Annotated in this window: 108 protein-coding genes, 3 pseudogenes and 1 CRISPR repeat array (2 of these 112 running past the window's edge); of the genes and pseudogenes, 107 read left to right on the top strand and 4 right to left on the bottom strand. The window is 40.3% G+C overall.

Annotated features, from left to right (window positions below):
- The 95 genes from xerC to NSQ71_RS09970 form a co-directional block, all read left to right on the top strand.
- On the top strand, positions 1-37 hold the 3' portion of the coding sequence (gene xerC, locus NSQ71_RS10440) for a tyrosine recombinase XerC (protein ID WP_339196564.1). Its footprint begins 875 nt before the window's first position; the window shows 37 of its 912 coding nt (coding positions 876-912); its start codon lies off the left edge, out of view; its stop codon occupies positions 35-37.
- A gap of 14 nt (positions 38-51) precedes the next feature.
- The gene (gene hslV / locus NSQ71_RS10435; protein WP_339209927.1) at positions 52-594 is read left to right on the top strand and encodes an ATP-dependent protease subunit HslV; all 543 of its coding nucleotides are present in this window, start codon (positions 52-54) and stop codon (positions 592-594) included.
- 15 nt (positions 595-609) lie between these two features.
- Positions 610-2,013 (top strand): HslU--HslV peptidase ATPase subunit, encoded by a 1,404-nt coding sequence (hslU, locus tag NSQ71_RS10430; RefSeq protein WP_339209925.1) that lies wholly within the window; start codon positions 610-612, stop codon positions 2,011-2,013.
- A gap of 32 nt (positions 2,014-2,045) precedes the next feature.
- Positions 2,046-2,825, top strand: a complete 780-nt coding sequence (gene codY / locus NSQ71_RS10425; RefSeq protein WP_339196556.1) for a GTP-sensing pleiotropic transcriptional regulator CodY — start codon at positions 2,046-2,048, stop codon at positions 2,823-2,825.
- A gap of 345 nt (positions 2,826-3,170) precedes the next feature.
- Positions 3,171-3,560 (top strand): flagellar basal body rod protein FlgB, encoded by a 390-nt coding sequence (gene flgB, locus NSQ71_RS10420; protein WP_063386658.1) that lies wholly within the window; start codon positions 3,171-3,173, stop codon positions 3,558-3,560.
- A complete protein-coding gene (flgC, locus tag NSQ71_RS10415) occupies positions 3,560-4,003 on the top strand; it encodes a flagellar basal body rod protein FlgC (RefSeq protein ID WP_066246514.1) in 444 nt (147 codons plus the stop codon). Before flgB ends, flgC begins: the two co-directional genes overlap by 1 nt.
- A gap of 16 nt (positions 4,004-4,019) precedes the next feature.
- Positions 4,020-4,316 carry a flagellar hook-basal body complex protein FliE gene (gene fliE, locus NSQ71_RS10410; RefSeq protein WP_066246512.1) on the top strand — a complete coding sequence of 99 codons (297 nt, stop codon included), beginning with the start codon at positions 4,020-4,022 and terminating at the stop codon, positions 4,314-4,316.
- Between the two features lie 46 nt (positions 4,317-4,362).
- Positions 4,363-5,967, top strand: a complete 1,605-nt coding sequence (gene fliF / locus NSQ71_RS10405; protein ID WP_339209922.1) for a flagellar basal-body MS-ring/collar protein FliF — start codon at positions 4,363-4,365, stop codon at positions 5,965-5,967.
- A 13-nt stretch (positions 5,968-5,980) separates the two neighbouring features.
- The gene (gene fliG, locus NSQ71_RS10400) at positions 5,981-6,982 is read left to right on the top strand and encodes a flagellar motor switch protein FliG (RefSeq protein WP_063386662.1); all 1,002 of its coding nucleotides are present in this window, start codon (positions 5,981-5,983) and stop codon (positions 6,980-6,982) included.
- The gene (gene fliH, locus NSQ71_RS10395; protein WP_340733926.1) at positions 6,975-7,727 is read left to right on the top strand and encodes a flagellar assembly protein FliH; all 753 of its coding nucleotides are present in this window, start codon (positions 6,975-6,977) and stop codon (positions 7,725-7,727) included. Before fliG ends, fliH begins: the two co-directional genes overlap by 8 nt.
- A gap of 5 nt (positions 7,728-7,732) precedes the next feature.
- Entirely contained in the window at positions 7,733-9,049 is a 1,317-nt protein-coding gene (gene fliI, locus NSQ71_RS10390; RefSeq protein WP_094246046.1) for a flagellar protein export ATPase FliI, read from the top strand.
- Positions 9,046-9,489, top strand: coding sequence for a flagellar export protein FliJ (gene fliJ / locus NSQ71_RS10385; RefSeq protein WP_340733925.1), 444 nt, complete (start codon positions 9,046-9,048; stop codon positions 9,487-9,489). Before fliI ends, fliJ begins: the two co-directional genes overlap by 4 nt.
- 9 nt (positions 9,490-9,498) lie before the next feature.
- The gene (locus NSQ71_RS10380; RefSeq protein WP_340733924.1) at positions 9,499-10,119 is read left to right on the top strand and encodes a MotE family protein; all 621 of its coding nucleotides are present in this window, start codon (positions 9,499-9,501) and stop codon (positions 10,117-10,119) included.
- A 44-nt stretch (positions 10,120-10,163) separates the two neighbouring features.
- Positions 10,164-11,435: a flagellar hook-length control protein FliK gene (locus NSQ71_RS10375; protein ID WP_340733923.1), complete on the top strand. Its 1,272-nt coding sequence runs from the start codon at positions 10,164-10,166 to the stop codon at positions 11,433-11,435.
- A gap of 9 nt (positions 11,436-11,444) precedes the next feature.
- Positions 11,445-11,888: a flagellar hook assembly protein FlgD gene (flgD, locus tag NSQ71_RS10370; RefSeq protein ID WP_063386668.1), complete on the top strand. Its 444-nt coding sequence runs from the start codon at positions 11,445-11,447 to the stop codon at positions 11,886-11,888.
- Positions 11,889-11,923: 35 nt separating this feature from the next.
- The gene (locus NSQ71_RS10365; RefSeq protein WP_339209909.1) at positions 11,924-13,453 is read left to right on the top strand and encodes a flagellar hook-basal body complex protein; all 1,530 of its coding nucleotides are present in this window, start codon (positions 11,924-11,926) and stop codon (positions 13,451-13,453) included.
- 25 nt (positions 13,454-13,478) lie between these two features.
- Positions 13,479-13,697 (top strand): flagellar FlbD family protein, encoded by a 219-nt coding sequence (locus NSQ71_RS10360; RefSeq protein ID WP_063386670.1) that lies wholly within the window; start codon positions 13,479-13,481, stop codon positions 13,695-13,697.
- Positions 13,690-14,118 carry a flagellar basal body-associated protein FliL gene (gene fliL, locus NSQ71_RS10355; protein WP_066246495.1) on the top strand — a complete coding sequence of 143 codons (429 nt, stop codon included), beginning with the start codon at positions 13,690-13,692 and terminating at the stop codon, positions 14,116-14,118. Before NSQ71_RS10360 ends, fliL begins: the two co-directional genes overlap by 8 nt.
- Positions 14,119-14,151: 33 nt before the next feature.
- Positions 14,152-15,150, top strand: coding sequence for a flagellar motor switch protein FliM (fliM, locus tag NSQ71_RS10350; RefSeq protein ID WP_063386672.1), 999 nt, complete (start codon positions 14,152-14,154; stop codon positions 15,148-15,150).
- On the top strand, positions 15,143-16,222 hold the full coding sequence (fliY, locus tag NSQ71_RS10345; RefSeq protein WP_063386673.1) for a flagellar motor switch phosphatase FliY: 1,080 nt from the start codon (positions 15,143-15,145) through the stop codon (positions 16,220-16,222). The genes fliM and fliY overlap by 8 nt, the downstream gene beginning before the upstream one ends.
- Before the next feature lie 21 nt (positions 16,223-16,243).
- Positions 16,244-16,606 carry a response regulator gene (locus tag NSQ71_RS10340; RefSeq protein WP_063386674.1) on the top strand — a complete coding sequence of 121 codons (363 nt, stop codon included), beginning with the start codon at positions 16,244-16,246 and terminating at the stop codon, positions 16,604-16,606.
- A 12-nt stretch (positions 16,607-16,618) separates the two neighbouring features.
- A complete protein-coding gene (locus NSQ71_RS10335; protein WP_339196542.1) occupies positions 16,619-17,260 on the top strand; it encodes a flagellar biosynthetic protein FliO in 642 nt (213 codons plus the stop codon).
- On the top strand, positions 17,257-17,922 hold the full coding sequence (gene fliP / locus NSQ71_RS10330; protein ID WP_063386676.1) for a flagellar type III secretion system pore protein FliP: 666 nt from the start codon (positions 17,257-17,259) through the stop codon (positions 17,920-17,922). The genes NSQ71_RS10335 and fliP overlap by 4 nt, the downstream gene beginning before the upstream one ends.
- A gap of 17 nt (positions 17,923-17,939) precedes the next feature.
- Complete coding sequence (gene fliQ, locus NSQ71_RS10325) at positions 17,940-18,209, top strand: flagellar biosynthesis protein FliQ (protein ID WP_063386677.1); 270 nt, start codon at positions 17,940-17,942, stop codon at positions 18,207-18,209.
- A 5-nt stretch (positions 18,210-18,214) separates the two neighbouring features.
- Positions 18,215-18,991, top strand: a complete 777-nt coding sequence (gene fliR / locus NSQ71_RS10320) for a flagellar biosynthetic protein FliR (RefSeq protein ID WP_066246491.1) — start codon at positions 18,215-18,217, stop codon at positions 18,989-18,991.
- On the top strand, positions 18,988-20,070 hold the full coding sequence (gene flhB / locus NSQ71_RS10315; RefSeq protein WP_340733922.1) for a flagellar biosynthesis protein FlhB: 1,083 nt from the start codon (positions 18,988-18,990) through the stop codon (positions 20,068-20,070). Before fliR ends, flhB begins: the two co-directional genes overlap by 4 nt.
- A 23-nt stretch (positions 20,071-20,093) precedes the next feature.
- Positions 20,094-22,127: a flagellar biosynthesis protein FlhA gene (gene flhA, locus NSQ71_RS10310; RefSeq protein WP_066246489.1), complete on the top strand. Its 2,034-nt coding sequence runs from the start codon at positions 20,094-20,096 to the stop codon at positions 22,125-22,127.
- Positions 22,127-23,215, top strand: a complete 1,089-nt coding sequence (flhF, locus tag NSQ71_RS10305) for a flagellar biosynthesis protein FlhF (protein ID WP_339196533.1) — start codon at positions 22,127-22,129, stop codon at positions 23,213-23,215. Before flhA ends, flhF begins: the two co-directional genes overlap by 1 nt.
- Before the next feature lie 6 nt (positions 23,216-23,221).
- A complete protein-coding gene (locus tag NSQ71_RS10300) occupies positions 23,222-24,097 on the top strand; it encodes a MinD/ParA family protein (protein ID WP_339196530.1) in 876 nt (291 codons plus the stop codon).
- 5 nt (positions 24,098-24,102) lie between these two features.
- On the top strand, positions 24,103-25,155 hold the full coding sequence (locus NSQ71_RS10295) for a protein-glutamate methylesterase/protein-glutamine glutaminase (protein WP_063386683.1): 1,053 nt from the start codon (positions 24,103-24,105) through the stop codon (positions 25,153-25,155).
- A gap of 19 nt (positions 25,156-25,174) precedes the next feature.
- A complete protein-coding gene (locus NSQ71_RS10290; RefSeq protein ID WP_063386684.1) occupies positions 25,175-27,235 on the top strand; it encodes a chemotaxis protein CheA in 2,061 nt (686 codons plus the stop codon).
- A 25-nt stretch (positions 27,236-27,260) separates the two neighbouring features.
- Positions 27,261-27,734, top strand: a complete 474-nt coding sequence (locus NSQ71_RS10285) for a chemotaxis protein CheW (protein ID WP_063386685.1) — start codon at positions 27,261-27,263, stop codon at positions 27,732-27,734.
- Positions 27,718-28,344: a chemotaxis protein CheC gene (locus tag NSQ71_RS10280; RefSeq protein ID WP_066246481.1), complete on the top strand. Its 627-nt coding sequence runs from the start codon at positions 27,718-27,720 to the stop codon at positions 28,342-28,344. The genes NSQ71_RS10285 and NSQ71_RS10280 overlap by 17 nt, the downstream gene beginning before the upstream one ends.
- Before the next feature lie 4 nt (positions 28,345-28,348).
- Positions 28,349-28,846 carry a chemotaxis protein CheD gene (locus NSQ71_RS10275; protein ID WP_340733921.1) on the top strand — a complete coding sequence of 166 codons (498 nt, stop codon included), beginning with the start codon at positions 28,349-28,351 and terminating at the stop codon, positions 28,844-28,846.
- Positions 28,847-28,881: 35 nt separating this feature from the next.
- Positions 28,882-29,652: a FliA/WhiG family RNA polymerase sigma factor gene (locus NSQ71_RS10270; RefSeq protein ID WP_063386688.1), complete on the top strand. Its 771-nt coding sequence runs from the start codon at positions 28,882-28,884 to the stop codon at positions 29,650-29,652.
- 28 nt (positions 29,653-29,680) lie between these two features.
- Complete coding sequence (locus NSQ71_RS10265; protein WP_066246479.1) at positions 29,681-30,160, top strand: DUF6115 domain-containing protein; 480 nt, start codon at positions 29,681-29,683, stop codon at positions 30,158-30,160.
- 149 nt (positions 30,161-30,309) lie between these two features.
- Positions 30,310-31,011, top strand: a complete 702-nt coding sequence (rpsB, locus tag NSQ71_RS10260; RefSeq protein ID WP_063386690.1) for a 30S ribosomal protein S2 — start codon at positions 30,310-30,312, stop codon at positions 31,009-31,011.
- A gap of 76 nt (positions 31,012-31,087) precedes the next feature.
- Positions 31,088-31,969 (top strand): translation elongation factor Ts, encoded by an 882-nt coding sequence (tsf, locus tag NSQ71_RS10255; protein WP_063386691.1) that lies wholly within the window; start codon positions 31,088-31,090, stop codon positions 31,967-31,969.
- Positions 31,970-32,078: 109 nt separating this feature from the next.
- Positions 32,079-32,801, top strand: coding sequence for a UMP kinase (gene pyrH, locus NSQ71_RS10250; protein ID WP_063386692.1), 723 nt, complete (start codon positions 32,079-32,081; stop codon positions 32,799-32,801).
- Between the two features lie 2 nt (positions 32,802-32,803).
- The gene (frr, locus tag NSQ71_RS10245; protein ID WP_063386693.1) at positions 32,804-33,361 is read left to right on the top strand and encodes a ribosome recycling factor; all 558 of its coding nucleotides are present in this window, start codon (positions 32,804-32,806) and stop codon (positions 33,359-33,361) included.
- A 118-nt stretch (positions 33,362-33,479) separates the two neighbouring features.
- On the top strand, positions 33,480-34,253 hold the full coding sequence (locus NSQ71_RS10240; protein ID WP_063386694.1) for an isoprenyl transferase: 774 nt from the start codon (positions 33,480-33,482) through the stop codon (positions 34,251-34,253).
- Between the two features lie 15 nt (positions 34,254-34,268).
- Positions 34,269-35,081, top strand: coding sequence for a phosphatidate cytidylyltransferase (locus NSQ71_RS10235; RefSeq protein WP_339230559.1), 813 nt, complete (start codon positions 34,269-34,271; stop codon positions 35,079-35,081).
- Positions 35,078-36,226, top strand: coding sequence for a 1-deoxy-D-xylulose-5-phosphate reductoisomerase (dxr, locus tag NSQ71_RS10230; protein ID WP_066246474.1), 1,149 nt, complete (start codon positions 35,078-35,080; stop codon positions 36,224-36,226). The genes NSQ71_RS10235 and dxr overlap by 4 nt, the downstream gene beginning before the upstream one ends.
- A 14-nt stretch (positions 36,227-36,240) precedes the next feature.
- On the top strand, positions 36,241-37,500 hold the full coding sequence (gene rseP, locus NSQ71_RS10225) for an RIP metalloprotease RseP (protein ID WP_063386697.1): 1,260 nt from the start codon (positions 36,241-36,243) through the stop codon (positions 37,498-37,500).
- A 35-nt stretch (positions 37,501-37,535) separates the two neighbouring features.
- On the top strand, positions 37,536-39,236 hold the full coding sequence (locus NSQ71_RS10220) for a proline--tRNA ligase (protein WP_066246473.1): 1,701 nt from the start codon (positions 37,536-37,538) through the stop codon (positions 39,234-39,236).
- 118 nt (positions 39,237-39,354) lie between these two features.
- Entirely contained in the window at positions 39,355-43,680 is a 4,326-nt protein-coding gene (locus NSQ71_RS10215; protein WP_066246472.1) for a PolC-type DNA polymerase III, read from the top strand.
- A 173-nt stretch (positions 43,681-43,853) separates the two neighbouring features.
- Positions 43,854-44,330: a ribosome maturation factor RimP gene (rimP, locus tag NSQ71_RS10210; RefSeq protein ID WP_063386700.1), complete on the top strand. Its 477-nt coding sequence runs from the start codon at positions 43,854-43,856 to the stop codon at positions 44,328-44,330.
- Positions 44,331-44,353: 23 nt separating this feature from the next.
- On the top strand, positions 44,354-45,475 hold the full coding sequence (gene nusA, locus NSQ71_RS10205) for a transcription termination factor NusA (RefSeq protein ID WP_063386701.1): 1,122 nt from the start codon (positions 44,354-44,356) through the stop codon (positions 45,473-45,475).
- Positions 45,476-45,487: 12 nt separating this feature from the next.
- Positions 45,488-45,772 carry an RNase P modulator RnpM gene (rnpM, locus tag NSQ71_RS10200; protein WP_063386702.1) on the top strand — a complete coding sequence of 95 codons (285 nt, stop codon included), beginning with the start codon at positions 45,488-45,490 and terminating at the stop codon, positions 45,770-45,772.
- Entirely contained in the window at positions 45,769-46,068 is a 300-nt protein-coding gene (locus NSQ71_RS10195) for a YlxQ family RNA-binding protein (RefSeq protein WP_063386703.1), read from the top strand. The genes rnpM and NSQ71_RS10195 overlap by 4 nt, the downstream gene beginning before the upstream one ends.
- A 19-nt stretch (positions 46,069-46,087) precedes the next feature.
- Positions 46,088-48,250: a translation initiation factor IF-2 gene (gene infB / locus NSQ71_RS10190; protein WP_130156276.1), complete on the top strand. Its 2,163-nt coding sequence runs from the start codon at positions 46,088-46,090 to the stop codon at positions 48,248-48,250.
- Complete coding sequence (locus NSQ71_RS10185) at positions 48,250-48,528, top strand: DUF503 domain-containing protein (protein WP_063386705.1); 279 nt, start codon at positions 48,250-48,252, stop codon at positions 48,526-48,528. Before infB ends, NSQ71_RS10185 begins: the two co-directional genes overlap by 1 nt.
- A gap of 16 nt (positions 48,529-48,544) precedes the next feature.
- On the top strand, positions 48,545-48,904 hold the full coding sequence (rbfA, locus tag NSQ71_RS10180) for a 30S ribosome-binding factor RbfA (protein ID WP_063386706.1): 360 nt from the start codon (positions 48,545-48,547) through the stop codon (positions 48,902-48,904).
- A gap of 71 nt (positions 48,905-48,975) precedes the next feature.
- Positions 48,976-49,893, top strand: a complete 918-nt coding sequence (gene truB, locus NSQ71_RS10175; protein WP_340733920.1) for a tRNA pseudouridine(55) synthase TruB — start codon at positions 48,976-48,978, stop codon at positions 49,891-49,893.
- A gap of 21 nt (positions 49,894-49,914) precedes the next feature.
- The gene (ribF, locus tag NSQ71_RS10170) at positions 49,915-50,895 is read left to right on the top strand and encodes a bifunctional riboflavin kinase/FAD synthetase (RefSeq protein WP_144597753.1); all 981 of its coding nucleotides are present in this window, start codon (positions 49,915-49,917) and stop codon (positions 50,893-50,895) included.
- Between the two features lie 128 nt (positions 50,896-51,023).
- On the top strand, positions 51,024-51,293 hold the full coding sequence (rpsO, locus tag NSQ71_RS10165) for a 30S ribosomal protein S15 (protein WP_063386709.1): 270 nt from the start codon (positions 51,024-51,026) through the stop codon (positions 51,291-51,293).
- A gap of 162 nt (positions 51,294-51,455) precedes the next feature.
- The gene (pnp, locus tag NSQ71_RS10160) at positions 51,456-53,567 is read left to right on the top strand and encodes a polyribonucleotide nucleotidyltransferase (RefSeq protein ID WP_144597754.1); all 2,112 of its coding nucleotides are present in this window, start codon (positions 51,456-51,458) and stop codon (positions 53,565-53,567) included.
- Positions 53,568-53,669: 102 nt separating this feature from the next.
- A complete protein-coding gene (locus tag NSQ71_RS10155) occupies positions 53,670-54,626 on the top strand; it encodes a polysaccharide deacetylase family protein (RefSeq protein ID WP_066246460.1) in 957 nt (318 codons plus the stop codon).
- Between the two features lie 23 nt (positions 54,627-54,649).
- The gene (locus NSQ71_RS10150) at positions 54,650-55,906 is read left to right on the top strand and encodes a M16 family metallopeptidase (protein WP_066246458.1); all 1,257 of its coding nucleotides are present in this window, start codon (positions 54,650-54,652) and stop codon (positions 55,904-55,906) included.
- 129 nt (positions 55,907-56,035) lie between these two features.
- Positions 56,036-56,296, top strand: coding sequence for a YlmC/YmxH family sporulation protein (locus tag NSQ71_RS10145; RefSeq protein WP_063386713.1), 261 nt, complete (start codon positions 56,036-56,038; stop codon positions 56,294-56,296).
- 158 nt (positions 56,297-56,454) lie between these two features.
- Positions 56,455-57,369 (top strand): dipicolinic acid synthetase subunit A, encoded by a 915-nt coding sequence (gene dpaA, locus NSQ71_RS10140; protein WP_094246020.1) that lies wholly within the window; start codon positions 56,455-56,457, stop codon positions 57,367-57,369.
- Positions 57,353-57,943, top strand: a complete 591-nt coding sequence (locus tag NSQ71_RS10135; RefSeq protein WP_063386715.1) for a dipicolinate synthase subunit B — start codon at positions 57,353-57,355, stop codon at positions 57,941-57,943. Before dpaA ends, NSQ71_RS10135 begins: the two co-directional genes overlap by 17 nt.
- A 127-nt stretch (positions 57,944-58,070) precedes the next feature.
- Complete coding sequence (gene asd / locus NSQ71_RS10130; protein ID WP_094246019.1) at positions 58,071-59,114, top strand: aspartate-semialdehyde dehydrogenase; 1,044 nt, start codon at positions 58,071-58,073, stop codon at positions 59,112-59,114.
- A gap of 66 nt (positions 59,115-59,180) precedes the next feature.
- Positions 59,181-60,395: an aspartate kinase gene (dapG, locus tag NSQ71_RS10125; RefSeq protein ID WP_340733919.1), complete on the top strand. Its 1,215-nt coding sequence runs from the start codon at positions 59,181-59,183 to the stop codon at positions 60,393-60,395.
- 22 nt (positions 60,396-60,417) lie between these two features.
- Complete coding sequence (gene dapA / locus NSQ71_RS10120; protein WP_340733918.1) at positions 60,418-61,293, top strand: 4-hydroxy-tetrahydrodipicolinate synthase; 876 nt, start codon at positions 60,418-60,420, stop codon at positions 61,291-61,293.
- 187 nt (positions 61,294-61,480) lie between these two features.
- A complete protein-coding gene (locus tag NSQ71_RS10115) occupies positions 61,481-63,136 on the top strand; it encodes a ribonuclease J (protein ID WP_063386718.1) in 1,656 nt (551 codons plus the stop codon).
- Between the two features lie 120 nt (positions 63,137-63,256).
- Complete coding sequence (locus NSQ71_RS10110; protein ID WP_066246454.1) at positions 63,257-63,991, top strand: ClpP family protease; 735 nt, start codon at positions 63,257-63,259, stop codon at positions 63,989-63,991.
- Positions 63,988-64,206, top strand: a complete 219-nt coding sequence (locus NSQ71_RS10105) for a YlzJ-like family protein (protein WP_066246452.1) — start codon at positions 63,988-63,990, stop codon at positions 64,204-64,206. The genes NSQ71_RS10110 and NSQ71_RS10105 overlap by 4 nt, the downstream gene beginning before the upstream one ends.
- 135 nt (positions 64,207-64,341) lie before the next feature.
- Entirely contained in the window at positions 64,342-66,654 is a 2,313-nt protein-coding gene (locus tag NSQ71_RS10100) for a DNA translocase FtsK (protein ID WP_144597757.1), read from the top strand.
- A gap of 82 nt (positions 66,655-66,736) precedes the next feature.
- A complete protein-coding gene (locus NSQ71_RS10095) occupies positions 66,737-66,865 on the top strand; it encodes a YfhE family protein (RefSeq protein ID WP_082829320.1) in 129 nt (42 codons plus the stop codon).
- Positions 66,866-66,968: 103 nt separating this feature from the next.
- Positions 66,969-67,151 carry a YfhD family protein gene (locus tag NSQ71_RS10090; protein WP_063386722.1) on the top strand — a complete coding sequence of 61 codons (183 nt, stop codon included), beginning with the start codon at positions 66,969-66,971 and terminating at the stop codon, positions 67,149-67,151.
- 428 nt (positions 67,152-67,579) lie between these two features.
- On the top strand, positions 67,580-68,857 hold the full coding sequence (gene yfmF, locus NSQ71_RS10085) for an EF-P 5-aminopentanol modification-associated protein YfmF (RefSeq protein WP_339192928.1): 1,278 nt from the start codon (positions 67,580-67,582) through the stop codon (positions 68,855-68,857).
- The gene (yfmH, locus tag NSQ71_RS10080; RefSeq protein ID WP_063386724.1) at positions 68,854-70,143 is read left to right on the top strand and encodes an EF-P 5-aminopentanol modification-associated protein YfmH; all 1,290 of its coding nucleotides are present in this window, start codon (positions 68,854-68,856) and stop codon (positions 70,141-70,143) included. The genes yfmF and yfmH overlap by 4 nt, the downstream gene beginning before the upstream one ends.
- Positions 70,144-70,158: 15 nt before the next feature.
- A complete protein-coding gene (gene ymfI, locus NSQ71_RS10075; RefSeq protein WP_232515766.1) occupies positions 70,159-70,872 on the top strand; it encodes an elongation factor P 5-aminopentanone reductase in 714 nt (237 codons plus the stop codon).
- 73 nt (positions 70,873-70,945) lie between these two features.
- A complete protein-coding gene (locus tag NSQ71_RS10070; RefSeq protein WP_063386726.1) occupies positions 70,946-71,203 on the top strand; it encodes a DUF3243 domain-containing protein in 258 nt (85 codons plus the stop codon).
- Positions 71,204-71,384: 181 nt separating this feature from the next.
- Complete coding sequence (locus tag NSQ71_RS10065; protein ID WP_066246441.1) at positions 71,385-72,179, top strand: YmfK family protein; 795 nt, start codon at positions 71,385-71,387, stop codon at positions 72,177-72,179.
- A gap of 15 nt (positions 72,180-72,194) precedes the next feature.
- Entirely contained in the window at positions 72,195-73,082 is an 888-nt protein-coding gene (locus NSQ71_RS10060) for a helix-turn-helix domain-containing protein (RefSeq protein ID WP_094246010.1), read from the top strand.
- 54 nt (positions 73,083-73,136) lie between these two features.
- Positions 73,137-73,715 (top strand): CDP-diacylglycerol--glycerol-3-phosphate 3-phosphatidyltransferase, encoded by a 579-nt coding sequence (gene pgsA / locus NSQ71_RS10055; protein WP_340733917.1) that lies wholly within the window; start codon positions 73,137-73,139, stop codon positions 73,713-73,715.
- Between the two features lie 24 nt (positions 73,716-73,739).
- Complete coding sequence (locus NSQ71_RS10050) at positions 73,740-74,993, top strand: competence/damage-inducible protein A (protein ID WP_094246518.1); 1,254 nt, start codon at positions 73,740-73,742, stop codon at positions 74,991-74,993.
- A 136-nt stretch (positions 74,994-75,129) separates the two neighbouring features.
- Positions 75,130-76,170, top strand: a complete 1,041-nt coding sequence (gene recA / locus NSQ71_RS10045) for a recombinase RecA (RefSeq protein WP_082829319.1) — start codon at positions 75,130-75,132, stop codon at positions 76,168-76,170.
- A 248-nt stretch (positions 76,171-76,418) separates the two neighbouring features.
- Positions 76,419-77,978: a ribonuclease Y gene (gene rny, locus NSQ71_RS10040; RefSeq protein WP_340733914.1), complete on the top strand. Its 1,560-nt coding sequence runs from the start codon at positions 76,419-76,421 to the stop codon at positions 77,976-77,978.
- An 82-nt stretch (positions 77,979-78,060) separates the two neighbouring features.
- A complete protein-coding gene (locus NSQ71_RS10035; protein WP_066246434.1) occupies positions 78,061-78,855 on the top strand; it encodes a TIGR00282 family metallophosphoesterase in 795 nt (264 codons plus the stop codon).
- Between the two features lie 177 nt (positions 78,856-79,032).
- Entirely contained in the window at positions 79,033-79,293 is a 261-nt protein-coding gene (gene spoVS, locus NSQ71_RS10030) for a stage V sporulation protein SpoVS (protein ID WP_003181955.1), read from the top strand.
- Positions 79,294-79,662: 369 nt separating this feature from the next.
- Complete coding sequence (locus NSQ71_RS10025; RefSeq protein ID WP_063386732.1) at positions 79,663-81,420, top strand: 2-oxoacid:acceptor oxidoreductase subunit alpha; 1,758 nt, start codon at positions 79,663-79,665, stop codon at positions 81,418-81,420.
- A complete protein-coding gene (locus NSQ71_RS10020) occupies positions 81,421-82,287 on the top strand; it encodes a 2-oxoacid:ferredoxin oxidoreductase subunit beta (protein WP_063386733.1) in 867 nt (288 codons plus the stop codon).
- A 203-nt stretch (positions 82,288-82,490) separates the two neighbouring features.
- Positions 82,491-84,023 carry a tRNA (N6-isopentenyl adenosine(37)-C2)-methylthiotransferase MiaB gene (gene miaB / locus NSQ71_RS10015; RefSeq protein ID WP_094246007.1) on the top strand — a complete coding sequence of 511 codons (1,533 nt, stop codon included), beginning with the start codon at positions 82,491-82,493 and terminating at the stop codon, positions 84,021-84,023.
- The gene (locus NSQ71_RS10010) at positions 84,023-84,448 is read left to right on the top strand and encodes a RicAFT regulatory complex protein RicA family protein (RefSeq protein ID WP_063386735.1); all 426 of its coding nucleotides are present in this window, start codon (positions 84,023-84,025) and stop codon (positions 84,446-84,448) included. Before miaB ends, NSQ71_RS10010 begins: the two co-directional genes overlap by 1 nt.
- A gap of 242 nt (positions 84,449-84,690) precedes the next feature.
- On the top strand, positions 84,691-85,245 hold the full coding sequence (cotE, locus tag NSQ71_RS10005) for an outer spore coat protein CotE (protein WP_339196461.1): 555 nt from the start codon (positions 84,691-84,693) through the stop codon (positions 85,243-85,245).
- 513 nt (positions 85,246-85,758) lie between these two features.
- Positions 85,759-88,377 carry a DNA mismatch repair protein MutS gene (gene mutS / locus NSQ71_RS10000; protein ID WP_094246006.1) on the top strand — a complete coding sequence of 873 codons (2,619 nt, stop codon included), beginning with the start codon at positions 85,759-85,761 and terminating at the stop codon, positions 88,375-88,377.
- 9 nt (positions 88,378-88,386) lie between these two features.
- Positions 88,387-90,285 carry a DNA mismatch repair endonuclease MutL gene (gene mutL, locus NSQ71_RS09995; protein WP_340733906.1) on the top strand — a complete coding sequence of 633 codons (1,899 nt, stop codon included), beginning with the start codon at positions 88,387-88,389 and terminating at the stop codon, positions 90,283-90,285.
- A 242-nt stretch (positions 90,286-90,527) separates the two neighbouring features.
- On the top strand, positions 90,528-91,484 hold the full coding sequence (gene miaA / locus NSQ71_RS09990) for a tRNA (adenosine(37)-N6)-dimethylallyltransferase MiaA (RefSeq protein ID WP_340733904.1): 957 nt from the start codon (positions 90,528-90,530) through the stop codon (positions 91,482-91,484).
- Positions 91,485-91,515: 31 nt separating this feature from the next.
- A complete protein-coding gene (hfq, locus tag NSQ71_RS09985; protein WP_066246428.1) occupies positions 91,516-91,743 on the top strand; it encodes an RNA chaperone Hfq in 228 nt (75 codons plus the stop codon).
- A gap of 418 nt (positions 91,744-92,161) precedes the next feature.
- A complete protein-coding gene (gene spoVK, locus NSQ71_RS09980; protein ID WP_232515765.1) occupies positions 92,162-93,076 on the top strand; it encodes a stage V sporulation protein K in 915 nt (304 codons plus the stop codon).
- 803 nt (positions 93,077-93,879) lie between these two features.
- The gene (gene hflX, locus NSQ71_RS09975) at positions 93,880-95,127 is read left to right on the top strand and encodes a GTPase HflX (protein WP_082830231.1); all 1,248 of its coding nucleotides are present in this window, start codon (positions 93,880-93,882) and stop codon (positions 95,125-95,127) included.
- A 14-nt stretch (positions 95,128-95,141) separates the two neighbouring features.
- Positions 95,142-96,410, top strand: coding sequence for a methionine gamma-lyase family protein (locus NSQ71_RS09970; protein ID WP_340733900.1), 1,269 nt, complete (start codon positions 95,142-95,144; stop codon positions 96,408-96,410).
- Positions 96,411-96,417: 7 nt separating this feature from the next.
- Here the strand turns inward: NSQ71_RS09970 and NSQ71_RS09965 are convergent.
- Positions 96,418-96,522 (bottom strand): annotated as a pseudogene (locus NSQ71_RS09965) (helix-turn-helix domain-containing protein); the annotation flags it as partial.
- 99 nt (positions 96,523-96,621) lie between these two features.
- On the opposite strand from NSQ71_RS09965, the gene NSQ71_RS09960 reads away from it, so the two are divergent.
- From NSQ71_RS09960 to NSQ71_RS09920, 9 genes and pseudogenes are all read left to right on the top strand, one after another.
- Positions 96,622-97,029, top strand: coding sequence for a MerR family transcriptional regulator (locus tag NSQ71_RS09960; RefSeq protein ID WP_063386743.1), 408 nt, complete (start codon positions 96,622-96,624; stop codon positions 97,027-97,029).
- Between the two features lie 48 nt (positions 97,030-97,077).
- Entirely contained in the window at positions 97,078-98,412 is a 1,335-nt protein-coding gene (gene glnA / locus NSQ71_RS09955) for a type I glutamate--ammonia ligase (protein WP_340733897.1), read from the top strand.
- Positions 98,413-98,568: 156 nt separating this feature from the next.
- Positions 98,569-98,894, top strand: a pseudogene (locus NSQ71_RS09950) (IS3 family transposase); the annotation flags it as partial.
- Positions 98,895-99,314: 420 nt separating this feature from the next.
- A CRISPR array of direct repeats spans positions 99,315-99,875; the repeat unit is 30 nt; unit sequence GTTTTTATCTTAACTATGAGGAATTGAAAC.
- A gap of 968 nt (positions 99,876-100,843) precedes the next feature.
- The gene (locus tag NSQ71_RS09945) at positions 100,844-101,812 is read left to right on the top strand and encodes a Bug family tripartite tricarboxylate transporter substrate binding protein (RefSeq protein ID WP_445659456.1); all 969 of its coding nucleotides are present in this window, start codon (positions 100,844-100,846) and stop codon (positions 101,810-101,812) included.
- Positions 101,813-101,866: 54 nt separating this feature from the next.
- The gene (locus NSQ71_RS09940) at positions 101,867-102,322 is read left to right on the top strand and encodes a tripartite tricarboxylate transporter TctB family protein (RefSeq protein WP_063388193.1); all 456 of its coding nucleotides are present in this window, start codon (positions 101,867-101,869) and stop codon (positions 102,320-102,322) included.
- Positions 102,323-102,337: 15 nt separating this feature from the next.
- Positions 102,338-103,864 carry a tripartite tricarboxylate transporter permease gene (locus NSQ71_RS09935; RefSeq protein ID WP_063388192.1) on the top strand — a complete coding sequence of 509 codons (1,527 nt, stop codon included), beginning with the start codon at positions 102,338-102,340 and terminating at the stop codon, positions 103,862-103,864.
- A gap of 65 nt (positions 103,865-103,929) precedes the next feature.
- The gene (locus tag NSQ71_RS09930; RefSeq protein ID WP_340733892.1) at positions 103,930-105,519 is read left to right on the top strand and encodes a sensor histidine kinase; all 1,590 of its coding nucleotides are present in this window, start codon (positions 103,930-103,932) and stop codon (positions 105,517-105,519) included.
- A complete protein-coding gene (locus NSQ71_RS09925) occupies positions 105,519-106,217 on the top strand; it encodes a response regulator (RefSeq protein WP_082830323.1) in 699 nt (232 codons plus the stop codon). Before NSQ71_RS09930 ends, NSQ71_RS09925 begins: the two co-directional genes overlap by 1 nt.
- A gap of 863 nt (positions 106,218-107,080) precedes the next feature.
- On the top strand, positions 107,081-108,262 hold the full coding sequence (locus NSQ71_RS09920) for an IS701 family transposase (RefSeq protein WP_340733889.1): 1,182 nt from the start codon (positions 107,081-107,083) through the stop codon (positions 108,260-108,262).
- Positions 108,263-108,935: 673 nt separating this feature from the next.
- Here the strand turns inward: NSQ71_RS09920 and NSQ71_RS09915 are convergent.
- The 3 genes from NSQ71_RS09915 to NSQ71_RS09905 all read right to left on the bottom strand — a co-directional run bounded on the left by NSQ71_RS09915 (position 108,936) and on the right by NSQ71_RS09905 (position 111,685).
- A complete protein-coding gene (locus tag NSQ71_RS09915) occupies positions 108,936-109,766 on the bottom strand; it encodes an energy-coupling factor ABC transporter ATP-binding protein (RefSeq protein ID WP_340733888.1) in 831 nt (276 codons plus the stop codon).
- A 4-nt stretch (positions 109,767-109,770) separates the two neighbouring features.
- The gene (cbiQ, locus tag NSQ71_RS09910; protein WP_340733886.1) at positions 109,771-110,577 is read right to left on the bottom strand and encodes a cobalt ECF transporter T component CbiQ; all 807 of its coding nucleotides are present in this window, start codon (positions 110,575-110,577) and stop codon (positions 109,771-109,773) included.
- 61 nt (positions 110,578-110,638) lie between these two features.
- Positions 110,639-111,685 carry an energy-coupling factor ABC transporter permease gene (locus NSQ71_RS09905; protein WP_340734425.1) on the bottom strand — a complete coding sequence of 349 codons (1,047 nt, stop codon included), beginning with the start codon at positions 111,683-111,685 and terminating at the stop codon, positions 110,639-110,641.
- Between the two features lie 638 nt (positions 111,686-112,323).
- On the opposite strand from NSQ71_RS09905, the gene NSQ71_RS09900 reads away from it, so the two are divergent.
- The 3 genes and pseudogenes from NSQ71_RS09900 to NSQ71_RS09890 form a co-directional block, all read left to right on the top strand.
- Positions 112,324-113,340: a LacI family DNA-binding transcriptional regulator gene (locus tag NSQ71_RS09900; protein ID WP_063388183.1), complete on the top strand. Its 1,017-nt coding sequence runs from the start codon at positions 112,324-112,326 to the stop codon at positions 113,338-113,340.
- 15 nt (positions 113,341-113,355) lie between these two features.
- The gene (gene gntK, locus NSQ71_RS09895; protein ID WP_340733884.1) at positions 113,356-114,900 is read left to right on the top strand and encodes a gluconokinase; all 1,545 of its coding nucleotides are present in this window, start codon (positions 113,356-113,358) and stop codon (positions 114,898-114,900) included.
- 49 nt (positions 114,901-114,949) lie between these two features.
- Positions 114,950-115,343, top strand: a pseudogene (locus NSQ71_RS09890) (GntP family permease) (it continues 956 nt past the right edge of the window).

Here is a 115,343-nt window from a genome sequence, read left to right as displayed (position 1 = left end):
TTATATGGCCTACCATCCACGAGCAAAAGATTCTTAAAGGGAGGCTTGCAATTGTCAACATTTCATGCGACAACGATTTTTGCCATTCGCCATAAAGGACAATGCGCGATGGCAGGTGATGGACAAGTAACACTTGGCAATCAAGTTGTGATGAAGCATACAGCACGAAAGGTCCGAAAAATTTATAATGGAAAAGTGCTTGCTGGATTTGCGGGATCTGTTGCTGATGCGTTTACGCTGTTTGAAAAGTTTGAAGGCAACCTGGAAGAGTATAACGGCAATTTGGCAAGAGCAGCTGTGGAAATGGCAAAAGAGTGGCGAAGCGACAAAGTATTAAGACAATTAGAAGCAATGTTAATTGTGATGGATGCCCAAAAGCTTCTGCTCCTTTCTGGGACGGGTGAAGTAATCGAACCGGATGATGGCATTTTAGCTATCGGCTCAGGGGGAAATTATGCCCTTGCTGCAGGCCGTGCATTGAAACAATATGCCGGTGAACAAATGTCTGCCAAAGAAATCGCTAAATCCGCTCTAGAAATAGCAGCAAATATTTGCGTTTTTACGAACAATAACATTATCGTTGAGGAACTTTAGAAAGGAGGGAGGCGAATGAAAAAAATGCAATTATCTCCGAAACAAATTGTTGAACGATTAGACCAATACATAGTCGGTCAGGAAGAAGCGAAAAAAGCGGTTGCTGTTGCGTTAAGAAATCGATACCGGAGAAGCTTATTGGATGAAAAAATTCGCGATGAAGTAGTTCCGAAAAACATTTTAATGATTGGTCCGACTGGGGTTGGAAAAACTGAAATTGCTAGGAGAATTGCAAAGCTCGTCGGCGCGCCCTTTGTAAAGGTGGAGGCAACAAAATTTACAGAAGTAGGGTATGTCGGGCGAGATGTGGAATCGATGGTTCGCGATTTAGTGGAAACTTCCGTCCGGCTTGTGAAGGAAGAAAAAATGCAGGAAGTAAGAGCTCAAGCGGAAGAAAACGCCAATCGCAGGCTGGTCGAGCTCCTCGTCCCGAGTAAGAAAAAACAGGCTGCTTACAAAAATCCTTTAGAAATGCTTTTCGGAGGAAATCAACAAACAAATTCGTTCGAAACTCAGGGAGAAAATGAACAGGATCTAAAGGAGAAGCGGAGAGAAATCGCGCGCAAATTAGCAGCAGGCGAACTGGAAGATCATTTTGTTACGGTTGAAATTGAGGAACAGCAGCCCTCTATGTTCGATCTCCTGCAAGGGACAGGGATGGAGCAGATGGGCTTTAATATGCAGGATGCTTTGAACAGTCTTCTTCCAAAAAGGAAGAAAAAAAGAAAGCTTACTGTGAAAAACGCCCGAAAGGTTTTGACGAATGAAGAAGCAGCAAAACTGATTGATATGGACGAAGTGACACAGCTTGCCATTGAACGCGCGGAACAATCAGGCATCATTTTTATCGATGAAATCGACAAAATCGCCAAAAACGGCCACAACAGTTCTGGTGCTGATGTTTCCCGCGAAGGTGTGCAAAGAGATATACTTCCAATCGTGGAAGGATCTGCAGTTGTAACAAAATATGGCACCGTAAAAACCGATCATATACTCTTTATTGCAGCTGGCGCTTTTCACATCGCGAAGCCATCGGATTTAATCCCTGAATTGCAAGGACGTTTTCCGATTCGCGTGGAATTGAAAAAGCTGACGGCAGATGATTTTGTCCGAATTTTAATTGAACCGGATAATGCTTTATTAAAACAATATGAAGCATTATTGGAGACGGAAGGTATAAAATTAGAATTTTCTGACAAAGCTATTCGTAAAATTGCTGAAATTGCTTACCAAGTGAACCAAGATACAGATAATATTGGAGCAAGAAGGCTTCATACCATTTTAGAAAAACTGCTGGAAGACTTGTTGTTTGAAGCGCCGGAGATAAATTTAGAAAAGGTTGTGATTACACCGAACTATGTGGAAGAAAAATTAAATAAAATTGTTCAAAACAAAGATTTAAGTCAATTTATTTTATAAAAAGATGAAATTTTTTAGGAGGATTTGAGATCATGGAGTTATTAGAAAAAACAAGAAAAATTAATGCGATGCTGCAAAAGGTGGCAGGAAAACCTGTTAATTTTAAAGAAATGGCGGAAACATTAAGTGAAGTCATTGAAGCAAATATTTTTGTGCTCAGCCGCCGAGGAAAAGTATTAGGCTTCGGCTTGAACAAGCAAATAGATAATGACCGCATGAAAAAAATGCTGGAGGAAAGAAAATTTCCTGAAGAGTATACGAAAAGTTTATTTAATATTACCGAAACGTCACCAAATTTAGATGTATATAGCGAATATACTGCATTTCCCGTTGAGAACCGCGAGCTCTTTAAAAACGGATATACGACCATTGTTCCGATCATCGGAGGCGGAGACCGCTTAGGAACCCTTATATTATCTAGACTGGGAACCCAATTTAATGATGATGACCTAATATTGGCTGAATACGGGGCAACTGTTGTTGGAATGGAGATTTTAAGAGAAAAAGCTGAGGAAATTGAAGAGGAAGCGAGAAGCAAAGCGGTTGTCCAAATGGCAATCAGCTCTTTATCATACAGCGAACTCGAAGCAATCGAACACATTTTTGAAGAATTAAGCGGCACAGAGGGATTGCTAGTTGCAAGCAAAATTGCTGACCGCGTCGGCATTACCAGATCTGTGATCGTCAATGCGCTTCGCAAGTTAGAAAGCGCTGGTGTCATTGAATCTCGTTCTCTTGGTATGAAAGGCACATATATTAAAGTGTTAAACAACAAATTTTTAGTTGAACTAGAAAAATTAAAAAACCATTAAAAGAAAGCTGCTCAAAAGGTTTGCTAGCAAACCTTTTGAGCAGCTTTTATGAGTGCTTTCTACAAATTTCTTCTTGAAAATCGGCTGATTTGTCTAATTTCAATAAGTTCTAACCTCCTACTCATCCCTCTGAAAAAGCTGCAGAATCAAATTCCAATGTTAAAAAAGTGATAGTCATTTAGAACTAGAAAAAAAATAATCGCAATGTACGACGATTTTTTACAAATTATACATAGACTTTAAGCTGTTTCTTTTTTAAAATAATATTTATAAATTAGCAAAATTCGACATTTTTACTTCTTATTTCTTTTGCAATACAAGATCATCATACTTTTGGAGGGAGCAATGAAAATATTTTCTAATTCAATAGCCAATTTGGAGCAGGCAATTCGAATTTCTTCCTTAAACGGAAAAGTTATAGCCAATAATATTGCAAATGTGGACACTCCAGGGTATAAAGCGAAAACAGTTAATTTTAAAAACGTTTTGGATCAACAAATAAAACTGGATGCATATCGGACCAATCCGCGTCATCTTCCTTTTGTGGGCAGCGAAAGCACATCGATTGTGGAAACGAGGACAAACAGTGCTTATCAGCATAATGGGAATAATGTCGACATTGATCAAGAAATGGCAAAGCTTGCGGAAAATCAAATTTTCTACAATGCATTGATTGACAGATTGAATGGCAAATTTAATTCATTAAAAACAGTAATAAAAGGTGGTCGTACATAATGGGGATTTTTCAGTCTTTAAACATTTCCGCATCAGCTTTAACAGCTCAGCGGCTGAGAATGGATGTCATTTCATCGAATATGGCAAACATGGAGACGACTAGAGCTGAATATGTGGACGGGCAATGGCAGCCTTACCGCCGGAAAATGGTTGTAACAGCAGAGGATACAAAACCTTTCTCAGCTTTTCTGAATCAAGAGCTGAACGGCGTTGGAAACGGCGTGAGAGTTCAAGCCATTGTTGAGGACGAGACGCCTTTTAAAATCGTTTATGATCCCGACCATCCTGATGCAGACGAAAATGGCTATGTTTCTTTGCCAAATGTAGATCCTTTAAAAGAAATGGTCGACTTAATCAGCAGCACGCGCTCATATGAAGCAAATGTTACAAGCTTTAATGCATCGAAAAACATGCTGCTGAAAGCATTGGAAATAGGGAAATAGAATAGGAGTGATGTAAATGATTGAGCAAATTTCTTTTCCGACTCAATCGATCCAGCTCGAAAACCGAGCACAAAGTGCGGAAAATTCTGGGAAATCATCCTTTTCAGATATGTTGAAAAAATCGCTGGAAGCTGTCAATGAAGCTCAATTAAATTCCGATCGGCTGACAAATGCTCTTGCAGCAGGACAAAATGTAGAGCTTCATGATGTCATGATCGCAGCACAAAAAGCGAGCATTTTACTTGAAGCAACTGTTGAATTCAGGAATAAAGTCATTGAAGCTTATCAAGAAGTGATGAGAATGCAAATATAATTAGTCTATTTAGAAATGGAATGTCATTATCGGGGGATCAGAAAGAATGAATCAAAAACTACTGCAAATAAAGGATACAATTTTGTCATTTTGGAGGCAAAGGACAAAATGGCAAAAAGCCCTCATCATCGGAGGCGCATCGCTCATCATCATTGCCATTATCGTTTCGTCAATAGTTTTGTCAAAACCGAAAATGATACCGCTATATACGAATTTATCATTGGAAGAAGCTGGCCGAATCAAAGAAACCCTCGATAACAAAGGGATTCAATCGGAAATAGCCGATAACGGAACAACTATTAAAGTGCCAGAAAGCGAAGCAAATGCACTGAAAGTGGAACTTGCTGCTGAAGGTATTCCTGAAAGCGGAAATATCGATTATTCGTATTTTGGACAAAATATCGGTTTTGGCATGACAGATAATGAATTTGATGTATTAAAATTAAAAGCTACACAAACAGAACTGGCCAATTTAATTAAAGAAATCGAAGGCGTAAAAAACGCTAAAGTGATGGTCAATTTACCTAAAGAAACGGTATTCGTCGGCGAGGACGCAGGAGAAGCATCAGCTTCCATTGTTTTAAATTTGGAGCCGGGTTACAAGCTTGATCAATCGCAAGTGAACGCACTCTATCACCTTGTTTCCAAGAGCGTGCCGAATTTACCGGTTGAAAACATTGTTATAATGGACCAAAATTTTGATTATTATGATTTGAAACAAGAGGATACACCTGGCACTAATTTTGCTTCCCAGCTTGAAATCAAATCGGAAATTGAAAAAAATATTCAACGGCAAGTTCAAAGAATGCTGGGTACGATGATGGGCCAAGACAAAGTGGTTGTCAACGTATCAGCTGATATTGATTTTACCCAGGAAAAGCGGGAAGAAAACTTAGTGGAGCCAGTTGATGAAGAGAACAATGAAGGAATTGCCATCAGTGCAGAACGGATTACGGAAACATACACAGGTACTGGGGCGCAAGCTGCCGGCGTTGCTGGAACAGGTCAAACAGATGTCCCGAATACATATCAACAGGCTGCCGGTGCAAACGGAGAAGGAGAATATGAAAAAATTGAAGACCGAATCAATTATGAGGTAAACCGGATCAAACGGGAAATTGTTGAAAGTCCATATAAAATTAGAGATCTGGGCATTCAAGTCATGGTTGAGCCCCCGAATCCGGAAAATCCAAATTCGTTGCCGCAGCAGAGTGTAGATGATATTGAACAAATTTTATCAACAATTGTTCGGACAAGCATCTATGAAGATCCGGAGGCCGAGCCGTTAACGGATCAAGACATTGAAGATAAAATCGTAGTTTCTGTTCAGCCGTTTTCAGGCAAAATAAATGCGGATGATTTAAAGGAGCCATCATCATTCCCAATTTGGGGCTATGTGTTAATTGGAGCAGGCATTCTGCTTCTTGGATTGTTATTCCTATGGTGGTGGAAAAGACGGAGAGACGAAGAAGATGAATATGAAGATGATGAATTTGACGAAATAGAAGAAGTGGTACCGCAGCCTGTGCAAGAAGAAGAATCTGTCGAGCAAACGAAAGCAAATGAGCAGCGTAGGAAGCTTGAGGAGCTTGCCAAAGAGAAGCCTGACGAATTCGCTAAACTATTGCGCACTTGGCTCTATGAAGACTAGGGGGAAATGACATATGAAAAAGTTAAACGGTAGGCAAAAGGCTGCTATTTTATTGATCTCCTTAGGTCCGGAAGCTTCTGCTTCCGTTTATAAACACCTCACGGAAGAAGAAATTGAAAAGCTTACATTAGAAATATCGAGTGTACGGAAAGTGGATTCGCAAAAAAAAGAAGAAGTGATCGAAGAGTTTCATCAAATCGCCCTTGCGCAAGATTATATTGCCCAAGGGGGGATCCAATATGCGAAAGAGGTGCTTGAGAAAGCATTAGGAGGGGAAAAGGCAAGTGAAATAATCAGAAGGCTGACATCTTCTCTTCAAGTACGGCCGTTTGATTTTGTTAGAAAAGCAGATCCGGCTCAAATTTTAAACTTTATACAAAACGAGCATCCGCAAACGATCGCTTTAGTTTTGTCCTATCTGGATGCCAAGCAGTCGGGACAAATTTTATCGAGCTTGCCTCAGGAAGTTCAAGCGGATATTGCAAGAAGAATCGCCATTATGGACCGCACATCCCCTGAAGTAATTAATGAAGTTGAACAAGTTTTAGAGAAGAAACTTTCTTCTACTGTAACGGAAGATTTCACAGAAACGGGTGGAATCGAAACAGTAGTGGAAGTGTTAAACGGTGTCGACCGCTCGACAGAACGAACGATACTGGAAGCACTAGAAGTGCAGGACCCCGAGCTTGCCGAAGAAATCAAAAAGCGGATGTTTGTATTTGAAGATATTGTTACCTTGGATAACCGCGCCATTCAGCGCGTCATTCGCGAAGTGGATAATAATGATCTCATGTTGGCGTTAAAGGTTGCGTCGGATGAAGTGAAAGAAATTGTCTTTAAAAATATGTCAACTAGAATGGCGGAAACATTCAAGGAGGAAATGAATTACATGGGTCCTGTTCGGCTTCGTGATGTAGAAGAAGCGCAATCAAGAATTGTTGAAGTGATAAGAAGATTAGAGGATGCTGGCGAAATTGTGATCGCTCGAGGACAAGGAGATGAAATCATTGTCTAGAGTCATAAAATCCGGCCATGCTTGGTCATTGCACAAGCCGCACAAATTGACGATCAGAACGATCCAAATTCAGGAAGAGTTCGCCGCTTCCGATCAAAAAGAGAACACACAGCGTTCACAGTTCCTTGAGGCAGCCCATTTGGAAGCAGAGAAAATTTTAGAAAAAGCTGAAGAAGAAAAAACGCGATTGCTTAAGGAGATCGAAAAAGAAAGGGAAGCTTGGCAGGAAGAAAAGGCGCGCCTAATAGAAGAAGCAAGAAAAGAAGGGTATCAAGACGGTTTTGAAAAAGGGAAAAAAGATGGACTTCAAGAGTATGAAAATGTGATTGAATCTGCCAGACAGGTAGTCCAGCTTTCCAAAAAAGATTATGAGAAAAAAATAGAAGCTTCCGAGGAAACCATTATTGAAATTGCTGTAAAAGTAGCGGAAAAAATTATTGCAGCCAACCTAAAGCGAGAGCCTGAACTGTTTACTGGATTGGTTCGCGAAGTGATTTGTGAAGTAAAGGAATATCCAGAAGTCAAAATATACGTTCACCCTGACAAATATGAATTTATGCTTGAACAAAAAGAAGAATTAATGGAACTATTTACAACCAAAACAGAGCTCTATATTTTTCCAGATGTAAATTTGCCCGAAAACGGAATTTGTGTGGAATCGCCATTTGGAAAAATTGATGCGAGCATTGATACACAGCTGGAGCAATTAAAAAGCAAGCTGTTAAATATTGTCAGGGAGGATTGAAGCGATTGAAAGTAGCTCAATTGATCGACCATATAGATCGGCTGGACTCTTATAAGAGATATGGAAAAGTGAAAAAAGTAGTCGGACTCATGATTGAATCACGCGGACCTGAATGCTCCATCGGTGATGTTTGCTATGTACATGTAGGAAAAAATGAAAAAACGCTGGCAGAAGTTGTCGGATTCAAAGAAGAAAATATTCTATTAATGCCATTTACAAAGGTCAACCAAATTGCACCTGGCTGTGTCGTGGAAGCAACAGGCTCGCCCCTGAAAATAAAATCGGGAATCAGCCTGATCGGAAAAGTATTAGATGCATTTGGTCATCCAATGGACGGATCCAATCTTCCAAAAGGTTTAACGACTATTCTGTCTGAGAATGAGCCGCCGAACCCGTTAACCCGGCCGCCGATCACCCAAAAAATTGAAGTGGGTGTGAAAGCAATTGACGGTTTTTTAACGATTGGGAAAGGTCAGCGGGTAGGTATTTTTGCAGGAAGCGGCGTTGGAAAAAGTACTTTGCTCGGAATGATCGCAAGAAGCTCAGGAGCAGATATAAATGTGATTGCCTTAATAGGTGAAAGGGGAAGAGAAGTTCGAGAATTTATTGAGAGAGATTTAGGGGAAGAAGGGCTAAAGCGGACGATTATTGTGGCGGCAACCTCCGATCAGCCGGCTTTAATGAGAATTAAAGCTGCCTATTCTGCAACGGCGATTGCAGAATATTTTCGAGATAAAGGATATAATGTCATGTTTATGATGGATTCAGTCACGAGAGTAGCGATTGCGCAAAGGGAAATTGGACTGGCAGTTGGGGAACCGCCGACGACAAAAGGATACACCCCTTCAGTGTTCGCCATGCTTCCTCGACTTTTAGAAAGAACAGGAAATAATGAAAAGGGTTCGATCACAGCCATTTATACTGTCTTAGTTGATGGCGATGATATGAACGAGCCGATAGCGGATACTGTGAGAGGAATTTTGGACGGGCATATTGTGCTCGATCGCGAGTTGGCGAATAGAGGACATTTTCCTGCAATTAATATTTTAAAAAGCGTCAGCCGCCTTATGAACCATATTGCCGAACCGGCGCATCTCGAAGCTGCGAACAAACTGAAAGCATTGTACTCTACATATACCGAGTCAGAAGATTTAATTAAGATCGGCGCATATAAAAGAGGCTCTTCAAAAGAAATGGATCAAGCAATGGATTATTATCCGAAAATAAACGGATTTCTTCAGCAGCATATGAATGAAAAAATAACATTTGAGGAAAGCGTACAGCAATTAATTTCGCTACTTGAAGAAGGTGACAAGACATGACATACCATTTCCGCTACCAAAAAATATTGGATGTAAAGGAAAATGAGAAACGAAAATCATCAAAAGAATATGAAGATTCCGTTGAAAATTTTAAAAAAGTTGCAACAAAGCTGTATACATTTTTAAAACAAAAAGAGGAGTTCGTAAAGCTTCAAGAAGAAAAATTGAACAAAGGGATGTCCGTTCAAGAAATTAAGCAGTATCAACAGTTTGTTCAAAATTTGGAAAGAACAATTGAGCATTACCAGCAACTTGTCATTTATTCTCGTAATGCAATGAATGAAAAACAGTCGATTTTGATGCAAAAACATATAGAAGTAAAGCAATATGAAAAAATAAAAGAAAAAGATTACAAGAAATTTATGGAGATAAGGAAACGAGAAGAAGGAAAAATGATGGATGAAATATCAATCATTACATATTCGTTTCATAGAAATTAGGTGGAAATGATGGCGAAAAAAGAAAAGAAACGAGGCGGTTTGAAAACTTTCTTGACCATATTTTTATCACTTTTAAGTCTTGGGCTTGTCGCCGTAATCGTCATGTTTTTTCTCGGCATTCTGCCGGCCCAAAATATTCCGATTATTTCGGACTTAGCGCAAGGAGGTCAGAAGCAAGAAAATCTTGAAAGGCTGAACGAGCAGCTGGAAAAAGAGCAAGAAGAGCTCAAGCAAAAGATTGAAGAGCAGGAAAGCGCAATCAATCAGCTGCAAGAACAGCTGAAAAGCAAGGATGAAGAAATACAAGAGCTGACACAGCAAATCAACTCATTGGAAAACGCAGCTCAAACCAATCCGCAAAAAAATCAACAAGCCGTTGATATTGCGAAAGTATATGGGGAAATGTCAAGTAAAAAAGCAGCTGCTATCATTACAGAGCTTTCTGATGATGAAGCAATGAGCATACTATCATCTTTAAAAAAAGCTGTGCTTGCTAGAATTTTAGAAAAAATGACTCCCCAAGACGCTGCCAAATATACGAAGCTGTTATCCGAGCAAGCAGCAGCTCAATCTGAACAACCAGCAGCCGAATCTGTACCATCAGCAACTGAAGAGGCAGCTGCTCAATAAATAACTTACATGAACATTCTGATCATATTACAGGAGGTGAACAAATGGATGCCATTAAATTGCAGTTTTTCCAATTGAACACGCGAAACATACCATCAACAAACGGAGAAGAAAAAAAGGAAGAGTCAACTTTTCAAACGTTTTTTGATCAGCTTGTGAACATGAAGCCAGCCGATCAGGTGAAAGGAAATGAACCGCAAAAATTAGAAATCGAAACAACTATCTTAGAAGAGTTGCAAGATGCGATCAAAAATTGGCTCTCTCTTGACATTTTGCACGATCAGGAAACAGACGCTCAAGACAAACAGGAGAGAGAAGACAGCAGTTTATCTTCTGTCAGCCAACCTTCTTCTGAAAATTTGGAATTGACATTTGCGAGCAATATGGAATTGAATGTTGATCATACGGAGCAAAGTCCGGAAAAAACTGTACTTTTTCAGCAAATCACAGCTATTTTAGCTTATTTGCAACGAAATGAGCCGAACGAGTTTATTCGAATGCTCGAAGTTTTTGAAACCATTACTAGAAAGTATGGAGATCTAGGCAGCACGATGCTTCAAAATATTTTAACAGCTGTTCGGATTGGACGATATGAGAATCATAGTGCTACCATAGCTGACATATTGCCTAATGATCTAGAAACATCAGAGCCGCTTCATTTTATACAACAAATGGACACGAATAAGAAACCATTGGTGCAGCGTGAGGAAATATTGGCAAGAACGCATCCTCTAATGGAGTTTGTTCAACAAGAGAGCCGTGCTGAACAAAAAAGTGTTGGAAATTTCCTAACGAGCCAAACGAAGGATACGTTTGAGTTGACTCTTACTTCATACATAAACAAATTTGGCTCAGAAAATCCGGCTTCGCAAATTGATTCTGAACTGAGTATAGACGTCCAAGAGGAATTTTTTCAAAAGTTAAAAGACGTAATAAAAACAAGTCGATTTGGCCAGCTTCCCAATGGCGCACAAAAATTGACGATACGGCTCACTCCGGAGCATTTAGGGACCATTACCATTCAATTAATAAAAGATGGCGACCAAATGAGCGCCAAAATTAAGACATCGACTCAATCAGCGAAAGAATTGTTAGAGCATAGTATTCAGCAGTTAAAGCATTCGCTGCCGAATATAACATTGCAAATTGACCGCTTTGATATTTTTGACGAAGAGCATTATTTCTTTCAAGAAAAAAGAGGACGTGAGCATTCGCAACAACATACAGGGGAAGATCAAGAAAAGCACCAAAATGAACAGCAGAACGACCAAACTTTTATGGAAAAATTAAAAGAGTATGTAAATGCCATTATATAGGAGGTTCTTATGAGCGGAATTTCCATCGACAGCTATTTGTTATCGACCTATACAGAAAACAAAGCAAGGGAAGCTAAGTCAACTCTTGGAAAAGATGATTTTTTGAAGTTATTGATTACCCAATTGCAATATCAGGATCCGCTAAATCCAATGGAAGATAAAGAGTTTATTGCTCAAATGGCGAATTTCTCAACATTGGAACAAATAACAAACATGAATAAATCGCTTGAAGCCTTTTTAAAATCGGATGCACTCATCAAATATTCGCAGCTCATCGGCAAATCGGTAGAATACTCAAAAGAAGGTGAGCAAAAGCAGAGCATTGTCAAAAGCGTGCGGATGAATGGAGATACAGTCATCATTGCGCTTGCCAACGGCGATGAAGTGGAAAGCTCAAGTATTACGAAAGTATCCGAAGCTGGAGAAAACGATTCATCTGATCAGGAAGGATAATAATATTAAAATTTTAAAGAAAGGGAGAGGTTCATATGTTGCGTTCCATGTATTCTGGTATTAGCGGAATGAAAAATTTTCAATTGAAATTGGATGTCATTGGCAACAATATCGCGAATGTCAACACGTACGGCTTCAAAAAAGGACGTGTCACTTTTAAAGAATTAGTCAACCAGCAAATTTCAGGCGCAAGCGCCGCTGTAAATGGACGAGGAGGTATAAATCCAGCACAGGTAGGGTTGGGTGCGGCAATCGGAACAATCGACACTGTTCATACATCTGGACCAACTCAATCGACTGGAAGAGTTTTAGATGTGGCCATATCTGGAGACGGATTCTTTCCTGTTGGGACGATCACCGATTTATCAAGAGTGAATATTGATTATGCCGGTCAATACGGGGACAACAAAATTCTTGGATCCATCAATAATGCCGTAAACCTTGCCTATACCCGCGCTGGGAACTTTTACTTGGATGCCAATGGCTATATTGTGACAGGTGAAGGGTATTATTTGATCGGCGAAACAGGCGAAAAAACCCCGCCGACACAGGCTGGGATTGATAAAGCAAACGCTGCGCTGCAGCAAATTACATCTTTTAATACTCCTTATAAAAATATGTATGAATCTTTGAACGATATCGGCAAAAAAGCCAATGCGCTGATGGAAGCCTATGAGGCTTACAACGAATCAGTCGAGTTATGGGAGAAAAATGGGAAAGAAAATCCATCTTCTTGGTATACAGCGATGCAAAATGCTTATAATGCACTCGGGGAAGTATGGGATGAGTTCAATAATTCGGTGACGAATGCGTCCGGATTTAACAATATCAGCGATCAATTTGATACAGCGATCAATCTATTAAATGACTCGATAGATGTGTTCAATGATACACCACCTTATACTGATATTTTAACTACCATTACAAATGCAATTGGACAGCTTGAAGTTGGAAATGATTATCCAAACGATCCGCAAGCTGACGTTGAATTGGAATCAAGCGTTGATACAGCTACTCTAGATCAAATGTCAAAATTGATCGGAACGATTGAAAGCTACAAAGTTTCACTAAACAATATCGAACAAGCTGTTATCAAATATGAAAATCTTGCTGAAAGTTTAAGAGAACCGCAGTGGACGAATTCTTTAAGCGGTGAACCAGGCCTGATTCAAATTCCGCTGTCGGCAAAAACATTCAGTATAGGGGCGGACGGTAAAATCACATTTACAGATAGCAACGGACAGTTGAAAGTGGCAGGCCAAATTCGCATCGCTAATTTCCCGAATCCAGAAGGTTTGGAAAAAGTGGGAAGCAATTTGTTTATCGAGACGCAAAACTCTGGATTCTTGGATAAAAACGGAAACGGATTGGAGCTTAATGAGTTATCTGTTCCTGGAGAAGATGGTGCAGGCTCGCTAATTACAAGCTCGCTAGAAATGTCCAATGTGGACTTGGCGGAAGAATTTACGGAAATGATTGTGGCACAAAGAGGTTTTCAATCAAATACGAAAATCATCACAACTTCTGACGAAATTTTGCAGGAGCTCCTTGGCTTAAAACGTTAATAGGAAGAACGGGGGAGCTTGAAACGTGATCAAATTAACAAAACTGAATGGCGAAGCTTTTTATCTGAATGTGTTGTTAATCGAACGGATTGAATCGTTTCCTGATACGACTATTACGTTAATATCCGGCAAAAAATATATAGTAAAAGATTCACAGACGGAAGTAGTAACAAAAATCAATGAGCTTTATAAACAATTTGGTTTTGGGAAAGCTTTCTATTTCGGGGGACAAGAAAATGAGTAAAAAATTTATAACTGCATTATTAATCGTCATTTCAACCGTTGGAATTGCTGCACTGACTACGTTTGTCGTCATGGAATTTTTTACGAAGGATCCGGTAGAAGCGAAAAACCGCTCCATCGACGAGGTGGTGGAATCGTCATTTGATGTTCCTGAAATTACGACAAACTTAAAAAGTAAAAATATTGTAAGACTTTCTTTCAAAATTGAAGCATCTGACAAAAAAGCGAGAGAAGAATTAGAAAAGAGAGAATTTCAAATAAAAGATATTATTATAACCGAACTGGCAAATATGGAAGCAAAAGATTTGGAAGGGCAAGCTGGAATGGACCGCTTTAAAGATACGATTAAAAAGAAGGTCGATGCGCTTTTACAAGAAGGAGAAGTGAAACAAGTGTACACGACTTCCTTTATCCTTCAATAGACAAAAAAGGGATAAGGAGGTGATGTTCTCATTATGTCAAATGAAATTTTATCGCAAAGTGAAATTGATGCGCTATTATCTGCATTAACGACCGGTGAAATGAATGTTGATGAATTAAAGAAAGAAGAAGAAGCAAAGAAAATAAAAGTTTACGATTTTAAACGTGCTCTTCGTTTTTCAAAAGATCAAATTCGCAGCATTACTCGAGTGCATGAAAATTTCGCAAGGCTTTTAACGACGTATTTTGCTGCGCAATTGCGGACATATGTCCAAATAACCGTCACGTCTGTAGACCAGCTGCCCTATGAAGAGTTTGTCCGTTCCATTCCGAAAATGACGGTTTTAAATGTTTTTGAACTTGGGACACTTGATGGAAGAATTATTATGGAAGTGAACCCAAATATTGCGTACGCAATGATGGATCGGTTAATGGGCGGTTTCGGGGCTTCCATGAATAAGATTGAACAATTAACAGAAATTGAAATGAAAATTATTGCATCCATTTTCGAAAAAACTTTGGAGCACTACCGTGAAGCTTGGAGTACCATTTTGGACATTGAGCCTTGCATGCAGGAATTTGAGGTAAATCCGCAATTTTTGCAAATGGTATCTCCAAATGACACAGTTGTTGTTATTTCCCTTAATACACAAGTGGGAGAAGCGAGCGGAATGATAAACCTTTGTATTCCCCATGTTGTGTTGGAACCAATTATTCCAAAGCTTTCCGTCCATTATTGGATGCAATCAGAAAGGAAAGCCCAAAACTCTGTGGAAACGGAAGTAATCAAAAACCGGATAAAGCTTGCAGAAGTTCCGGTGGTTGCGGAATTAGGGACGTCCGTTGTGACAGTTCAAGAGTTTCTTGAAATGCGAGTGGGGGATATGATCCGTCTTGATCAATCGACCAGCGACCCGTTGGTGATTAAAGTAGGTGACGTCCCTAAATTTTTTGGACAGCCTGGCAAAAAGAACAAGAAGCTGGCCGTTCAAATATTAGGCCACATAGAGAGAGGTGACGAAGCTGATGACTGATAACATGTTGTCACAAGAGGAAATCGATTCTCTATTAAAAGGGGGAAATCAAGAATCAACTGAAACTGACAATCTATTGAATGATATTGAAAAAGATACGATTGGGGAGATAGGAAATATTTCTTTTGGCAGTTCTGCTACAGCTTTATCATCCTTGCTTAATCAAAAAGTAGAAATCACTACTCCGAGCGTGTCAATTATTAATAAGCAAGAACTGGCAAAGGAGTTTCCACATCCATACGTAGCAATAGAAGTAGTTTTTACAGAAGGGCTGTCCGGCAGCAATCTGCTTGTAATTAAACAAAGCGATGCTGCTGTCATTGCTGATTTAATGATTGGCGGGGATGGTTCCAACCCGGATGAATTGGGGGAAATTCAATTAAGTGCTGTCCAGGAAGCGATGAATCAAATGATGGGATCTGCTTCCACATCAATGTCAACCGTCTTAAATAAAAAAATAGATATTTCACCGCCTCGCCTCGAATTATTGAATGTTAAAGAAGGGGAAGGAACCGATGCTATTCCTGATGATGAACTGCTTGTGAAGGTATCCTTCCGATTAACTGTCGGCAATTTAATTGATTCGAATATTATGCAGCTCTTACCCCTTGATTTTGCTAAACAGCTCGTTGTTGAATTAATGAATAAAGCGAGTAAAGAGGCATCAAATAACGTGCAAACAGAACCTGAAGAAGCGCGAGAAAATCAACAGCTGCATATAGAAAAAAGCGAGAAGGAAAAAGCTCAGCCTGTTGAAGTTAAACCTGTTGAATTTGCGACATTTGACGAACAAACGAATCAATCTGTAGACACGCACAATTTGGAGCTGTTGCTCGACATTCCTTTAAATGTAACGGTTGAGCTTGGAAGAACAAAAAGATCCATCAAACAAATTTTGGAATTGTCTAAAGGATCCATTATCGAGCTTGATAAGCTGGCCGGGGAGCCAGTCGACATATTCATAAACAGCAAAAAGGTAGCAAAAGGTGAAGTAGTTGTCATCGACGAAAATTTCGGTGTTCGCGTAACGGATATCATGAGTCAAGCAGATCGGATAATGAATCTAAAATAGTTGATAGGAGTGAGGAGCAAAATGTCAAAAAGGATTTTAGTCGTTGATGATGCAGCATTTATGAGAATGATGATCAAAGATATATTGACAAAAAATGGATATGAAGTAGTAGGAGAGGCTGCAGATGGTGCGCAGGCAGTCGAAAAATTTAAAGAATTGCAGCCTGATTTAGTCACGATGGATATTACAATGCCTGAAATGGATGGCATCACTGCTTTAAAGGAAATCCGCAAAATTAATCCAAATGCAAAAGTTGTCATGTGTTCAGCGATGGGACAGCAGGCAATGGTAATCGATGCTATTCAAGCTGGTGCCAAAGATTTTATTGTGAAACCTTTTCAGGCCGATCGTGTACTGGAAGCTATTCAAAAGACATTGGGATAAGGAGCATTTGCATTGAAACGATGTATTACATATTTGTGCTGTTTATGGCTGTTGTTTTTTTATGTTCCAATAAACGCCGATTTCGTGCATGCAGCCGCGAAAAATCCCACCGTTGAGGAATATTTAAAACAGCAGACATCCGATCAACAGGATGAAAAAAAAGAAGAGAAAGCGACGAACGAATTGGTTGAAGATGGTGGCAACAGCACCTCCTTATCAGTATTCGATGTTTTGAAAATGATTTTTACACTTATTCTTGTTTTAGGTCTCTTAATCTTTTTATTAAAATTTTTAAACAAAAAAATGAAGCTTCCGCAAGAAACTAAATACTTACAAAATCTCGGCGGCATTTCCTTAGGACAAAACAAGTCCATCCAGCTGGTGAAGGTGGGGAATCGCATTCTAATCGTTGGCGTCGGGGATACGATTGAACTATTACAAGAAATTAATGATGAAGAGGAATATAAGAAAATTATCGACATGCAGAAAGAGCCCGGCAACAATGCTTTTGAACAAAATATGATGCGCTTCATTCTAAATAATCATAAACAAAAGGGTAGCGAGAAGACCTCCTTCAAAAAAGAACTGGAATCACTATTAAAAGAAAGACGTGAACAGATGCAGCGTCTTCGGCAGAAAGGATCAAAAAAATGAGTGAGTTTTTTAGCTATTTTAATCAAAATGATCCGGAAAATGTTGCGACGACTGTGAAGCTTTTGCTTCTGCTCACCGTTTTGTCAATTGCACCAGGGATATTGATTTTAATGACTTGCTTTACGCGCATCGTCATCGTGTTATCGTTTGTGCGAACTTCGCTTGCTACCCAGCAAATGCCGCCTAACCAAGTGCTCATCGGCCTTGCACTTTTTTTAACCTTTTTTATAATGGGACCGACTTTTCAAGAAATACATGAAAAAGCTTTGAATCCTTTGTTCAACAATGAAATAACCATTGAGGAAGCGTATGAACAGGCGGAAAAGCCGATAAAGGAATTTATGAGCAAACATACGAGACAAAAAGATTTAGCTTTGTTTTTAAATTACGCCAATATTGAAAATCCTGAGACGATTGACGATATTCCGCTCGTGGCTTTAGTGCCTGCATTTGCCATCAGCGAATTAAAAACAGCGTTTCAAATAGGTTTTATGATCTTTATTCCTTTTTTAATCATTGACATGGTTGTATCAAGTGTCCTCATGTCAATGGGAATGATGATGCTTCCTCCTGTCATGATATCATTGCCTTTTAAAATATTGCTGTTTGTGCTCGTGGACGGCTGGTACTTAGTTGTCAAATCATTGCTGCAAAGTTTTTAAAATAAGTAGGTGAGCCAATGAGTACCGAAATGATCCTTTCCATAGCAGAAAAAGCGGTTTATACAACTTTAATGATCAGTGGGCCACTTCTTTTAATATCGCTTGTTGTCGGCTTAATTGTCAGCATCTTTCAAGCAACGACACAAATACAGGAACAGACATTGGCGTTCATACCAAAAATTGTGGCTGTTTTGGTCGGATTGATTATTTTTGGCCCATGGATGCTATCTGTCATTTTGTCGTATACACATAATATTTTCAGCAATCTCAATCAATTTGTTGGATGAGTTGAATGATGATGCTGGAGTATTATCCGCTTTTTTTGCTTGTGTTTACAAGAATAACAGCTTTTATTGCAACGCTTCCATTATTTTCATATCGGAATATTCCGATGCGGTTTAAAATTGGCATGTCTTTTTTCCTTTCCCTTATCATCGTCATGACGATCGATGAGGGAAAGGTTGACTTAGATGCGAATTTCTACCCGCTAATTATTAAAGAAGTTTTAATCGGACTATTCATTGGTCTGATCGCATATATCATCATGTCAGCTGTCCACATTGCAGGAAGCTTAATCGATTTTCAAATGGGGTTTATCATCGCGAATATTATTGATCCGCAGACAGGAGTTCAAACGCCGTTAATTGGACAATTTCTTTATTCTTTTGCCCTATTGCTCATGCTGAGCCTAAACGGGCACCATATGCTGATTAACGGGATTGTATACAGTTTTCAAGTAATCCCTCCGGATCAATATTTTATTCCGATTTCTGATGGAGCTGTTGCCGAACAAGTTTTGAAGGCGTTCAGCAAAATGTTTCTCGTAGCATTTCAAATGGCGCTTCCGATAGTCGCTTCGCTCTTTTTAGTTGACCTTGCTCTAGGGATTGTTGCCCGGACAGTTCCGCAAATGAATGTATTTGTCATTGGGTTTGCCATTAAAATTGGCGTCAGCTTTCTGATGATGGTGCTCGTTTTAGGCATTATATTTATGCTGATTCAGGGGCTTTTCCAATACATGTTCGATGTGATGAGAACCTTAATGAATTTATTAGGTGATGGCGCATGAATTATTTACCGTTAGATTTGCAATATTTTGCCGGAGAAAAAACGGAAAAAGCGACTCCGAGAAAGCGGCAGGATGTCAGGAAAAAAGGGCAGGTTGCCAAGAGTCCCGATTTGAACACAGCCATCACCATGTTTTTAGTTTTTCTGTCATTGCTGTTTTTCGGGAAAACGGTGATTGATAATATTTTAAACATGTTCCATTCTACTTTTGAAGATTATTTGTTGACGGATATCACAGAAGAAAATGTGCATTCAATCTTTAATAAATATGTATTGGAAGGCGCTCAAATTACCGCTCCAATCATGATAGCAGCCTTCGTTGCTGGGGTTTTCAGTAATTATATTCAAGTTGGATTTCTTTTTACAACTGAACCGTTGAAAATGAAATTAAATAAACTGAATCCGATTGAAGGATTTAAACGCATATATTCCATTCGGGCAATTGTCGAGCTTTTGAAATCGATCTTAAAAGTTTTCTTTATCGGCGGGGTAACCTTTGCGTATATTTATTTCAATTGGCAGGAGATTTTGCGACTTCCGCAAATGCCGCTTGAACGAGCTTTTGCTTCAATTTCAAAGCTGGCGGTGCAGATAGGACTATATGCTTCAGGTGCGCTTTTGTTCATCGCATTGCTAGATTACTTGTATCAAAGATGGGATTTCGAAAAAAACATTCGCATGTCTAAGCAGGAAGTAAAAGATGAGTACAAAAAAATGGAAGGCGACCCGTTAATTAGATCGAGAATTAAACAGAAACAAAGGGAAATGGCGATGAGAAGGATGATGCAGGAAATTCCGAAAGCTGATGTCGTCATTACGAACCCTACTCATTATGCAGTTGCCTTAAAGTATGATGAAAAGGAACACGATGCACCTGTCGTAGTTGCAAAAGGAACAGATTTTGTCGCGCAAAAGATCAAGCAAATTGCCAAAGCCCATGAAATCATAACAGTCGAAAACAGGCAGCTCGCTCGTTCCTTGTATGACCAAGTGGAAATTGGCGAGATGATTCCTGAACAATTTTTTAAGGCTGTGGCTGAAATTTTAGCTTATGTTTATCGTCAAAAACAAAAAGTGTAACAATTTTGCTAGGAGGAAGTATCATGTCAGCAAGAGATTTATCGGTTATAGTAGCTGTCATTTTAATTGTTGCCATGCTTATCATCCCGCTGCCTTCATGGCTGCTGAGCATATTGATTATCATTAATATATCTCTTGCCTTGCTCGTCCTCCTTACATCCATGAACATTGAAAAGCCTTTACAATTTTCAATCTTTCCTTCTCTTTTGCTTTTGTTAACGTTATATCGACTCGGCTTAAACGTTTCCACAACGCGTTCGATTTTAGCTAATGGAGAAGCGGGAACAGTCGTGGAAACGTTTGGAACTTTTGTTGTCGGTGGAAATATCCTTGTTGGTTTTGTCGTATTTATCATTTTAGTTATTATTCAATTTGTTGTCATTACAAAAGGATCTGAACGGGTAGCAGAAGTGGCAGCCCGCTTTACGCTTGATGCCATGCCCGGTAAGCAGATGAGTATTGATGCAGACTTGAATGCGGGAATCATCTCGGAAGACGAGGCAAAAAAACGGAGAGAAACGATTGCAAGAGAAGCAGATTTTTATGGCGCAATGGACGGAGCAAGCAAATTTGTAAAAGGAGATGCGATTGCTGGTGTCATAATTGTGCTGATCAATATTATTTTCGGAATTATCATCGGCATGATCCAGCAGGGGCTTTCTTTTCAAGAAGCTGTTTCAAAATTCACGCTTCTTACAGTTGGAGATGGATTAGTCAGCCAAATTCCAGCTTTATTAATCTCAACGGCAACAGGGATTGTTGTCACGAGAGCTGCTTCTGACGGAAATTTAGGACAAGACATTACGAACCAGCTTTTAGCATTTCCAAAGCTGCTGTATGTTACCGCAGGAATCATCTTTATTTTAGGTATTGTTACTCCGATTGGTCCGATCGTAACAACTCCGATCGCTCTCATGTTTGCTTTCTTAGCATTTGCGATGAATCGTACGAAGAAACAAATTGAAAAAGACGAAGAGATTGTTGAAGAAGAAGTGGAAATGAACGAAGCGAAAAGTCCGGAGCAAGTGATGAATCTTTTATCGATGGATCCAATTGAATTTGAATTCGGATATGGTTTAATTCCTCTTGCTGATAGCGGACAAGGGGGAGACCTGTTGGATCGGATCGTAATGATCAGAAGGCAGCTTGCCGTAGAATTGGGCCTTGTCATTCCTGTCGTCCGAATACGGGATAATATCCAATTAAAGCCGAATGAATACAGATTAAAAATTAAAGGAAACGAAGCGGCGAAAGGTGAAATTATGCTCGATCATTATTTGGCGATGGCGCCAGGAATGGATAATGATTCGATTGAAGGGATTGACACAATTGAGCCTTCGTTTGGACTTCCTGCAAAATGGATCAGCGAACATTTAAAAGAACAAGCTGAATTGGCAGGATATACGGTCGTCGATCCTCCTAGCGTTGTTTCTACTCACATTACGGAAACGATCCGGAGGCATGCTCATGAATTGCTTGGACGACACGAAACAAAACAGCTTGTCGATCATTTAAAAGAAACATACCCGATATTAGTGGAAGAAGTTACGCCGAATCCACTTTCTATAGGAGATATTCAAAAAGTTTTGGCGAAACTGCTTAAAGAAAAAATTTCTATTCGAAATTTGCCGGTTATTTTTGAAACATTAGCTGACTATGCCAAATTTACAACAGATCCGGAAATTTTAGCTGAATATGTAAGACAGTCGCTGGCAAAACAAATTACAAGCCAGTATGCAAAAGAAGGGGAGACATTGAAAGTCATTACTCTCTCCGCTCAAGTAGAAAAAGCCATTGCCGATGGCGTGCAGCAAACAGAACGAGGAACCTTTTTGTCATTGGAGCCGCATGTATCACAAAGGATTGTCGAAGCCATTGCCAAAAATGTGGAACAGCTGGCAATGGAAGAGCAAACGCCAATCTTGCTCTGCTCGCCTTCTGTCAGAATGTATGCACGGCAGCTGATCGAGCGATATTTGCCTGATGTACCCGTATTGTCATACAACGAACTTGAATCAAACATTGAAGTACAAAGTGTCGGAGTGGTGAATATTTAATGAAGATTAGAAAATTCAAAGCCCATACTATGCAAGAGGCGATGAAGACGATTCGCAGCCAACTCGGTCAAAATGCTGTCATCCTCAATTCGAAAGTCGTCTATACTGGTGGATTTCTAGGAATGTTTAAGAAAAAAATGATTGAAGTGGTGGCGGGCATTGACGAAGAAGATGAAATGATCAGCGGGTCCCAAAATGAAAAAATAGAACATCAAACGGACCAACAATTAGAGATGGCTCCTGTACTGAATGAAATAAAAAAACTGAAGGATCTCGTTCAATCCATGTCCGTAAACAGTACTGTTATTCATCCTGACCTAAAAGAGATCGAACAAAAAATCGATTCGTTAGGTTTGCTGCAACCGATTAAACAGGATGTGATCGCATCTATACTGGAAACGTATTTGATTCATCAAAAAAAGCTGACAAACGAACAACTGGAATTTCAATTGAAGAAAGAGTTAAAAAAGAGAATTTCGGACATTCCTTTTCACGGCATTACTTTTTCAAAAAAATTTGTGAATGTTGTAGGACCAACCGGTGTTGGAAAAACGACGACATTGGCAAAGCTTGCCGCAATCTGCAAAATAAATTATAAGAAAAAAATCGGATTTCTTACGACGGACACTTATCGAATTGCTGCGATCGATCAATTAAAAACATATGCCGAAATTTTAAATGCCCCGCTTGAAGTTTGTTATAACTCATTTGATTTTCAGGAGGGGAAAAAGAAGCTGAATGACTGCGACATCGTTTTTATTGACACGGCGGGCCGGAACTTCCTTGAACAGCAATATGTGCAAGATTTAAGCGAAACCATTGACTTTCAGGATGAAATGGAAACATTTTTAGTATTTTCTTTAACTTCAAAATTTGAAGATATGGAAAAAGTTTATAACCAATTTTCTCATTTGCCGATTCATCAATTTATTTTTACTAAACATGACGAAACCTCCTCTTATGGAGCTATGTATAACATCGTCTACAAAACAAAGATTGGTGCCGGATATATGACTGACGGTCAAGATGTTCCAGACGACATTCATAAGCTCGATCATGAAACTTTTATTCAATATTTAATGGGGTAGCAGGATATGGATCAAGCAGAACAACTCAGAAAGATTGTTCAACAAAACAAATATTCGGTGATAAAAGACTCTCCGCCTAACCGTCATGCAAAAACAGTGGCTGTGATTAGCGGAAAAGGGGGAGTCGGCAAATCGAATTTCGTTTTAAATTTCGCTTTAAACTTGATCAAAAAACGAAACGACCGTGTACTGCTGGTAGATTGCGATATTGGGATGGCAAACATCGATCTTTTGCTTGGACAGCAGTATCAAGAAAGATCAATTGTCGATTTGCTGAAAAACCGCATTGGAATTGAACAAATTATCAAAAAAGGTCCTTTAAATTTGCAGTATTTGTCAGGAGGAATGAGCCTTTCCAATATTGTCACAATCGATGAAGCAGAGTTTCAATTTTTTCTTTACGAGCTTGAAAGAATAATAGAGAAATACGACACCATCTTATTTGATATGGGGGCAGGAATTTCGAAAGACAGCTTGAAATTTTTGCTTGCAGTGGACGAAATTATCGTCATTACGACGCCTGAACCGACATCGATTATGGACGCCTACAGTGCGATAAAGCTCATTCACCAGTTCGATCAAGAAAAGGTGATGAAAGTAGTTGTCAATCGATTCAAGAAAAACATTGAAGCGAAAGAAACATGGGAAAAAATTAGAACCACTGCAGAGCGTTTTTTACATAAAACAATTGATTTGCTCGGCAGTTTGCCGGAGGATGATCATGTGCAGAAATCAGTCATGGAACAAATTCCGTTTATTTTGCGTTTTCCGAATGCTCCTATATCGAAAGCACTAGAAAATATAACAGAGATGTACTTAAATGGTAAAATAAAAAGAAAAGGATTTATTCATTCTCTTAGATCTTTGTTTTCAAGTAGGTGATGTTTTTGAGTCGTGTAAAGGTTTTGGTTATTGATGATTCGGCATTTATGAGAAAGTTGATTTCCGATTTGCTTTTAGAGAGTCCTTCCATCGATGTGATTGGCACAGCTAAAAATGGAAAAGAAGGAATTGAAAAGATCGCAGAGCTTGATCCTGATGTTGTGACGTTAGATATTGAAATGCCGGTTTTAAACGGGCTTGATACTTTGCAGATTATCATGGACAAGTTTCCAAGACCAGTCATTATGCTTTCAAGTTCGACGAAAGAAGGAGCCGAAAACACGATAAAATCTTTAGCTTTCGGAGCGTTTGATTTTATCCCGAAACCTTCCGGCTCCATATCTCTTGACATATTTAAAGTGAAAGAAGAATTAATTGCAAAAGTTCTAGCAGCAAAACGGGCAAAAGAAAAAGTTCAGATGTTAAAAAAAGAGATCGACACATTTCCTCGAAAGGAGATGATGAAAGAAAAGAGCCATCGACAGCGAAAAAAATCTTTAATTGCCATTGGAACTTCTACTGGCGGACCGAGCACCCTTCAAAAAATCGTTCCATGCTTCCCGAAAAACCTGAATTCGCCGATTTTCATCGTACAGCATATGCCGCCAGGATTTACAAAATCGTTGGCTGAACGATTAAATGAAATGTCAAACATCGAAGTAAAGGAAGGCGAGCATCAAGAAATCGTCAGAAATGGGGTAGCATACATAGCGCCTGGAGGCAGCCATATGAAAGTAATAGAAAAACAAGGGAATTTATTCATTGAACTGGATCAATCGGAAAAAAAGAGAGGGCACAGACCTTCAGTAGATGTACTGTTTGAATCTTTATCGAATTTAAAATATTATCAAACGATTGCTTGTATTTTAACGGGAATGGGTTCTGACGGGACAAAAGGATTGAAAGCATTAAAAGAAAGGACAGATGCGACAGGGATCGCACAGTCCGAAAAAACCTCCATTATATTTGGGATGCCAAAATCCGCCATCCAAGCGAATGTGGTTGATTACGTGGAAGATTTAATGGAAATTCCGTATTTAATTCAAAAGCTGATCTAAATCCAAGGAGTGTGCTGCCATGGAAATGAATCAATATTTGGACATTTTTATTGAAGAAAGTAAAGAACATTTGCAGTCGTGCAACGAAAAGCTTTTGGAGCTTGAACAAAATCCGGATGATTTAGGAATTGTGAACGAAATTTTTCGCTCCGCCCATACATTAAAAGGAATGGGCGCAACGATGGGGTTTGAAGATTTAGCCGATTTAACACATAAAATAGAAAATGTGTTTGACGCCATTCGCAATCAAAAATTAGAAGTAACGCCTGAAATTATGGATGTCCTTTTTGAAGCATTGGAGAATTTGGAGGAAATTGTTTTATCGATTGCGGATGGAGGAGACGGCAAAAAAGATGTTTCGGCCATTGTGAAAAAACTGCAAGCGATTGAAAGCGGAGAACAAATTGAAGATGAGACAGCTGAAAATGAAACATCAAGAGAACAAGTGCAGGATGTGAAAAAACTGAAGTTTGATGAATATGACAGGACGGTCATTCTTCAATCAATTGAACAAGGATTTCAAGTATACGAAATCAACATTCGGCTTCGAGAAGACTGCATCTTAAAAGCAGCGAGAGCATTTATGGTTTTTGAATTGCTTGAGAAGCACGGGGAAGTGGTCAAATCATCGCCTTCTGTTGATTTACTCGAAGAAGAAAAGTTTGACAACAATTTTTCGGTTGCCTACATTACGAAGGAAGATAAGGACTTTATCCGGAACAGCCTATTGAAAATTTCAGAGGTTGAAGAAGTACTAGTTGAAAAAGTGAATGTAGAAAAGCCAAGTACTGAAAGAGTACAGCAGTCTGTTTCCAGCATACAATCTAATGCCAGCCAACAAACTGCTGCTAGCAAACAAACTACTGTTTCCAGCAAGCAAAGCCGTCAGCAGAAGGACAGCTCGAAAGACACTAGCCAAAAACAGAAGAAAAACCAGCAAAAGACGATCCGCGTCAACATTGAGCGCCTCGATATTTTAATGAACTTGTTTGAAGAATTAGTCATCGACAAAGGGCGTTTGGAGCAAATATCAAAAGAATTAAATCACTCGGAGCTGAAAGAAACGGTTGAGAAAATGTCCAGAGTTTCAGCTGATTTGCAAAACATTATTTTAAATATGCGCATGATCCCAATCGAAACCGTTTTTAACCGCTTCCCGAGAATGGTGAGAAATCTCGCCCGCGATTTAAATAAAAAAATCAATTTAGTTGTCACTGGCGCAGAAACCGAATTGGATCGGACCGTCATTGATGAAATTGGCGATCCGCTTGTGCATCTAATCCGAAATGCGATCGACCATGGGATTGAAACGCCTGAAACCCGCCTGAAATATGGCAAAAAAGAAGAAGGAACGCTGCGGCTCAGCGCATATCACAGCGGAAATCATGTCTTTATCGAAATCGAAGACGACGGTGCAGGAATCAATCAGAAAAAGGTATTGCAAAAAGCTATTGAGCGGGGAATCGTTACAAAAGAGGCAAGCGAAACATTAACGGAAAAACAAATTCATGAACTCATTTTCGCATCAGGCTTTTCAACGGCTGAAAAAATTTCAGATGTCTCTGGACGGGGTGTAGGGCTTGATGTAGTGAAAAATACAATCGAATCGCTCGGAGGAAGCATCACCATCGAGTCGGAAGAAGGAAAAGGATCTTTATTCTCGATCCAGCTCCCGCTGACATTAACGATTATTTCCGCCATGCTCATTGAAGTTGGAAATGAAAAATACGGTATTCCGATTTCGTCTATCATTGAATCCCTTGTTATTAAAAAAGAAGATATTTTACAGACACATCAAAACAAGGTGATTGATTATCGCGGAAAAATTGTACCTCTAGTGTTTTTAAAAGAAATTTTTGAAGTGGACGCCGAGGATGACCAAGATTATGTTTCAATCGTCGTTGTCAAAAAAGGAGATAAAATGGCTGGTTTAGTTGTCGATTCCTTCATCGGTCAGCAAGAGATTGTTTTGAAATCGTTAGGACAATATTTGACAAATGTATTCGCCATCTCAGGTGCCACAATTTTAGGAGACGGTCAAGTTGCATTGATCGTTGATTGTAATGCATTAATCCAGTAATGCTTGATGGAAGGGGAAGATGAGAATGGCAAATAGTGTATTTAATGAACAGAAGGTCATAGTTTTTCAGCTGCAAGACAAAGAATACGGGGTTTTTGTACAAAATGTGAAATCGATTGAAAAAGTTGACCATATCACCCGCGTTCCGAAAACAGCTGACTATATAAAAGGAGTTATCAATTTGCGCGGTGTTGTCACTCCGATCATAGATTTAAGAAAAAGATTGAATATGCCGGAAAAAGAAATAACAGATCAGACGAGAGTGATTATAGCTGTTCAAAATGAAATGGAAGTTGGATTGATTGTTGATTCTGCCAATGATGTCGTCGATATATCTGAAGACAGTATTGAACCTGCTCCAAGCGTCATCGAACAAGTAGAAACCGAGTTTATAAAAGGAATTACAAAATTGGATAAACGGCTGATTATGCTCCTTGACCTTGAAAAAGTGCTGAGCAAAGAAAATCAGAGGGTAATAGAGCATGAGCAAGTTGTTTGATTTATCAAACAAAAGGATCGATATATTAAAGGAAATTGCCAATATCGGAGCGGGAAATGCCGCAACGAGTCTGTCCCAACTTCTTAATAAAAAAATTGAAATGAAAGTTCCGAACGTTTATGTCGCCTCTTTTAACGATGTGATGGATTTAGCAGGCGGTGCGGAAACAGAGGTTACGGCTGTATACATCCGCATTCAAGAGGATATAACTGGATCGATGTTTTTCATTTTGCCGATCCCGCAGGCTAAAAAATATGCAAAAGCATTAATGAATGATTATGTTCTTCAGGATGCTTCAACTATGAAAGAAATGGAATGCTCTGTTTTGCAGGAGCTCGGCAACATCCTAATTGGATCCTATTTATCTGTTTTATCGAACATGACCAATTTGATGGTTAATCCGTCCGTTCCTGCCATCCAATGTGATATGTTCGGCGCGATTATCAGTCATGCTCTGATCGAGCTTTCGCTTGAAAGTGATGAAGCACTTGTCATCGATGCTGTTATAAAAGAAGAAGGGCATCAAGATTCCGAATTAATAAGAGGGCATATTTTCTTTCTGCCCGACTCACAGTCATATAAAAAAATTTTTGACATATTAGAGGTTTAGTGAAATGGGGCATTTTGAAAATGTTGTAAAAGTCGGTATTTCGGAAATGAATGTTGTGAAAGCTCCGTGGAAAATTCGAACAACTGGATTAGGATCTTGCGTCGGACTCGTCATCTATGATGATGTAAATAAATTGGCAGGACTTGCTCATATAATGCTGCCTGATTCTTCGCTTTCAAACAAGGAGCCTTTAAATTGTGCAAAATATGCGGATACGGCTGTAACAGAATTAATTCGTCTTTTAAAAAACTATGGAGGAAACATCATGTTTTTTAAAGCGAAAATAGCTGGAGGAGCTGAAATGTTTCCGCATCGGCCATCTTCCAAAATCATGCGAATAGGTCCGAGAAATGTTGAAGCGGTCAAACAGCATTTGTTGAGCAGTAATATCCCTATCGTTAGCGAAGATGTTGGCGGTACAAATGGAAGAACCATTGAATTTGATACGAATTCATTCATTTTGACGATTCGCACCGTCAATCTTGGAGTGAAGCAAATATAGCCGGAGATTGACATTTTAGAAGGAGGAAAAAGGCAATGGTCCAATCGATGACACTGAATGATGAAAGGGTGTACTGGGACAAGTGGTTTCGTCACCGTGATCAAGATGCGGGCAACATGCTCGTCAAAAAATATATGCCGCTTGTCCGCTATCATGTCAGTCGTATTTCAGTGGGTCTTCCAAAAAATGTCGATAAAGATGATTTAATAAGTTTTGGATTGATGGGATTATATGATGCACTGGAAAAATTTGACCCTACACGAGATTTAAAATTCGATACGTATGCATCCTTCCGCATACGCGGAGCCATTCTTGACGGACTAAGGAAAGAAGATTGGCTTCCAAGAAGTTTTCGGGAAAAAGCAAAAAAAGTGGAAGCAGCCATTGAGCGGTTGGAGCAAAAATATCATCGCAATGTGACGCCTAATGAAGTTGCAGAAGAGTTGGGTATGACACCCGAAGAAGTCGTTCATGTCGTCAATGAAAACTTTTTTGCCAATGTCTTGTCAATTGATGAACAATTGCATGACCAAGAAGAAGGGGAACAGATGAACATTGTCCTTAAGGATGATAAAACATTAACTCCGGAAGAGCATCTGTTAAAAGAGGAATTATTTGAGCATTTAACAAAATTGATCTCACAATTAAACGATAAGGAGCAGCTCGTATTAAGCTTGTTTTATAAAGAAGAGCTGACATTAACAGAGATAGGAAACGTGCTGAATTTGTCCACTTCGAGAATTTCGCAAATTCATTCGAAAGCATTATATAAATTAAAAGGAACGCTCGTTAAGCTTTTATCTTAAAAAGAATACAATTAAATGAGGTTGAAACATGGCGGTATTTCTTTTACTGAGCTTTGTTTTGCACATCGTTTCGTTTTACTTTATCATTCTCCTTTATACTCGCTATCAAAATGTAAAAAAAATAGAAGAAAAGCAGGAACAATTATTAAAAGAAGCAGAAGATTCGCTCGCGATGTTTTTATTGGAATTAAAAGAAGAAAACAAACAATTTCTTGAACAGCTCGAGCAAAACAGCGCCAAGCCCGGTTCTTTTGATCTCGAAAAATTAGTTACGCAGCTGGAAGACAAGGTGGAAGTGAGCACAATCCAGAAAGACACGAGCGCGGATGTAGAGCCTATCGACAAGGATGCAGAGCTTATAGAAGAGCCTAAAGATAAAAGAAAAAATTTGCATAAACAAGTATTCCAATTATTAGAGAAAGGATATACTATAGACGAAATCGCACAAACATTACATGTCGGCAAAACAGAAATTGAACTCGTCATGAAATTTCAACAAAACGATTGAATTCTTTCTTGATTGCCAAACTTCCATATGTTATATTTGTTTTTGGTGCTAATACACACGTCTGTTGATTTAAGCATCGGTGCTGTTTTGTGCAGTCATGCTTAAAAATGAAGCGGGCGGAGGATGAAAAACCATTAGGAGGAATGAAAATGTCAGTTATTTCAATGAAACAATTATTAGAAGCTGGTGTTCATTTCGGTCATCAAACACGCCGTTGGAATCCGAAAATGAAACGCTATATTTTCACTGAACGGAACGGAATTTACATCATTGACCTTCAAAAAACAGTAAAAAAAGTTGAGGAAGCGTATCAATTTGCAAGAGAGTTAGCTGCAAATGGAGGCAACATTTTATTCGTTGGTACGAAGAAGCAGGCGCAGGAATCTGTTAAAGAAGAAGCAGAACGTGCAGGAATGTTTTACGTCAATCAGCGCTGGCTGGGAGGAACATTAACGAACTTTGCTACAATTCAAAAACGAATTGCTCGTTTAAAAGAAATTGAAAAAATGCAAGAAGACGGCACATTTGATGTATTGCCGAAAAAAGAAGTAGTTCGTTTGAAAAAAGAATTGGAACGCCTTGAGAAATTTTTAGGCGGCATTAAGGAAATGAAACAGCTGCCTGATGCTGTTTATATTATCGATCCTCGCAAAGAGCGCATCGCTGTATCGGAAGCTCGCAAATTAAATATTCCGATTATCGGCATCGTTGACACAAACTGCGATCCGGATGAGATCGATTATGTAATCCCTGCAAATGATGATGCAATCCGCGCCGTCAAATTGTTAACTTCCAAAATAGCAGATGCTGTTTTAGAAGGCAAACAAGGCGAAGAAACTACAACTGCCTAAATGACAAAAGGTGATAAGAGGGGATTTTAGCCTTTTATCACCTTTTTTAAGCATACGAATTGAAGGAGGAACTTTTATGGCAATTACTGCTCAAATGGTAAAAGAGCTTCGGGAAAAAACCGGTGCAGGCATGATGGACTGCAAAAAGGCATTGACTGAAACAAATGGTGATATGGACAAAGCAATAGATTATCTTCGTGAAAAAGGCATAGCGAAAGCTGCGAAAAAAGCTGACCGAATCGCTGCAGAAGGCTTGACATTGATCAAAACTGACGGCAATACAGCTGTTATTTTGGAAGTGAATTCCGAAACAGACTTCGTTGCCAAAAATGATTCTTTTAAACAATTAATTGAAGATTTGGCTAAACACTTGCTGGCAAGCAAACCAGCTGATTTAAAAGACGCATTGGCTTCCAAAATGGAAAACGGTTCAACAGTGGAAGAATACATCCATGCTGCTATTGCTAAAATTGGCGAAAACATTACATTACGCCGTTTTGAAGTTGTCGAGAAAAATGATCAAGATGTCTTCGGCGCTTACTTGCACATGGGCGGACGCATTGCAGTATTAACGGTGCTTGAAGGCACAAATGATGAATCTGCTGCAAAAGATGTAGCAATGCATATCGCAGCGGTTAATCCGCGTTATATTTCTCGTGAAGATGTTCCTCAGGCTGAAGTGGAGCACGAACGCGAAGTTCTTAAAAAACAAGCTCTTCAAGAAGGAAAACCTGCAAACATTGTAGAAAAAATGGTTGAAGGCCGCCTCGGCAAATTTTTTGAGGAAATTTGCCTTTTAGAGCAAAATTTTGTAAAAAATCCTGATCAAAAAGTACGCGATTTCGTCAAAGCACAAAACGCAAACGTAAAAGCGTTTGTTCGCTATGAAGTTGGAGAAGGAATTGAAAAGCGTCAAGAAAATTTTGCTGAAGAAGTTATGAATCAAATTAAGAAATAAAAGTCATGAAAATGTTAAGAAGGGAACACAAGCGAGTGTTCCCTCTTTTTGAAAACCCTTTGTTTCAACTTTTCTATATATAGCGTCAAGAAATAGCTTGGAGGTTAATATGAGTACGCCAAAATATCATCGTATCGTGCTGAAATTAAGTGGAGAGGCGCTTGCTGGAGCTCAAGGCTTTGGAATTAATCCTTCCGTCATACAGTCAATTGCCAGACAAGTAAAGGAAATTGCTGAAATGGGTGTAGAAGTCGCAGTAGTTGTTGGCGGCGGAAACATTTGGAGAGGCAAAATCGGCAGCGAGATGGGGATGGATCGGGCAACAGCAGACTATATGGGAATGCTGGCGACTGTTATGAATTCTTTAGCTTTACAAGATAGTTTGGAAGGACTCGGCATTCCTACCCGAGTGCAAACTTCAATTGAAATGCGACAAGTCGCAGAACCGTACATAAGAAGAAAAGCCATTCGCCATTTGGAGAAGAAAAGAGTAGTCATTTTCGCAGCAGGAACAGGAAATCCTTATTTCTCAACAGACACAACGGCTGCGTTAAGAGCCGCTGAAATCGAAGCAGATGTCATTTTAATGGCGAAAAATAATGTAGATGGTGTATATAGCGCAGATCCAAAAAAGGATGCCTCAGCGGTAAAATATGATGAGTTATCTTATTTAGATTTATTAAAAGACGGGTTGGCTGTCATGGATTCAACAGCTTCTTCATTATGCATGGACAATAATATTCCTTTAATTGTTTTCTCGATTATGGAAGAAGGCAACATTAAACGTGCTGTTTTAGGAGAAAATATTGGAACAATTGTAAGGGGGAAATAAACATGTCTAAACAAGTTCTTTCACAAGCGAAAGAAAAAATGGAAAAAGCTTTATCAGCTTTCAAACGTGAATTAGCAGGTGTTCGTGCAGGCCGGGCAAACGCGTCTTTGCTTGATAAAATTCAGGTCGACTATTACGGAGTTCCAACTCCTGTAAATCAATTGGCATCGATTTCCACGCCAGAAGCACGTTTGCTTGTTGTTCAGCCTTATGACAAATCGACAATCGGTGAGGTTGAAAAAGCGATTTTAAAATCTGATCTTGGATTAACGCCGACATCGGACGGATCCGTCATCCGCATTGCCATTCCTCCATTGACGGAAGAGCGAAGAAAAGAACTGACAAAAGTAGTTCGCAAATATTCAGAGGATGCAAAAGTTGCTGTGCGAAACATTCGCAGAGATGCAAATGATGAATTAAAAAAATTAGAAAAAGCGGGCGACATTACAGAAGATGAACTGCGCGGTTTTCAAGATGATGTACAAAAACTGACGGACGAATACATTAAAAAAATTGATTCCGCAACAAAAGAAAAAGAAAAAGAAATCATGGAAGTTTAAACAAAATGAATGTACAATAGAAATGTGCTAAAAACCCTCTTTTCTCACAGGGGGTTTTTTTGTTCAAGAGGATTTGCTACATTTTTTAATGTCATATTATTCTCGGTGGAGGATTCTTATGTTTAATTTTCCTTATAAAAAAAAGAGCAGCAAAGGTTCCAAAAACTTGGTGGCGAAAGAAAACATTTTAGTAAATGAAATACCGGAACATGTGGCCATCATCATGGACGGAAACGGAAGATGGGCGAAAAAAAGATCGCTGCCTAGGATGGCCGGCCATCGGGAAGGAATGAAAGTAGTTAAAAAAATTACGAAATTAGCGAGCGATATCGGCATCAAAGTTTTGACCTTATATGCGTTTTCAACAGAAAATTGGAAAAGGCCAAAAGATGAGGTTAATTATTTAATGCGCCTTCCGGTCGAATTTTTATCGACTTTTTTGCCGGAATTAATACAGGAAAACGTGCAAGTTCGGGTTATCGGCGATCAATCTATGCTCCCCGATTATACGGTAAATGCTGTGAAGAAAGCTGTGAATGAAACGAAGCAAAACACCGGGCTGATTTTAAATTTTGCGTTGAACTATGGCAGCAGAACAGAAATTGTTGAAGCAGTAAAAAAAATATTAAGAGACCGCGAAGATGGAAAACTACATATAGATGACATAGATGAACAATTGTTTTCCAACTATTTAATGACGAAAAAGCTCAAAGATCCTGACCTGTTAATTCGGACAAGCGGAGAAATTCGGCTAAGCAACTTTATGCTCTGGCAGCTGGCTTATACTGAATTTTGGTTTACGGATGTGCTCTGGCCGGATTTTAATGAACACCATTTTTTGGAGGCAATCCGCGAATATCAGCAGAGAATCCGCAGATTCGGCGGCGTATAGAAGGAGCTAAAAAAAATGAAAACACGAATCATTACAGCAATTTGTGCTTTAGCCTTATTTGTACCAATTGTCATTATTGGCGGACTTCCGCTGACAATTGCTATTTATGTGCTTGCATCAGTTGGATTGTTTGAATTATTTAGAATGAAACGATTTCATTTATTTTCATTTCCAGTTTTGTTCAGCTTTATCCTTTTATGGATTTTAATTTTCCCAAACCGTTATATTGATTTGCTTCATCAAATACATATAAGTAAAACTGGCTTTCTTTTTTTTGGCGCGATCCTGTTATTGATCTATACAGTGTTTTCAAAAAACCAATTTTCTTTTGATGACGTTGGATTTGCGCTCATTGCGATCATATATGTGGGAGTCGGATTTTATTTTTTTATTGAAATGAGAGTGTTAGGTCTAGACAAGCTTTTGTTTGCTCTGCTAACGATTTGGGCGACTGATTCAGGCGCTTACTTTATCGGCCGAGCCTTCGGAAAGAAAAAATTATCAGCTGAAATCAGCCCTAATAAAACAGTCGAAGGATTTTTCGGAGGTATTTTCTCGGCAATTTTGGTTGGATTAATTTTCCACTATTTTGTAAATTTTTTACCGACATATGTTCAAACCGTTTTTGTGTCCGTCATTGTTTCTATTGTTGGACAAATGGGGGATTTAGTACAGTCCGCTTTTAAACGCCATTACGGCACAAAGGATTCCGGAACGATTTTTCCAGGCCATGGGGGAGTTCTTGACCGTTTTGACAGCTTGATTTTTATTATGCCGATTTTATATTTCTTCATCCAATTGATCAGTAGACAAGGGGTGACAATGTGAAAAAAATTATTTTGCTGGGTGCGACAGGATCTATTGGGCAGCAAACTCTCGATGTGATTCGAGCAAATCCGGATTCATTCAGGCTAGTTGCGATGTCATTTGGAGAAAATATCGAACTTGGATTGAAGGCTGTTCATGAATTTAAACCAGAGCTTGTTGCTGTCAAAAATCGTGAAATTTATGATCAAATTCGTTTGAACATCCCTTCAAGCTGTCAGCTTACATACGGACATGACGGGCTGTGTGAAACGGCTGTTTATCATAAAGGCGAGATAGTAGTGAATGCGGTCATTGGGAGCGTCGGGCTTATTCCAACACTAAAAGCGATCGAAGCGAAAAAAACGGTCGCTTTAGCGAATAAGGAAACACTTGTTACAGCTGGACAAATTGTGACCGACTATGCTCGAAAACACAATGTGCAAATTCTTCCTGTGGACAGTGAACATTCCGCGATTTTCCAATGCTTGAACGGGGAAAAAAAGGAAAGCGTCGAACGGCTTATTTTAACGGCTTCAGGAGGAAGCTTTCGGGATAAATCGCGAAATGAATTAAAGCATGTTACAGTTAAGGAAGCGTTAAACCATCCGAACTGGTCAATGGGCGCAAAAATAACGATCGATTCTGCGACGATGATGAACAAAGGGCTTGAAGTCATTGAAGCACATTGGCTGTTTTCTGTTTCATACGACCAAATTGATGTGCTGCTGCATAAAGAAAGCGTCATTCACTCGATGGTCGAATTTCATGATGGCAGCATCATAGCGCAGCTTGGAACTCCTGATATGAAAATACCGATTCAATATGCGCTTACATATCCAAATAGAATTCCTTCTTATGAAAGCGAAAGATTGGATTTAACAAAATATGGACAGCTTCATTTTGAAAAAATTGATTTTGATCGATACCGTTGCTTAAAATTTGCTTTTGATTCGGGTAAAATAGGAGGTACAATGCCTGCTGTTTTAAACGCAGCGAACGAAGTGGCAGTCAATGCTTTTTTGGAAGATAAAATTCCGTTTTTAAAGATAGAAGAACTTGTAGAAAGGGCATTAGAAGAACATGCTCCGCTTTTCAATCCGACCTTGGAGGATATACAAGAAGCGGATGGAAGGACAAGACAGTTTGTTCAATCTTTAATTAATTAGAGGTGGTTAAATAAGTGAACACGGTGATCGCATTTGTCGTTATTTTTGGCGTATTGGTGTTTTTCCACGAATTAGGGCACTTAGTTATGGCGAAAAGGGCAGGCATTTTATGCCGTGAATTTGCAATCGGCTTCGGGCCGAAAATTTTGTCGTTTAAACGAAAAGAAACGGTCTATACGATCAGGCTTTTGCCTATCGGCGGCTTCGTGCGCATGGCGGGGGAAGACCCGGAGATGATTGAGGTCAAACCTGGCTATCAGGTTGGACTATTGTTTAATCAGAAAGGACAAGTTGAAAAAATTATTTTAAACAGAAAAGAAAAGTATCCTAATGCAAAAGTGATTGAAGTTGAACAAGCAGATTTGGAACATGGAATGTTTATCACAGGCTATGAAGATGGAGAAGACAGCGGTCTAAAAAGGTTTGAAGTAAGCGAAACATCCTTTTATGTAGTTGACGGTGAAGAAATTCAAATTGCACCTTATAACAGGCAATTTGCTTCAAAAACGCTCGTTCAAAGAACGCTCGCCATTGCTGCCGGACCTTTTATGAATTTTCTATTAGGGTTTTTAGTTTTGTTTTACCTCGGTCTAAGCCAAGGAGTGCCCGTGAATGAACCGGTTTTAGGAGAAATCGTCCCTGACAGCGCGGCTGAACAAGCAGGATTACGGGAAGGCGATGTTGTAAAAGAAATAGAAGGGACGCCGATGAATTCGTGGAAAGATGTCGTTGAAATGATCAGAGCAAATCCGGAGAATGAGCTTCTTTTTTCAATTGAACGTTCCGGAGAAGAATTGGAAATGACGGTAACGCCGGATTCTGTGAAATCCGAAAACAAAACGATCGGCCAAATAGGAGTTTATTCCCCGGTTGAAAAAACATTTTTCGGTTCTTTGAAATATGGCTTAGTTGAGACCTATACATGGTCGAAAGAAATAATATTTGCGGTTGGGAAGCTGATAACCGGACAATTTTCAATTGATATGCTCTCTGGACCTGTCGGCATATATGATATGACAGGAAAAGTTGCAGAAACAGGCTTGACAAGCCTATTAAGCTGGACGGCTCTCTTAAGCATTAACCTTGGCATTATGAACTTGCTTCCAATTCCAGCTCTAGATGGAGGACGCTTATTGTTTTTTGCCATTGAAGCGGTCCGGGGAAAACCGATTGATCGACAAAAAGAAGGGATCGTCCACTTTATCGGATTTGCACTTCTAATGCTGTTAATGCTCGTTGTGACATGGAATGACATCCAAAAGTTTTTCCTTTAAAAAATAATATAGAAATCAAATTCGAGGTGCTTTAAATGAAACAGAGTCAGTCATTTATACCCACAATGAGAGAAAATCCAGCAGATGCGGAAGTTAAAAGCCACCAGCTGCTGTTGCGTGCCGGATACATTAGGCAGACAGCTAGCGGTGTTTATTCGTATCTGCCTCTTGCTCATAGAGTGTTAACCAAAATTGAAAATATTATCAGAGAGGAAATGAACCGGATCGGAGCGGTGGAGCTGCTGATGCCGGCTTTGCAGCAAGCAGAACTTTGGCAGGAGTCTGGCCGCTGGTATTCATACGGATCAGAATTAATGAGATTGAAAGACCGTCATGAGCGTGATTTTGCTTTAGGTCCGACTCATGAAGAAGTTATAACAAGTTTGGTAAAAGATGAGATCAAATCTTATAAACGTCTGCCGCTCACCCTTTATCAAATTCAAACGAAGTTCCGGGATGAAAAGCGTCCGCGGTTCGGTCTTTTGCGGGGACGAGAGTTCATTATGAAAGATGCTTACTCTTTTCATGCTACACAGGAAAGCTTAGATGAAGTGTACGAACAGGTTCGAGAAGCATACAGCCGCATCTTTACTCGATGTGGGTTGAACTTTCGCGCAGTCATCGCTGATTCGGGAGCAATGGGCGGTAAAGATACTCATGAATTTATGGTGCTTTCGGAAATCGGAGAAGATACGATCGCATATTCTGATTCGTCCGATTATGCAGCAAATATTGAAATGGCTCCGGTAGTTGCATCTTATGAAAAGGTTGACGAACCGCTCATGGAGCTTGAAAAAAAAGAAACGCCAAACAAAAAATCCATTGAAGAAGTGGCGCAGTTTTTCCAAGTTCCGAAGGAAAAATTAATAAAATCCGTTTTATTTAAAGTAGATGAAAAGTTCGTTCTTGTTCTTGTCCGCGGTGATCATGAGGTCAATGACGTGAAACTGAAAAACCTTTATCAGGCATCAGTTGTTGAACTTGCTTCAGCTGAAGAAACAGAGCAGGTAATGGGAGTTTCACCCGGATTTTTAGGACCGATCGGCGCATCCGACAAAGTGGAAATTGTCGCAGATTATGCAGTTCAAGCAGTCGTAAATGGAATATGCGGGGCAAATGAAAACGATTTGCACTATATCGGAGTAAACCCTGATCGGGATTTTACCGTTACCAAGTATGAAGATATAAGATTTATTCAGGAAGGGGACCCTTCGCCGGACGGAAAGGGACGGATCAAGTTCGCGAAAGGCATTGAAGTCGGCCACGTCTTTAAGCTTGGCACAAGATACAGTGAAGCGATGAAGGCAGAATTTTTAGATGAAAAGGGAAAAACAAACCCTATCATCATGGGATGCTATGGTATCGGTGTTTCACGCTTACTGTCTGCGGTGGTCGAGCAATTTCATGATGAAAATGGAATTATTTGGCCTAATAAATTAGCTCCGTTTGAAGTCCACCTTATTCCGGTTAATATGAAAAACGAAGAACAAGTCAAGGTTGCAGAGCAAATTTATCACGATTTGCAGGCGAAAGGATACGAAGTCCTTTATGATGATCGTGCTGAACGGCCGGGTGTGAAATTTGCTGACAGTGATTTAATTGGCATTCCTGTCAGAATAACGGTCGGAAAAAGAGCTGGTGAAGGGATTGTAGAAGTGAAAGAAAGAAAAAGCGGAAATAGTATAGAAGTTTCTGTTGATCAGCTAAAAGAGCAGCTTGCCAAACTTCTCCGCTAATGAAGCTGGATGCCGTAGATGAAGCTGGCATAGGTGAAGAGTAGGGGGTCTTGCCTTTATGATAATTTGTCAAACGGGTCAAGCCCCCTATTAACTTTTTGGGAAAGAGGGGAAACCAATGGATGATAAAGACTTGCAGCAGCAAAAAGAACGGTTTCAGATTTTGTTGAAACAGCTTGAAATGACGGATGATCAAATCTACCCTTATTTCCAAAACGGAGCGATCTTAAAATTAACAGTTCATAAAAAATCTAAATTATGGGATTTCTCTTTTCGGCTTGAAAACATTCTTCCATTTCGTATCCTGCAATTGTTTGATAGAAGATTGAACAAAACATTTTCTCATTTAGCCAATGTTACGTTTCACATTACAACTGTGAAACAAGAATATGATGAACAGCTCGTTCAAGACTACTGGGAGTTTTGCCTCCAAGAAATGGAGGGGGTTTCTCCGCCGATATTATCACTGTTAAAAGAACAAATGCCGAAGCTGGAAAAGCAAAAATTAATGATTCGCACGAGAAATGAGACGGAAAATGAAACGATCAAGAAAAAATACGGCCCCATCATCCAGCAGGCGTACGAGAAGTACGGCTTTCCAAAGCTGACTATCGACACGGTGATCGATGCATCTAACGAAGAATGGGAAAAATTTTTGGAGCAGAAGCAAAAAGAAGACGAAGAGCGGATTTTACAAGCAATGATGGAAATGAAGCAAAATGGAAAGGAAAATCAAACTCAGGAGCCTAAAAAGCAGGAAGGTCCTCTTATTATCGGATACAAAATAAAAGATGACGAAGAAATTCGCACTCTTGATAACATTTTTGATGAAGAGCGGAGAGTCGTCATTCAAGGATATGTTTTTGAGGCGGAAACAAAGGAATTAAAAAGCGGAAGAACGTTATGCACGTTTAAAATTACCGATTATACCAATTCCATTTTAGTCAAAATGTTCGGCCGCGATAAAGAAGATAATGCATTGCTTGCATCGATCAAAAAAGGAATGTGGCTGAAAGTTCGCGGAAGCATTCAAAACGATACATTTGTTCGTGATCTTGTCATGATTGCCAATGACATTAATGAAATCAACCCGAAAAAACGGCTCGATACCGCACCTGAAGGAGAGAAAAGGGTGGAATTGCACCTTCATTCGCAGATGAGCCAAATGGATGCCGTCACATCGATCACAGATCTTGTTGAACAAGCTAAAATGTGGGGCCATGAAGCGATTGCATTGACAGATCACGCAGTTGTCCAATCTTTTCCAGAGGCATATGCTGCAAGCAAAAAGTTTGGCGTTAAAATGATTTACGGTCTTGAAGCAAATATTGTTGATGACGGTGTACCGATTGCTTATAACGAATCGCACAGACTTTTAAGCGAAGATACCTTTGTTGTGTTTGACGTTGAAACAACAGGGCTTTCGGCTGTATACGACACGATCATTGAACTTGCAGCGGTGAAAATAAAAAACGGGGAAATTATCGACCGATTTGAATCGTTTGCCAACCCTCACCATCCGCTTTCAGCAACAACGATAGAACTGACGGGAATTACCGATGATATGGTTCAAAATGCTCCCAACGTCGATGAAGTATTGTACAAATTTAAAGAATGGGCAGCCGACAGCATTTTAGTTGCCCACAATGCAAGCTTTGACATGGGCTTTATTAATGCAGGCTACAAAAAATATTTGCAGGTTAAAAAGGCGGACAACCCTGTCATTGATACTCTTGAACTTGCAAGATATTTATATCCTAATTTAAAAAACCACCGCCTGAATACATTGTGCAAAAAGTTTGATATAGAGCTTGTACAGCATCATAGAGCCATTTATGATGCGGAAGCAACCGGCTATTTGCTTGTAAAATTGCTGCAAGAGGTAAATGAACGAGGAATTCTTTATCATGATGAGCTGAATGAGCGGACTGGGGATTCAAAAGCGTATGAGCGGGCAAGACCGTTTCACGCGACGCTTCTTGTGCAAAATGAAACAGGGCTGAAAAATTTATTTAAGCTTGTATCTCTTTCCCATGTTCAATATTTTTATCGCGTTCCGCGCATTCCCCGTTCTGTATTGTTAAAGCATAGGGAAGGCATTTTAATTGGTTCAGGCTGCGACAAGGGAGAAATTTTCGAAGCAATGATGCAAAAAGGTCCAGAAGAAGTTGAAGAGATGGCTTCATTTTATGATTTTCTCGAAGTGCATCCGCCGGAAGTATATTACCCTCTAATTGAGACGGAGCAGGTTCGAAATGAACAAGCGATCAAAGAAATCATTGCAAACATAGTCAAACTAGGGGAAAAGCTGTCGATTCCGGTTGTGGCAACAGGCAATGTCCATTATTTAAACAAGGAAGATAAAATTTACCGGAAAATCTTAATTTCTTCGCAAGGGGGAGCGAATCCTTTAAACCGCCATACATTGCCTGATGTGCATTTCCGTACAACAAATGAAATGCTGGATGCTTTTCGTTTTTTAGGCGATGAAAAAGCGAAAGAAATTGTTGTGACAAACAGCCAGTACATCGCCTCTCTCATAGGTGATGTAAAACCGATTAAAGATGATCTGTATACACCGAAAATAGACGGTGCCGAAGAAGAAATTCGGGAAATGAGCTACAATCGTGCCAAAGAAATATACGGAGACCCATTGCCGGAAATCGTTCAAGCAAGGCTTGAAAAAGAGTTGAAAAGCATTATCGGCCACGGATTTGCCGTCATTTATTTGATATCTCACAAACTAGTAAAAAAATCTTTGGATGACGGGTACTTGGTCGGTTCAAGGGGATCAGTCGGCTCATCCTTTGTTGCCACGATGACGGAAATTACTGAGGTGAACCCTCTTCCGCCTCATTACGTTTGTCCAAAATGCAAGCATTCCGAATTTTTCAATGACGGCTCTGTAGGATCCGGATACGATCTTCCTGATAAAAATTGTCCGCAATGCGGAGCGCCATATAAAAAGGACGGGCATGACATACCGTTTGAAACGTTTCTAGGATTTAAAGGAGACAAGGTGCCTGATATTGATTTGAATTTTTCAGGTGAATATCAGCCGAGAGCACACAATTATACGAAAGTGCTGTTTGGTGAAGATAAAGTGTACCGTGCAGGAACAATTGGCACCGTTGCCGAAAAGACAGCTTTCGGATTTGTCCGCGGCTACATGAACGATCATAATCTGCATTTCCGCAGTGCAGAAGTCGATCGACTTGTGAAAGGATGTACGGGGGTCAAGCGGACGACAGGACAGCATCCCGGAGGAATCATCGTTGTTCCCGATTATATGGATATATATGATTTTACTCCAATTCAATATCCGGCAGATGATACAAGCGCTGATTGGAAAACGACACATTTTGATTTCCACTCCATTCACGATAACTTATTAAAGCTTGATATACTAGGGCACGATGATCCGACGGTCATCAGAATGCTTCAAGATTTAAGCGGAATCGATCCGAAGACCATTCCAACAGATGATCCGGAAGTAATGAAAATCTTTTCCTCAACCGAATCACTTGGCGTGACAGAGGAGCAGATTGGCTGTAAAACGGGCACTCTGGGGATTCCAGAGTTCGGCACGCGATTTGTCCGCCAAATGTTGGAGGAAACAAGACCGACGACATTTTCAGAGCTTGTCCAAATATCAGGATTGTCCCATGGGACAGATGTTTGGCTAGGAAACGCACAAGAGCTGATTCAAAGCGGCACATGTACATTAAGTGAGGTCATTGGCTGCCGCGACGATATTATGGTTTATTTAATCTATCAAGGATTGGAGCCGTCGTTAGCCTTTAAAATTATGGAGTCGGTTCGGAAAGGAAAAGGCTTGATTCCCGAATGGGAAGAAGAGATGAAAAAGAACGGCGTTCCAGACTGGTATATTGAATCTTGCAAAAAAATCAAATATATGTTTCCAAAAGCTCACGCGACAGCTTATGTATTAATGGCTGTGCGGATTGCATATTTTAAAGTGCATTTTCCTCTGCTATTCTATGCAACTTATTTTACAGTCAGAGCGGACGATTTTGACATCGAAACGATGATCAAAGGAAGCACCGCAATCAGAGCGAAAATTGAAGAGATCAGTGCAAAAGGGCTCGATGCTTCTCCAAAAGAGAAGAGCTTGCTGACCGTATTGGAGATGGCACTTGAAATGACGGAGCGTGGATTTTCATTCCAAAAAGTAGATTTATACCGCTCTCAAGCCAAAGAATTCATTATTGACGGCGACAGTCTCATACCACCGTTTAATTCGATACCAGGGCTTGGTACGAACGCGGCTATCAATATTGTTAAAGCGAGAGAAGAAGGAGAATTTTTATCCAAAGAGGATCTGCAGGAGCGGACAAAAATTTCAAAAACGATTATGGAATATCTTGAAAATCATGGCTGTTTGGCATCGCTGCCTGAGCAAAATCAGCTCTCCCTTTTCTGATTTGCGATTCAATTTGCAAACCTGATTAGGTTATGTTATATTCATTTATGGAAATGCTAAAAAAAGCCTAACGAAAGAGTGGGGAAAAAACCCACTCTTTCCTATTGGAACTAGTTTTTTATGACGATTAAATAGATGTCCCTTTCTGAAACGCTGAAATTAAGGAGGAAAATATGAGCCAATCTATAACAGATCTCGTCAAAGAACTAGCATCGCCAATTCTTGAAAATTTGCAGCTGGAACTAGTAGATATTGAATATGTAAAAGAGGGAAAAAATTGGTATTTACGGCTTTTTATTGATTCTGAAGATGGTGTCGATATTGAAGAGTGTGGTATGGTAAGCGAACGTTTGAGCGAAAAGCTGGATGAAATCGATCCGATTCCTCACAACTATTTCTTGGAGGTATCTTCTCCAGGCGCTGAACGCCCTTTAAAAACAAAGGCCGATTTTGAAAAGGCTGTCGGGAAAAATGTCGCACTCAAAACTTACGAGCCGATCAACGGGGAAAAACATTTTGAAGGGGTTTTAACGGATTTTGACGGCGAGATTGCCACACTCGAAATAAGAGTGAAAACAAAAACTAAACAAGTGGAAATTCCTTGGGGAAAAATTGCAAAAGCTAGACTTGCCGTTTCATTTAATATTTAAGTGATGAGGAGGAACATCATTTTATGAACAGCCAACTTTTAGATGCCTTGACAGTATTAGAAAAAGAAAAAGGCATTAGTAAAGATGTCATTATAGATGCGATTGAAGCTGCCCTCATTTCTGCATACAAACGCAACTTTAACCAAGCGCAAAACGTGCGTGTCGATATTAATCGCGAAACAGGTACGATGCAGGTGTTTGCGAGAAAAGAAGTGGTGGAAGAAGTAACGGATCCCCGTTTGGAAATTTCCATCCATGATGCGATGAACATCAATCCCCAATATGAAATCGGCGATGTCGTTGAAATTGAAGTGACACCGAAAGAATTTGGACGAATAGCTGCACAAACTGCGAAACAAGTCGTTACGCAGCGAGTTCGTGAAGCCGAAAGAGGAGTCATTTATTCGGAATTTATTGATCGTGAAGAAGATATCATGACCGGAATCGTCCAAAGAACTGATCCCAAATATATATACGTAAGTCTAGGGAAAATAGAGGCTCTCCTCCCACAATCGGAACAGATGCCGAATGAAAAATACGAACCTCATGACCGAATTAAAGTATTCATTACAAAAGTAGAAAAAACAACAAAAGGACCACAAATTTTTGTTTCCAGAACACACCCGGGGCTGTTGAAGCGTTTATTCGAATTGGAAGTTCCGGAAATATATGACGGGACAGTGGAAATTAAATCAGTCGCCCGGGAGGCAGGTGACAGATCAAAGATTTCGGTTCATTCCGACAATCCGGAAGTTGACCCGGTTGGATCATGCGTTGGACCAAAAGGCCAGCGTGTTCAAGCAATTGTAAACGAGTTGAATGGCGAAAAAATTGATATCGTTCGCTGGTCTAAAAATCCTGTTGAATTTGTTGCAAATGCTTTAAGTCCTTCAAAAGTTTTGGACGTTATTGTCGATGAAGAGGAAAAAGCTACAACCGTCATCGTTCCTGATTATCAATTATCCCTTGCGATTGGCAAAAGAGGGCAAAACGCGCGCCTCGCTGCCAAATTAACCGGATGGAAAATTGATATTAAAAGCGAATCGGAAGCGAGAGAGCTGAACATCTATCCTCGCGAAGAGCATGATAGTTTATTCCAATTTGACAATACGGATGATGAACACGGAGAAGAACAAGACGAATAGAGGTGGTTACCAGTGGCAAAGCAAAAGAAAATTCCGATGAGAAAATGTGTGGCGACTGGCGAAATGAGACCCAAAAAGGAGCTTGTTCGAATCGTTCGTTCGAAAGAAGGAGAAGTTTCGGTTGATTTAACAGGAAAGAAAAATGGACGCGGTGCTTATATCACTCTTGATAAAGACTGCATTTTAAAGGCGAAAAAGAAAAATGTGCTATCCGTCCATTTAGATGCGCCTGTTCCGGAATCTATATATGATGAATTAATTCAGCTAGCTGAGAAGGAGAAACCTTCATTGCCATGAATGGACAATGGAAATCTTTATTAGGCCTTGCCTATCGGGCAAGAAAAGTGATTTCAGGAGAAGAACTTGTTTTGAAAGAGGTTCGAAATAAGCGTGCAAAACTCGTTTTATTGGCAGACGATGCTTCTTCTAACACGAAGAAAAAAATTACGGATAAATGTTCGTTTTATAAAGTTCCGCTCGTGATTGCCCCAAACCGATACGAACTTGGGCAATCGATCGGTAAGGAAGAAAGAGTAGTTGTTGCCGTGACGGAAGAAGGTTTTGCCAAGAAGTTGAAGCTTCTACTTGAATAACTACTTTGGGGGTGAACGTATGGGTAAAATGCGAGTATATGAATATGCAAAACAACAAAATATAACGAGCAAAGAAGTAATCCATACATTAAAAGAAATGAATATAAATGTTGCAAACCACATGTCAATGATCGACAGCAATACAATTGAAAAACTCAATGGACGATATCAAAAGGAACAACCTAAGAAAAACGTTCAAAAAGATCATCAACCAAAACAAAAGGCAGAAAAGCATGCAGCATATGATGACATTCCATTTGATGACGATGAGGATATCGTATTGAACAAGAAAAAATCAGGCAAAAAACCTTCTCCAAAACGCGAGGAACGCAAACAAAACGTTCCGATTCAACAAACGAAACATAAAAACAAAAAAAATGGAAAGAAAAACAAAAAAGCGGTTCAAAATGAAGCTCCAAGCAAAAAAGAATTGCCGTCCAAAATTACGTATCAAGGCTCTTTAACAGTCGCTGAGCTTGCCAACAAACTCCATAAAGAACCGTCAGAGATCATTAAGAAGCTCATGATGCTCGGCGTCATGGCAACAATCAACCAAGAGCTGGAGAAGGACATTATCGAACTGATCGCTTCTGAATACGGCGTTGAAGTGGAAGAAGAAATTGTTTTCGATGAAACAGAATTTGAAAAGTATGAAATCGAAGACAAGGAAGAAGATCTTGTCAGCCGTCCTCCTGTTGTGACAATTATGGGGCATGTTGACCATGGGAAAACGACTCTTTTAGATTCCATTCGAAAAACAAAAGTGGCTGAAGGCGAAGCTGGAGGCATTACGCAGCATATCGGCGCTTACCAGGTTGAAGTGGAAGGGAAAAAGATCACATTTTTAGATACACCTGGCCATGCAGCGTTTACAACAATGAGAGCCCGCGGTGCTCAATTAACAGATATTACTGTTTTAGTCGTTGCTGCAGATGATGGTGTTATGCCGCAGACAGTTGAGGCAATTAACCATGCAAAAGCTGCGAATGTGCCGATTATTGTAGCGGTGAACAAAATGGATAAGCCGACGGCAAATCCTGACCGTGTGATGCAGGAATTAACGGAACATGGCCTTGTACCGGAAGATTGGGGCGGCGACACGATATTTGTACCAATTTCGGCATTAAAAGGTGACGGAATTCCTGAACTATTGGAAATGATCTTGCTCGTTGCGGAAATGGAAGAGTTAAAAGCGAATCCGAATCGTCTTGCAACCGGTACGGTTGTTGAAGCAAAGCTTGATAAAGGCAGAGGTTCAGTTGCAACATTGCTTGTTCAAAACGGAACGCTTCGTGTCGGTGATCCAATTGTTGTCGGAAACACATATGGACGGGTGCGTGCGATGGTGAATGATGTCGGAAAACGTGTAAAAGAAGCTTTACCGTCCACTCCGGTTGAAATCACCGGTCTTCATGAAGTTCCATTAGCCGGCGACAGATTTATGGTATTTGAAGATGAGAAAAAAGCGCGTCAAATCGGTGAAGCCCGTGCGAAAAAACAGCTGGAAGAGCAGCGCAGCGAAAAGACAAAGCTAAGCCTTGATGATTTATTTGAACAAATTAAGCAAAATGACATGAAAGAAATTAATTTAATCGTCAAAGCAGATGTGCAAGGTTCCGTTGAAGCTCTTTCATCAGCTCTTCAAAAAATCGATGTTGAAGGAGTAAAAGTAAAAATTATTCACACCGGTGTCGGTGCCATTACGGAATATGACATCATGCTTGCCTCTGCTTCCAACGCTATTGTGATCGGCTTTAATGTTCGCCCGGATGTGAATGCGAAGAGAACAGCGGAAGCGGAAAACGTCGACATTCGCCTTCACCGCATCATTTATAAAGTGATCGAAGAAATCGAAGCGGCTATGAAAGGTATGCTTGATCCTGAATACGAAGAAAAAGTGATCGGTACCCTTGAAGTGCGGCAAACATTCAAAGTTTCTAAAATCGGTACAATTGCCGGCTGCTACGTCACAGATGGTTCTGTTACACGCGACAGCGGCGTTCGCTTAATTCGGGACGGAGTCGTGATTTTTGAAGGAGAAATTGACACTTTAAAACGTTTTAAAGATGATGTAAAAGAAGTTGCTCAAGGATATGAGTGCGGACTTACGATTAAAAACTTTAACGATATTAAAGAAGGCGACACGATTGAAGCGTTCATCATGGAGGAAGTTAAAAAATAATGCTCGGAATGGTATCATGTGAATGCATGATTTTTGAAGCTTCTTCTTTAAAAGAAAAACGTGCAGTAGTGCAACGAATTATAAAAAGACTGCAAAACAAATTTAATGTCAGTGTTGCAGAAATCGGCTTTCAGGATGCATGGCAGCGGACCGAAATCGGCATTGCCTGCCTTGCATCGAGCCGCGCCATCGCGGAAAAAGAACTGAACCAGGCATTGAAGTTGATCGATTCTTTTCCTGAAATTGAACGAACCATTACAACATTTGACTGGTTTTAGCAAATGAGGTGATGAAATGAGCCTAAGAGCAAACAGAGTAGCTGAACAGATGAAAAAAGAGCTAAGCGATATTATTGGCAGAAAAATTAAAGACCCGAGAATTGGATTTGTAACTGTAACGGACGTTCGCTTAACGGGGGATTTGCAAATCGCTAAAGTATATATTTCTGTATTGGGAAATGAGGAACAGAAGGAAAACACGATGAAGGCGCTGGCGAAAGCCAAAGGATTTATCCGCTCTGAAATCGGGTCGCGGATTCGGCTGCGGAAAACTCCGGAAATTCATTTTGAATTTGACGAGACAATTGATTATGGCAATCGAATCGAATCATTAATCCATGAATTGAAAAAAGAAGAAAGAGATCATGAAAGCTGAGGCATCCCGTTTCACAATTGTGTAACGGGTTCTTTTTTCATGATTGCAGCTGGCAAAAGGAAGGTGTGACTGTGGACGGCGTTCTTCTCTTACATAAACCTAGAGGAATGACTTCAAATGATTGTGTCCAAAAAGTGCGCAAATTGTTTCGAACGAAAAAAGCGGGGCATACTGGTACATTAGATCCGGATGTCTCAGGCGTGCTCCCTATTTGCATCGGCAAGGCAACAAAAATTTCGTCATATTTAATGGCTGAGAATAAGGAATACATCGCTGAAGTAACATTAGGAGCTGCCACTGAAACAGAGGATGCTTCTGGAAGCATTATTGCTGAAAAAGAAGTAAAGCTCCCGCCATCAAAAGAGGAAATTGAACGAGTGCTGGAAAGCTTTCGCGGAGAAATTGAACAAATTCCGCCAATGTATTCTGCAGTAAAAGTGAATGGAAAAAAATTATACGAATACGCGCGTGAAGGGAAAGTAGTCGAAAGGCCGAAAAGAAGGGTTGTCATTCATGCCATACACCTTTTAAGCGATATAAAACAACATGACAAAACGGCTTCCTTTTCCATTCAAGTCTCTTGCTCAAAAGGGACATATATTCGAACTCTCGCGGTCATGATCGGAGAAAAATTAGGGTATCCTGCTCACATGTCTGAATTGGTGCGAATAAGATCCGGCCGTTTTCATTTACATGACTGCGTCACGTTTTCTGCGGTCGAGCAATGTTTAAAAATGGGAGATTTGCCAAACGGTTTTCTTACCATAGAGGAAGCATTAAATCAATTGCCGAAAATTAAAATAAATGATACATTAGCAAAGAAAGTAAAAAACGGAGCGATGTTGGAAATGAACGAGGATTTCCAGCATATTGGACAAAATGATGTTGTAGCAATATGGAATAATCGAGAAATTATTGCCATATATAAAAAGCATTCAGAAAAAAACAATGTGCTTAAACCCGTCAAGGTGTTAAAAACGAATGAATAGGTAAGAAAAGGGGAACTTTCGGTGAAAATGATAAAAATAACACATCCACACCATTTGGCAAAACAAAATGTGCCGAAATCGGTAATGGCGCTCGGATTTTTTGATGGAGTCCATAAAGGGCATCAAAAAGTCATTCAAACAGCTAAACAGAAGGCTGAAGAATTAAATGTTGAATGTGCGGTGATGACATTTGATCCGCACCCATCCATCGTCTTAAAAAAAAATATTCAACAAATAGAATATATTACTCCTTTACAAGAGAAACTGAAGTTTATTGAAGATCTTGGAATTGATCGATTGTATTTAGTCGAATTTACAGAAAGCTTTAGCTCGCTTCAGCCTCAACAATTTGTCGATCAATATATTATCGGATTAAATGCCATTCACGTTGTGGCCGGTTTTGATTTTACATTCGGCCGGTTTGGAAAAGGAACAATGGAAACTTTGCCTTTCTATTCAAGAGGAGCTTTTACGCATACGACGGTTGAAAAGCTGACAGACGGTGAAAGAAAAATCAGCTCTTCCCTCGTTCGAAACGCGATTAAAAATGGTGATGTTTCTTATGCATGCTCTCTTCTAGGGCGGCCTCATCAAGTATCCGGAAAGGTAATTCATGGAGAAAAGCGAGGGCGGACAATCGGCTTTCCAACCGCAAATATTGAACTAAGCGAATCCTACATTACTCCTCCGACAGGGGTATATGCGGTCAAAATCAGCATGAATGGGAAGGAATATGCGGGCATATGCAATATCGGTTATAAGCCGACATTTCATGAAAAAAGACCGGACAAGCCGAGCATAGAAGTTCATATTTTTGATTTTCATGAAGAAATTTATGATATAGATGTGACCGTAAAATGGTTCAAACGAATACGAAGTGAACAAAAGTTTTCTGGTGTGGAAGAATTAATTGCCCAAATCAAACGGGATATCAAGGAAGCTAAAGATTTTTTTCAGCGGCTGGCAGAATCGGATAAAATCACGGCTGAAAAAAATTTTTAATGGAACCTCCTTGCTTTTTCTTGGGAAAAATAGTATTCTTATTCTTGTAACTTTTAACCGCTGCGTGGCAACGCGAGTCACCGACGCTTGCTAGGTAGCCGGGGATTATATTTAGGAGGTGGACAAGGATGGCTTTAACGCAAGAACGGAAAAATGAAGTGATTGAGCAATTTAAAACACATGAATCAGATACTGGTTCTCCTGAAGTGCAAATTGCTATCCTAACTGAAAAAATCAACATTTTAAATGAGCATTTGCGCGTTCACAAAAAAGACCACCATTCACGCAGAGGTCTTTTGAAAATGGTTGGGAAACGCCGTAATTTGTTGACGTATTTGCGCAATAAAGATGTTGCACGGTACCGTCAACTCATCAATAAACTCGGTTTGCGTCGTTAAGTTGTATGGAAGCGGGAGATTTCCCGCTTTTTTACTGTATTCAAAAAAGTTTATGACAGATTACATAAAAACGATATAGATTGAAAAGTTTAAAAATAACATTTTTGTACAATTTATGTGCGAAGATAGACTTTGTCAATGAAAGAGGGGTTCAAAACAAGTATGGATCAAGAGAAACATGTTTTTTCCATAGATTGGTCCGGACGGAAGCTGACTGTTGAAATCGGCCAGCTGGCGAAGCAAGCGAACGGCGCCGTTTTAGTCCGCTATGGAGATACGGTCGTTTTATGTACGGCAACCGCTTCGAAGGAAGCAAAAGGAGTGGATTTCTTTCCCCTAACGGTCAATTATGAAGAAAGGCTTTATGCTGTCGGTAAAATCCCGGGAGGGTTTATTAAACGAGAGGGTAGACCGAGTGAAAAAGCTATTTTAGCGAGCCGTTTAATCGATAGACCGATTCGCCCGCTGTTTCCAGAAGGGTTTCGCAATGAGGTTCAAGTAGTCAGCATGGTGATGAGCGTCGACCAAGATTGTTCTTCCGAAATGGCGGCTATGTTTGGATCTTCGCTCGCGCTGTCAATATCGGACATTCCGTTTGAAGGTCCGATTGCCGGTGTCATGGTCGGCCGCCTTGATGACCAGTTTATCATTAATCCAACTGTCGAACAGCTTGAGAAAAGCGATATCCATTTAATCGTAGCCGGCACGAAAGATGCCATCAACATGGTGGAAGCAGGAGCCAATGAAGTGCCTGAAGAAACGATTTTAGAAGCAATCATGTTTGGCCATGAAGAAATCAAACGTTTGATTGCATTCCAAGAAGAGATTGTAGAAAAAATCGGAAAAGAAAAAATGGAAGTCGAATTATATAAAATCGATGAGGAGCTTGAAAAAAGAGTTCGTGAAATGGCTCTTGCCGACTTATTGCAAGCCATCCAAGTGCCTGAAAAACACGCCCGCGAAGATGCTATTAATGAAGTGAAAGAGAAAACTGTCGCAATATTTGAGGAAGAAGAAGCAGATGAAGAAACGATTAAGCAAGTAAAAGAAATTTTGCACAAGCTCGTGAAAGAGGAAGTGCGCCGTCTCATTACAGAAGAAAAAGTGAGACCTGACGGACGAAAAATTGACGAAATCCGTCCATTATCGTCTTCCGTCGGAATTTTGCCGCGCACGCACGGTTCAGGTCTTTTCACCCGCGGCCAAACACAAGCCCTGTCTATTTGTACGCTCGGAGCTTTAGGAGACGTACAAATACTTGACGGACTCGGCGTGGAAGAATCAAAGCGGTTCATGCATCACTACAACTTCCCGCCATTTAGTGTCGGGGAAACCGGTCCGATGAGGGGGCCTGGCAGACGGGAAATTGGTCATGGAGCGTTGGGAGAAAGAGCGCTTGAGCCAGTCATACCTTCCGAGCGCGATTTTCCGTACACAATTCGTCTCGTTTCAGAAGTGCTTGAATCAAATGGTTCAACTTCACAAGCGAGCATTTGTGCAAGCACCTTAGCGATGATGGATGCCGGCGTGCCGATTAAGTCGCCTGTTGCTGGAATTGCAATGGGACTTGTAAAATCTGGTGACAACTATACGGTTTTAACAGATATTCAAGGCATGGAAGATGCGCTTGGTGATATGGACTTTAAAGTCGCTGGTACAGAAAAAGGCGTCACCGCGCTGCAAATGGACATTAAAATTAAAGGCTTGTCCCGTGAAATTTTAGAAGAAGCGTTAAAACAAGCTCGCAAAGGCCGCCTTGAAATTTTGAAATCAATGCTGGCGACAATCTCTGAACCGAGAAAACAATTATCGCCATATGCTCCAAAAATTTTAACCATGGTCATCAATCCGGATAAAATTCGTGACGTGATTGGACCTAGCGGAAAACAAATTAACAAAATCATTGAAGAAACAGGAGTAAAAATCGATATTGAACAAGATGGCACAATCTACATTTCTTCCGTAGACGAAGGAATGAATAAAAAAGCGAAGAAAATTATTGAAGATATTGTAAGAGAAATTGAAGTCGGACAAATGTATTTAGGAAAAGTTAAACGGATCGAGAAATTCGGCGCATTCGTGGAACTGTTTAACGGAAAAGATGGTCTTGTCCACATTTCTGAGCTTGCAGAAGAGCGGGTAGGAAAAGTGGAGGATGTTGTGTCAGTCGGTGATGAAATTTTAGTCAAAGTGATGGAAATCGATAAACAAGGTCGTGTCAATTTATCAAGAAAGGCCGTTTTAAGGGACCAAAAAGAGCAGCAAAAGTCTTGACCGGAGCCAGGGAAAACCCGGCTTCTTTTCCATTTTTGCGGTTGGCAGTTCTATCTTGTCCCCTTTTTTCATAGTTTTATAAGTGAAAAAGGGGATGTTGCGATGAAGCGAAAAAAAGGGAAAATAGCCATTTTTATATTGATCATACTTTTTTCTTATGTCATATTGGATAATCGTTATACATTGATCTTTCTTCAGCAATTAAAAGCAAAGCATGAATTGGCTGTATCTGGCGGAGATTCGTTGTATCAAGAAATCGTTGCCAAAGCAAAAGAGTATGAAATTCCTCCGGAAAATGCTGAAATACATAGAGTTTGGAAAAAAACGCCCGGTTATAATGGGCGATCAGTCGACATTGACGCATCGTATAAGAGAATGAAGAAAAAGGGTTCTTTTGATCCGAAGCTTCTTGTATTCAAGCAAATTCCGCCTTCTGTTCATTTAAGCGATTTGCCGAACGAAGCGATCTACCGTGGACATCCGGATAAGCCAATGGTATCCTTTTTAATAAATGTTGCATGGGGAAATGAGTATCTTCCTAAAATGTTGGCCGTGCTAAAAAAGCACCATGTCAAAGCGACGTTTTTTTTAGAAGGAAGATGGGTAAAAGAAAATCCTGAACTGGCTAAAATGATTGTAGAAAGCGGCCATGAAATTGGAAATCATTCATACTCGCATCCAGATATGGCCCGCCTGCCGTCTGCAAGAATTAGACAAGAGATGGAAGAGACGAACAAAATCATCAAAGCGACGACAGGAAAAAACGTGAAATGGTTTGCGCCTCCAAGCGGCAGCTTTCGCAAGGAGGTCGTAGATATAGCGGCAGATATGAACATGGAAACGATCATGTGGTCTGTTGACACGATTGATTGGCAAAAGCCGCGGCCTGAAACGTTAATCAATCGAGTGATGTCAAAAATTCATAACGGCGCCATGATTTTAATGCATCCGACGTCATCGACCGCAGAGAGTCTAGATTCATTAATTAAAAAGATTAAAGAAAAAAATCTTTCCATCGGTTCACTTTCTAGTCTGCTGGATGAAAAACGTCTTGACTGATTGGAAGAACAGGGGGTTACAATTTGATCAAGAAATATACATGCCAAAATGGTGTTAGAATCATTTTAGAATCTATTCCGACTGTTCGCTCCGTTGCTATCGGAGTTTGGATTGGCACAGGTTCTAGAAACGAGACGAAAGAAACAAACGGCATTTCTCATTTTTTAGAGCATATGTTTTTTAAAGGAACAGAAAAAAGAACAGCTAGAGAAATTGCAGAAGCTTTTGACAAAATTGGCGGTCAGGTGAATGCCTTCACCTCAAAAGAATACACCTGCTATTATGCAAAAGTGCTCGATGAGCATGCAAATTATGCACTTGAAGTGCTGGCTGATATGTTTTTCAACTCAGTATTTGAAGAAGAAGAATTAAACAAAGAACGAAATGTTGTTCTAGAAGAAATCAAAATGTATGAAGATACTCCAGACGATATTGTGCACGATTTGTTAAGCCAGGCTGCATTTGGCGATCATCCGCTTGGCTATCCGATTTTAGGCACAGAAAAAACTTTATCTAGTTTTACCGGCGATGCGTTGAAAAGCTATATGGAAAAATACTATACTCCTGACAATATCGTCATTTCAGTAGCTGGAAACGTTCAAGAAAGCTTTATTCAAGAGGTTGAGAAATGGTTCGGCAATTTTAAGTCGTCTCATAAAAAAGAAAAATATAAGGAACCGGTTTTTTTGGACCAAAAAATCGCCAAGAAAAAAGAGACGGAGCAAGCGCATCTCTGCATTGGGTTTAAAGGGTTGAGAGTCGGTCATGACGACATTTACAGCTTAATTGTGTTAAACAATATTTTGGGCGGGAGCATGTCAAGCCGCTTATTCCAAGAGGTGAGGGAAGAAAAAGGGCTTGCTTATTCTATTTTCTCTTACCACACTTCATATGAAGACAGCGGAGTGCTCACAATTTACGGTGGGACTGGAAGAAACCAGCTGAATATTTTATTTGAAACGATTTTTCAAACAATTGAAAAATTGAAAAAAAGCGGTATTACTGAAAAAGAATTAATGCATTCAAAAGAACAAATTAAAGGGAATTTAATGCTTAGTCTTGAAAGTACAAATGCAAGAATGAGCAGAAACGGCAAAAATGAGCTGCTCTTAGGCAAACATCGATCTTTGGATGAAATTATCGAAACGGTTAACCGTGTTGATATCATGAGCGTCAATGAACTTATTCAACATATTTTTACAGATGAATATGCTGTATCTTTAATTAGTCCGGAAGAGAATCTTTCTTCTGCAATTCCAGAATTAAAATGCCTGCTATGATGGATTGGCGGGCATTTTTTATTTGTCAAAAACGTATACATGTATGGAAAGCTATGTTCATCAGTTTCGAATCAATCTCTGCCTGTGAATATGTTCGTATATTTAAAATGAAGGAGGGGAGCCAATACTATGCGTTTATCCGAGTTAAGCGGAAAAGAAATCGTCGATGTAAAACGAGCGGAACGTCTAGGCGTGCTCGGTCAAACAGACTTTGAAATCAATGCGGAAACTGGACAAATCACGGCGCTTATTATTCCTTCTTTAAAGTGGTTCGGTTTAAGGAAACAAGGACATGATATTCGAGTACCGTGGGAGCATATCAAAAAAATTGGTCAAGATATGATCATTATTGACGTACCGGAAAATTCCTTAAATAAAATTGATGACTAATGAAGATCCGCCGGCTAAAGAAGCCGGCTTTATTTTTTTTGGCAATTTTTCGATGCGATTCACCTATCGGCTGCCACCTACATAATATGCTTAAAACAGGGAGCTAATTATGGTTTTCGAAACTGAACTGAATTGCCATAAAGAAGGTGAAAAAAAGGATGTTAACTGGCTTAAACATTGCTGTAATTGGCGGTGACGCCCGGCAGCTAGAGGTGATCCGAAGGCTATCAGAGCACGATGCCAATCTATTTTTAATCGGATTTGATCAGCTTGAACATGGGTATACAGGATCAGTGAAAATAAACAGCCATAATATTAGTCTGGAAGAAATGGATGCAGTAATATTGCCTGTTTCAGGAACCGGAAGCGAAGGACAGGTCGAAGCAGTTTTTTCCGCTGAAGAAATCGTATTGACAAGAGAAATGGTGGCCTCCACTCCTGAGCATTGCATCTTTTATTCTGGGATACGCACAAAATATTTAGAAGAGTTGATGGAAAAAGAAAAACGAAAGCTTGTACCGATACTGGACCGTGATGATGTAGCGATATATAATTCCATTCCGACAGTAGAAGGGACCATTATGCTCGTTATTCAACATACTGATTTTACCATTCATGGTTCGAACATTGCTGTTATCGGATTTGGACGGACAGGAATGAGCGTTGCCCGCACTTTTGCAGCATTAGGAGCTAATGTGAAGGTAGGCGCTCGAAAACAGAAAGATTTGGCCAGGATCACGGAAATGGGAATGAAGCCGTTTCATTTGAGTGAACTGAAGGACGAATTGTCGTCGATCGATATTTGCATAAATACAGTTCCAGCGTTGGTGTTGTCTTCTGATGTTTTGGCAGCTATGCCTGTCCACGCTCTTATTATCGATTTAGCATCAAAGCCGGGGGGAACCGATTTCCACTATGCTGAAAAAAGAGGTATGAAAGCCATTTTAGCACCTGGTCTTCCAGGAATTGTTGCACCGAGGACAGCAGGCCAAATTTTGGCGAATGCGTTGACAATCCTTTTAACTGAACAGCATCAGCTTGAAAGGAGTATGGATAATGGAAGTGAAAGGTAAACGGATCGGATTTGGTTTAACAGGCTCTCATTGTACTTATGATGCGGTATTTCCGCAAATTCAAAAGCTCGTTGAAAAAGGAGCAAACGTTTTGCCAATTGTCACCTCGACCGTAAAGACGACAACAACTAGATTCGGGGAAGGAGAAGAATGGGTCAAAAGAATTGAAGAAGCGACTGGAAATCAAGTAATTGATTCGATCGTGGATGCCGAGCCTTTAGGTCCGAAAATTCCTCTTGATTGCATGGTCATTGCGCCGATGACCGGCAATTCGATGAGCAAACTGGCGAATGCCTTGACGGACTCTCCTGTATTGATGGCTGCAAAAGCGACTATGAGAAACCATCGCCCCGTTGTACTAGCCATTTCTACAAACGATGCTCTCGGGTTAAATGGCGTAAATTTAATGAAGCTAATGGCGGCAAAAAATATTTTCTTTGTTCCGTTCGGCCAAGATGCACCTCACCAAAAACCGAATTCAATGGTGGCGAATATGGATCGTTTAGTGGAAACAGTTGAACATGCGCTTGAACATAGACAGCTTCAGCCGGTTATTATTGAACATAAAAAATAATCAAACAAATAAAACGCTTTCATAAAAAATCGCTCATCACTTTTTTTGGCTACTGTGATACAATTAAACGTAATACGAATACATGATTATTCGACTCTGATGCATTTTGGAAGGAGATAGATAGAAAATGGCTCAAAAAGGTTTTCATGTAGCAGTTGTCGGAGCAACTGGAGCAGTAGGAACACAAATGATCGAAACATTGGAAAAAAGAAATTTTCCTGTGGAAACTTTAACGTTGTTATCATCCGAACGATCTGCAGGAAAGACAGCTACATTTAAAGGAAAACCAATCACAGTACAAAAAGCGGAACCGGAGAGCTTTGAAGGGGTTGATATCGCTCTTTTCAGCGCTGGAGGAAGCGTGTCGAAGCAGCTTGCACCGGAAGCAGCCAAAAGAGGCGCGGTCGTGATCGACAATACGAGCGCATTTAGAATGGATGAAAACGTTCCTCTCGTAGTACCGGAAGTGAACGAAGAGGATATAAAATGGCATAACGGTATTATTGCCAACCCGAATTGTTCGACGATCCAAATGGTTGTTGCATTGCAGCCGATCCGTAAAGCGTTCGGGCTGAAAAAAGTCATTGTTTCCACTTATCAAGCAGTATCAGGTGCGGGGGCACAAGCGATTCAGGAATTGAAAGAACAGTCTAAAGCGATTTTAGAAGGAAAGCCGTTTGTACCTGAAATTTTACCTGTTAAAAGTGACGAAAAACATTATCAAATTGCGTTTAATGCAATTCCGCAAATTGATAAATTCCAAGAAAATGGATTTACATTTGAAGAAATGAAAATGATCAATGAAACAAAAAAAATTATGCATATGAAGGATCTGGAAGTTGCAGCGACCTGCGTCCGCTTGCCGGTCGTCATCGGGCATTCAGAATCAGTCTACATTGAAATTGACAGGGACGATGTTACTGTAAATGATATTCGCAATGTATTAAGAGATGCGCCTGGTGTTACGCTTGAAGATGATCCGGCAAATCAAATTTATCCAATGCCTGCTTTGGCAGAAGGAAAATACGATACATTTGTAGGCCGAATTCGCAAAGACTTAGATCGGCCAAACGGCTTCCACCTTTGGGTTGTATCCGACAATTTATTAAAAGGGGCAGCGTTAAACTCTGTACAAATTGCCGAAAGTTTAATTAAACTGAAATTAGTATAAGGTGAAAAGAAGAGAGTTGAAGCCATCAGCTCTCTTCTGTTTAGTTATTTTATAGAGGTGAACATCATGAGCATTGTTGTTCAAAAGTTTGGAGGAACGTCTGTCCGTGATGAACAAGGCAGAAGACATGCGTACGAACATATAAAGGAAGCCTTGTCTGAGAAAAAAAAAGTGGTCGTCGTCGTATCAGCGATGGGGAGAAAAGGAGATCCGTACGCAACAGATACGCTGATCAGCCTTGTGGAAGGCGGGATCGACACCATTTCCAAACGTGAACAGGATATGTTGCTGTCCTGCGGAGAAATCATCTCTTCTGTCGTATTTACTAGCATGCTAAAAGGAAAAGGAATAAAAGCGGCAGCTTTAAGCGGAGCGCAGGCAGGTTTTTTGACGACAAATGAACATACAAATGCTAAAATATTAGAATTGAAATGTGATCGCCTGCTCGGGCTTCTAGAAACAAATGATGTCGTTGTTGTCGCAGGCTTTCAAGGAGCACAAGCAAATGGAGATGTGACGACAATTGGGCGCGGCGGCAGTGACACTTCAGCAACAGCACTTGGAGCAGCTTTAAAAGCAGAATATGTAGACATTTTTACAGATGTGGAAGGAGTTATGACAGCGGATCCTCGTATTGTTAAGGATGCAAAGCCCCTTTCATTTGTGACGTATACGGAAATTTGCAATTTGGCCTATCAAGGAGCAAAGGTGATTCATCCGCGTGCGGTTGAAATCGCTATGCAAGCCAAAATCCCGATTCGCATTCGTTCCACTTATTCTAAATCGAAAGGAACGATCATCACTTCTCACCATCAGGATAAACTAGGTGCGGACATAAAAGAACGTTTAATTACTGGAATTGCTCATGTTTCCGATGTCACGCAAATTAAAGTAGATGCAAAAGAAGGGAATTTCCGTTTTCATCAAGAAATTTTTAAAGCGATGGCTACAAGAGGAATTAGCGTCGATTTCTTTAATATTACTCCTAAGAGTGTCATATATACTGTTCATGGGGATGTAACGGATCTTGCTGTTGGAATTTTGAAAGAGATCGGATATGATCCGATGATCACGCGGCATTGTGCAAAAGTCTCAATTGTAGGAGCAGGCATTCAAGGAGTCCCTGGAGTCGCTTCCAAAATCGTTGCTGCTTTATCGGAGGAAGGGATACAAATTTTGCAATCGGCAGACAGCCATACAACAATTTGGGTGCTTGTGAAGGAAAGTGAAATGATTCAAGCAGTTAATGCACTTCATAAAGCGTTTGATCTTGGAAAATAATCGATAAAGGTGTGAGGAACAAGTGGGTATGTTTGGAAGAATTTCAACTGCAATGGTTACCCCGTTTGACAATAACGGGAATATTGATTTTCAAAAAACGGAAAAATTAGTAGAATATTTAATCCATCATGGAACAGATTCAATTGTTGTGGCTGGAACAACGGGTGAATCTCCAACTTTAACAACGGAAGAAAAGCTCGCTTTATTTAAACATGTCGTTTCTGTTGTCAATAAAAGAGTTCCAGTGATTGCAGGGACAGGTACAAACAATACAAGAGCTTCCATAGAACTGACAAAAAAGGCGGAACAAACCGGCGTCGATGCGATTATGCTTGTCACTCCATACTACAACAAACCGAATCAGGAAGGGATTTATCAGCACTTTAAAGCGATAGCAGAAAGCACGCATCTTCCTGTGATGCTTTACAATGTGCCTGGCAGAACATCGTCCTCGATCGCGCCTGAAACGGTTATTCGTCTATCGGAAATTGACAATATCGTTGCGATTAAAGAAGCTAGCGGAGATCTTGATAATATGGCCAAAATTATCGAGAAAACGCCAGATAATTTTGCTTTATACACTGGGGACGACAGCTTAACGCTGCCGACATTATCAATAGGCGGTTATGGCGTCATATCTGTAGCCTCCCATGTTGTAGGAGATGAAATGCAAGAAATGATTCAAGCCTTTTTGTCAGGTGATGTGAAAAAAGCCGGAAGCCTTCATCGAAGACTTCTCCCATTAATGAAAGAACTGTTTAAGGCGCCAAACCCTGTTCCAGTGAAAGCAGCGCTGCAAATAAAAGGTCTGGATGTTGGTCCGGTGCGCTTGCCGTTAGTTCCGTTAACAACAGATGAGCGAACGTCATTAGCCGCTGTGATCCATGAATTAGGCTGATCATCGTGATTAGCCTTTTTTTATTTTAAAAATTCCACTCTGCCCCATTCAAAACAGCTGAGTCTAGCGGCTTAATTTTTCGGATAAGTGTGTCTGATATAAATTAACTTGTATTCCATTTCTTTCATCAGGTATAATATTGCTAAGTGCTTTGGACGGGGATATTTAGGGAGGATCACTAACACTTATGAAAAAAGCTGAAAAAATTCAACTTATTGCTTTAGGAGGGGTTGGGGAAGTCGGAAAAAACCTGTACATCGTCGAAATCGACTCGGATATTTTTATTGTGGATGCCGGCTTGAAATATCCTGAAAACGAGATGCTCGGAATTGATGTGGTGATACCGGATATTACATATTTGCTTGAACGTAAAGATAGGGTTCGGGCCATCTTCTTAACAAATGGCAGATTGGATCGGATCGGTGCGATTTTCTACATTTTAAAACATATCAATGCGCCAGTTTACGGAACGAAATGGACAATTGCCTTGACAAAAGAAAGAATGAAGCAATATTCTGTTACTGCTGATTTTCGCGAAGTGAATATGCGCAAGCCTGTACATTTTCCTCAAGTGACGGTTTCTTTTTTTCGCACATTCTCAAATATTCCTGATTCTATGGGAGTTTGTTTCCATACGTCAATGGGAGCGATCGTGCATACAGGCGATTTTAAATTAGAGCAATCCTCGATCGGAAGTCATTTTCTTGATTTTGGTAAAATGGCGGAAATCGGTAATAGCGGAGTTCTTTGTTTGCTTTCCGACAGTATCAATGCAGAAAGACCCGGCTTTTCTGGTTCCGAAGCTCTTGCCGGAGAAATGATCAACGATGTTATGTATAATTCGCCTGGAAGAGTTGTTGTATCTGTAGCAGAGACGAATATTTACCGAATTCAGCAAATTTTCAATGCCGCAGTTGAGACTGGAAGAAAAATAGCAATTATAGGGAAATCGTTTGCCAAAATTATTGAGCTTGCAAGACAATTACGGTATTTAAAGGCTGACGATGATTTGTTTATTCCGGTGTCGCATTTAAAAAAGCTTGAAAAACAAAACTCTGTTCTACTATGTGCAAGCGATTCATTCGATCCGCTTGCGGAAATTTCAAAAATGGCAAAAGGCATTCACAAGCAACATCATATAACTTCCGATGATACGGTTTTAATTGCTCAGACCCCAACACCCGGACAAGAACTTATTTATTCGAAAACGATTGATTTGCTGTTTCGAGCAGGAGCCAATGTTGTTTCGATTGATAAAAAAGCGTTTTTTTCTGGTCATGGCTGCCAAGAAGAGCTGAAGCTTATGCTACATTTAATGAAACCAAAATACTTTATTCCCGTTCATGGTGAATTTAAAATGCAAATAGCGCATGCTAAAATTGCGCAATCGATCGGAATACGCGAAGAAAACATTTTTTTGCTCGATCAAGGAGATGTGGTTGAATTCACCCCTAAATCTGCCAAAACGGTTACAAAAGTACCTTCTGGAAATGTACTCATTGACGGGCTTGGTGTAGGAGATGTTGGAAATATCGTGCTAAGAGACCGGCGTTTGTTATCTCAGGACGGCATTTTAATTGTTGTTGTTACGTTAAACAAAGAGATGAAAAAAATTGTCGCTGGTCCTGAAATTATATCAAGAGGGTTTGTGTATGTCCGTGAGTCTGAAAGCTTAATTTCCAAAGCTACGAAAATGGTGCATGACACACTGTCGTCTTGTATGGAAGATGTCTCAATGGACTGGTCAACAATGAAACAAAACATTCGCGATGTCTTGAATCAATTTTTATATGAGCAAACGAAGCGCCGCCCGATGATTTTGCCAATTATTATGGAGGTTTAGACAAAAAGCAGGTCGACGAAGCCTGCTTTTTTCTCATTTTTTAAACGGTTTCCTAGCCGTATGAAAAAATGGATTCCGTTCATACTAACATCATAACGGTAAGAAGAAAGGATGATTGGGATGAACGGAAATGCTGATCAACCGACTGTTCAGCCAGTGGAAAAGGGAAGCGAAAATGTAGTTGACAAAATTCAGCAGTTAGGACAAACAAACATTCCGCAAATGGATCAGGAAACAAACATTCATTGTTTGACCATTATCGGTCAAATTGAAGGACATATACAGCTCCCTGCTCAAAATAAAACAACGAAATATGAACATATCATTCCGCAAATTGTGGCGATCGAACAAAATATGAAAATAGAAGGACTGCTCGTCATTTTAAATACTGTCGGCGGCGATGTTGAAGCAGGACTTGCGATCGCTGAAATGCTTGCTTCGCTTACGAAACCGACTGTATCCATCGTTCTTGGCGGCGGACATTCTATCGGTGTGCCCATCGCTGTGTCATGCGATTATTCATTTATTGCGGAAACGGCTACGATGACGATTCACCCGATAAGGTTAACCGGTTTGGTCATTGGTGTTCCGCAAACGTTTGAATATCTTGATAAAATGCAGGAGCGGGTTATTAGTTTTGTAACAAAGCATTCCAATATTACAGAAGATAAATTTAAAGAGCTGATGTTTTCAAAAGGAAATTTAACAAGGGATATTGGAACAAATGTTATCGGTCAAGATGCGGTTAAGTACGGCTTGATCGATGAAATAGGCGGTGTAGGAAGCGCGATGAAAAAATTGAACGAGCTTATTTTGGAAAGAAAGAATGGAAAAGGAGGGGACATCCTTCAATGATTTTATACACGACTGTTCCTGAAGAGCTCATTTTTCCATCAGATCAAGAAGCTTTTCAAAAAAGGCACATTATTGAGATGAACGGCATTTCATTATTAATAGAAGAAACGGGAGAAAATCAATGCCAAATCGTCAGAGTGCTTTCAACCAATCCAAACCATTATTTATTGGAATCTGTTTTCCCCGGTCAAAAAGTACCTTTTTTTCGAAGCTAACATTCCTTTTAAAGACAACATCGTTGCTAGCATACCTAAATTCAAGTTTGTATGATATAATATGGACACAAACAGTCGTTCGCAGCCAAATAGTGGCTGCGTTCTTGTTTTACATAATACATAGGTGGGATTAAAGTGGCAAAAGTGAAAAGAAAACGAAAAAAGAGAAAAACGGATTGGCAAAATAAACTAAAATTTGAAATAGCGGGACTTCTGCTATTATCATTGTCGATAATCGCTTTAAGCGAATTTGGATTTGCTGGCAAAGCGCTTGTCGCCTTTTTTCGGTTCTTCGCTGGAGAATGGTTTATTATCTTTTTGCTAGGATTATTATGGTTTTCCATATATATATTTTGGAAAAAGACATTCCCTCATTTTTTAACGAGAAGATGGCTCGGGATCTATCTTATAGTTGGCTCAATTTTAATTCTCAGCCATATGAAGCTGTTTGAAAATTTGTCAAAGGGAGGAGTTTTTGCTTCTCCAAGCGTTATATTGAATACTTGGGAGATGTATTTAAAGGAATTAAACGGGGAGGCAAGCGCTCAAGATCTTGGAGGAGGAATGATCGGCGCCGTTTTTTTTGCTGCATCATACTATTTATTTTCTTCAGGGGGCACCCGAATTATTTCCATTGTCTTGATCATAATTGGTTGCATCTTAATTTCCGGAAAATCACTCGGAAACAGCCTCTCCAAAATTGTTGAGTCCATCGGCCGGATTTTCAAAAAACAATTTTTTGCCTTTGTGGATGATATGAAGAACTTATTTTCCTTAGTAAAAAAACAAAAGAAAAAGCAAAAGAAGCATCGCTCCAATAAGGTTCAGGCTGAAGACGATCAAGAACAAGAAGATGAACATTTAGAAGAAAATACATCTGAACCGATTATTTCCAGTTTTACAGACCATCCGGAAATCGTGACAAATGATAAAAAAGAGCCCGAAAATAATTTAAAGCAGGAACAAATTACGCTTGAAGAAAAGGATGAGCCGATCGCCTTTCAGGAGATAGAAAACAAAGATTATAAATTGCCTCCGATTGATTTGCTGTCTCTTCCAAAATACAGCGGTCAGCATGCCGATAAGCGGAATATTTACGATAATGCGAGAAAACTAGAGCGCACTTTCCAAAGCTTTGGAGTGAAGGCAAAGGTTACCCAAGTACATTTAGGGCCTGCTGTAACAAAATATGAAGTGTACCCGGATGTCGGGGTGAAGGTAAGCAAAATTGTCAGTTTAAGCGATGACCTGGCGCTGGCTTTAGCAGCGAAAGATATTCGGATTGAAGCGCCGATTCCGGGAAAGTCTGCAATTGGAATTGAGGTGCCGAATTCAGAAATTGCGATGGTGTCATTGCGCGAGGTGCTGGAATCCAAAATGAACGATCGCCCTGATTCCAAGCTGCTGATCGGTTTAGGACGTGATATAACTGGAGAAGCTGTGCTGGCTGAACTGAACAAAATGCCGCATCTGCTTGTCGCAGGTGCAACAGGCAGCGGAAAAAGCGTCTGCATTAACGGGATTATTACAAGCATTTTGATGAGGGCGAAGCCTCATGAAGTGAAAATGATGATGATCGATCCAAAAATGGTCGAATTAAGTGTTTACAATGGGATTCCGCATCTATTGGCTCCTGTTGTGACAAATCCGAAAAAAGCGTCGCTCGCATTGCAAAAAGTAGTAAATGAAATGGAAAGAAGATACGAGCTGTTTTCACATACTGGAACGCGCAATATTGAAGGTTATAATGAAATGATCAGAAGGCAAAATTCGCTTTCAAAAGAGAAGCAGCCTGAGCTTCCTTTTATTGTCGTCATCGTGGATGAGCTCGCTGATTTAATGATGGTGGCTTCTTCTGATGTAGAAGATTCGATTACACGCTTGTCACAAATGGCCCGTGCTGCTGGCATTCATTTAATTATTGCGACTCAACGTCCGTCTGTTGATGTAATTACAGGAGTCATAAAAGCCAATATTCCATCGAGAATTGCCTTTAGTGTGTCCTCCCAAACCGATTCACGCACTATTTTGGATATGGGGGGAGCTGAGAAGCTGCTCGGAAGAGGAGATATGCTGTTTTTGCCAGTCGGATCATCAAAGCCGATTCGTGTTCAAGGAGCGTTTTTATCAGATGAAGAAGTGGAAAAAGTCGTGAATTACGTCATTTCACAACAAAAGGCGCAATATCAAGAAGAAATGATTCCGAACGAAGATTCCGAGGATCATGGAGATGTTGATGATGAATTATATAATGAAGCGGTTCAACTAGTTGTGGACATGCAAAGTGCAAGTGTATCCATGCTGCAAAGAAGATTTAGAATCGGCTACTCAAGAGCTGCGAGATTAATTGACGCCATGGAAGAGAGAGGGGTAGTCGGACCTTATGAGGGAAGCAAGCCGCGTCAAGTGTTGATTTCTAAAGAAGAGCTGGAGGAACGTTTGTCATAAAAATTTTCGTGTTTTTCATGCAAAAATATTTTAATAACGGGCATACTAAAACTACATTTACTAGAAAGTGAGAGATCGATGGATGGCAAAAGATGCGAAACGTAAAAAAACAAAAAGCAGTTTGAGCAGCGCCCAAGAAGTCACTTATTCGAGAGCGTTTAAAATGGCTGACAGAGCGGGAGGCTTTTCAGAAAAACATGAAAGCCATTAAAGCATAAAAATGCCAATTATAAAATGCTCCGAACATGTCACCCTAATGGATAGGACATGTTGTGAAAGCAACTGTCTACACCCTCTTTGCGGAGGTGCGCAAAATGGGAAGAGCACATAAGCAAAAAGCGCGTGATAAAAACAAAGCTAAGCTGCCGCAAGTGCCAAAAAATTTGAAGTCAGACGGCAAAAGTATTGAATTTTCAAGAGAGCTTGCCGACAAGGACGATCTTCAAGCATTGGCTCGCTCTGCTGCAGCGGACAAAAGGCAACAGAAAAGAACATAAAGGTTGTTTCAAAAGCTGTGCCTGAAAAATAATGATGAAAGACAACAGAATTCATTTTCTGTTGTCTTTTTAAGTATATGGTATTTTTTTACTTAAAATTGAACAATAAACTGCAACACACAAAAAAGTATTGGGCAACGATCAATAGTGTGTTTTCTCCGAGAATCTGCTAAACACTTTTTAATTCCTGCATCTTATCGTATAGTATACCCCTATTTATAGATGTCATAAGTTAGCTGATCTGGCTAGAGACATCCTTGCTTTTTGTTAAATAATTAACAGTAATATAATTATGTAAACTTTAAATAATAATTCATTACGGTGTGATTTCCTTCAATATCCTATGATTGATATAATTACTAATAACGTGTTTTTTCATGATTGGAAACAATAACATATAGAAAGCTTTCAGGCTTAGGAGGGATAGAATGGGTTTTTTACAAGAGCAAGTAAGCGAAATAAACGGGATTCAGCTGCATACCGTTTCATCAAATGCTTTTAAAACAAATTCACTCATTTTAAGGTTAAAGGCGCCGCTATCGGAAAAGGATGTAACCATTCGAGCTTTGCTTCCCCATGTTTTGCAAAGAGGTACAGCATCCTACCCATCCACAACTGAATTAAGGAAGTATTTGGATGATTTGTACGGTGCAACACTGCAAGTCGATTTAGCCAAAAAGGGAGAAAACCATATCATTACGTTCCGGATGGAAATCCCGAATGAAAAATTTTTAAAAGATAAGACACCTTTACTGGAAAAAGGGATCGAATTGTTGTCCGAAGTACTTCTTTCGCCTCCTCTGCAAGAAGGGGTGTTCAATCAAAGCATTATCGAACAAGAAAAGCGGACATTAAAACAGCGCATTCAAGCGGTTTATGACGATAAAATGCGTTATGCGAATTTACGTTTAATCCAAGAAATGTGCAAAACTGAGCCGTACCGTCTGCATGTCAACGGAGAGAAAGAGCATATCGATCAAATTTCTCCTCAACAGCTGACAGATTATTATACAAACATGCTGCAGCATGATGAAGTCGATTTATTTGTGATCGGGGATATTGAAAACGAACAAGTGGCTGATATTGTCAGGAAATATTTCCGTTTAACAAAATCCAATCAACAAGCTAGGGCTGAAAGTGTTGAAAAAAAAATTGAGAAGGTTAACGAAGTTATCGAAGAACAAGACATTACCCAAGGGAAATTGAACATCGGGTACCGCACGCACACAACATATAGTGATCATGATTATTACGCATTGCAAGTGTTTAACGGCATTTTTGGGGGATTTCCGCATTCGAAGCTGTTTCTAAACGTTCGCGAAAGGAACAGTCTTGCTTATTATGCTTCCTCGAGAGTTGAAAGCCATAAAGGCTTGTTAATGGTGATGTCAGGAATTGAAATGAAGAACTACGAACGCGCTCTCACGATTATTCATGAACAAATGGAAGCGATGAAAAAGGGAGATTTTACAGATAAAGAATTGGAACAAACGAAAGCGGTGATCAAAAATCAGTTGCTGGAAACAATCGATACCCCTTACGGAATGACGGAAGTGCTGTACCACAATGTTGTTGCGAAAACAAACCGAACTATTGAAGAATGGATCGAAGGGGTAGAAAAGGTCCAAAAAGACGAAATCGTCCAGCTTGCTGAAAAAATTCAACTGGATACGGTTTATTTTTTGAAAGGGGGCGGATCTTTATGATAAAAGAAATTACATTCGATCAACTGAAAGAAACGTATTATTATAAGAAAATGGAAAATGGATTAGATGTTTATGTCCTTCCAAAACAAGGGATTCATAAAACGTATGCGACATTCACCACTAAATACGGTTCTATTGACAATAAATTCGTTCCAATTGGCAAAGAGGAAATCGTTCACGTCCCGGACGGTATTGCTCACTTTTTGGAACATAAGCTTTTTGAAAAAAAGGATGGGGACGTATTTCAACAGTTTAGTGAACAAGGGGCATCGGCCAATGCATTTACATCCTTCACGAGAACGGCATATCTTTTTTCCAGCACAGCAAATGTTGAAAAAAATTTAGAAACGTTAGTAGATTTTGTCCAAAGTCCTTATTTTACTGACCAATCCGTTGAAAAAGAAAAAGGCATTATAGGTCAAGAAATCAACATGTACCAAGACAATCCTGATTGGCGGCTTTATTTTGGCCTCATCCAAAACATGTATGAAAGCCATCCAGTACGGATTGACATTGCCGGCACAATTGATTCGATAAATCAAATTACAAAAGAGCAGCTTTATGAATGCTACGAAACGTTTTACCATCCCAGCAACATGCTCCTGTTTGTGATCGGGCCTGTTCAACCGGAAAAAATTATCAAGCAAGTGGAAGAGAATCAGGCAAAAAAAGATTTTAAAAAGCCAACCAATATTGTTCGTGAACAAGTACATGAAAGAGATGAAGTGTTTAAAACGAGTGAAAAAATTTATATGAATGTCAAGTCGTCGAAATGCTTAGTTGGCTTAAAGGCAAAACATCCTTTCCGAAAAGGGGAAGAGCTGCTTACGCATGAGCTTTCCATGAATTTAATTTTAGAAATGCTTTTTGGCAAAAGCTCAAAGCTTTATTTGGAATTGTATGAAAAAGGGCTCATTGATGATACGTTCAGCTTCGATTATACAGAGGAGTACAGCTTCGGTTTTGCTATGGTCGGCGGCGATACCGACCGGCCGGATGAGCTGAGTGAATATATAAAAGAAGCTCTTATGAAAAGCAAGCAATCGTTATTTACCGATGAGCAGCTGGAAGCCGCCAAAAAGAAAAAAATCGGCTCTTTTTTAAGGGCTTTTAATTCTCCTGAATTTATCGCCAATCAATTTACTCGGTATCAATTTAACGAAATGAATCTGTTCGATGTTGTGCAAGCTTTAGAAAATGTAAACATGGACACGATTGAAGCAGTTTTAAAAGAAGCGATTGATGAAGATTATTTAACAGTTTTCCAAGTTTTGCCGAAATCATAATATTGCGGAGGGGAAATCTTGAAAACAGCGTTAGTAACTGGAGCCAGCGGAGGAATCGGAAAAGCGGTTGTAGAAAAATTGGCTCAGGAAGGATATCAAATTTATGCTCAATACTTTCGAAACATTGAACCGTTAAAAGAAGCAATGAAGTTATATGATCAGATCATTCCAGTTTATGCGGATTTGTCATCGGAAAGCGGGACGGAACAATTACTTGAAAACATTCCAACTTCTATAGATGCTCTTATTTTTGCTAACGGTATTTCCCACTACGGACTGATTCAAGATGTTTTGATGGAAGATTATCAAAAAATTATACAGCTTCATCTCACGTCGCCTTTTTTTATTACTCAAAAAGTAGTCAGTGGAATGATAAGAAAACAAAAAGGAAGCATTCTTTTCATCTCCTCTATATGGGGGCAGACAGGAGCCAGCTGTGAAGCTTTGTATTCCATGGCAAAAGGGGGGCAAATTTCCTTTGTGAAAGCACTAGCGAAGGAATTAGCGCCTTCCAATATTCGCGTCAACGCCGTTGCGCCAGGCATGATCGATACAAGTATGAATGATCGATTCTCTCCTGAAGAATTGGAAGATATTAAAAACAGCATTCCCCTTGAAAGAAATGGAAAGCCTGAAGAAGTCGCGAATGTTGTTTTATTCCTTATTAGCGAGCAAGCTTCCTACATTACAGGTCAGGTGATTGCTGTCAATGGAGGATGGTACTGCTGATTCCCTCTCCCGTATAAAAACTGCATGATCAAGGGAAAATAAAAATTGATTAAACGATAAAGGAGGGGAACATATGTCAGTATTGGAAAATTGGAATCAATGGAAAGATTTTTTGGCGGATCGCCTCCAGCAAGCAGAAAGCGGCGGATTGTCCCAAGAGGTTATTTCCAATTTAGCGTATGAAATCGGTGATTATTTAGCAAAGCAAGTGGAGCCGAAAAACCCTGAAGAAAAAATTCTTCACGATCTGTGGAGTGTCGCTTCAAAAGAGGAGCAACATGCAATCGCCAACATGATGGTGAAACTTGTTCAAAATGACAGCGTCCATTAGGATGTTTTTCATTTATTACTGTCAAGTTAGGGCACTTGGTGAAATGACCAAGATGCCCTTTATTTTTTCCTTGCAATTATCCTTTCTTCTTTATCTAAAATGATTTATTATAAATCCTTTCTTCTTTATCTAAAATGATTTATTATAAATTTATAGGTGTGTTATTTGGGGGTCTTTGAAGGTGGAAAAAACTGAATGGTATTTAGAATATAAAATTCAAAAAAACCGGCCGGGGCTGCTGGGAGATGTTTCGTCTTTGCTCGGTATGCTGAACATTAATATCGTTACGATTAACGGCGTTGATGATATGCGCCGCGGGATGCTTCTGCGCTGCGAAACGATTGAACAAATTAAAAGGCTTGAATCTATTCTGAATACGATGGACAACATAACAGTGACAAAATTGCGGCAGCCTAAGCTGAGAGATCGTCTTGCTGTCCGTCATGGCTTTTATATTCAACGGGATGCAGATGATAAAAAGACGTTCCGTTTTGTTCGCGATGAGCTTGGTATTCTTGTTGATTTTATGGCCGAGCTCTTTAAACAAGACGGTCATAAATTAATCGGCATACGCGGAATGCCGCGTGTCGGAAAAACAGAATCGATCGTAGCGGCGAGCGTCTGTGCGAATAAAAGATGGCTTTTTCTCTCTTCAACCATGCTGAAGCAAACTGTCCGGGAAAGGCTGATTGCTGATGAATACCGGACAGATAACGTGTTTATTTTAGATGGAATCGTCACGATGAAAAGAGGCTCTGAACAGCATTTGCAATTAGTTCGGGAAGTGATGCAGCTTCCGGCAACGAAAGTCGTGGAGCATCCAGATATTTTCGTTCAGAGCTCCGAATATACTTTGGATGATTTCGACTACATTATTGAACTTAGACATCACCCTGATGAAGAAATTACGTATGACGTTGTAGAAAATAATCATCAGCCGTTTGGCCACTCAATTTATAATGGATTTGATTTTTAGAAAGGTGGGTACGTTTTGAGCGAGTTAGGTAACCATCTGAGACAAGCTAGGCTGGAAAAAAACATTTCACTCGATGACTTGCAGGAAATAACTAAAATTCAAAAGCGCTATTTAATCGGCATTGAGGAAGGAAACTACTCGATCATGCCGGGGAATTTTTATGTGCGTGCGTTTATTAAACAATACGCGGAAGCGGTTGACCTTGATCCGGATGTTTTATTTGAACAGTATAAAAATGAAATACCAAGTACATATGATGAGATACCTGAGAAATTGTCCCGCGTTCAAACGCATAAAGAGCTTCCAAAGCCGGCTTCCAAATTTTTAGAGCTGTTGCCGAAGCTTGCCGTCATCGCTGTTATTATTTTGGTGGCGATTATCGTTTGGGTGCTTTCCCAGCGTGGAAGCACAGATGAAGGCGTTCAGACGGAGGACGATACAAAATCCGTCAAAATAGAAACCTCTGGCGTGGAGCCTGAGAAAAAAGAGCAAAATAATATTGTCGATGAAAAAGACCGTTCGGTTGAAGAAACAGAACAAGAGGAGAAAAAAGATGAGAACGCCGAAAATGAAACGAAGCAAACATTGACGGTAAAAGAAGTAAGAGGGAAAGAAACCGTATATGAATTGTCCAATGCGGACAAATTGGTGATCGATATTTCAACCAATGGGAATTCGTGGATAGAAGTGAAGAACGGAAAAGGAAAATCGTTTTTTGCAGGAATGATGCGACAAAATGAGCAGAAAACGGTTGATGTAACAGCGGAAGAAGAAGCAAAAATCGTTGTAGGCGATGCTCGATTTACGACCATTCAAGTGAATGGAGAAGCCGTTTCTTATGAAACGGACCCGAATAAAATGGTTCGGCAGGATATTATCATTTTAAATAACAAGAATGAATAAGTCATCGTATGAGATGGCTTATTCTTTCTTACTTTATGCTAGTGGAGGTACAAAATGAATTTGCCAAATCGAATTACTGTATCAAGAATTATGCTAATTCCAATATTTATGATTGTGATGCTGGGCGATTTTAACTGGGGAAATTGGTCGGTCGGTGAAGAAGTCATCCCTGTCAAACATGTCGTTGGCGCCCTCATTTTTATTTTAGCTTCGACGACCGATTGGATTGATGGATATTATGCACGCAAGCTTGGACTTGTGACAAATTTAGGAAAGTTTTTAGATCCTCTTGCCGATAAATTGCTCGTTTCTTCAGCTCTCATCATATTGGTGGAAATAGGTGCTGCTCCGTCTTGGATTGTCATTCTGATCATCAGCCGTGAATTTGCCGTAACCGGATTGCGTTTAGTTCTGGCTGGTGAAGGAGAAGTCGTAGCAGCTAACATGCTCGGCAAAATAAAAACATGGACGCAGATCGTGGCTATTTCCGCTTTGCTTTTACATAATATACCTTTTGAATGGATTTCGTTTCCATTTGCAGACATTGCTTTGTGGGTTTCGCTCTTTTTTACCATTTTATCTGGATGGGACTATTTCATGAAAAACAAACACGCGTTTGTCAATTCGAAATAACCATGTGGAGGATATTGTATGAATGTGAATGCTGAAATTATTGCTGTCGGTTCAGAACTGTTGCTTGGACAGATCGCCAACACAAACGCCCAATTTATATCAAAAAAGCTTGCTGAAATAGGTGTTAATGTTTTTTATCATACGGTTGTTGGAGACAATGCTGAGAGGCTCAAGCATACGATCGAAACGGCAAAAAAACGGTCGAATTGCATCATTTTTACCGGCGGGCTCGGCCCGACAAAAGATGATTTGACGAAAGAAACGATTGCACGTATTTTGAATAAACGCCTCGTGATCGACGAGGCGGCGATGAAAAACATTGAGGATTTTTTTAAACGGACGAAACGGACAATGTCGGAAAACAATCGGAAACAAGCATTAGTTTTGGAAGGTTCTACTGTTTTGCCAAATCATTACGGAATGGCGCCAGGAATGGCGTTAGAGGCGAACGGAATTACATATTTGCTAATGCCGGGCGTTCCGAAAGAAATGAAGCCGATGTTTATCAACTACGGTGTGCCGTTTTTGCAATATCATTACGGGTTAAAAGAAAAAATCATCTCGCGTGTACTTCGTTTCTTTGGCATCGGCGAATCTCAGCTTGAAACAGATATAGAGGATCTGATTGATCAGCAAACAAATCCGACCATCGCGCCGCTGGCAAAAGACGGCGAAGTAACATTGCGCCTGACAGCAAAACATGAAGATGAGTCGACTGCGCTGAAGCTGATTGACGAAACAGAAAAAAAGATTTTAAGCCGTGTTGGCCGATATTTTTATGGACACGGTGAAACTTCGATCCAAGAGCAGCTTATGAAGCTTCTAAAAGAAAAGCAATATACTATTTCGGCTGCAGAAAGTTTGACGGGCGGTCTTTTTTCCGAACAGCTGACCCATTTTCCAGGCGCTTCGAATATTGTGCTTGGAGGAATTGTCTGCTATACAAACGAAGTGAAGCAGCATGTTCTTGGCGTGTCGGAAGAAACGTTGAAAACAAAAGGAGCCGTTAGCTCTGAATGTGCGAAAGAAATGGCGGAAAATATAAAAAAATTGACCGGCAGCAATATCGGCATCAGCTTTACGGGAGTGGCAGGACCTGATCCTTCTGAAGGAAAAGAAGTTGGGACTGTCTATATCGGTATTCAAATCGACGATCGGCCGACGGCAGTCTTTGAGCTTCATCTTTCCGGTACTCGGGAAGGGATCAGGCACAGAACGGCAAATTATGGCTGCTACTATGTAATGAATGTAATAAAGGAAATGGAAAACCGGTTATGAGCGTCTTCATCCGGTTTTTTAATTTTTATATAATGAAAATTAAAAAACGAATAAATGTTCCCTTTTTTCTTGGCAAACAGGAAAAAACACGGTATATTTATTTTGAAGCTATCAATTTTTTAAGGAGGAAATTGTATTGAATCATGATCGTCAAGCTGCCTTGGAAATGGCGTTAAAACAGATTGAAAAACAATTCGGAAAAGGTTCGATAATGAAGCTTGGAGAACAAGCTGAGCGAAAAGTTTCAACAGTTCCAAGCGGATCGCTGGCATTGGATGCAGCTCTTGGCGTCGGCGGATATCCTCGAGGTCGGATTATTGAAATATATGGACCGGAAAGCTCCGGTAAAACGACAGTGGCCCTTCATGCCATTGCTGAAGTTCAAGCTCTAGGCGGGCAAGCAGCGTTCATCGATGCGGAACATGCGCTCGACCCTGTCTATGCGCAAAATTTAGGTGTTAATATTGATGAACTGCTTTTGTCGCAGCCCGATACCGGCGAGCAGGCTCTTGAGATTGCAGAAGCTCTCGTTCGCAGCGGTGCAGTCGACATCATTGTCATTGACTCGGTCGCAGCACTCGTCCCAAAAGCGGAAATTGAAGGCGAAATGGGCGATGCGCATGTCGGATTGCAGGCGCGTCTTATGTCGCAAGCGCTTCGGAAGCTTTCAGGAGCCATCAGCAAGTCGAAAACCATTGCGATTTTTATTAATCAAATAAGGGAAAAAGTGGGCGTCATGTTCGGAAATCCCGAGACAACTCCAGGGGGACGCGCGCTGAAATTTTACTCATCTGTCCGCCTTGAAGTGCGCAGAGCTGAACAGCTGAAACAAGGAAATGATATGGTAGGAAACAAAACGAAAATTAAAGTTGTCAAGAACAAAGTAGCGCCTCCTTTTAGAACGGCAGAAGTTGATATCATGTACGGGGAAGGGATTTCAAAAGAAGGAGAAATCATCGACCTGGGAACGGAATTGGATATTATACAAAAAAGCGGTTCGTGGTATTCTTACCAAGAGGAGCGTTTAGGACAGGGAAGAGAAAATGCAAAGCAATTTTTGCGCGAAAATCCGGATATTCGCGATGCCATTCAGCAAGAAATTCGCAAGGCATATGGCCTTGAAACGAATGAACCTGTGCAAGAGGGGCAGGAAACGTTCGAGCTTTTGGATGAATAATGTACGCACATCTTAGCGTAAGGCTGGCGGAGTAGCCGGTCTTATTTTTTTGGTCAAAAAAAGCCCCATCCTTTGTTCGACAAGATGAAAACTTGACAAGGGTTATTCCCACATTTAAAATGGATATGTATATTTTTTCATTTTTGCAATATATTTAACATATTTTTTTGGAAAATGTTATCGGGAGAGTAAATGTGTAATGCCGACACTTTCTTTGTGACAAGTTCATAGCAAGAGGAGGTGAAAGAATGGAACTCATTGAAATCATCTCCATTTTGCTTGGCCTAATCGTCGGTGCAGTTGTTGGTTATTTTGTTCGAAAATCCATTGCTGAAGCGAAAATAGCGGGTGCAAAAAACGCCGCGGAACAAATTCTTGAAGATGCTAAGCGTGAAGCTGAAGCAACGAAAAAAGAAGCGCTTCTGGAAGCAAAGGATGAAATTCATAAGCTTCGTTTGGAAGTAGAAAAAGAAATTCGCGAAAGAAGAAATGAACTTCAAAAACAAGAAAACCGTTTAATGCAAAAAGAGGAGAATCTCGATCGAAAAGATGAATCATTAGATAAGCGTGAGGCGATGCTAGATAAAAAAGAAGATTCTCTAAATGAAAGACAACAGCATATTGAAGAGATGGAAAGCAAAGTGGAAAAGATGGTGCAAGAAGGACAAATAGAGCTTGAACGCATTTCGGGTTTATCGTGTGAAGAGGCGAAACAAATCATCCTTGAACGAGTGGAAAAGGAACTTTCTCATGATATTGCTGTAATGGTGAAAGAAGCAGAAACAAAGGCGAAAGAAGAAGCAGACAAAAAAGCAAAGGCAATTCTTTCCCTTGCTATACAGCGCTGTGCAGCAGATCATGTGGCTGAAACGACCGTTTCTGTTGTGAATTTGCCAAATGACGAAATGAAAGGGAGAATTATCGGCAGAGAAGGAAGAAATATCCGCACTCTTGAAACGTTGACAGGGATCGACCTCATCATCGACGATACACCGGAAGCGGTTATTTTATCAGGATTTGATCCGATTCGCCGTGAAACAGCAAGAATTGCGCTTGACAAGCTTGTTCAAGACGGGCGCATTCATCCAGCGCGAATTGAAGAAATGGTGGAAAAATCGCGGCGGGAAGTGGACGAGCATATTAGGGAAATCGGAGAACAAACGACATTTGAAGTTGGCGTTCACGGTCTTCATCCGGATTTGATCAAAATTTTAGGCAGATTGAAATTTCGAACGAGCTATGGCCAGAACGTGCTGAAGCATTCAATAGAGGTTGCCTTTTTAACCGGATTGATGGCTGCCGAATTAGGTGAGGATCAAATCCTTGCAAGACGTGCAGGGCTTCTGCACGACATCGGAAAAGCCATTGACCACGAAGTAGAAGGAAGCCATGTTGAAATCGGCGTGGAGTTGGCAACGAAGTATAAAGAACACCCGGTTGTCATCAACAGCATTGCTTCCCATCATGGGGATGAAGAACCGACATCGGTAATTGCGGTTTTAGTTGCAGCGGCTGATGCTTTATCGGCAGCACGGCCGGGTGCCCGCAGTGAAACGCTTGAAAATTATATTCGCAGGCTTGAAAAATTGGAGGAAATTTCCGAGTCGTTTGAAGGTGTGGAAAAATCGTACGCCATTCAAGCAGGCCGCGAAGTTCGCATCATGGTAAAACCGGATGCAATAGATGATTTAGAAGCTCATCGATTAGCAAGAGATATTCGCAAGCGGATCGAAGAAGAGCTTGACTACCCTGGACATATTAAAGTGACCGTCATTAGGGAAACTCGTGCGGTTGAATATGCCAAATAAAGTGGTACATGAAAATGTGCCGCTTTATTTTTTTTTCAATTTATGCAAAACTATATAATAAACATTTAGAAAGGAATTCATCATGAAAGTTTTATTTGTAGGCGATGTGGTAGGAGCAAAAGGGAGAGAAATGGTTGAACAATATTTGCCGAAGCTGAAGAAAAAATATAATCCTGAAGTAACAATTGTCAATGGTGAAAATTCTGCACATGGCAAAGGAATAACTATGAAAATTTACCAGAAGCTTCTTTCATTGGGAGTTCAGGCAGTGACAATGGGCAACCATACTTGGGATAAAAAAGAAATTTTTGAATTTATCGATGAAGCAAAAGCGTTGGTTCGACCGGCTAACTTTCCTGAAGGCACACCAGGAAAAGGAATCGTGTACGTGGAAGCGGATGGAAAAGAGCTTGCAGTCATAAACCTCCAGGGAAGAACATTTTTGCCGGCAATCGATTGCCCTTTTCGGAAAGCGGATGAATTGATTCAAGAAGCGAAGAAAAGAACTCCATATATTTTTGTTGATTTTCATGCGGAAGCAACGAGCGAAAAACAAGCGATGGGCTGGTATTTGGATGGGAAAGTTTCCGCAGTGGTTGGCACTCATACACACGTTCAAACTGCCGATGAAAGAATTTTAGATAAAGGAACGGCATTTATTACCGATGTCGGGATGACAGGACCATATGATGGTATTTTAGGAGTTGACAGGGAAGCAGTATTAAAAAAATTTTTAACGAATCTCCCTGTTCGGTTTGAAATCAATGAAGGCAGAGGACAATTGAATGCCGTATTAGTGGAAATTGAGGAAGGAACCGGCAAAGCGAAATCGATCAAACGAATATTAATCAATGATGATCACGTTTATTTTGATTAAATTAAATAAAAAAAATTAAAAATAAGCAGGAATACTGCTAAACTTTAGGGAATATAGTAACTATGGGATGGAACCAATTGTTCAAGAGGTGATGGGTCTTTTGAACAATGCATCTAACAGCATTTGTTCCAATAAATTTTCACGAACCATTGTAAAAAATGAAGGGGGAACTAGGAAATGGAAATATTAAAAGTTTCAGCAAAATCTAATCCGAATTCTGTCGCCGGAGCGCTAGCAGGGGTGCTGAGGGAGCGTGGAGCCGCCGAAATTCAAGCGATTGGAGCTGGAGCATTGAATCAAGCTGTAAAAGCGGTAGCGATAGCAAGAGGATTTGTAGCTCCGAGCGGTGTTGACTTAATTTGTATTCCGGCATTTACAGATATTCAAATAGACGGTGAAGAACGAACAGCCATTAAATTGATTGTTGAGCCGAGATAACATGTTTAAATAAATTAGCTAAACAGTCTGCACTCCTTTTCGGTTGCAGACTGTTTTTTGCTTAAAATGTTGATAATATTTATCGGTTTTATTATAATTTCATTATACAGAAGTAGAGAATGGTGAATATTTAAAATTTTTTGTCATTACAAGCATTTAAACTTGTAATTTTGATTATTTAGGGATAAAATTGAAATCGTTTAGGATTATCCCAAAAATTTTAAGGTATGGTGGTTTTGCTGCCAGAACAAGGTTATTATTGCTAAAAATAGCATAATTCATCATCATAGACTTTTCGGCAGGGCAGTGGGCCTCTAAAATACCGGAAATGATAAAGATATTTTAGATCCAAAGGAGTGTAACATAGAAATGGTAAACCAACTCTCATGGAAAGTCGGTGGGCAGCAAGGAGAAGGAATCGAAAGTACAGGAGAAGTCTTTGCAATTACGCTCAACCGGCTTGGTTATTACCTATATGGATACCGCCACTTTTCTTCACGAATTAAAGGGGGACATACAAACAATAAAATTCGTGTCAGCACGAAGAAAGTTCGAACGATAAGCGATGATTTAGATATTCTTGTTGCTTTTGACCAAGAAACGATCGATTTTAATTTTCACGAATTGCGGGACGGCGGAGTTATTCTTGCCGATGCAAAGTTTGGACCGAAAATCCCTGAAGGAAGCAATGTTTCCTTATATTCAGTACCTTTTACGGAAATCGCTTCAGAGCTGGGAACATCTTTAATGAAGAACATGGTTGCAATCGGTGCAACAAGCGCAATTTTGAATCTTGACCCGTCATTATTTCAGGAAGTTGTACAAGACACTTACGGAAGAAAAGGCGAACAAGTCGTCTTAAACAACATGGAGGCGATTAGAAAAGGCGCCCAATATTTAAAAGAAGAATTAGGGTTTGACCGTTCAGATCTTTATTTGGAAAAAGCTGATGGTCAAAAGCGGATGTTCATGATTGGAAACGACGCCATCGCTCTAGGTGCGATTGCCGCTGGTGCACGCTTTATGGCTGCCTATCCGATTACTCCCGCTTCGGAAATTATGGAATATTTGATTAAAAAGCTTCCAGATTTAGGAGGAGCTGTCATTCAGACGGAAGACGAAATCGCTGCAGCCACAATGGCGATTGGAGCCAACTATGCTGGCGCTAGGGCATTTACTTCCTCTGCTGGTCCTGGTTTATCATTAATGATGGAATCGATCGGTCTGTCAGGCATGACGGAAACTCCGCTAGTCATAGTTGATACACAGCGCGGTGGTCCGAGCACTGGACTTCCAACTAAGCAGGAGCAATCGGATTTAATGGCTATGATTTACGGAACACATGGAGAGATACCAAAAATTGTTATTGCACCGAGCACGGTGGAAGAAGCATTTTATGATACGGTTGAGGCGTTTAACTTAGCGGAAGAGTACCAATGCCCTGTGATTGTACTTTCTGATTTGCAGCTTTCTCTTGGTAAGCAAACGGTTGAACCTCTTTCCTATGAATCTATCCAAATTCGGCGCGGAAAACTATTAAATGAAGAATTAGTTCCGGAAGCAGGCAATCAAGGGTATTTCAAACGCTATGAAATAACAGAAGACGGTATATCGCCGCGAGTGATTCCTGGAATGAAAAACGGCATCCACCATGTGACAGGTGTTGAGCACGATGAAACCGGAAAACCTTCGGAAGCTGCCGCAAACAGAAAGGCGCAAATGGAAAAACGGCTTCGCAAATTAGAACAAATAGAGTTCAACAATAAAGTTCATAAAAATGACAAGCATGAAGAGCCGGATATTTTGTTCATTGGCTACATTTCGACAAGAGGGGCCATTGAGGAAGCGATGGAACGTCTAGAAGAAGACGGAGTGAAAGTGAACCATGCGCACATCCGTCTCATTCATCCATTCCCGAAAGAGGAAATTCGCCCGCTCATTGAAAAGGCTAAACAAGTCATCGTTGTGGAGCATAATGCAACAGGACAATTAGCAAATCTTATAAAAATGAATGTCGGATTTGCTGACAAAATTCAATCTCTATTAAAATATGACGGAAACCCGTTCCTGCCGAATGAAATTTATACGCAAAGCAAGGAGTTCACAAAACAAGGAGTGTTGTTCTAAATGGCCACTTTTAAAGATTTTCGCAACAATGTCAAACCGAATTGGTGTCCGGGTTGCGGCGATTTCTCGGTTCAAGCAGCTATACAGAGGGCAGCGGCTAATGTCGGTTTGGAACCGCATCAGCTTGCAGTCATTTCCGGAATTGGATGCTCAGGAAGGATTTCAGGTTATATATATTCTTACGGCTTCCATGGAATTCACGGTCGTGCGCTTCCGATCGCACAAGGTGTAAAAATGGCGAACCAAGATTTAACGGTCATAGCAGCTGGCGGTGACGGCGATGGGTTTGCTATTGGTACGGCGCATACCATTCATTCGATGAGAAGAAATATCGACATTACGTATATTGTGATGGACAACCAAATTTACGGGTTAACAAAAGGACAAACGTCCCCAAGAAGTGATGTCGGTTTTAAAACAAAAAGCACCCCGCAAGGTTCAATTGAATCTCCGCTGTCCGTAATGGAATTGGCGTTAACAGCAGGTGCTACGTTTGTTGCGCAAAGCTTTTCGACAGATTTAAAAGATTTAACTTCCTTGATCGAACAAGCAATTCAGCATAAAGGCTTTTCCTTTATCAACGTGTTCAGTCCTTGCGTTACTTATAACAAAGTGAACACATACGACTGGTTTAAAGAGAATTTAACAAAGCTGAAAGATATTGAAGGATATGATCCTTCTGACAAAAAACTTGCCATGCAAACGTTAATGGAATATAACGGTCTTGTAACAGGTCTTATTTATCAAAATAAAGAACAAAAACCATATGAAGAGCTTGTTCCAGGATTCGGCGAAGTGCCGCTTGCAAAAGCTGAACTGAAACTTAGCAAAGAGAAATTTGACGAATTAGTAGCAGAGTTTATGTAGGAGAGGGGTTCCCCTCTCTCTTTTTTTGATTTCAATTGTTAAAGGAAGAAATCTACTTTTAGCTTATTTCTAGAAATCTTGTATCGAAAATTTTTAAAAAAAGTGTCTTTATTATAAAATAATGGTGCAATATTGTGTTCTGCTACTTAACACGATATACTATAAAACAGTGTACACTTTTAAACATGAAGGAGTAATGCGCCATGAATGAAAAACAACGATTAGCAACCACGTTTGTGAATCCTTCGGACAAAAAATCCGAGAAGGATTACAGTAAGTATTTCGAGCGTGTTTACATTCCGCCTTCTTTAAAAGATGCGAAAAAGCGCGGAAAAGAAGAAGTGAAATACCATAAAGATTTTGTCATTCCTGAACATTTAAAAGGAATGGGAGAAGGCAGAAAGTTTTATATTCGCACATACGGATGTCAAATGAATGAACATGATACGGAAGTGATGGCCGGTATTTTTATGCAGCTCGGATATAAGCCGACTGACAGCACAGAAGATGCTGATGTTATTTTGTTAAACACATGTGCGATCAGGGAAAACGCTGAAAACAAAGTATTTGGGGAAATTGGGCATTTGAAGCCGCTCAAAATGGAAAAGCCGGATCTTATCTTAGGTGTTTGCGGCTGCATGTCCCAAGAAGAATCTGTTGTCAACAAAATTTTAAAGCAGTACCAATATGTTGATTTAATTTTTGGAACACACAACATTCACCGCCTTCCGCATTTGTTGAATGAAGCGTACATGTCGAAGGAAATGGTCGTGGAGGTTTGGTCAAAAGAAGGCGATGTGATTGAAAACCTTCCGAAAGTCCGGAAAGGAAATATTAAAGCTTGGGTCAATATTATGTACGGCTGCGACAAATTTTGCACATATTGCATTGTTCCGTACACTCGAGGCAAAGAACGGAGCCGCAGACCGGAGGATATTATTCAAGAAGTTCGCCACCTTGCAGCGCAAGGGTATAAAGAAATCACGTTACTTGGTCAAAACGTAAATGCCTACGGGAAAGATTTTGACGATATCAAATACGGCCTAGGCGATTTAATGGACGAGCTTCGAAAAATCGATATCGCCAGAATTCGTTTTACCACAAGTCACCCGAAAGATTTTGACGACCGTTTAATTGAAGTTTTGGCCAAAGGCGGCAACCTTGTCGATCATATCCATCTTCCGGTGCAGTCAGGCAGCTCGGAAATATTGAAATTGATGGCACGCAAATATACGCGCGAACAGTATTTAGAATTAGTGCAAAAAATTAAAAAGGCGATTCCAAACGTTTCGTTAACGACTGATATCATTGTCGGCTTTCCAAATGAGACGGATGAGCAGTTTGAAGAAACACTCTCCCTCTATCGCGAAGTCGGCTTTGACAGTGCCTATACGTTCATTTATTCGCCTCGGGAAGGAACGCCTGCTGCTAAAATGAAAGATAATGTCCCGATGGAAGTGAAAAAAGAACGGCTGCAGCGATTAAATGCATTAGTCAACGAAATTTCCGCCCAAAAAATGAAAGAATATGAAGGCAAAGTCGTTGAGGTATTAGTTGAAGGCGAGAGCAAAAACAATCCTGACATTTTGGCAGGGTATACGAGAAAAAATAAACTAGTTAACTTTAAAGGTCCGAAATCGGCGATTGGTCAGCTTGTAAAAGTAAAAATTACAAAAGCCAAAACCTGGACTCTTGATGGAGAAATGGTGGAAGAGCAAATTGGGGTGACATTGTAATGGCGTATACGAAAGACGATATTTTAGAAAAGGCAAAAGAACTGGCGCAAATGATAGCCGAAACAGAGCAAGTTGACTTCTTTAAAAAAGCGGAAGAACAAATTAACGAAAATCAAAAAGTTCGGGAAATGATTGCCAGCATTAAAAGCCTGCAAAAACAAGCCGTCAATTTTCAGCATTTCGGAAAGCATGAAGCTCTCAAACAAGTGGAGGAGAAAATTGACAGCCTGTATGAAGAATTAGATCAAATTCCGATCGTCCAGCAATTTAAAGAATCGCAAATTGAAGTTAACGATCTTCTTCAATTAGTAGCGAATACAATTTCAAACCATGTGACAAATGAAATTATTCGTTCAACTGGAGGTAATCTGTTAACGGGTGAAACAGGCGCCCAAATTCGGAATAAACATGGATCTTGCCATTAATCGTATTAAGGTTTTCAGGCTATTTTTGAAAAAATAAAAACCGTTTGAGCTTATGAACAATCGGTATTTCTATGATTTCGGCCAACCCTCCCTCATTTTGTTTAAAGACGCGTCAGCGTCTTTTTTAATTTTTGGTACATATTTTCTGGCTCATGCATAGAATGAACTAGAAGGATTTATGAAAATATCGAGCTTGTCCTAGCGAAAATCTTTTTACGATCGTTTTGAGGAGGGTTTGGCAAATGGCAGAATATAGGGAAATCATAACGAAAGCGGTAGTAGCAAAAGGTCGAAAGTTTACTCAAGCAACACATACGATTAGTCCTGAGAAGAAACCAGCAAGTATTTTGGGTGGTTGGATTATTAACCATAAATATGATGCGCAAAAACGGGGGAAAACAGTTGAAATCGAGGGAACATATGATATTAACGTTTGGTATTCATTTGATGAAAATACGAAAACAGAAGTAGTTACAGAGCGTGTCAAGTATACAGATGTGTTAAAATTACGATATAAAGATGACAACTATTTAGATGACGAGAACGAAGTGGTTGCCCGTGTTTTGCAGCAGCCGAATTGTCTGGAAGTCACCATTTCTCCAAACGGCGAAAACATTGTGGTTCAAGTAGAAAGAGAATTTTTAGCAGAGGTCATCGGAGAAACGAAAGTGGTCGTCTCCGTCCATCCTAGCAACTTGTCTGAATCCGATGAGGAATGGGATGATTGGGAAGAGGATTTAGAGGATGAAATAGAAGATTTGACGCCAGAGCTTTTAGAAGGTGAGCCAGAAGAATAATAAAAAACTAGGAGGGCTGCTTCCTAGTTTTTTTATGTCAAAGGTTTGGCGGCATAAACAAATCTGTGAATAATCGTGTACTAGCTTCCTGTTTTTTATGTCAAAGATTTGACGGAAAAAACTAATTTGCGATAATCACGCGCTGGTTTCCTTGTTTTTTAGTCAAATGTTTGACGGAATAAATAATCTGCGAATAATCGTGCCCTTGCTTCCTAGTTTTTTATGTCAAAGGTTTAACGGAAAAAACTAATTTGCGATAATCACGCACCTGCTTCTTAATTTTTTATGTCAAAAGTTTAAAGGAATAAACAAATCCGCCATTAATCATGAACATGCTTCTTTATTTTTTATGTCAAAGGTTGACGCAATAAACAAAATTGCGAATAATCATGTACGTGCTTATTAGTTTTATTGTTTTGTCATAGGTTATTTGAGCGAATAAGTTTTTTTCGGAATAAAGAGTTTGTGCTATAATAAAAGATGTTAACTTTTACATACAGTCGGGGGATGAACATGGCACAATACACGCCAATGATACAGCAATATTTAAACATCAAGGCAGACTATCAGGATGCCTTTTTATTTTTTCGTTTAGGCGATTTTTATGAAATGTTTTTTGAGGATGCCATCAAGGCTTCTCAAGAATTGGAAATTACGTTAACAAGCCGTGATGGCGGGGGCGAGGAAAGAATCCCGATGTGCGGGGTGCCGTATCACTCAGCCTCAAGCTACATCGAACAGCTCATTGAAAAGGGCTATAAGGTGGCGATTTGTGAACAAACAGAAGATCCGAAACAAGCAAAAGGTGTTGTGAAGCGGGAAGTCGTTCAGCTCATTACACCAGGGACATTAATGGAAGGAAAAGGGCTAGGCGAGAAAGACAACCAATATATTGCTTCCGTTACGGTCTTTGAAGCGCTTTTCGGCCTAGCTTTGACAGATATTACGACAGGGGAATCATATGTCACCCTTCTCTCCACAATGGAGGACTGCTTGGGCGAGCTTTATTCCCGCCAAGTGAAAGAGATTGTAGTGGCAGATGATTTTCCTGAGAAACTGAAAAAAATGATATTAGAAAGACAGCCTGTGACATTTTCGATTGAAAAAGACGCAGCTTATCTTGAAAAATTAGACAGCATTGCAGGACATTTGCAAGATCAGCGGCTGAAAATAACGTTTGCAAGGCTATACAACTATTTAGAACGGACGCAAAAACGGACGCTAGAGCATTTGCAAAAGGTGGAGTTTTATCAATTAAATCAATATTTGAAAATTGATATGTACTCGAAAAGAAATTTGGAGCTGACCGAGACGATTCGGTCGAAAGGAAAAAAAGGCTCCCTTCTTTGGCTGCTAGATGAGACGAAAACAGCTATGGGCGCGCGTCTGCTGAAGCAATGGATTGACCGTCCTCTTATTGACAAAAAAGAAATTGAAAAGCGGCAAAATATCGTTGGAATGTTGATCGACCGCTATATCGAAAGAGAAGAACTAAGGGAATTGCTGAAGGAAGTATATGACTTAGAAAGACTGTCGGGAAAAATTGCGTTCGGAAATGCAAACGCAAGAGATCTGATTCAATTGAAAAAGTCGCTTGAAAAAATTCCTGAGATCCGCACAATCGTTGCTTCGTTAGGAATTGCTGATTCGGAGCAAATAAAAAAAGAAATTGATCCTTGTGAAAGCTTGAAGGAGTTGCTTCAAAAAGCAATCATCGAAAACCCGCCAATTTCAGTCAAAGAAGGGAACATCATTAAGGACGGATTTAACGAAGAATTGGATCGCTACAGAGATGCAGCGAGAAACGGAAAAACGTGGATAGCAGAGCTGGAAAAGAGAGAAAGAGAGCTGACAGGAATTAAATCGCTTAAAATCGGCTACAACAAAGTGTTTGGATATTATATTGAAGTAACGAAAGCGAATCTTCATCTTTTGGATGAAGGAAGATATGAACGGAAACAGACGCTGGCCAATGCCGAACGTTATGTGACACCAGAGCTGAAAGAGAAAGAAGCATTGATTTTAGAAGCGGAAGAAAAAATCGTTGATCTTGAGTATGAATTGTTCGTGCAAATTCGCGACGAAGTAAAGCAATATATTCCTAGATTGCAGCTCTTGGCTAAAAAGATTGCCGAGCTTGACTGCCTGCAATGCTTTGCTGTAATCAGCGAAGAACGACATTATACGAAACCGTCCTTTTCCGACTCCGAGCTTTACATTAAAGATGGTCGTCATCCAGTCGTAGAAAAAGTGATGGAATCCGAAAACTATGTTCCGAATGATTGCTGGATGAAAGAAGGAAGGAACATTCTTTTAATTACCGGTCCAAACATGTCAGGAAAAAGTACGTACATGCGGCAAATTGCTTTAACGGCTGTTTTGGCGCAAATCGGCTGCTTTGTCCCTGCCAGCGAAGCGGTTCTGCCGATCTTTGACCAAATTTTTACTAGAATTGGAGCGGCGGACGATTTAGTATCAGGGCAAAGTACGTTTATGGTGGAAATGCTGGAAGCCAAAAATGCGATTGTACATGCCACGAATCAAAGCTTGATTTTATTTGATGAAATCGGGCGCGGGACATCGACATATGACGGCATGGCGCTTGCTCAAGCGATAATCGAATACATTCACGACCACATCGGAGCCAAAACATTGTTCTCGACCCATTATCACGAATTAACCGTGCTCGGAGATGAATTGCAAAATGTGCAGAACGTCCATGTTAAGGCAATAGAGGAAAACGGAAAGGTTGTTTTTCTCCATAAAGTGGATGAAGGGGCGGCTGATCAAAGCTACGGAATTCATGTTGCTGAGCTTGCGGAGCTTCCTGAAATTCTTATCCAAAGGGCAAAAGAAATATTGAGCAAACTGGAAGGAGACAATCAGAAAGAGAAACATACACCATCCGTCATCGAGCATTCGGTGGAACGGAGCATCGAGTATTCTGCGGAGCCAAGCCAGCTTTCTTTATTCGGCGATGAAATAGCAGAGAAGAAAAAAGAGCCGGCAGGGAAAAAGCTTTCATCAAAGGAAAAAGAGGTGCTCTCCATCATTTCTTCCTTAGATCTATTGGATATGACGCCTCTTGAAGCATTAAACACACTGTATGACATCCAAAAGAAATTGAAATAGGTGATGATGATGGGAAAAATCATCCTTATGGATGCTAGTTTATCCAACAAAATTGCCGCTGGGGAAGTCGTGGAGCGGCCGGCTTCTGTTGTGAAAGAACTAGTCGAAAATGCGATTGATGCAAACAGCACAGTGATAGAAATTGAGGCGGAAGAAGGCGGTTTGAGCAAAATTCGCGTCGTGGACAATGGGGACGGAATGGAGCCAGATGATTGCGAAAAGGCGTTTAAGCGGCATGCAACAAGCAAAATTAAAGATGAAGCGGATTTATTCCGCATCCGAACTCTCGGTTTCCGGGGCGAAGCGCTGCCTTCGATTGCCGCCGTTTCTCATCTGGAAATGAAAACTAGCACTGGGGATAAACCCGGGACGAAAATTACTTTAATCGGCGGGAAGGTAACAGCAAAAGAGACAGCATCAAGTCGAAAAGGAACGGACATTACGGTCACGAACCTGTTTTTCAATACGCCGGCGCGATTGAAGTATATGAAAAGCTTGAATACGGAGCTTGGGAGAATAACCGACATAGTCAATCGTCTTGCGCTGAGCTATCCAAACATATCGTTTAAATTTACGCATAACGGCCGGCGGCTTCTATATACGAACGGCAAAGGAGATGTAAGGCAAGTTCTTGCAGCGATTTACGGGGTTCCCATTGCGAAAAAAATGTTTCCAGTCCATTTCCGTTCGCTTGATTTTGACATACGCGGCTATTTATCGTTGCCGGAAGTGACAAGAGCATCCAAAAACTATATTTCTACGATGATCAACGGAAGATTTATTAAAAATCATTCCATTACGAAGGCGGTGGAAGAAGGGTACCATACGCTCCTGCCTATAGGGCGTTTTCCGGTCGTCTATCTTCATATTGAAATGGATCCGATCTTAGTGGACGTAAATGTTCATCCTGCCAAACTGGAGGTCAGAATCAGCAAAGAAGCGGAATTATTTGAAGTCATCGCAAAAGGCATCCAGGATGCATTTAAGAAAAAAGAGCTTATCCCAACCTCTGATACTGTCAAAAAGAAAAAAGAGCACCCGGTAAATGTGCAGCAGGAGATCCAATTTGAACATCTGATCAATGAGGAAAAACAGGATCCAGAATGGACGTTTCAACCAAAAACGGCTGACAATCAATGGAACGAAGATGATTTGTATTCGATTGATCATAGAGGAGCGGATGAAGAGCAGCAACAATCCTTTTCCTCTGAAAAAATAGCTGAACCTCCAGTTGTCAATGGAGAAACTGAAGTACAAGAGTATTTACCAAATAACAACGAAGAACATGAAGAGAAGGATTCGGACAATAATACGTTGGATGAAAGCCGAGTTCCTCCAATGTATCCAATTGGACAGATGCACGGCACTTACATTTTGGCGCAAAATGAAAAAGGATTATATATAATCGATCAGCATGCTGCCCAAGAAAGAATCAAATATGAATATTTTCGCGAAAAAGTTGGGGAAGTGGCGAGCGAAGTGCAGGAAATGCTTGTTCCCCTTACACTGAGCTTTTCCTCTGATGAAGTCATGGTGATCGAAGAGCATAAAGAAGAGCTGGCAAAGGTCGGAGTGTTTTTGGAGAATTTTGGACCGAACACCTATATCATTCGATCTCATCCAACATGGTTTCCGCAAGGTGAAGAAAAAGAAATTATTGAAGAGCTGATCCAGCAGGTGCTTGATGAAAAAAAGACGGATATCCACAAGCTTAGAGAAGATGCAGCCATCATGATGAGCTGCAAAGGATCAATTAAAGCGAATCAATATTTAAACAATGAAGAAATATTCGCGTTGCTAGAATCGCTAAGAAAAGCGTCAGATCCATTTACTTGCCCTCATGGCCGGCCGATCATCATTCATTTTTCCACCTATGAGCTCGAAAAAATGTTTAAGAGGGTTATGTAATAGTTTTCTGCTGCATGTAAAAGATCGCTGTCAAGTTTACTGGTGCGGGAACATGGGGCAAAAGGAAATGAGAGCAATGATTGGACAAAAGTTGTTTTTTTTCGCATTAGAGCAGTATAAAGATCAAATGAAATCAATTGAAAAGAGTATACTCTATGATGAAAAAGGGTATAATATATTGGTGTTTTCTTAAAAATCATGATACGATGAAACAGTGAGTATTTTTTGAAAGTGTGGTCAATATGGAAGAAGAAAAGGATAGACTTGTTGTTTTAATTGGCCCAACAGCTGTCGGAAAGACGAAACTAAGCATTGAATTAGCCAAAAAATTAAACGGTGAAATTATCAGCGGAGATTCCATGCAGATTTATAAAGGAATGGATATCGGAACTGCAAAGATAAAAGAGCATGAAATGGAAGGAATCCCCCATCATTTAATTGACTTAAAGAATCCTTCGGAAGAATTCTCCGTTGCCGAGTTTCAAGAGCTTGCGAGAAAAGCAATTGCCTCGATAACTAAGCGCGGAAAAATGCCGATGATTGTTGGGGGAACAGGCTTGTACATTCAAGCGGTTCTATATGATGATTACCAATTTTCCGATATTCAATCTGACCCTGAAATAAGAAAAGAACTGGAAAATTTTTTGCATGAACATGGGAATTTAGCATTACACGAACGTTTACAGGAAATCGACCCTGACAGTGCAGAACGAATTCATCCAAACAATGCTAGGAGAGTCATCCGTGCTTTAGAAATTTACTATAAAACAGGAAAAAAAATGAGCGAGCATATAAAGACGCATGAAGCAAATGAGCGCTATCATACTGCCATTATCGGCCTTACGATGGACCGCGATGTATTGTATCAACGCATTGATAAAAGAGTTGACGAAATGATTGAGGAAGGTTTGATTGAAGAAGCAAAATCACTGTATGATTCTGGAGTTCGCGGTGTACAATCTGCGCAGGCGATTGGATATAAAGAATTATACGATTTTTTTGATGGCAAGGCTTCTCTTGCAGAAGCAATTGAAACGTTGAAAAAAAACACAAGAAGATATGCGAAAAGGCAACTAACATGGTTTCGAAACAAAATGAATGTCAAATGGTTTGATATGACTCCGCCTGTCTTGATGGAAGAAAAAGTTAGTGAAATTTTTCATTATATAGCAGGAAAGCTTCTTTCTGAGAAGAAATAATAAATTATAGAGGATATGAGGAGGACGAATGATGAAGCAACCGATAAACATTCAAGATCAAGTGTTAAATCAGTTACGAAAAGATGGCACTTACGTGACCGTGTTTTTATTAAACGGTTTCCAAATTAGAGGACAAGTAAAAGCATTTGATAATTTTACGGTCCTCATCGAATCAGAGGGAAAACAGCAGCTCATTTACAAGCATGCGATCTCAACATTTGCACCGCAAAGAAATGTACAAATTGACATTGAAGCATGACGAAAAAACCGGAGATGATCTCCGGTTTTTTCATGAGAAGGAAAGGTTTCGTGGCAGCGGTTCCGATATGTCAGGTATTTTTCTATCTTCAATCCATGTTTTCCTAATTATCGTCTAAACGCAGATAATTTGAATGGTCGTTATTTTTGCCCTTCGCTAATATTTAACTGACCTGTCCTAGAATCTGTACTTGTCCAGGCCGCAAGCCACCCAGGCTTCAGAAAAATACTGCTTAGTTTTTATGAAGACATAGATGAAAAGAAGGTTTGTACTACTTGGCTTTCAGCATAAATATTAATAATAACAACCTTTTTCCATGACATGTTCCTTTAAACAAAGTAGATGTAATTTAGAAGATAAATATAAAAATGAGGTGAAGCCTGTGGAGCGAGCGGTCACCTTCAAAAATAACGGCCAAATGAATATTGTCTTAGGACAAAGCAAAACTGAACTTGAAGGTAAAAAGGAAAAAATCGCAACATATGATCTTTCCATTTCCAAAGCGGCTGTCGAACACAGTGTATTAAAAGAGATTGAACAGGAGATGGGCGCATTAGTTGGAATGGAAGAAGTGAAAAGATTATTAAAGGAAATATATGCATGGATTTTTGTGAATAAAAAAAGAGAAGAACAGGGGTTAAAAACCGGAAGGCAAGCGCTTCATATGCTGTTTAAAGGGAATCCCGGAACGGGAAAAACAACGATCGCGCGATTGATCGGAAAGCTTTTTTTCCAAATGAATGTTTTATCGAAAGGACACTTAATTGAAGCGGAGCGGGCTGATTTAGTAGGTGAATATATCGGCCATACAGCGCAGAAAACGCGCGATTTGATCAAAAAATCACTTGGCGGAATTCTTTTTATTGATGAGGCATACAGTTTAGCCCGCGGAGGAGAAAAAGATTTCGGAAAAGAAGCAATTGACACCCTTGTCAAACATATGGAAGACAGACAGCATGATTTTGTGTTAATTTTAGCTGGATATCCAAGGGAAATGGATCGTTTTTTATCTTTAAATCCCGGACTCGAATCCCGTTTTCCGATCGTAGTTGATTTCCCAGACTATTCAGTCGATGAGCTGATGGAAATAGCAAAATTAATGATGAAGGACAAAGAGTATCGATTTAGCCATGGAGCTGAATGCAAATTGAAAGAGCATTTGCTAAAAGTGAAATATGCGACTCACCCAACGAACTTTTCAAATGGAAGATATGTTCGCAACATTATCGAAAAATCTATACGGGCACAGGCAATGAGGCTCCTGCTTTCTGATAAGTTTGGCAAGGAAGATTTGCTTCTTGTAAAAGAAGAAGATTTAATATTAAACGTATAAGCAGCCCCTAGGCTGCTTTACTTGATTATTGAAAAGAATTGATTGATAAATCTTTATTTAAATGGGTTTTGAAGAAAGCTCCTGTTTCATTGCTGCACATAATTTACACAAATTCGTTTATTTTTCTCACATAGTTTAGAAAAGAATGACGGCAGCCATTTAATTGGCTGAAACGATTAGAATTTGATACTCTTAACGTTGATTCAATAAATTTTTCTAGCGTTGAAGTGCGTTGATGATTTAAGTTTGATAATCTTTATTTTGACTCAATACGTTTCTGTTTTTAAAGCATACTGAAGATGATTTAGTTGAGTCCTAACATTGAACTTAGCAACGTTTCTAGTCTTGAAGTGTGCTGAAGATGATTTGAATTTGAACTCTGTACGTTTTGTTTTGAAATGTGCTGAAGATGAATTGAGTTTGATCATCCTACCTTTGAACTTAATAATGTTTCTAAAGTTGAAATGTGCTAAATGATCCTAACTTTGAACAGAGTACGTTATTGTCTTGAAGTACGCTAAGGATGATTGGAGTTGGTATCCTAATTTTGAACTTAGCAACGTTTCTAGTGTTGAAGTGTGCTGAAGATGGTTTGGATTTGAACTCTGTACGTTTTGTTTTGAAATGTGCTGAAGATGAATTGAGTTTGATCATCTTACTTTTGAATTCAATACGTTTCTTTTGTCTTGAAGTGCGCTAAAGATGATTTAAATTTGATAACCTTACCATTGATCCGTTTATCGAAGGTTTAATTCATAACGCATAGTTTATAAATTTGCAGCATAATTGGAGGAAGAAGACGAGTGGAAGAGAAAGAACAGGTGATTCTCGTTGGCGTCAAGTTCATGGAAACCGATGAAGAACAGTTTTTTTATTTAATGGAAGAGCTGAAATCGCTCACGGCTGCTGCGGGCGGCCAAGTCGCAGCTGTTTGCACACAAAATCGACTGAGGGCCGAACCATCTACATATATTGGAAAAGGAAAAGTTGATGAGATTAAACAGCTTATCGAGACGACAGAGGCAAATACCGTTATTTTCAATAATGAGCTGTCGCCCAGCCAGCTGCGAAATTTAGCTCGTCTGTTAGAGGTAAAGGTGATCGATCGGACTCAGCTAATTTTGGACATTTTTTCAAAAAGGGCGAAGTCAAGAGAAGGGAAACTTCAAGTTGAACTGGCACAGCTTGAATATTTGCTTCCGAGACTTTCGGGACATGGATTGAATCTATCTCGGCAAGGAGGAGGAATCGGGACAAGAGGTCCGGGAGAAACGAAGCTTGAAACGGATCAAAGGCACATCCGAAATCGCATTCACGATATAAAACAACAGCTGTCCCATATTGTTTCCCATCGCGAGCGTTATCGTTCGCAAAGAAAGAGAAATCATCAAACTCAAATCGCTCTTGTTGGCTATACCAACGCAGGAAAGTCAACGCTGTTCAATAAGCTGACAGCTGCTGATTCATTTCAGGAGGATATGGTGTTTGCCACATTGGATCCTATGACAAGGAAAATGTTTCTCCCATCCGGCATGAAGGTGCTCATGACTGATACTGTCGGCTTTATCCAGCAGCTGCCAACAAGCCTTATCGCTGCTTTTCGTTCTACGTTAGAAGAAATAAAGGAAGCAGATTTGCTTTTACATATCGTCGACAGCTCTCATCCTGACTATATTCAGCATGAAAACACCGTGAATGAATTATTAAAAGAATTAGGAACGGACGGATTGCCTGTTTTAACAGTGTACAATAAAAAAGATCAACAACTAGAGCATTTCTTTCCTTCTTTAAAGGAAGACTATATTGTCATTTCTGCTTTTTGTGACGAAGATATAGAACGGTTAAAAACAGCTATTGAAGAAAAATTAAAGAAAAAAATGCATCCTTACGTTGTCTCCGTTCCAACAGGTGATGGGAAACGTCTATCGTTGTTAAAAGCAAATACGCTCGTTTCAACCTTGCAATTTGACGAACAAAATCAGCACTATATCGTTTCTGGTCTAGTGTTTCGCGACCATCCAGTATATGATCAAATTATGAAGAATAAGTAGAAAGGGTTTTACAGATGTTTCAATATTTTACACATGGAAAAAAAATTATGGACATAGCTCAAAAAGTAGAAAAAAAAATAAAACCATTTCACGAAGAAATTGACAAAGTAGTGGAAGTAAATCAGCTTCGTGTGCTCAGAAGCTTTAAAAAGCATCGGGTGAGCGATTCCCACTTTATTCCCTCAACAGGATACGGATATGATGATATCGGCAGGGATACATTGGAAGATGTTTATGCTGATATTTTTGGATGTGAAAAAGGACTTGTCCGGCCGCAAATCATTTCTGGTACACACGCCATTTCAACGGCTCTCTTCGGCGTATTAAGGCCCGGCGATGAACTTATCTATATTACCGGAAAGCCGTATGATACGCTTGAAGAAATTGTCGGTATCCGCGGAAAGGGGACAGGCTCTTTAAAAGAATTTGGCATTTCTTATCAAACAATTGATCTGACTCCTGAAGGACGAGTTGATTTTGACCGAGTAAAAGCGGCAATCAGTGATAAAACAAAAATGATCGGAATTCAGCGTTCTAGAGGATATGATGTCAGACCGTCATTTTCCATTCATGAAATTAAGGAAATGGTTTCTTTCATCAAATCAATCAATGAAAAAATTGTTGTTTTTGTCGATAATTGCTACGGTGAGTTTACCGAAGATCAGGAGCCGGGACATGCAGGTGCTGATCTTATTGCAGGCTCTCTTATAAAAAATCCTGGAGGAGGGCTTGTGAAAACGGGAGGATACATCGTTGGAAAAGAAGAGCTCGTGGAAGCTTGCGCGTACCGGCTCACTTCGCCAGGTATCGGAAGGGAAGCCGGTGCAATGCTTTACAGTCTTCATGAGATGTTTCAAGGTATTTTTCTCGCTCCGCATGTTGTTGGACAAGCGCTAAAAGGAGCGATTTTTACCGCTGCAATGCTGGAAGAAATCGGGTTGCGAGTCAATCCTAGCTGGAATGAGAAAAGATCAGATCTAGTTCAGTCCGTTCAGTTTGATAATGCAGATATGATGATTGCGTTTTGCCAAGCGATTCAATCTGCATCGCCCATAAACTCGCATGTAACACCGGTTCCAAATGAAATGCCGGGTTATAGCGATCAAGTCATCATGGCGGCCGGGACTTTTGTCCAAGGCTCCAGCATTGAGCTTTCAGCGGATGGACCGATTCGTCCTCCATATGTGGCATATGTGCAGGGAGGCTTGACGTTTGAACATGTCAAAATCGCTATTTTCCATGCCGTCAATGAATTAATAGAAAAACGATTAGTCGAACTATAAAAAAACATTTCATCTGGTTCAGCGTTCTGCTTACGGTTTCTAGGGACGTTCCGATCATATTTGCCAATTCTCGATTCGTTAAATGGACTGTCAAACGATAAAGTTTTCCTTGTATAAAAAACCATGTTAAATTTTATGACATTATATTGACATGATATCTTACATTCATCTATAATGTAGATAAGCAAAAGGAAGGAGGGGCTAAAAGAGCATGAATGATCAAGACCGCCGTTCCATGCCGTTGTTTCCAATCAGCATCGTAAAACAGCTGACGGAACTATCTGCCAGACAAATAAGATATTATGAAGAACATGGTCTTATTTCCCCTGCGAGAACGGAAGGCAATCGCCGGTTATTTTCCTTCAATGATGTCGATAGATTGCTTGAAATTAAATCGTTGATTGAGCAGGGTGTCAATATGGCAGGTATTAAGCAAATATTTGCGTATAAAGAAAACGAACAAGAAAGACAAACTTTCGAAAGATCCTCATTGGCAAAAGAAAAATCAGATTTATCTGATGCCGAACTTCGCAAACTATTAAAGGAAGAACTTCTCCATGCTGGAAGAATGAACCGTGCAACATTAAGACAAGGAGACCTTTCACGGTTCTTTCATTGATAATATCGCTATATAAATTTATTTTTTATATATGAGAGGAGAAATAATATGCCAAAGTACACAAAAGAAGATATTATTCGTTTAGTCCAAGAAGAAAACGTAAAATTTATCCGCCTGCAGTTCACTGACATTTTGGGAACGATTAAAAACGTTGAAATCCCTGTTTCCCAATTAGAAAAAGCGTTGGATAACAAAATGATGTTTGACGGATCATCTATTGAAGGATTTGTCCGCATTGAGGAATCTGATATGTATCTGTATCCTGATTTAGATACGTTTGTCATTTTCCCATGGACAGCGGAAAAAGGGAAAGTTGCCCGCTTAATTTGCGATATTTACAATCCTGATGGAACGCCTTTTGAAGGAGATCCGCGCAACAACTTAAAACGAGTGCTGAAGGAAATGGAAGAGCTCGGATTTACAGCATTTAATTTAGGTGCTGAGCCGGAATTTTTCTTATTCAAACTGGATGAAAAGGGTGAACCAACATTAGAATTGAATGATAATGGCGGATATTTTGACCTTGCGCCGACTGATTTAGGCGAGAACTGCCGCCGCGACATTGTGTTGGAACTTGAGGAAATGGGATTCGAAATCGAAGCTTCCCACCACGAAGTAGCACCTGGTCAGCATGAAATTGACTTTAAATATGCAGATGCCATCAAAGCTTGTGATGACATTCAAACATTTAAGCTTGTTGTGAAAACCATTGCCCGTAAACACGGCTTGCACGCAACATTCATGCCAAAACCATTGTTCGGCGTCAACGGTTCAGGTATGCACTGCAACCTTTCTTTATTCCGAAATGGTGAAAATGCATTCTACGATCCAAATACAGAAGATGGATTAAGCGAAACAGCTTTACAATTCATTGCAGGTGTCATCAAACATGCAACAAGCTTTACAGCTGTGACAAACCCAACTGTCAACTCTTACAAACGTTTAGTGCCTGGCTACGAAGCTCCTTGCTATGTTGCATGGTCCGGCCGCAACAGAAGCCCGTTAATCCGGATTCCTGCATCTCGCGGCATGAGCACTCGTATTGAAGTGCGCAGCGTTGACCCATCTGCAAACCCATACCTTGCCATGGCTGTACTCTTGAAAGCTGGTCTCGATGGCATTAAAAACAAATTAACTCCGCCAAAACCAGTAGATCGCAACATTTATGTGATGACAAAAGAAGAACGCATCGAAAACGGCATTGTCGACCTTCCAGCAACATTATATGAGGCACTTGAAAACTTAAAACAAAACGAAGTCGTTGTCAGTGCTTTAGGATCCCATTTATTCGAACATTTCGTCGAAGCAAAAGAGATCGAATGGGATATGTTCCGCACACAAGTGCACCCATGGGAGCGCGAACAATACATCACTCAATATTAATCCCGAAACCCCTTGACGCTCAAGCGTTGGAGGGGTTTTATATTTGTGGGTGAAAACAATAAATCTAACTTTCAATAAAAAGCACCCACAAAAATTGAAAAAAATTACTCCATAATTGATGAGGTGTATTCTTCATATTTACGCATCGAATCTTGATCAAAAGTGAAAGCAGATTTACGGCAAATTCAATTATTCCACACAGACAGAGGCAATGAATTCAAGAAAAAGACAATTGATGAAGCTCTAGATACTTTTTAGATTAATCGGTCGTTAAGCATGAAGGGTTGTCCCTATGACAACGCAGTAGCTGAAGCAACCTTTAAAATTATCAAAACAGAATTTGTTAAAAAATATTTCGGAAATTTAGACCGATTGAAACTGAAATTAGATGATTATGTTCATTGGTTTAATATATTAGAATCCATGGAACACTTGGGTATTTAAGCCCGCTGGAGTACAAAGAGAAACACCTCAAACAGTAAAAATCACCAATCATTTTTCAGATCATGTTCTTATTTTAGGTCATAGGAACCGATCGAATAGACCTAAACCAATTTTCCTGAATGAAATGTTAAATATGGTCTCACTCTTCCTTCAATTGATTGAATGAGAAGGGAATGAGCCGGATGTTTACTTTATTAAAACAGATGGATCAGGTAAAATGGTTGATAAAACATGGATTTCATTGTCGGCAGGCAAACTTAGAAATCTGTTTTAAACGGAAATAAAAAAGAGTCGTCGACCCCCAATCGTGCAAAAATCCCGGGGGATCGACGACTCTTTCAAATCTTCATTGAGCCTACGCAAATCAAAGGATTGATAAATTTTTACTCATTGGCTAAAATGAAATTAACCAATCAACCATTTAAATCGAAATGCTGATCTAACAACATTTTTTTGGGGTTTTTATCTTAACTATGAGGAATTGAAACATCGGAATGCCAACGATTTCAGCGAATAAAAATGCCGTTTTTATCTTAACTATGAGGAATTGAAACTTGTAATAGTGATCTCGGAGTTCTGGCGCATATAAGTTTTTATCTTAACTATGAGGAATTGAAACAGTAAAGATTCGATTCTAGGATTATCTTCAGGCTTTTGTTTTTATCTTAACTATGAGGAATTGAAACACTTTTCGACAGCGCGCCGTTGGTGATCGTATAATTGTTTTTATCTTAACTATGAGGAATTGAAGTGAAAAAGCATTGACCACTTCTTGTGAAGTTGCTTTGTTTTTATCTTAACTATGAGGAATTGAAACAAGAATGACGGTGATGTTAGGAGTTTGAAAACATCTTCGTTTTTACCTTAACTATGAGGAATTGAAGCCTCCAACAAGAGAACCTTTCATTGTGTAGTTGGCGAGTTTTTATCTTAACTATGAGGAATTGAAGCTGAATAATGGCCAAAACAGCATCATACATTTCCTTTCCGTTTTTATCTTAACTATTAGGAATTGAAGCCCTGTTGTGGATGGCGCAATTTCCGCCCAAAAATATGCTTTTATTTTAAACTATGAAGAAAAACTTTAAACAAAAAAGCACGGCCAATGTGAAGTGAGCCATGTCAAGTAGACAGGAACATTTTTATCCATCTTTCAGAATTGAAGTATTTTCATGATATATAAGCCATACTTTTTCAAGAAAAAGAAATCACATATCTATTTTTATAGCGATCATCTCTACAATCCAGCAGGAAATTATGCACAGACTTGTGAAAGATAACGGCCAATCTTATAAAAAATGTATTCAAAAGTGATAGCTTCAAAACTATGAAATTCGTAAGTACAAAGTAAAAGAAAGCGAAAGAATGGAACACCATGAAAGACGAGGAAGCTCGTCCGGATCGTACCAATCGGGAAGAAAGAAGTTAAACTGCAGCCAATCGAATGCTAGACGAAAAAAACTGTAGAGCGCATATGAATCCTATATTCAAAAATCCTTCAACGCTTTATTGATATTTCATTTCCGACGAAGTCGTCCGGGTTGCGTTCTCCAATCCGCAAACTTGGGACGAATAATCATCTGATCAAAACCAGCCGTGTAATATTATGCGGTTTAACCAAAGGAATTGCTGCGTTATTTCTGTTAATTATAAAACGACAAGTAAACCTTCACCTTACAACAAACTATTCAAAAATCCAGAGTAGACGAGGATCTATTCCAATATTCACAATGAGAAGAAGGCCATCCTTTTGTAATAGCTATAAATCTAAATTTAACCTGTTCTTTGCCACATCAGTCTTGTTGGGGACAGGTTTTTTCTATTTTCATGAACAAAATGCACATAATTATTTTTATTTGCAAAAAAACATTATTCAGAAAATTGCTGCTATAATACCTTTGAAAATGTAAACGCTGTCAAAAAACAAGGGGGTACTGTTGAAATGAAAAAGTGGTGGTTCTTTCTAGTGATGGGGATTGTCGCGGTGATGCTGGCGGCTTGCGGAAGTACTGCGGCGACAAAATCATCTAACAAACAAGAAAATTATCCAACAAAACCGATTATGTTTGTCGCTCCTTCAGGTGCTGGGGGCGGCTGGGATTTAACAGCAAGAGCGATTACGAAAATATTGGATGAAACAAATCTGGTGGAGCAAACGATGACGGTAGAGAATAAACCGGGCGGTGGAGGAACCGTGTTTATGGCGGAATATGCGACGCAAGATAAAAACAATGATTATAAGCTGTTTGTCAACTCCCCGCCGATCATTATTAACAACTTAAAAGCGGAAGGAAATAGTCCATATGGTTATAAAGATACAACACCGCTTGCCCAACTAACAAAAGATTTTGGAGCGATCGTGGTCAGAGCGGATTCGAAATTTCAGTCGTTGTCTCAATTATTGGATGCGATTAAGCAAAATCCGAAATCGGTGACGGTTGCCGGCGGATCTGCACCAGGATCGATGGATCATTTGGTTGCGATTCTTCCTATTTATAAATCCGGTATCGATCCGAAAATAGTGAAATACGTGTCGTACGATGGCGGAGGGGAAGCAATTGCAGCGCTGCTTGGTGGAAATACCGATGTCATTGCAACCGATGCTTCTTCTGTCGGGGAATATGTAAAAGCAGGAAAAGTGCGGGTGCTTGCTGTCTCAGCGCCGGAACGTCTTGGCGGTGTTTTGAAAGACGTACCGACGTTAAAAGAGCTTGGCATTGATGCGGAATTTACAATTTGGCGCGGCGTCTTTGGTCCAAAACAAATGTCTGACGATGCGAAAAAGTTTTGGGAAAATACATTCAAAAAATTGTCTGAGCATGAAAAATGGAAAGAGGAGTTAACAAAACAAGGCTGGGAGCCTGAGTACAAAGGTTCCAAAGAATTTACACAATTTTTACAAGAACAAGAACAGCTTATTAGCGACATGTTAAAATCGCTCGGAATGCATAAGTAAGTGGACGGGGAGAGAATTCTTCCCCATCTTTATAACAAGAATGGAGGGATGTGAGTGAGTAAAACGTTTGATCGCATTGCTGCCATCACCTTTTTGGCTGTTGGAGCTTTGTTTATGGTGGAAAGTCTGCGAATCTCGAAAAGTGCGTATGGGAGTGCCGTCGGACCAAACGTGTTTCCATTTTTGCTAGGACTTATTCTTGTGTTATTAAGCATTAAACTGCTCTTCGAAACAGCAAAATATGCGCACTCAGAAAGCGAAAAGCTGCCGCTGCAATATAAAAAGTTTTTCATCATTTTACTTGCCGCCGTTTTCTATGCTGCTTTATTAGAAACAGTCGGCTATGTGATTACCACTTTTGTCTTTCTTGTTATTGGATTTCAGGCAATGGAAAAAGGTGGGCTGTGGAAATCGGTGTTGTTTGCCGCTTGTTTTTCTCTAGGGGTATACGGGCTATACGTCAAGCTGTTGCAAGGAACGTTGCCTAGCTGGCCAATTTGGTTGCAGTAAAGGAGGTAGAAAAGTTTGGATGCATTGACATTTTTAATTGATGGTTTTCAGACCGCATTGCAGCCGCACAATCTGTTTTTCGCCTTTCTTGGAGTGCTCATCGGAACGGCGGTAGGAGTGCTGCCAGGAATTGGGCCGATGAGCGGGGTAGCGCTGCTCATCCCGGTAACCGCTTCAATGACGTCCGGTCTTGACCCAGCTCAAGCGGCGACAAGCTCGATTATTTTGCTTGCTGGTGTTTATTACGGAGCGATGTACGGCGGTTCGACAACATCGATTTTATTAAATACGCCTGGAGAGTCCTCCTCTGTTGTAACGACATTGGACGGTTATCAAATGGCAAAGCAGGGAAGGGCGGGGGCAGCTTTAGCGATTGCGGCGATCGGTTCATTTGTCGCCGGGCTCGTTTCCTTAATTGCCCTTGTGCTGTTGGCAGAGCCGCTTTCCAATGTAGCGTTGAAATTCGGCCCAGCGGAATATTTTTCCTTAATGCTTCTCGGATTGGCTGCTGTCAGTGGACTGGCGGGAAACTCGATGACAAAAGCGTGGATGATGACTGTTTTTGGCTTGTTACTTTCGACCATTGGTCTTGATAATGTATCAGGTGTGGCACGGTTTACGTATAACATTTCGTTTCTATACGGGGGCTTGGAATTTTTAACGGTAGCGGTCGGTTTGTTTGCCTTAGGAGAAGTATTCAAAGCCATTCTTCATAAGGAGAAAAATGACGGCGAAATCGCAAAAATCGGCCGCATCCTTCCGTCGAAAGCAGAAGCAAAAGAAAGCGTGGGACCGATTGCGCGCGGATCGCTGCTAGGCTTTTTCGTCGGCGTATTGCCGGGAGCAGGGGCGACGCTCGCCTCGTTTTTCTCATATATCATGGAAAAGAAATTAAGCAAAACGCCTGAAAAATTCGGAAAGGGAACGATCGCCGGCGTGGCGGCGCCGGAATCAGCGAACAATGCCGCTTCAGGAGGGGCGATGATTCCGCTGTTGACGCTCGGAATCCCTGGCTCTGGGACGACGGCGATTTTAATGGGTGCGTTAATTATGTATAACGTCCAGCCGGGTCCTCTTCTTTTCGACGAACATCCAGATGTTGCATGGGGGCTTATTGCCAGCATGTTTATCGGCAATGTGATGCTGCTTATTTTAAACATGCCTCTTGTCAAAATATTTGCTAAAATTATTGAAACCCCGACTAAATATTTGCTGCCGCTTATTGTTGCGATTTCGGTTTTCGGTGTTTATGCGGTGCAAGTCACAATATTTGATGTGTTTCTACTCATTGGGTTTGGCCTTTTAGGCTATTTGCTGGCACAACATGACTTTCCCCTTGCTCCGCTTGTATTAGGGCTGGTACTTGGTCCGATGATCGAAAATAACATGCGAAGAGCACTTACAGCGTCGAATGGCGATTTTATGGTGTTTTTTGAAAAACCAATCTCACTTGTACTGCTGATCATAGCGTTTTTATGGATTGTTGTGCCATTTATCATGAAATTAAAAGGGAAGTCGATTATTGTAAATGAAGATATGTAATAAGGGAAAGACTATTGCCTTTTGGCGGATAGTCTTTCTCTATTTTTAGTCAAGGAGAGAGAAAAATGAAGCTGCAAACGCGACTGGTGATCATTATTTGTTCATTGCTTTTATTTGTTATTATTTTTCTTTCCTTTTTGTTTCAGTACATGCTTGCGGCAACACTGAAAGAACAAATCGGAATGCGGGCGCTGAATGTAGCAGAAACGGTGGCCGCTACGCCTCACATTCGGGACGCTTTTAAACAGCCGAACCCTCATCAACAAATTCAGCCGTTTGCAGAAATGATTCGTCGAAAAACAGGCGCAGAGTACGTTGTCGTGGGAAACAGACAAGGAATTCGTTACGCCCATCCGCTCCCAGATCGAATTGGGAAGAAGATGGTCGGGGGAGATAATCACGAGGTGCTTAAAGGAAAAGCGATTATTTCTGAAGCGGTTGGTTCGCTCGGTCCGGCGATACGCGGAAAAGCACCGATTTTCAATGAGCGGGGAAATGTGGTGGGCATTGTATCGGTAGGCTTTTTGCTGGAAGATATTGAGGATATCGTTTGGTCATATACCTCAAACATTTTTTTATTTTCTGTCCTTGCACTATTGCTAGGGATTATTGGAGCGGTTGTTATTGCCAAAACGGTAAAAAAATCGATTCATGGATTGGAACCGAAAGAAATCGGGCTATTATACCAAGAAAAGCAGGCGATTTTAGAAGCGATTCGCGAAGGAATTATTGCTGTGAATCAGAATGGAATCATTACAATGGTCAATAAAACGGCGATGACGCTGTTAGGCTATGAGAGAGAACAAGATGTGCTAGGAAAATATATTTTACATATTATTCCTCATTCTAGGCTGTTAGAAGTAATTCGAACAGGTGAAGCAGAATATGATGACGAAATGATATTAGGTGAAGAAACGATCATTACTAATCGCATTCCGATTGTTGATAAAAAAGAAAACGTCATTGGGGCGGTATCGACATTTCGCAATAAGTCGGAACTGTACCGATTGACAAAAGAGCTTTCCCAGCTAAAAAGCTATGCCGATGCACTGCGGGCGCAGACACATGAATTTTCCAATAAATTATATCTTATTTCTGGATTGATTCAGCTGGAATCTTATGAAGAAGCGTTGGAACTTATTACAAAAGAAACAAACATGCAGCAGGATATCGTTCGTTTTGTGATGAAAGAAGTACCTGACCCGATTGTTGGAGGGCTGTTAATCGGAAAATTTAACCGAGCTAATGAGCTGAAAATTCAATTTGATATTGATCGGCAAAGCAGCTTTAAAGATATTCCGAAACAATTGGACCGCGATCATCTTGTTACGATTATCGGCAATATTATTGATAATGCCATGGAGGCGGCATTGCATAATGGGCGTGACCAAAAGCGGGTCAACGTCTTTTTAACCGATCTTGGCGACGATCTAATCATTGAAGTGGAAGATAACGGAACGGGTATTCAGGAAGAGATTGCTGAACAAATATTTGAACGGGGATTTTCCACCAAGGGGAATGCACAGAGAGGATACGGTCTGGATTTAGTAAAAAATTCGTTAAAGGTGCTTGGAGGGCACATTACTTATCAATCAGAGCGAGAAAAAGGAACCGTTTTTACCGTTATCATTCCGAAGCAACGGGAGGAATTATGATGGAATACACTATTCAAGTGCTCATTGTCGAAGATGATAAACGTATTGCCGAAATTAACCGCCGCTTTGTTGAAAAAGTAGAAGGATATAAAGTGGTCGGGATTGCCACAAATGAACAGGAAGGGAAAGAACTGATAGAAGTGCTGCAACCCGATTTAGTGCTGCTGGACATTTATTTTCCTGATATGAATGGGATTCAATTTTTAAAATGGATTCGCGAGCATTTTGCGAATATCGATATTATTATGATTACAGCTGCCAGAGAAATTGATACATTAAAGCAAGCGATGCATGGCGGAGTGTTTGACTATATTATCAAGCCGATTATGCTCGACCGTTTTACCGAAACATTGGTGAAATACAAAGAATATTTTTATAAAATGCATGAACTGATGAAGGAAAAAGAATTGATTGGACAGGAGGAAATCGATCAATTAATTCGACGGGAACGTACCTTTGGAGACGCAGATGGGGAACTGCCAAAAGGAATTCACCGATTGACATTGGAGAAAGTGCTGGCGGTAGTGAAGCAATATCGAGACGGCATTACAGCGGAAGAAGTAGGAAAACTTATTGGCGCGAGCCGAACGACATCAAGAAGATATTTAGAATATCTTGTTTCCATTTCTCAAGTGACAGCTGACATTTTGTACGGCTCTGTTGGAAGGCCGGAGAGAATTTACAAGCTAAAACGATAGGGAGGAAGACAGCTTAGATGTTTTTATTCTGATTTTGCTTGATGTCATTTTACCGATATTTTGCTTGCAGGTATTGGCGGTTCCCATCGTTGCTGTTTTTTACGGTTTTCAGACGCCTTCTTCTTTCGCCGGCGCGGCGATTGCCGCTATGATTATGTTTGTATTGCATCTTGGTGGAGTGGAGTGATTACTTAATCGTTATTCATCGGTAGGCCGTATCCTTGCTCCAGAAACACGGCGTTTTATGCGTTGAAGATGGTCTCACTCTCACCGCAAATGAGTGAGAAGGATAAACCCAGAACACAGCGTTTTATCCGTGGAATATGGACACTACCGGATGATGCCGCTTAAGCGTATTGATTTCAATACTGTTTAGTTCAGAGACCGTGACGATGATGGTCTATCTCTCTAACCATTCAATGGAAATAACAAACGGCATGAACTTCTAGTTCGGCCGTTTGCTCTATTAAAACAGATGGATCAGGTAAAATATTTCAGATAAAACACGGATTTGATTGTTGGCCTGCAAACGTGGAAAGCCTGTTTTAAATGAAAATTGTCGTCGACCCCCAATCGTGCAAAAATCCTGGGGGATCGACGACTCTTTCTAATCTCCAATGAGCCCACGCAAATCAAAGGATTGATAAAATGTAACTCTTTCGCTAAAATATAAATAACTCATAAATCATTTTAAACTAAATACTTATATAACAGCGATTTTTGGGGGTTTTTATCTTAACTACTGTAGATGAGCAAAATCACTAACATAAATTTACATCGAAACAAAAAAGGAGACATGAACCCGATTCCTTGGTTAGAATAGATGTGCCAACAAACCATTCACACAAGGAGGTTCATGTCTCATGAATAGATTAGCACATCATCAAGGAATCCACAAGTTTTTCACGATGTTGGGGTTGGCACTTTATTTTTCAAAACCTGTCATGAAGCATCTCGTTCATATCGTGGATGCGATGATCACGAAAGGCTTTTCTGGAACGTTGACCGATCTTCATCATTGGAGCTTTCACCCCAATCATCGAACGACACTCAGCCATTTTTTCACGAAAAGCCCTTGGGATGAAGAGACGCTGCTTCGCAAACTCCAGCAATGGATGCTTCATCGTGTCGAACGGATCGCCAAACAGAAAAATCAACCCCTTTTTGTTTCGATCGATGATACGATTTGCCAAAAAATCAAGCCTTCGTCACGGGCAACGCACGCCATTCAAGGGTGTGATTGGCACTATTCTCACACAGAGAAAAAGTCGATCTGGGGACATTCTCTTGTTTGGCTCATGGTTCATACGATGACCCAGGCTTTTCCCTTTGCGTTCCGCCTCTACGACAAGGCGGATGGGAAAAGCAAGGGTCAATGGGCCATCGAGATGCTTTCTTCTTTGGATGTGCACGGTTCTGTTTATGTGCTGATGGATTCTTGGTACCCATCGAAAACACTCGTGGAAGCCTGCCTGAAAAAAGGATTCCACGTCATTGCGATGCTCAAGACGAATCGGGTTCTTTATCCAAAAGGCATCGCCATCCAAGCCAAACAGTTTGCCCGCTATATCGAACCGAACGACACCCATCTCGTCACGGTGGGAGAAGAGCGTTATCGCGTGTATCGCTACGAGGGATCGCTGAAAGGTCTCGATGATGCCGTTGTGTTGTTGGCTTGGAAAGCCGATCAGCCGATGACACCCGAACATCTTCACTGCGTCTTGAGCACCGACCGGGAGCTAAGCGATGAAGAGATCTTGCGCTACTATGCCCAACGTTGGTCGATCGAATGCTTTTTTCGACAAGCGAAAGACCAGCTGAAGCTCGATGGGTACCGCGTTCGTCAACGTCGGGCGGTGAAACGGTATTGGATCTTGGTGCAACTCGCTTATGTGTACAGTATGGTCGAGTCCAACCGGGATTTCTCTACTGGGCTTGATCTTCTCCGAACGAAGAAAGGGCATAGTCTCGTCGAGTTCATTTACCATGCAGCGAAGCAAGATATTCCCATTGATGTTGTCAAAAAACAGCTCCATGTGGCATAAGGGGTACTCCGTTTGTCTCTTTTTACATGGTAATTATTGTAATGAAAATTGCTCATCTACAGTTAACTATAAGGAATTGAAACAAAGGAAGAATCAAAATGGATTCATTTGCCGAAGCCGTTTTTATCTTAACTATAAGGAATTGAAACTCTGAACTTTGACCGACTAGCAACCGCTAGTCTTTGTTTTTATCTTAACTATAAGGAATTGAAACAAGTAATGTTCAACGAAAACCGGAATAGGGAGCGTATGGTTTTTATCTTAACTATAAGGAATTGAAACTCCGATAATGGGGAATAGTCAATACGAGAGAAAAACGTTTTTATCTTAACTATAAGGAATTGAAACACGAATGTACACCGGTTTTTTCGGCGTACCGTCGGCGTTTTTATCTTAACTATGAAGAAAAATTTTAACCAAAAAAGCACGGCCTATGCGGTCGTGCTTCATCATTTTTATAATCGGGGAAACGGATATAAGTTAAGTTCGGAACATCAATGAGCCAGCCGATGTTTTTTGTGAAAGTGATGTCGGAGCGTGGGTGCATGGAACATCAAAATAAACGAGAGAATATTTTATGGTTCTCGTCAGATTAGGCAGTGCTTATTTCATAAGGTCAACTGCTTCGAAATAGTTGAATTTATTTGAGCTTCTTCAAATTTCAAAAGCAAACTCATTCTCCGGTCAATCGCAATTCTTTTTTGGCTTCTTTGTCGACTACAATTTTCTCATGGATATATCCGAATTTGCCTTTTGAAGTTCCGCAAACAGGACATTTTTGAAGTGAAAGAGGTAATTCCAAGCCACAGCTATTCAGCAGATCTTCATTGGATAAAATGTCCACTGCGGTTCCATCTGCAGCTATTTCTCCTTTTTTTATCACAATAATCCTTTTACAGGTTTCAAGTACCATGTCCAAATCGTGGCTGGTAATTATTTTTGTATGTTCAAAGCTTTTTAACAAATCAATTACTCTCCGTCTTGATTTTGGATCCAGGCCAGAAGTTGGCTCATCCATGATCAATACATCAGGTTGCATGGATAAAACGGATGCAATTGCGGCAGACCGCTTTTCTCCTCCTGATAGTTTATAGGGGGCCCTGTCTTTCAAATGAGGTATTCCAACCTTCTCCAGTGCCTGCATCACCCGTCTCTCCACGTCTTCCTCTTCCAGCTTATAATTTCGTGGTCCAAAGGCAACGTCATCATAAACAGAAGTCATGAACAATTGGTCGTCAGGGTCCTGAAAAACCATTCCCAATCTTTGGCGAATCATCGGTAATGTCTTTTTGGTTACACGCACATCTCCTACCAGCACTTCTCCGCCATCCGGAAAATAAACTCCCATCAACAGCATTAGCAGCGTAGACTTCCCAGCACCATTTGCACCAATGATTCCGACTGATTCACCATGATAAATGGAAAAAGACATATTTTTAATTGCTTCATGTCCATCCGGATACGAAAAATGCAGATTCCTCACTTCAATTTTATGATGACTCATCCTATCAAATCACTCCTGTAAACAATGACCCTATCAATACAGGTATGTTGTAAATTCTTGCAATAATAAAAAATAGACTCCATGCGGCAAAATAGGCAAGATCTTTAAAGCTAAGTTTTGCAATATCTCCTGTATAATACTCTCCTGTAGAGCCTCTTAAATTCATTGCTTGATATACCCGCTCTGCTCTTTCAAAAGTCCTGAGCAATATTTGTCCGGCAAAAGAGCCCCAAGCGCTCCACTTTAATCCCTTTTGTCCTGGCGCCCTAAGTGAATACGCCCTTATCATCCTAGAAACCTCTTCGATCAGCACCGATATATATCGATATGTTAATAGAAGCTGTAAGACAAAAATCTTAGGGATTTTGACCATCCGCAAAGCTGCAGCAAACCGATCCATCCCTGTTGTTGCAATGAGTAAAATGCTGGCTGTCACTGTTAAACTGCATTTTATTAAAATAGATAAAAAAGTAACCCAACCTTTTGAAATGGCAATTCCACCAAACAGCACTTTAGATTGATCAAACAATGGATTTAATATTCCAATTCCGATAATGAAAGGTTCAATAAGCAATATCATTTTTAAAATTGGTGCAACTGGTAGCTCTGCAAAAGCAAAAATTAGTATAGGATAAAAAATAAAAGGCAAAAGACCAATTATTTCATACCTTTCAAATGATACAACCACAGTCAAATAGACGACTGTGGTTAACAGCTTTATTAGTGGATGAATTCTGTGTATAAAGGTCTCTTTTCGCGCCAGATCATCCAGAAGCCTCATATTAGACAGCGAATTTATCATGTTCGACATTTACATCCATTCCTATTATATATTTTAATAAACTAAAGGGAGGGCCCCACCATAAAAATGATCAAGCGGTCGTTTTTATTTTTTTCCTTTTAATCAACATGATGACCCACCCTGTAAATACGGCTAATGCAAGAGTCAATGCTCCTCCTACTATACCCGAAACGCTTGTCCCGGCATTAACAGCAGGCCACGCATTTTCAGCTTGTCCAGCTGTTTTTTCATTTTCACTTGCTTTAAAATCATAATCAGGCAATAATGCTGTTTTGCTTTGAATTTCAGAGAGTGTTTCATGAATGCCGTCAGGAGCTTCCAATTCTGCCGTACCTGCTGTTTTTTCGATAGACCATTCCAGTCCGTCAGGATTAGCGGATGCAAACCAAGAAAACAAACCGCCAACCACAACTACAGCGATTGAAAGGGCTGTCAATACTTTCTTCATAGATATATTGCCAAAGGCTTCCTCGTTTGCTGCTTTTTCCAAAATGTCAGGTCTAGCTCTCCATACGAAGGTAATGATTGCTGCGGTTACCAGCCCTTCAACTATCCCGATCGCAAGGTGTATCGGCTGCATTAACAATACGAATTTCTCAAAAGGCAATTCGGTTTTTCTCGATAAAAGAGTCTCAAGGACAACGCTAAAAGCACCCAATTGGAGAGCAACCAGCGCTGAAGCCATCGAACCAGCAAAAATTCTTTTGGAAGTAACCCCTTTACGTGTAATCCACTTATATATGAATGGATACGCTATAAAGCACGTATAAAAACCAAGGTTAAATACGTTGCAGCCATAAGCAAGCAATCCGCCGTCACCAAAGAACAATGCCTGTATCAACAAAATCGAAGCCATCGTTAAAAATCCCGCATAAGGACCTAATAATATTGCCAGCAGCATTCCTCCTCCGAGGTGTCCGCTTGAACCAGTGCCTGGTATTGAAAAATTAATCATTTGTGCTGCAAAAACAAATGCTCCCATCACTCCCATTAAAGGAATTTTCTTTTCATCCAGCTCATTCTGGAGTTTTTTGATTGAATAAGCTGCAACTCCAGCAGTAGTTGCCAGCATGGTTCCACCAACAGCTGGTGAAATCAAGGCATCCGCCATGTGCATCATATTCACCCCTTTGTAACATTATTTTTAGAATTTTTAAAATAATTTGTAAGTCGAGCGTATCACGGTTTGACAAGAATGGTCAAGAGAATGTTAAGTTACACGACTTTCAATGGTCAGAAATGTTCAGCTTTGTTGAACGCGATTTGTTTTTGTCCAGCAATTACAATCTTTTGCTATCCAGCCATTTCTCACTATCCGGTTTCTGGATTTGAAACGGGGGAGGGGATGGATTTTTACTGGTACTCATGTTGTTTTCGGCTCATCGTTAAGGGTCAACTAGTATCGCAGATTTTTTTGCCGGGTCATAGATGTCGAAAATTACATTTTTATGATCGCTGTTGCGCACAGCCGGTAATTCCGTCAATGTTTTGCGAAGATTTTTTCTTATCGGCGATTAATGAATCTATCCATATAAACGGGCAGTTTTTTTAAAATTGGATTTGTCCGCATTTAACTGGTTCACAAAAATATCAATTTATTTACAACGTTTGGCAGCCAGATATGTTGATTTTTAAAGAAAAAATTTTAACAAAATAATTGTAAAACGATTTCATTTTGTTTTATAATTTTACTAAACCGGTTTATGAAAACGCTTATAAATACTAAATCGATTTAGTAATGAAAGAGGGATCCCTTTGAAGAAAGTTACGATGGCTGACGTCGCAAAGTTGGCGGATGTCTCGAAAAGCACGGTGTCGCAATATTTAAATAAACGTTATGAATATATGAGCGAGGAAACGAGAAAACGAATTGCCATGGCGATTAAGGAATTGGGATATCAACCGAATATTATCGCCCGCAGCTTAAAACAGAAAACAACGATGACAATCGGAGTGGTCGTCTTCAACATTATGCATATGCTTACGACGCAAGTGCTGCATGCGATTGAGGAAGAGTGCCAAGAGCGGGGTTTCCATGTTATCGTCTCTAATTCCGATGATGATCCGGAGAAAGAAAAGAAATATATTGAGATGCTGCGGGCAAAACAAGTCGATGGTTTGATTATTTTTCCAACAGGAAAAAACGCTGATATATATCAAAAATTACTTGAAGAACGGTTTCCGCTTGTGTTTGTCGATCGGATGGTTCCGGAGGTCAAAGCGGACGCAGTTCTGCTTGATAATCAAAAGGCTGCTGAATTGGCGGTCGAATATTTTGCTGAGCGTGGTTACGAACACATCGGAATTGTCACTCCGCCGCTTGTTTCCCATATCGTTCCGAGGATGGAGCGCATTGAAGGATTTCGGCAAGCGTTAGTAAAAAAGGGACTTCCAGTTGTTGACGATTATTTTATCACAACGGAGATCCCGCGTATTCAAAAAGAATTGACAAGGTTGTATGAATCCGGCCGCTTGCCGGAAGCATTGTTTGCGATCAATGATTTAACATTGATGGAAGTTTTGTATTTTATTAAAGGAAATCATATTAATACTCCTGACGAATTGGCAATCATCAGCATTGACGATGTGCCGTTTGCCCATGTTTATACGCCGACGTTGACGACGATCTCGCAGCCGACGTTTGCCATGGGGAAAAAAGCGGCAGAACGGCTTTTTTTGCAAATCGCCAAAAAAAGCGAGCATCAACCGCAAGTTTTTCGTTTTTCGCCTACGTTTATCGAACGAGGATCGGTAAAAGAAAAAACATCATAGAAAGAGGGAGCAGACATGGAAGCAAAACAGCCAGTTGTAATTGGTGTCGATATCGGAACGACGAGCACAAAAGCGGTGGCGTTTGGCGAACAGGGGCGGACGCTAGCCTCCCACGCAATTGATTATCCAATAATACAGCAGCATCCAGGCTGGGCGGAGCAGGATCCGGAGGAGATTTTCGCAGCTGTTGTGAAAACTGTAAACGCTGTTATTTCTAAGTTAAAAATTCCTTCTAGCCAAGTGAAGGCGATCGGATTCAGCGCGGCGATGCATTCATTAATGGCGCTTGATGTATCAGGACGCCCGCTTACCCGCTGCATTATTTGGGCCGATAACCGCAGTGTCGGACAAGCGGAGCGGCTTTTGGATGAATTAAGCGGCATAAGCATTTACAAACGGACTGGAACCCCGATTCATCCGATGTCCCCGCTTCCGAAATTGCTTTGGATGAAAGAGGAACAGCCTGATTTATTCCGTCAGACGCACAAATTTGTATCGATGAAAGAATATGTGCTGTATCAATTATATGGCCAATATGTTGTCGACTATTCGATCGCTTCAGCAACGGGTCTGTTCCGCTTAGATACGCTTGATTGGGATGAGGATGTTCTTAAACTTCTCGGAATGACAAGAGCGCAGTTATCGAGCTTGGTGCCAACGACGCACATATTGCGGGGGATGAGGAAAGAATGGGCTGAGCAAATGGGCTTGGATCCGAACGTCCCTGTCGTTGTCGGAGCTAGTGACGGGGTGCTCGCTAATGTCGGCGTCGGAGCGATTTTGCCCGGGGAGGCGGCGATTACAATTGGAACAAGCGGTGCGGTGCGGACGATTTCCCCAATTCAAAAAACAGATGAAAAAGGGCGGACGTTTTGTTATGCGCTTACACCAAATCATTGGGTCGTTGGCGGGCCGACGAACAATGGCGGTATTTTGCTGCGTTGGCTGCGTGACGAATTTGGCAGCCCAGAGCGCGAAGTGGCGAAAAGGCTCGGCATTGATCCATATGAACTGCTGACAAAGTACGCTGAAAGAGTTCCAGCAGGTTCAGAAGGATTGCTGTTTCTTCCGTTTTTGTCTGGCGAACGTGCACCGTACTGGAATGCGAACGCAAGAGGGACTTTTTTCGGCATCAGCCTCCGTCATAAGCGGGAGCATTTTATTCGCTCGGTGATGGAAGGGGTATGTATGAGCGTCTTTTCTGTCGCTCTGGCGATTCGCGATGTCACTGGGCCGCTTTCGGAAATCCGCGTATCTGGCGGTTTTGCGAAATCTCCGTTTTGGCGGCAAATGCTTGCCGATATGATGGGAAAAGAGCTGTTAGTACCGGAAACGCACGAGGCGTCTGCGCTAGGCGCTGCAGCATTGGCATTGTATGCGCTTGGCGATATTCCATCGCTTGATACGGTGAAAACGTGGATTCATATTTTATCACGCCATGTGCCAAATGAAGAAAATACGCTTATTTATTCCGAACTATTTGATATATATACACGATTATATGATCGCTTAAAGGATGAGTTTGATGTGATTGCTTCTTTCCAGCGTAGAAATGGATAGCTACTAAATCGGTTTAGTTTGCATCAAACAGAAAAGAGGAGGAAGGGAAATGGGAATCGCGATTGTTATTGCTGCGATTGTTGTGTTATTGCTGCTCATCACGGTTGCGAAAATGCATCCGTTTGTCGCTTTGATTTTGACATCCGTTGGCGTAGGGCTGGCAATGGGAATGCCGCTGATCGCACCGTCGCCGGAAACGCCGGGAATTATTGATTCGATTAAAGCAGGTCTTGGCAATACGCTTGGCTTTTTAGCGATCGTATTGGCGCTTGGAACGATGCTTGGAAAAATGATGGCGGAGTCCGGAGGCGCTGAACGCATTGCGAAAACATTGATTGACCGTTTTGGCCAAAAACGCGTCCATTGGGCAATGATGGTCGTCGCATTTTTAGTGGGGATCCCAGTATTTTTCTAAGTAGGATTCGTGCTATTAATTCCGCTTG

This window comes from Aeribacillus sp. FSL M8-0235, from assembly GCF_038000355.1.
Lineage (GTDB): Bacteria > Bacillota > Bacilli > Bacillales > Aeribacillaceae > Aeribacillus > Aeribacillus composti.
This window is presented reverse-complemented; position numbering and strand designations above follow the sequence as displayed.

What these genes read in the sequence shown, in the direction of transcription:
- hslU (WP_339209925.1), top strand. Translation starts at nt 610, where the DNA reads ATGAAAAAAATGCAATTATCTCCGAAACAAATTGTTGAACGATTAGAC.
- codY (WP_339196556.1), top strand. Translation starts at nt 2,046, where the DNA reads ATGGAGTTATTAGAAAAAACAAGAAAAATTAATGCGATGCTGCAAAAG.
- flgB (WP_063386658.1), top strand. Translation starts at nt 3,171, where the DNA reads ATGAAAATATTTTCTAATTCAATAGCCAATTTGGAGCAGGCAATTCGA.
- flgC (WP_066246514.1), top strand. Translation starts at nt 3,560, where the DNA reads ATGGGGATTTTTCAGTCTTTAAACATTTCCGCATCAGCTTTAACAGCT.
- fliE (WP_066246512.1), top strand. Translation starts at nt 4,020, where the DNA reads ATGATTGAGCAAATTTCTTTTCCGACTCAATCGATCCAGCTCGAAAAC.
- fliF (WP_339209922.1), top strand. Translation starts at nt 4,363, where the DNA reads ATGAATCAAAAACTACTGCAAATAAAGGATACAATTTTGTCATTTTGG.
- fliG (WP_063386662.1), top strand. Translation starts at nt 5,981, where the DNA reads ATGAAAAAGTTAAACGGTAGGCAAAAGGCTGCTATTTTATTGATCTCC.
- fliJ (WP_340733925.1), top strand. Translation starts at nt 9,046, where the DNA reads ATGACATACCATTTCCGCTACCAAAAAATATTGGATGTAAAGGAAAAT.
- NSQ71_RS10380 (WP_340733924.1), top strand. Translation starts at nt 9,499, where the DNA reads ATGGCGAAAAAAGAAAAGAAACGAGGCGGTTTGAAAACTTTCTTGACC.
- NSQ71_RS10375 (WP_340733923.1), top strand. Translation starts at nt 10,164, where the DNA reads ATGGATGCCATTAAATTGCAGTTTTTCCAATTGAACACGCGAAACATA.
- flgD (WP_063386668.1), top strand. Translation starts at nt 11,445, where the DNA reads ATGAGCGGAATTTCCATCGACAGCTATTTGTTATCGACCTATACAGAA.
- NSQ71_RS10365 (WP_339209909.1), top strand. Translation starts at nt 11,924, where the DNA reads ATGTTGCGTTCCATGTATTCTGGTATTAGCGGAATGAAAAATTTTCAA.
- fliL (WP_066246495.1), top strand. Translation starts at nt 13,690, where the DNA reads ATGAGTAAAAAATTTATAACTGCATTATTAATCGTCATTTCAACCGTT.
- fliM (WP_063386672.1), top strand. Translation starts at nt 14,152, where the DNA reads ATGTCAAATGAAATTTTATCGCAAAGTGAAATTGATGCGCTATTATCT.
- fliY (WP_063386673.1), top strand. Translation starts at nt 15,143, where the DNA reads ATGACTGATAACATGTTGTCACAAGAGGAAATCGATTCTCTATTAAAA.
- NSQ71_RS10340 (WP_063386674.1), top strand. Translation starts at nt 16,244, where the DNA reads ATGTCAAAAAGGATTTTAGTCGTTGATGATGCAGCATTTATGAGAATG.
- fliP (WP_063386676.1), top strand. Translation starts at nt 17,257, where the DNA reads ATGAGTGAGTTTTTTAGCTATTTTAATCAAAATGATCCGGAAAATGTT.
- fliQ (WP_063386677.1), top strand. Translation starts at nt 17,940, where the DNA reads ATGAGTACCGAAATGATCCTTTCCATAGCAGAAAAAGCGGTTTATACA.
- fliR (WP_066246491.1), top strand. Translation starts at nt 18,215, where the DNA reads ATGATGATGCTGGAGTATTATCCGCTTTTTTTGCTTGTGTTTACAAGA.
- flhB (WP_340733922.1), top strand. Translation starts at nt 18,988, where the DNA reads ATGAATTATTTACCGTTAGATTTGCAATATTTTGCCGGAGAAAAAACG.
- flhA (WP_066246489.1), top strand. Translation starts at nt 20,094, where the DNA reads ATGTCAGCAAGAGATTTATCGGTTATAGTAGCTGTCATTTTAATTGTT.
- flhF (WP_339196533.1), top strand. Translation starts at nt 22,127, where the DNA reads ATGAAGATTAGAAAATTCAAAGCCCATACTATGCAAGAGGCGATGAAG.
- NSQ71_RS10300 (WP_339196530.1), top strand. Translation starts at nt 23,222, where the DNA reads ATGGATCAAGCAGAACAACTCAGAAAGATTGTTCAACAAAACAAATAT.
- NSQ71_RS10290 (WP_063386684.1), top strand. Translation starts at nt 25,175, where the DNA reads ATGGAAATGAATCAATATTTGGACATTTTTATTGAAGAAAGTAAAGAA.
- NSQ71_RS10285 (WP_063386685.1), top strand. Translation starts at nt 27,261, where the DNA reads ATGGCAAATAGTGTATTTAATGAACAGAAGGTCATAGTTTTTCAGCTG.
- NSQ71_RS10280 (WP_066246481.1), top strand. Translation starts at nt 27,718, where the DNA reads ATGAGCAAGTTGTTTGATTTATCAAACAAAAGGATCGATATATTAAAG.
- NSQ71_RS10275 (WP_340733921.1), top strand. Translation starts at nt 28,349, where the DNA reads ATGGGGCATTTTGAAAATGTTGTAAAAGTCGGTATTTCGGAAATGAAT.
- NSQ71_RS10270 (WP_063386688.1), top strand. Translation starts at nt 28,882, where the DNA reads ATGGTCCAATCGATGACACTGAATGATGAAAGGGTGTACTGGGACAAG.
- NSQ71_RS10265 (WP_066246479.1), top strand. Translation starts at nt 29,681, where the DNA reads ATGGCGGTATTTCTTTTACTGAGCTTTGTTTTGCACATCGTTTCGTTT.
- rpsB (WP_063386690.1), top strand. Translation starts at nt 30,310, where the DNA reads ATGTCAGTTATTTCAATGAAACAATTATTAGAAGCTGGTGTTCATTTC.
- tsf (WP_063386691.1), top strand. Translation starts at nt 31,088, where the DNA reads ATGGCAATTACTGCTCAAATGGTAAAAGAGCTTCGGGAAAAAACCGGT.
- pyrH (WP_063386692.1), top strand. Translation starts at nt 32,079, where the DNA reads ATGAGTACGCCAAAATATCATCGTATCGTGCTGAAATTAAGTGGAGAG.
- frr (WP_063386693.1), top strand. Translation starts at nt 32,804, where the DNA reads ATGTCTAAACAAGTTCTTTCACAAGCGAAAGAAAAAATGGAAAAAGCT.
- NSQ71_RS10240 (WP_063386694.1), top strand. Translation starts at nt 33,480, where the DNA reads ATGTTTAATTTTCCTTATAAAAAAAAGAGCAGCAAAGGTTCCAAAAAC.
- NSQ71_RS10235 (WP_339230559.1), top strand. Translation starts at nt 34,269, where the DNA reads ATGAAAACACGAATCATTACAGCAATTTGTGCTTTAGCCTTATTTGTA.
- NSQ71_RS10220 (WP_066246473.1), top strand. Translation starts at nt 37,536, where the DNA reads ATGAAACAGAGTCAGTCATTTATACCCACAATGAGAGAAAATCCAGCA.
- NSQ71_RS10215 (WP_066246472.1), top strand. Translation starts at nt 39,355, where the DNA reads ATGGATGATAAAGACTTGCAGCAGCAAAAAGAACGGTTTCAGATTTTG.
- rimP (WP_063386700.1), top strand. Translation starts at nt 43,854, where the DNA reads ATGAGCCAATCTATAACAGATCTCGTCAAAGAACTAGCATCGCCAATT.
- nusA (WP_063386701.1), top strand. Translation starts at nt 44,354, where the DNA reads ATGAACAGCCAACTTTTAGATGCCTTGACAGTATTAGAAAAAGAAAAA.
- NSQ71_RS10195 (WP_063386703.1), top strand. Translation starts at nt 45,769, where the DNA reads ATGAATGGACAATGGAAATCTTTATTAGGCCTTGCCTATCGGGCAAGA.
- infB (WP_130156276.1), top strand. Translation starts at nt 46,088, where the DNA reads ATGGGTAAAATGCGAGTATATGAATATGCAAAACAACAAAATATAACG.
- NSQ71_RS10185 (WP_063386705.1), top strand. Translation starts at nt 48,250, where the DNA reads ATGCTCGGAATGGTATCATGTGAATGCATGATTTTTGAAGCTTCTTCT.
- rbfA (WP_063386706.1), top strand. Translation starts at nt 48,545, where the DNA reads ATGAGCCTAAGAGCAAACAGAGTAGCTGAACAGATGAAAAAAGAGCTA.
- rpsO (WP_063386709.1), top strand. Translation starts at nt 51,024, where the DNA reads ATGGCTTTAACGCAAGAACGGAAAAATGAAGTGATTGAGCAATTTAAA.
- pnp (WP_144597754.1), top strand. Translation starts at nt 51,456, where the DNA reads ATGGATCAAGAGAAACATGTTTTTTCCATAGATTGGTCCGGACGGAAG.
- NSQ71_RS10155 (WP_066246460.1), top strand. Translation starts at nt 53,670, where the DNA reads ATGAAGCGAAAAAAAGGGAAAATAGCCATTTTTATATTGATCATACTT.
- NSQ71_RS10145 (WP_063386713.1), top strand. Translation starts at nt 56,036, where the DNA reads ATGCGTTTATCCGAGTTAAGCGGAAAAGAAATCGTCGATGTAAAACGA.
- dpaA (WP_094246020.1), top strand. Translation starts at nt 56,455, where the DNA reads ATGTTAACTGGCTTAAACATTGCTGTAATTGGCGGTGACGCCCGGCAG.
- NSQ71_RS10135 (WP_063386715.1), top strand. Translation starts at nt 57,353, where the DNA reads ATGGAAGTGAAAGGTAAACGGATCGGATTTGGTTTAACAGGCTCTCAT.
- asd (WP_094246019.1), top strand. Translation starts at nt 58,071, where the DNA reads ATGGCTCAAAAAGGTTTTCATGTAGCAGTTGTCGGAGCAACTGGAGCA.
- dapG (WP_340733919.1), top strand. Translation starts at nt 59,181, where the DNA reads ATGAGCATTGTTGTTCAAAAGTTTGGAGGAACGTCTGTCCGTGATGAA.
- NSQ71_RS10115 (WP_063386718.1), top strand. Translation starts at nt 61,481, where the DNA reads ATGAAAAAAGCTGAAAAAATTCAACTTATTGCTTTAGGAGGGGTTGGG.
- NSQ71_RS10110 (WP_066246454.1), top strand. Translation starts at nt 63,257, where the DNA reads ATGAACGGAAATGCTGATCAACCGACTGTTCAGCCAGTGGAAAAGGGA.
- NSQ71_RS10105 (WP_066246452.1), top strand. Translation starts at nt 63,988, where the DNA reads ATGATTTTATACACGACTGTTCCTGAAGAGCTCATTTTTCCATCAGAT.
- NSQ71_RS10095 (WP_082829320.1), top strand. Translation starts at nt 66,737, where the DNA reads ATGGCAAAAGATGCGAAACGTAAAAAAACAAAAAGCAGTTTGAGCAGC.
- NSQ71_RS10090 (WP_063386722.1), top strand. Translation starts at nt 66,969, where the DNA reads ATGGGAAGAGCACATAAGCAAAAAGCGCGTGATAAAAACAAAGCTAAG.
- yfmF (WP_339192928.1), top strand. Translation starts at nt 67,580, where the DNA reads ATGGGTTTTTTACAAGAGCAAGTAAGCGAAATAAACGGGATTCAGCTG.
- yfmH (WP_063386724.1), top strand. Translation starts at nt 68,854, where the DNA reads ATGATAAAAGAAATTACATTCGATCAACTGAAAGAAACGTATTATTAT.
- NSQ71_RS10070 (WP_063386726.1), top strand. Translation starts at nt 70,946, where the DNA reads ATGTCAGTATTGGAAAATTGGAATCAATGGAAAGATTTTTTGGCGGAT.
- pgsA (WP_340733917.1), top strand. Translation starts at nt 73,137, where the DNA reads ATGAATTTGCCAAATCGAATTACTGTATCAAGAATTATGCTAATTCCA.
- rny (WP_340733914.1), top strand. Translation starts at nt 76,419, where the DNA reads ATGGAACTCATTGAAATCATCTCCATTTTGCTTGGCCTAATCGTCGGT.
- NSQ71_RS10035 (WP_066246434.1), top strand. Translation starts at nt 78,061, where the DNA reads ATGAAAGTTTTATTTGTAGGCGATGTGGTAGGAGCAAAAGGGAGAGAA.
- spoVS (WP_003181955.1), top strand. Translation starts at nt 79,033, where the DNA reads ATGGAAATATTAAAAGTTTCAGCAAAATCTAATCCGAATTCTGTCGCC.
- NSQ71_RS10025 (WP_063386732.1), top strand. Translation starts at nt 79,663, where the DNA reads ATGGTAAACCAACTCTCATGGAAAGTCGGTGGGCAGCAAGGAGAAGGA.
- NSQ71_RS10020 (WP_063386733.1), top strand. Translation starts at nt 81,421, where the DNA reads ATGGCCACTTTTAAAGATTTTCGCAACAATGTCAAACCGAATTGGTGT.
- miaB (WP_094246007.1), top strand. Translation starts at nt 82,491, where the DNA reads ATGAATGAAAAACAACGATTAGCAACCACGTTTGTGAATCCTTCGGAC.
- NSQ71_RS10010 (WP_063386735.1), top strand. Translation starts at nt 84,023, where the DNA reads ATGGCGTATACGAAAGACGATATTTTAGAAAAGGCAAAAGAACTGGCG.
- cotE (WP_339196461.1), top strand. Translation starts at nt 84,691, where the DNA reads ATGGCAGAATATAGGGAAATCATAACGAAAGCGGTAGTAGCAAAAGGT.
- mutS (WP_094246006.1), top strand. Translation starts at nt 85,759, where the DNA reads ATGGCACAATACACGCCAATGATACAGCAATATTTAAACATCAAGGCA.
- mutL (WP_340733906.1), top strand. Translation starts at nt 88,387, where the DNA reads ATGGGAAAAATCATCCTTATGGATGCTAGTTTATCCAACAAAATTGCC.
- miaA (WP_340733904.1), top strand. Translation starts at nt 90,528, where the DNA reads ATGGAAGAAGAAAAGGATAGACTTGTTGTTTTAATTGGCCCAACAGCT.
- hfq (WP_066246428.1), top strand. Translation starts at nt 91,516, where the DNA reads ATGAAGCAACCGATAAACATTCAAGATCAAGTGTTAAATCAGTTACGA.
- spoVK (WP_232515765.1), top strand. Translation starts at nt 92,162, where the DNA reads ATGAATATTGTCTTAGGACAAAGCAAAACTGAACTTGAAGGTAAAAAG.
- NSQ71_RS09970 (WP_340733900.1), top strand. Translation starts at nt 95,142, where the DNA reads ATGTTTCAATATTTTACACATGGAAAAAAAATTATGGACATAGCTCAA.
- NSQ71_RS09960 (WP_063386743.1), top strand. Translation starts at nt 96,622, where the DNA reads ATGAATGATCAAGACCGCCGTTCCATGCCGTTGTTTCCAATCAGCATC.
- glnA (WP_340733897.1), top strand. Translation starts at nt 97,078, where the DNA reads ATGCCAAAGTACACAAAAGAAGATATTATTCGTTTAGTCCAAGAAGAA.
- NSQ71_RS09945 (WP_445659456.1), top strand. Translation starts at nt 100,844, where the DNA reads ATGCTGGCGGCTTGCGGAAGTACTGCGGCGACAAAATCATCTAACAAA.
- NSQ71_RS09930 (WP_340733892.1), top strand. Translation starts at nt 103,930, where the DNA reads ATGAAGCTGCAAACGCGACTGGTGATCATTATTTGTTCATTGCTTTTA.
- NSQ71_RS09925 (WP_082830323.1), top strand. Translation starts at nt 105,519, where the DNA reads ATGGAATACACTATTCAAGTGCTCATTGTCGAAGATGATAAACGTATT.
- NSQ71_RS09920 (WP_340733889.1), top strand. Translation starts at nt 107,081, where the DNA reads ATGAATAGATTAGCACATCATCAAGGAATCCACAAGTTTTTCACGATG.
- NSQ71_RS09915 (WP_340733888.1), bottom strand. Translation starts at nt 109,766, where the DNA reads ATGAGTCATCATAAAATTGAAGTGAGGAATCTGCATTTTTCGTATCCG.
- cbiQ (WP_340733886.1), bottom strand. Translation starts at nt 110,577, where the DNA reads ATGTCGAACATGATAAATTCGCTGTCTAATATGAGGCTTCTGGATGAT.
- NSQ71_RS09905 (WP_340734425.1), bottom strand. Translation starts at nt 111,685, where the DNA reads ATGCACATGGCGGATGCCTTGATTTCACCAGCTGTTGGTGGAACCATG.
- gntK (WP_340733884.1), top strand. Translation starts at nt 113,356, where the DNA reads ATGGAAGCAAAACAGCCAGTTGTAATTGGTGTCGATATCGGAACGACG.